This is a genomic window from Arthrobacter oryzae (assembly GCF_030718995.1).
Taxonomy (GTDB): domain Bacteria; phylum Actinomycetota; class Actinomycetes; order Actinomycetales; family Micrococcaceae; genus Arthrobacter; species Arthrobacter oryzae_C.
Genome location: NZ_CP132204.1, coordinates 1,983,536 through 2,098,878 on the forward strand (window position 1 = coordinate 1,983,536; position 115,343 = coordinate 2,098,878).

At 66.9% G+C, this 115,343-nt stretch carries 100 protein-coding genes (1 of these 100 cut by a window edge); 60 read left to right on the top strand and 40 right to left on the bottom strand.

The features are described from left to right. The 4 genes from Q8Z05_RS09185 to Q8Z05_RS09200 all read right to left on the bottom strand — a co-directional run. Positions 1-1,022 carry the 5' portion of a fumarylacetoacetate hydrolase family protein gene (locus tag Q8Z05_RS09185; RefSeq protein ID WP_305943518.1) on the bottom strand. 163 nt of this gene lie to the left of the window's left edge, so only the first 1,022 of its 1,185 coding nucleotides appear in the window; the start codon lies at positions 1,020-1,022; its stop codon lies beyond the left edge, outside the window. 5 nt (positions 1,023-1,027) lie between these two features. Then, a complete protein-coding gene (locus tag Q8Z05_RS09190; protein WP_305943155.1) occupies positions 1,028-2,500 on the bottom strand; it encodes an aldehyde dehydrogenase (NADP(+)) in 1,473 nt (490 codons plus the stop codon). Then, positions 2,497-3,843, bottom strand: coding sequence for an L-fuconate dehydratase (locus Q8Z05_RS09195; RefSeq protein WP_305943156.1), 1,347 nt, complete (start codon positions 3,841-3,843; stop codon positions 2,497-2,499). Before Q8Z05_RS09195 ends, Q8Z05_RS09190 begins: the two co-directional genes overlap by 4 nt. Before the next feature lie 134 nt (positions 3,844-3,977). Continuing rightward, positions 3,978-4,706 (bottom strand): GntR family transcriptional regulator, encoded by a 729-nt coding sequence (locus Q8Z05_RS09200; protein WP_305943157.1) that lies wholly within the window; start codon positions 4,704-4,706, stop codon positions 3,978-3,980. 242 nt (positions 4,707-4,948) lie between these two features. On the opposite strand from Q8Z05_RS09200, the gene Q8Z05_RS09205 reads away from it, so the two are divergent. Beyond that, entirely contained in the window at positions 4,949-6,289 is a 1,341-nt protein-coding gene (locus tag Q8Z05_RS09205) for an MFS transporter (RefSeq protein ID WP_305943158.1), read from the top strand. A 166-nt stretch (positions 6,290-6,455) separates the two neighbouring features. Further along, entirely contained in the window at positions 6,456-6,893 is a 438-nt protein-coding gene (locus Q8Z05_RS09210) for an SRPBCC family protein (protein WP_305943159.1), read from the top strand. A gap of 4 nt (positions 6,894-6,897) precedes the next feature. Here the strand turns inward: Q8Z05_RS09210 and Q8Z05_RS09215 are convergent, their stop codons facing one another. Beyond that, positions 6,898-7,848: a 1-phosphofructokinase family hexose kinase gene (locus tag Q8Z05_RS09215; protein WP_305943160.1), complete on the bottom strand. Its 951-nt coding sequence runs from the start codon at positions 7,846-7,848 to the stop codon at positions 6,898-6,900. A 92-nt stretch (positions 7,849-7,940) separates the two neighbouring features. On the opposite strand from Q8Z05_RS09215, the gene Q8Z05_RS09220 reads away from it, so the two are divergent. After that, positions 7,941-8,591, top strand: a complete 651-nt coding sequence (locus Q8Z05_RS09220; protein WP_305943161.1) for a DedA family protein — start codon at positions 7,941-7,943, stop codon at positions 8,589-8,591. A 44-nt stretch (positions 8,592-8,635) separates the two neighbouring features. Here Q8Z05_RS09220 and Q8Z05_RS09225 read toward each other — a convergent pair whose 3' ends face one another. The 7 genes from Q8Z05_RS09225 to Q8Z05_RS09255 form a co-directional block, all read right to left on the bottom strand. Beyond that, positions 8,636-10,102: an HNH endonuclease signature motif containing protein gene (locus Q8Z05_RS09225; protein ID WP_305943162.1), complete on the bottom strand. Its 1,467-nt coding sequence runs from the start codon at positions 10,100-10,102 to the stop codon at positions 8,636-8,638. Between the two features lie 83 nt (positions 10,103-10,185). After that, a complete protein-coding gene (locus tag Q8Z05_RS09230) occupies positions 10,186-11,289 on the bottom strand; it encodes a Gfo/Idh/MocA family protein (RefSeq protein WP_305943163.1) in 1,104 nt (367 codons plus the stop codon). An 11-nt stretch (positions 11,290-11,300) separates the two neighbouring features. Then, the gene (locus Q8Z05_RS09235; RefSeq protein WP_305943164.1) at positions 11,301-11,999 is read right to left on the bottom strand and encodes a ThuA domain-containing protein; all 699 of its coding nucleotides are present in this window, start codon (positions 11,997-11,999) and stop codon (positions 11,301-11,303) included. Positions 12,000-12,015: 16 nt separating this feature from the next. Then, complete coding sequence (locus Q8Z05_RS09240) at positions 12,016-13,248, bottom strand: Gfo/Idh/MocA family protein (protein WP_305943165.1); 1,233 nt, start codon at positions 13,246-13,248, stop codon at positions 12,016-12,018. 20 nt (positions 13,249-13,268) lie between these two features. After that, entirely contained in the window at positions 13,269-14,165 is an 897-nt protein-coding gene (locus Q8Z05_RS09245; RefSeq protein ID WP_305943166.1) for a carbohydrate ABC transporter permease, read from the bottom strand. A 2-nt stretch (positions 14,166-14,167) separates the two neighbouring features. Next, positions 14,168-15,070 carry a carbohydrate ABC transporter permease gene (locus tag Q8Z05_RS09250; protein ID WP_305943167.1) on the bottom strand — a complete coding sequence of 301 codons (903 nt, stop codon included), beginning with the start codon at positions 15,068-15,070 and terminating at the stop codon, positions 14,168-14,170. Continuing rightward, positions 15,067-16,392 carry an extracellular solute-binding protein gene (locus Q8Z05_RS09255; protein ID WP_305943168.1) on the bottom strand — a complete coding sequence of 442 codons (1,326 nt, stop codon included), beginning with the start codon at positions 16,390-16,392 and terminating at the stop codon, positions 15,067-15,069. Before Q8Z05_RS09255 ends, Q8Z05_RS09250 begins: the two co-directional genes overlap by 4 nt. A gap of 236 nt (positions 16,393-16,628) precedes the next feature. Between Q8Z05_RS09255 and Q8Z05_RS09260 the strand changes: the two genes are divergently transcribed. The 12 genes from Q8Z05_RS09260 (at position 16,629) to Q8Z05_RS09315 (ending at position 26,556) form a co-directional block, all read left to right on the top strand. Continuing rightward, positions 16,629-17,666, top strand: coding sequence for a LacI family DNA-binding transcriptional regulator (locus Q8Z05_RS09260; RefSeq protein WP_305943169.1), 1,038 nt, complete (start codon positions 16,629-16,631; stop codon positions 17,664-17,666). A gap of 128 nt (positions 17,667-17,794) precedes the next feature. Continuing rightward, positions 17,795-18,097, top strand: a complete 303-nt coding sequence (locus Q8Z05_RS09265; RefSeq protein ID WP_305943170.1) for a DUF4193 domain-containing protein — start codon at positions 17,795-17,797, stop codon at positions 18,095-18,097. A 114-nt stretch (positions 18,098-18,211) separates the two neighbouring features. Next, on the top strand, positions 18,212-18,514 hold the full coding sequence (locus Q8Z05_RS09270) for an urease subunit gamma (protein ID WP_305943171.1): 303 nt from the start codon (positions 18,212-18,214) through the stop codon (positions 18,512-18,514). A 10-nt stretch (positions 18,515-18,524) separates the two neighbouring features. Then, positions 18,525-18,863 carry an urease subunit beta gene (locus Q8Z05_RS09275; protein ID WP_305943172.1) on the top strand — a complete coding sequence of 113 codons (339 nt, stop codon included), beginning with the start codon at positions 18,525-18,527 and terminating at the stop codon, positions 18,861-18,863. Then, positions 18,860-20,590, top strand: coding sequence for an urease subunit alpha (ureC, locus tag Q8Z05_RS09280; RefSeq protein ID WP_305943173.1), 1,731 nt, complete (start codon positions 18,860-18,862; stop codon positions 20,588-20,590). Before Q8Z05_RS09275 ends, ureC begins: the two co-directional genes overlap by 4 nt. Positions 20,591-20,614: 24 nt before the next feature. After that, on the top strand, positions 20,615-21,100 hold the full coding sequence (ureE, locus tag Q8Z05_RS09285) for an urease accessory protein UreE (RefSeq protein WP_305943174.1): 486 nt from the start codon (positions 20,615-20,617) through the stop codon (positions 21,098-21,100). After that, on the top strand, positions 21,081-21,761 hold the full coding sequence (locus Q8Z05_RS09290; RefSeq protein ID WP_305943175.1) for an urease accessory protein UreF: 681 nt from the start codon (positions 21,081-21,083) through the stop codon (positions 21,759-21,761). Before ureE ends, Q8Z05_RS09290 begins: the two co-directional genes overlap by 20 nt. Before the next feature lie 12 nt (positions 21,762-21,773). Next, entirely contained in the window at positions 21,774-22,391 is a 618-nt protein-coding gene (gene ureG / locus Q8Z05_RS09295) for an urease accessory protein UreG (RefSeq protein WP_305943176.1), read from the top strand. Further along, a complete protein-coding gene (locus Q8Z05_RS09300; protein WP_305943177.1) occupies positions 22,388-23,284 on the top strand; it encodes an urease accessory protein UreD in 897 nt (298 codons plus the stop codon). Before ureG ends, Q8Z05_RS09300 begins: the two co-directional genes overlap by 4 nt. Then, positions 23,284-24,366 carry a HoxN/HupN/NixA family nickel/cobalt transporter gene (locus Q8Z05_RS09305; RefSeq protein ID WP_305943178.1) on the top strand — a complete coding sequence of 361 codons (1,083 nt, stop codon included), beginning with the start codon at positions 23,284-23,286 and terminating at the stop codon, positions 24,364-24,366. Before Q8Z05_RS09300 ends, Q8Z05_RS09305 begins: the two co-directional genes overlap by 1 nt. 67 nt (positions 24,367-24,433) lie before the next feature. Next, positions 24,434-25,018, top strand: a complete 585-nt coding sequence (locus Q8Z05_RS09310) for an HhH-GPD-type base excision DNA repair protein (RefSeq protein WP_305943179.1) — start codon at positions 24,434-24,436, stop codon at positions 25,016-25,018. A 35-nt stretch (positions 25,019-25,053) separates the two neighbouring features. Further along, positions 25,054-26,556 carry an FAD-dependent oxidoreductase gene (locus Q8Z05_RS09315; RefSeq protein WP_305943180.1) on the top strand — a complete coding sequence of 501 codons (1,503 nt, stop codon included), beginning with the start codon at positions 25,054-25,056 and terminating at the stop codon, positions 26,554-26,556. Here the strand turns inward: Q8Z05_RS09315 and Q8Z05_RS09320 are convergent. After that, positions 26,486-29,128, bottom strand: a complete 2,643-nt coding sequence (locus Q8Z05_RS09320; protein WP_305943181.1) for a non-ribosomal peptide synthetase — start codon at positions 29,126-29,128, stop codon at positions 26,486-26,488. The two genes, Q8Z05_RS09315 and Q8Z05_RS09320, sit on opposite strands and share 71 nt — an antisense overlap. Before the next feature lie 252 nt (positions 29,129-29,380). On the opposite strand from Q8Z05_RS09320, the gene Q8Z05_RS09325 reads away from it, so the two are divergent. Continuing rightward, positions 29,381-29,740 (top strand): VOC family protein, encoded by a 360-nt coding sequence (locus tag Q8Z05_RS09325; protein ID WP_305943182.1) that lies wholly within the window; start codon positions 29,381-29,383, stop codon positions 29,738-29,740. Here the strand turns inward: Q8Z05_RS09325 and Q8Z05_RS09330 are convergent. Further along, on the bottom strand, positions 29,737-30,207 hold the full coding sequence (locus Q8Z05_RS09330; RefSeq protein ID WP_305943183.1) for an anthrone oxygenase family protein: 471 nt from the start codon (positions 30,205-30,207) through the stop codon (positions 29,737-29,739). The two genes, Q8Z05_RS09325 and Q8Z05_RS09330, sit on opposite strands and share 4 nt — an antisense overlap. Before the next feature lie 127 nt (positions 30,208-30,334). Between Q8Z05_RS09330 and Q8Z05_RS09335 the strand changes: the two genes are divergently transcribed. Then, positions 30,335-31,312, top strand: coding sequence for an AraC family transcriptional regulator (locus Q8Z05_RS09335; protein WP_305943184.1), 978 nt, complete (start codon positions 30,335-30,337; stop codon positions 31,310-31,312). Positions 31,313-31,360: 48 nt separating this feature from the next. Here Q8Z05_RS09335 and Q8Z05_RS09340 read toward each other — a convergent pair whose 3' ends face one another. Together Q8Z05_RS09340 and Q8Z05_RS09345 are read right to left on the bottom strand one after the other, a co-directional pair. Continuing rightward, on the bottom strand, positions 31,361-33,028 hold the full coding sequence (locus Q8Z05_RS09340; RefSeq protein ID WP_305943185.1) for an HNH endonuclease signature motif containing protein: 1,668 nt from the start codon (positions 33,026-33,028) through the stop codon (positions 31,361-31,363). A 68-nt stretch (positions 33,029-33,096) separates the two neighbouring features. Beyond that, entirely contained in the window at positions 33,097-33,501 is a 405-nt protein-coding gene (locus tag Q8Z05_RS09345) for a (R)-mandelonitrile lyase (RefSeq protein ID WP_305943186.1), read from the bottom strand. A gap of 291 nt (positions 33,502-33,792) precedes the next feature. Between Q8Z05_RS09345 and Q8Z05_RS09350 the strand changes: the two genes are divergently transcribed. Together Q8Z05_RS09350 and Q8Z05_RS09355 are read left to right on the top strand one after the other, a co-directional pair. Continuing rightward, positions 33,793-34,824: a zinc-binding dehydrogenase gene (locus Q8Z05_RS09350; RefSeq protein ID WP_305943187.1), complete on the top strand. Its 1,032-nt coding sequence runs from the start codon at positions 33,793-33,795 to the stop codon at positions 34,822-34,824. Positions 34,825-34,896: 72 nt separating this feature from the next. Beyond that, on the top strand, positions 34,897-35,940 hold the full coding sequence (locus tag Q8Z05_RS09355) for an NAD(P)-dependent alcohol dehydrogenase (protein ID WP_305943188.1): 1,044 nt from the start codon (positions 34,897-34,899) through the stop codon (positions 35,938-35,940). Between the two features lie 95 nt (positions 35,941-36,035). Here Q8Z05_RS09355 and Q8Z05_RS09360 read toward each other — a convergent pair whose 3' ends face one another. Further along, the gene (locus tag Q8Z05_RS09360; protein WP_371745951.1) at positions 36,036-39,134 is read right to left on the bottom strand and encodes an alpha-amylase family glycosyl hydrolase; all 3,099 of its coding nucleotides are present in this window, start codon (positions 39,132-39,134) and stop codon (positions 36,036-36,038) included. Between the two features lie 186 nt (positions 39,135-39,320). Here Q8Z05_RS09360 and Q8Z05_RS09365 point away from each other — a divergent pair, with 186 nt between their 5' ends. Next, on the top strand, positions 39,321-40,163 hold the full coding sequence (locus Q8Z05_RS09365; RefSeq protein ID WP_305943189.1) for a putative protein N(5)-glutamine methyltransferase: 843 nt from the start codon (positions 39,321-39,323) through the stop codon (positions 40,161-40,163). On the opposite strand, the gene Q8Z05_RS09370 is transcribed toward Q8Z05_RS09365, so the two are convergent. The 7 genes from Q8Z05_RS09370 to Q8Z05_RS09400 form a co-directional block, all read right to left on the bottom strand. Continuing rightward, entirely contained in the window at positions 40,160-41,215 is a 1,056-nt protein-coding gene (locus Q8Z05_RS09370; RefSeq protein ID WP_305943190.1) for a glycosyltransferase family 4 protein, read from the bottom strand. The genes Q8Z05_RS09365 and Q8Z05_RS09370 overlap by 4 nt on opposite strands. A gap of 13 nt (positions 41,216-41,228) precedes the next feature. Continuing rightward, the gene (locus Q8Z05_RS09375) at positions 41,229-43,388 is read right to left on the bottom strand and encodes an amylo-alpha-1,6-glucosidase (RefSeq protein WP_305943191.1); all 2,160 of its coding nucleotides are present in this window, start codon (positions 43,386-43,388) and stop codon (positions 41,229-41,231) included. 260 nt (positions 43,389-43,648) lie between these two features. Next, a complete protein-coding gene (locus Q8Z05_RS09380; protein WP_305943192.1) occupies positions 43,649-44,188 on the bottom strand; it encodes a hypothetical protein in 540 nt (179 codons plus the stop codon). A gap of 113 nt (positions 44,189-44,301) precedes the next feature. Next, positions 44,302-44,565, bottom strand: coding sequence for a GlsB/YeaQ/YmgE family stress response membrane protein (locus Q8Z05_RS09385; RefSeq protein ID WP_011690132.1), 264 nt, complete (start codon positions 44,563-44,565; stop codon positions 44,302-44,304). Between the two features lie 133 nt (positions 44,566-44,698). Continuing rightward, the gene (locus Q8Z05_RS09390) at positions 44,699-45,529 is read right to left on the bottom strand and encodes an aldo/keto reductase (RefSeq protein WP_305943193.1); all 831 of its coding nucleotides are present in this window, start codon (positions 45,527-45,529) and stop codon (positions 44,699-44,701) included. Positions 45,530-45,652: 123 nt separating this feature from the next. Further along, entirely contained in the window at positions 45,653-46,624 is a 972-nt protein-coding gene (locus Q8Z05_RS09395) for an aldo/keto reductase (RefSeq protein ID WP_305943194.1), read from the bottom strand. An 18-nt stretch (positions 46,625-46,642) separates the two neighbouring features. Then, the gene (locus tag Q8Z05_RS09400; RefSeq protein WP_305943195.1) at positions 46,643-47,488 is read right to left on the bottom strand and encodes an aldo/keto reductase; all 846 of its coding nucleotides are present in this window, start codon (positions 47,486-47,488) and stop codon (positions 46,643-46,645) included. Positions 47,489-47,700: 212 nt separating this feature from the next. Between Q8Z05_RS09400 and Q8Z05_RS09405 the strand changes: the two genes are divergently transcribed. From Q8Z05_RS09405 to Q8Z05_RS09430, 6 genes are all read left to right on the top strand, one after another. Further along, complete coding sequence (locus Q8Z05_RS09405; RefSeq protein ID WP_305943196.1) at positions 47,701-48,606, top strand: helix-turn-helix transcriptional regulator; 906 nt, start codon at positions 47,701-47,703, stop codon at positions 48,604-48,606. Between the two features lie 128 nt (positions 48,607-48,734). Next, on the top strand, positions 48,735-54,719 hold the full coding sequence (locus tag Q8Z05_RS09410) for an Ig-like domain-containing protein (protein WP_305943197.1): 5,985 nt from the start codon (positions 48,735-48,737) through the stop codon (positions 54,717-54,719). Beyond that, the gene (locus Q8Z05_RS09415; RefSeq protein WP_305943198.1) at positions 54,713-55,912 is read left to right on the top strand and encodes a DUF58 domain-containing protein; all 1,200 of its coding nucleotides are present in this window, start codon (positions 54,713-54,715) and stop codon (positions 55,910-55,912) included. Before Q8Z05_RS09410 ends, Q8Z05_RS09415 begins: the two co-directional genes overlap by 7 nt. Next, positions 55,909-58,380, top strand: coding sequence for a transglutaminase-like domain-containing protein (locus tag Q8Z05_RS09420; RefSeq protein ID WP_305943199.1), 2,472 nt, complete (start codon positions 55,909-55,911; stop codon positions 58,378-58,380). The genes Q8Z05_RS09415 and Q8Z05_RS09420 overlap by 4 nt, the downstream gene beginning before the upstream one ends. Positions 58,381-58,407: 27 nt before the next feature. Beyond that, the gene (locus Q8Z05_RS09425) at positions 58,408-60,006 is read left to right on the top strand and encodes a serine/threonine-protein kinase (protein ID WP_305943200.1); all 1,599 of its coding nucleotides are present in this window, start codon (positions 58,408-58,410) and stop codon (positions 60,004-60,006) included. A gap of 158 nt (positions 60,007-60,164) precedes the next feature. Then, the gene (locus Q8Z05_RS09430; protein ID WP_305943201.1) at positions 60,165-60,362 is read left to right on the top strand and encodes a hypothetical protein; all 198 of its coding nucleotides are present in this window, start codon (positions 60,165-60,167) and stop codon (positions 60,360-60,362) included. An 11-nt stretch (positions 60,363-60,373) separates the two neighbouring features. On the opposite strand, the gene Q8Z05_RS09435 is transcribed toward Q8Z05_RS09430, so the two are convergent. After that, positions 60,374-60,583 carry a dodecin gene (locus Q8Z05_RS09435; RefSeq protein ID WP_011690139.1) on the bottom strand — a complete coding sequence of 70 codons (210 nt, stop codon included), beginning with the start codon at positions 60,581-60,583 and terminating at the stop codon, positions 60,374-60,376. Between the two features lie 77 nt (positions 60,584-60,660). After that, the gene (locus Q8Z05_RS09440; protein WP_371745952.1) at positions 60,661-61,572 is read right to left on the bottom strand and encodes an SGNH/GDSL hydrolase family protein; all 912 of its coding nucleotides are present in this window, start codon (positions 61,570-61,572) and stop codon (positions 60,661-60,663) included. A 161-nt stretch (positions 61,573-61,733) separates the two neighbouring features. Here Q8Z05_RS09440 and Q8Z05_RS09445 point away from each other — a divergent pair, with 161 nt between their 5' ends. Further along, positions 61,734-61,991: a metal-sensitive transcriptional regulator gene (locus Q8Z05_RS09445; protein WP_055801628.1), complete on the top strand. Its 258-nt coding sequence runs from the start codon at positions 61,734-61,736 to the stop codon at positions 61,989-61,991. Positions 61,992-62,052: 61 nt separating this feature from the next. Here Q8Z05_RS09445 and Q8Z05_RS09450 read toward each other — a convergent pair whose 3' ends face one another. Further along, the gene (locus tag Q8Z05_RS09450; RefSeq protein WP_305943202.1) at positions 62,053-62,763 is read right to left on the bottom strand and encodes a FadR/GntR family transcriptional regulator; all 711 of its coding nucleotides are present in this window, start codon (positions 62,761-62,763) and stop codon (positions 62,053-62,055) included. Positions 62,764-62,915: 152 nt separating this feature from the next. On the opposite strand from Q8Z05_RS09450, the gene Q8Z05_RS09455 reads away from it, so the two are divergent. The 7 genes from Q8Z05_RS09455 to Q8Z05_RS09485 all read left to right on the top strand — a co-directional run bounded on the left by Q8Z05_RS09455 (position 62,916) and on the right by Q8Z05_RS09485 (position 70,016). After that, the gene (locus tag Q8Z05_RS09455; protein WP_305943203.1) at positions 62,916-64,412 is read left to right on the top strand and encodes a four-carbon acid sugar kinase family protein; all 1,497 of its coding nucleotides are present in this window, start codon (positions 62,916-62,918) and stop codon (positions 64,410-64,412) included. Positions 64,413-64,450: 38 nt separating this feature from the next. Further along, positions 64,451-65,350, top strand: a complete 900-nt coding sequence (locus Q8Z05_RS09460; RefSeq protein ID WP_305943204.1) for an NAD(P)-dependent oxidoreductase — start codon at positions 64,451-64,453, stop codon at positions 65,348-65,350. 108 nt (positions 65,351-65,458) lie between these two features. Next, on the top strand, positions 65,459-66,877 hold the full coding sequence (locus Q8Z05_RS09465) for a GntP family transporter (protein ID WP_305943205.1): 1,419 nt from the start codon (positions 65,459-65,461) through the stop codon (positions 66,875-66,877). Next, positions 66,877-67,773 (top strand): class II fructose-bisphosphate aldolase, encoded by an 897-nt coding sequence (locus Q8Z05_RS09470; protein WP_305943206.1) that lies wholly within the window; start codon positions 66,877-66,879, stop codon positions 67,771-67,773. The genes Q8Z05_RS09465 and Q8Z05_RS09470 overlap by 1 nt, the downstream gene beginning before the upstream one ends. 89 nt (positions 67,774-67,862) lie before the next feature. Continuing rightward, complete coding sequence (locus Q8Z05_RS09475; protein WP_305943207.1) at positions 67,863-68,255, top strand: DUF1304 domain-containing protein; 393 nt, start codon at positions 67,863-67,865, stop codon at positions 68,253-68,255. 85 nt (positions 68,256-68,340) lie between these two features. Continuing rightward, positions 68,341-69,663 (top strand): acyltransferase family protein, encoded by a 1,323-nt coding sequence (locus tag Q8Z05_RS09480; RefSeq protein WP_305943208.1) that lies wholly within the window; start codon positions 68,341-68,343, stop codon positions 69,661-69,663. Then, positions 69,660-70,016, top strand: a complete 357-nt coding sequence (locus Q8Z05_RS09485) for a GNAT family N-acetyltransferase (RefSeq protein ID WP_305943209.1) — start codon at positions 69,660-69,662, stop codon at positions 70,014-70,016. The genes Q8Z05_RS09480 and Q8Z05_RS09485 overlap by 4 nt, the downstream gene beginning before the upstream one ends. Positions 70,017-70,025: 9 nt before the next feature. Here the strand turns inward: Q8Z05_RS09485 and Q8Z05_RS09490 are convergent, their stop codons facing one another. Next, entirely contained in the window at positions 70,026-70,775 is a 750-nt protein-coding gene (locus Q8Z05_RS09490) for a GAF and ANTAR domain-containing protein (protein ID WP_305943210.1), read from the bottom strand. Between the two features lie 130 nt (positions 70,776-70,905). Here Q8Z05_RS09490 and Q8Z05_RS09495 point away from each other — a divergent pair, with 130 nt between their 5' ends. From Q8Z05_RS09495 to Q8Z05_RS09535, 9 genes are all read left to right on the top strand, one after another. Then, on the top strand, positions 70,906-71,592 hold the full coding sequence (locus Q8Z05_RS09495) for a hypothetical protein (protein WP_305943211.1): 687 nt from the start codon (positions 70,906-70,908) through the stop codon (positions 71,590-71,592). Positions 71,593-71,773: 181 nt separating this feature from the next. Beyond that, positions 71,774-73,756, top strand: coding sequence for a glycosyltransferase (locus Q8Z05_RS09500; RefSeq protein WP_305943212.1), 1,983 nt, complete (start codon positions 71,774-71,776; stop codon positions 73,754-73,756). Beyond that, the gene (locus Q8Z05_RS09505; protein ID WP_305943213.1) at positions 73,753-74,082 is read left to right on the top strand and encodes an STAS domain-containing protein; all 330 of its coding nucleotides are present in this window, start codon (positions 73,753-73,755) and stop codon (positions 74,080-74,082) included. The genes Q8Z05_RS09500 and Q8Z05_RS09505 overlap by 4 nt, the downstream gene beginning before the upstream one ends. Continuing rightward, a complete protein-coding gene (locus Q8Z05_RS09510; RefSeq protein WP_305943214.1) occupies positions 74,082-74,513 on the top strand; it encodes an ATP-binding protein in 432 nt (143 codons plus the stop codon). The genes Q8Z05_RS09505 and Q8Z05_RS09510 overlap by 1 nt, the downstream gene beginning before the upstream one ends. Before the next feature lie 206 nt (positions 74,514-74,719). Next, positions 74,720-76,309 carry a pyridoxal phosphate-dependent decarboxylase family protein gene (locus Q8Z05_RS09515; RefSeq protein ID WP_371745953.1) on the top strand — a complete coding sequence of 530 codons (1,590 nt, stop codon included), beginning with the start codon at positions 74,720-74,722 and terminating at the stop codon, positions 76,307-76,309. Next, entirely contained in the window at positions 76,306-77,655 is a 1,350-nt protein-coding gene (locus tag Q8Z05_RS09520) for a lysine N(6)-hydroxylase/L-ornithine N(5)-oxygenase family protein (RefSeq protein WP_305943215.1), read from the top strand. Before Q8Z05_RS09515 ends, Q8Z05_RS09520 begins: the two co-directional genes overlap by 4 nt. Then, positions 77,652-78,245, top strand: coding sequence for a GNAT family N-acetyltransferase (locus Q8Z05_RS09525; RefSeq protein WP_305943216.1), 594 nt, complete (start codon positions 77,652-77,654; stop codon positions 78,243-78,245). The genes Q8Z05_RS09520 and Q8Z05_RS09525 overlap by 4 nt, the downstream gene beginning before the upstream one ends. Next, entirely contained in the window at positions 78,242-80,125 is a 1,884-nt protein-coding gene (locus Q8Z05_RS09530) for an IucA/IucC family protein (RefSeq protein WP_305943217.1), read from the top strand. The genes Q8Z05_RS09525 and Q8Z05_RS09530 overlap by 4 nt, the downstream gene beginning before the upstream one ends. Positions 80,126-80,242: 117 nt before the next feature. Continuing rightward, positions 80,243-81,049, top strand: coding sequence for an SDR family NAD(P)-dependent oxidoreductase (locus tag Q8Z05_RS09535; RefSeq protein ID WP_305943218.1), 807 nt, complete (start codon positions 80,243-80,245; stop codon positions 81,047-81,049). Here Q8Z05_RS09535 and Q8Z05_RS09540 read toward each other — a convergent pair. After that, positions 80,985-82,067, bottom strand: coding sequence for an FUSC family protein (locus Q8Z05_RS09540; protein WP_305943219.1), 1,083 nt, complete (start codon positions 82,065-82,067; stop codon positions 80,985-80,987). The genes Q8Z05_RS09535 and Q8Z05_RS09540 overlap by 65 nt on opposite strands. Positions 82,068-82,210: 143 nt before the next feature. Further along, positions 82,211-83,803: an MFS transporter gene (locus tag Q8Z05_RS09545; RefSeq protein WP_305943220.1), complete on the bottom strand. Its 1,593-nt coding sequence runs from the start codon at positions 83,801-83,803 to the stop codon at positions 82,211-82,213. A 578-nt stretch (positions 83,804-84,381) separates the two neighbouring features. Between Q8Z05_RS09545 and Q8Z05_RS09550 the strand changes: the two genes are divergently transcribed. Beyond that, on the top strand, positions 84,382-84,603 hold the full coding sequence (locus Q8Z05_RS09550; RefSeq protein WP_305943221.1) for a hypothetical protein: 222 nt from the start codon (positions 84,382-84,384) through the stop codon (positions 84,601-84,603). A 74-nt stretch (positions 84,604-84,677) separates the two neighbouring features. Then, on the top strand, positions 84,678-84,932 hold the full coding sequence (locus Q8Z05_RS09555; RefSeq protein WP_305943222.1) for a hypothetical protein: 255 nt from the start codon (positions 84,678-84,680) through the stop codon (positions 84,930-84,932). A 101-nt stretch (positions 84,933-85,033) separates the two neighbouring features. Here the strand turns inward: Q8Z05_RS09555 and Q8Z05_RS09560 are convergent, their stop codons facing one another. After that, the gene (locus Q8Z05_RS09560; RefSeq protein ID WP_305943223.1) at positions 85,034-87,634 is read right to left on the bottom strand and encodes an ATP-dependent DNA ligase; all 2,601 of its coding nucleotides are present in this window, start codon (positions 87,632-87,634) and stop codon (positions 85,034-85,036) included. Positions 87,635-87,674: 40 nt separating this feature from the next. Here Q8Z05_RS09560 and ku point away from each other — a divergent pair, with 40 nt between their 5' ends. Beyond that, complete coding sequence (gene ku, locus Q8Z05_RS09565; protein WP_305943224.1) at positions 87,675-88,754, top strand: non-homologous end joining protein Ku; 1,080 nt, start codon at positions 87,675-87,677, stop codon at positions 88,752-88,754. Positions 88,755-88,780: 26 nt separating this feature from the next. Here the strand turns inward: ku and Q8Z05_RS09570 are convergent, their stop codons facing one another. The 7 genes from Q8Z05_RS09570 to Q8Z05_RS09600 all read right to left on the bottom strand — a co-directional run bounded on the left by Q8Z05_RS09570 (position 88,781) and on the right by Q8Z05_RS09600 (position 94,728). Then, positions 88,781-89,047 (bottom strand): DUF7218 family protein, encoded by a 267-nt coding sequence (locus Q8Z05_RS09570; RefSeq protein WP_305943225.1) that lies wholly within the window; start codon positions 89,045-89,047, stop codon positions 88,781-88,783. 2 nt (positions 89,048-89,049) lie between these two features. Further along, positions 89,050-89,682 (bottom strand): SRPBCC family protein, encoded by a 633-nt coding sequence (locus tag Q8Z05_RS09575; RefSeq protein WP_305943226.1) that lies wholly within the window; start codon positions 89,680-89,682, stop codon positions 89,050-89,052. 275 nt (positions 89,683-89,957) lie between these two features. Beyond that, positions 89,958-90,236 (bottom strand): HPr family phosphocarrier protein, encoded by a 279-nt coding sequence (locus tag Q8Z05_RS09580; RefSeq protein WP_305943227.1) that lies wholly within the window; start codon positions 90,234-90,236, stop codon positions 89,958-89,960. Positions 90,237-90,292: 56 nt separating this feature from the next. Continuing rightward, positions 90,293-92,350 carry a PTS fructose transporter subunit IIABC gene (locus tag Q8Z05_RS09585; protein WP_305943228.1) on the bottom strand — a complete coding sequence of 686 codons (2,058 nt, stop codon included), beginning with the start codon at positions 92,348-92,350 and terminating at the stop codon, positions 90,293-90,295. Positions 92,351-92,352: 2 nt separating this feature from the next. After that, a complete protein-coding gene (locus Q8Z05_RS09590; RefSeq protein ID WP_305943229.1) occupies positions 92,353-93,336 on the bottom strand; it encodes a 1-phosphofructokinase family hexose kinase in 984 nt (327 codons plus the stop codon). Then, positions 93,333-94,142 (bottom strand): DeoR/GlpR family DNA-binding transcription regulator, encoded by an 810-nt coding sequence (locus Q8Z05_RS09595; RefSeq protein ID WP_305943230.1) that lies wholly within the window; start codon positions 94,140-94,142, stop codon positions 93,333-93,335. The genes Q8Z05_RS09590 and Q8Z05_RS09595 overlap by 4 nt, the downstream gene beginning before the upstream one ends. 328 nt (positions 94,143-94,470) lie before the next feature. Continuing rightward, on the bottom strand, positions 94,471-94,728 hold the full coding sequence (locus Q8Z05_RS09600; protein ID WP_305943231.1) for a DUF6458 family protein: 258 nt from the start codon (positions 94,726-94,728) through the stop codon (positions 94,471-94,473). A gap of 258 nt (positions 94,729-94,986) precedes the next feature. Between Q8Z05_RS09600 and Q8Z05_RS09605 the strand changes: the two genes are divergently transcribed. From Q8Z05_RS09605 to Q8Z05_RS09630, 6 genes are all read left to right on the top strand, one after another. After that, positions 94,987-96,207 carry a beta-ketoacyl-[acyl-carrier-protein] synthase family protein gene (locus tag Q8Z05_RS09605; protein WP_305943232.1) on the top strand — a complete coding sequence of 407 codons (1,221 nt, stop codon included), beginning with the start codon at positions 94,987-94,989 and terminating at the stop codon, positions 96,205-96,207. Positions 96,208-96,250: 43 nt separating this feature from the next. Continuing rightward, positions 96,251-96,868 carry an alpha/beta hydrolase gene (locus Q8Z05_RS09610; protein ID WP_305943233.1) on the top strand — a complete coding sequence of 206 codons (618 nt, stop codon included), beginning with the start codon at positions 96,251-96,253 and terminating at the stop codon, positions 96,866-96,868. 158 nt (positions 96,869-97,026) lie between these two features. Next, positions 97,027-98,055, top strand: a complete 1,029-nt coding sequence (locus Q8Z05_RS09615; RefSeq protein ID WP_305943234.1) for a LacI family DNA-binding transcriptional regulator — start codon at positions 97,027-97,029, stop codon at positions 98,053-98,055. A gap of 157 nt (positions 98,056-98,212) precedes the next feature. Further along, complete coding sequence (locus Q8Z05_RS09620; RefSeq protein WP_305943235.1) at positions 98,213-98,971, top strand: HAD family hydrolase; 759 nt, start codon at positions 98,213-98,215, stop codon at positions 98,969-98,971. Positions 98,972-99,023: 52 nt separating this feature from the next. Then, positions 99,024-101,384 carry a glycoside hydrolase family 65 protein gene (locus Q8Z05_RS09625; RefSeq protein ID WP_305943236.1) on the top strand — a complete coding sequence of 787 codons (2,361 nt, stop codon included), beginning with the start codon at positions 99,024-99,026 and terminating at the stop codon, positions 101,382-101,384. Positions 101,385-101,457: 73 nt separating this feature from the next. Then, positions 101,458-101,931: a DUF2871 domain-containing protein gene (locus tag Q8Z05_RS09630; RefSeq protein ID WP_305943237.1), complete on the top strand. Its 474-nt coding sequence runs from the start codon at positions 101,458-101,460 to the stop codon at positions 101,929-101,931. Between the two features lie 4 nt (positions 101,932-101,935). On the opposite strand, the gene Q8Z05_RS09635 is transcribed toward Q8Z05_RS09630, so the two are convergent. Beyond that, a complete protein-coding gene (locus Q8Z05_RS09635) occupies positions 101,936-103,249 on the bottom strand; it encodes an MFS transporter (RefSeq protein ID WP_305943238.1) in 1,314 nt (437 codons plus the stop codon). A gap of 87 nt (positions 103,250-103,336) precedes the next feature. On the opposite strand from Q8Z05_RS09635, the gene Q8Z05_RS09640 reads away from it, so the two are divergent. From Q8Z05_RS09640 to Q8Z05_RS09675, 8 genes are all read left to right on the top strand, one after another. Further along, positions 103,337-103,927: a hypothetical protein gene (locus Q8Z05_RS09640; protein WP_305943239.1), complete on the top strand. Its 591-nt coding sequence runs from the start codon at positions 103,337-103,339 to the stop codon at positions 103,925-103,927. Between the two features lie 101 nt (positions 103,928-104,028). Beyond that, positions 104,029-104,925, top strand: a complete 897-nt coding sequence (locus tag Q8Z05_RS09645) for a hypothetical protein (protein WP_305943240.1) — start codon at positions 104,029-104,031, stop codon at positions 104,923-104,925. Then, a complete protein-coding gene (locus tag Q8Z05_RS09650; protein WP_305943241.1) occupies positions 104,909-105,658 on the top strand; it encodes a LamB/YcsF family protein in 750 nt (249 codons plus the stop codon). The genes Q8Z05_RS09645 and Q8Z05_RS09650 overlap by 17 nt, the downstream gene beginning before the upstream one ends. A 154-nt stretch (positions 105,659-105,812) precedes the next feature. Continuing rightward, the gene (locus Q8Z05_RS09655) at positions 105,813-109,523 is read left to right on the top strand and encodes a nitrate reductase subunit alpha (protein WP_305943242.1); all 3,711 of its coding nucleotides are present in this window, start codon (positions 105,813-105,815) and stop codon (positions 109,521-109,523) included. Then, positions 109,523-111,214 (top strand): nitrate reductase subunit beta, encoded by a 1,692-nt coding sequence (narH, locus tag Q8Z05_RS09660; protein ID WP_305943243.1) that lies wholly within the window; start codon positions 109,523-109,525, stop codon positions 111,212-111,214. Before Q8Z05_RS09655 ends, narH begins: the two co-directional genes overlap by 1 nt. After that, positions 111,211-111,831 (top strand): nitrate reductase molybdenum cofactor assembly chaperone, encoded by a 621-nt coding sequence (gene narJ, locus Q8Z05_RS09665; RefSeq protein WP_305943244.1) that lies wholly within the window; start codon positions 111,211-111,213, stop codon positions 111,829-111,831. The genes narH and narJ overlap by 4 nt, the downstream gene beginning before the upstream one ends. A gap of 2 nt (positions 111,832-111,833) precedes the next feature. Next, the gene (gene narI, locus Q8Z05_RS09670; RefSeq protein WP_305943245.1) at positions 111,834-112,616 is read left to right on the top strand and encodes a respiratory nitrate reductase subunit gamma; all 783 of its coding nucleotides are present in this window, start codon (positions 111,834-111,836) and stop codon (positions 112,614-112,616) included. Between the two features lie 62 nt (positions 112,617-112,678). Then, the gene (locus Q8Z05_RS09675) at positions 112,679-113,902 is read left to right on the top strand and encodes an MFS transporter (protein WP_305943246.1); all 1,224 of its coding nucleotides are present in this window, start codon (positions 112,679-112,681) and stop codon (positions 113,900-113,902) included. Between the two features lie 76 nt (positions 113,903-113,978). Here the strand turns inward: Q8Z05_RS09675 and Q8Z05_RS09680 are convergent, their stop codons facing one another. Beyond that, entirely contained in the window at positions 113,979-115,337 is a 1,359-nt protein-coding gene (locus Q8Z05_RS09680) for a DUF445 domain-containing protein (RefSeq protein ID WP_305943247.1), read from the bottom strand. Positions 115,338-115,343: the final 6 nt, after the last annotated feature.

Here is a 115,343-nt window from a genome sequence, read left to right on the forward strand (position 1 = left end):
TGGGTGAACCCCTGGCCCGGTTCGTCCCGGTCCTGTGTGGGAGCGAACAGCGTGCCGGTATACAGCGCAAACCCGTCTGGGTACTGGTGGTGCCTGCCGAATGTCGCGGCCACCAGCTCCTCGAACGGGCGGCTGATCCTGGCCACGGTGTTCCGTCCTTCCAGCTGAAAACCGTCCGGGCCCTCCACCCGGAGCAGGATTTCTTCCTGCCGCAGGGTGTCCAGGGTGAACCGGCCGTCGAACAGCCGGATCAGCGGCCCGAGCGCGCTCGAGGCGTTGTTGTCCTTGGCTTTGCCCAGCAGCAGCGCACTCCGTCCCTCAACGTCGCGGAGGTTCACGTCGTTGCCGAGCGTCGCACCCACAATCCGGCCCGCGGACGTGGCGATGAGCACGAGCTCCGGCTCCGGGTTGTTCCACGAGGAAAACGCAGGAATCCCGACGCCGGCGCCCAGGCCGACGGAGGACAGCACGGGCGCCTTGGTGAAGACCTCGGGGTCGGGGCCGATGCCCACCTCCAGGTACTGCGACCACAGCCCTTCGGCGATCAGCACCCGCTTGGCCTCGGCAGCCTCGGGGGAGCCCGGCCGTACGTCGCCGATGCTGCCGCCGAGCGCCCTGCCCACAAGTTCACGCATCTCGGTGGCCCTGCCGGCGTCTCCGCCGCAGCGTTCCTCGATGACGCGCTCGATCATGCTGTCCACGAAGGTCACTCCGCAGGCCTTGACGACCTGGAGGTCCACGGGTGCCAGCAGGTGCGGACGCGCCGTGTCCCGCGCCAGGGAGGCTTCGACGACGTCCGCGGTCTTCCAGCGCGCCGCAGTCATGGCCGAACGGACGTCCGCCGCCGGTTCCGCGCGCTCCAGCAGCTCCGACACCGTGCCGGCGAGGTGCTGCAGGTCGAACACATCCCCGCCCCGCACTGCCACCACCCGGGGACCCGAGGTTTCCACATCCCAGAGACGGCCGATGAGCAGTGCCTCTTCGGCTTCCTCCGGCAGAACGGCTGCTACCGAAGCCGGCAGCCCCGTCACAGCTGAGCCTCCTGCAGGCCGGCAGGCCGCTGCCAGACGCCGTCGACCCTTTGCGGGACGTTCCACGGGTTCGCATCCTGCAGCGGTTCCGGCAGCCGCGGCTCCGGGAAGGACTGGAAGGCCACCGGCCGCAGGAACCGCCGGATGGCGGCCGTTCCCACGGAGGTGGTGCCCGACGTCGTGGCCGGGTATGGCCCGCCGTGGTGCTGGGCGTAACTGACGGTGACGCCCGTGGGCCAGCCGTTCCAGAGCAGCCGCCCGCTGATGTCCGCGAGCCTGCCGGCAAGCTCGGCGACGTCGTCGTCCGGTTCCGCCTGAAGTGTGGTGGTCAGCTGGCCTTCCAGGAGCCCGGCAAGGGCGGCGAGTTCGGAGTCATCGCCGTACTGCACCACCAGGCTGGCGGGCCCGAACATCTCCTGGCGGAGGATCCCGGGGTTCCGGCGGACCGCTTCGGAGGTCGTCAGCAGGACGGTGGGTGCCGGAGTCTCGGCGAAACCGCCGTCGAGCAGCACCTGGACGCCCGCCGTGTCCCGCAGTCCGGCAACTGCGTGCCGGAACCCTTCGTGCAGCCGCTCGCTGAGCAGCTGCGCCGGGGTGAAGTCCTCGAGGGCCTTCCGGAGGCTGTCCCGGACCTCGTCGGTGTGCCCGGCGGGGACGAACAGCACGCCCGGCTTGGTGCAGAACTGCCCCATGCCCAGGGTGAAGGAGCCGGCGTAGCCGGCCAGGATCTCCTCGCGGCGTGCGGACCAGGCGCTGCCGGTGACGAAAACGGCATTGATGCCGCCCAGCTCCCCGAAGAAGGGGATCGGCTCCGGCCGCGCGGCCGCACGGTCGAACAGTGCCCGGCCGCCCGCCGTCGAACCCGTGAACCCGATGGCCTTCACCAGCGGGTGGTCAACCAGGGCTTCCGCGGCCTCGCGGCCGGTGACCAGGGCGAAGAGGCCCGACGGCGCCCCGGCGGCCTCCAGCGCGGCGGTCACCGTTTCGGCGGTCCGGACCGCAAGCTCCCGGTGGCCGTCGTGCGCCTTGTGGACGACGGCGCAGCCGGCAGCCAGGGCCGACGCGGAATCGCCGCCCATCACGCTGAAGGCGAAGGGGAAGTTGGACGCCCCGAAGACCCCGACGACGCCGAGCGGAACGTTATACCGGCGAAGGTCAGGCCGGGGCCCCATGCCCCAGGCGGCATCGTCATGGTCGATCGTGGCGTCGAAATGCTCGCCGCGGCGGATCTCCTCGGCGAAAAGGCGGAGTTGGAAGACGGTGCGTTTCAGTTCGCCCTGGAGGCGCGCTTCCGTGAGGTGGGTTTCCCTGGCCGCGATGCCCACAAGGGCCACGGCGTCGCCTTCCAGCCTGGCGGCTACCGCGTCCAGCCAGGCTGCCCGTGTGGCGGGACTTGCCAGGCGGGCCTTTTCGAAGGCTGCGTGGGCGGCCCCGACGGCTGCGTCCAGTTCGCTCGCAGTGGTGTTCATCGGCCGGCTCCCGCTGGTGCCAGGCTGGCGCCGGTGACGGCGGCCCGATCACCCACTTCAAGCCACCCCGCGCCGGCGGGGAATTCCCAGCGCGTCCGGGAGGCGCTGAGCATTTCGGCCCCTGTGCCCGGCAGTTCGGGGGCGGCATAGCGTCCGCCGACGATCCGGACCGGTTCGGCGAAGTGTTCGTGGAGGTGGTCCACGTATTCGATCATGCGGCCGTCCTGGCTTCCGGTGATGGCGGCGTAATCGAAGAAGGAGAAGTGCTGGACCAGCTCGCAGAGGCCAACGCCGCCGGCGTGCGGGCAGACCGGGACGCCGAACTTGGCAGCGAGCAGCAGGTTGGCGATGTTCTCGTTGACGCCGCCCACCCGGGTGGAATCAAGCTGCAGGACGTCGATGGCGCCGGCCTGAAGCAGCTGCTTGAACACAATGCGGCTGGCCACGGCCTCGCCGGTGGCGACGCGGACCGGAGCGACGCCCCTCCGGATGTCCGCATGTCCCAGGATGTCATCGGTGCTGGTGGGCTCTTCGATCCAGTAGGGATCGAACTCGGCCAGCTGGTTGACCCATTCAATCGCCTCGGACACCTCCCAGCGCTGGTTGGCATCGATGGCGATGGGCAGGTCGCCCACGGCCTGCCGGGCGAGGGCCATGCGGCGGCGGTCGTCGGCGATGTCGCCGCCCACCTTGAGCTTGATCATGGAGAACCCGGCGGCTGCCGCTTCCTTGCTGAGCCGGACCAGCTTCTCGTCGCTGTAGCCCAGCCACCCGGGCGAGGTGGTGTAGGCGGGGTAGCCGTCCGCCCTGAGGCTTGCGATGCGGGCCGCCCTGCCGTCCTGGCCTGCGCGGAGGATGTCCAGCGCCTGCTGCGGGTTCAGGGCGTCGCGGATGTGGGTGAAGTCGACCACGTCCACGATCTCTTCCGGGGCCATTTCGCTCAGGAGCAGCCAGAGCGGCTTGTTCTCGCGGCGGGCGCGGATGTCCCAGAGCGCGCTGACCAGCGCGCCGGCCGCCATCTGGGTGACGCCCTTTTCCGGGCCGAGCCAGCGGAGCTGCGAGTCGTGGATGAGGCGCTTCGACGCGTTGCCCAGGTCATAGATCAGTTCGTCGATGTCCCGGCCCCGGAGCAGCTCTGCGTAGGAGTCGATGGCCGCCGTGAGGATTTCGCTGCCGCGGCCGCAGCTGAACACAAAGCCGTGGCCTTCATCGCCAGCATCGGTGCGGATGACGACATAGGCGGCGGAGTAGTCGGGGTCAACGTTGACCGCGTCGGACCCATCGAGTTCCAGGGACGTGGGAAAGCGGACGTCCTGGGTGGTGATGGAAGTGATGGAAGGCATGGATCTCTTCTCTCGGATTGAACTGGAGGGTGTGCATGATTTCCTATATGAATTTCCATAATCATATAGGAACTGTGATCCAGATCAAGTGCCGGGGCAAAAAAGAGCCCCGGCCGAGGGGCCGGGGCTTGGCTCTATTGCACGATATGCCGCCTGGGCGGGCCGCTGTCCTGCAGCGGCGTGAGGTCGGCGTGGCCTTCGAAGGCCTGGGCGAAGCGGGCAAAGGAGTTCCGGATGTGCTCCGCCATGGCCGCTTCGGCCTGTTCCGGCTGGCAGGCCTTGATGGCCTCGCGGACCGCGGAATGTTCGGCGACGGTGATGGCGCCGTCGACGTCCGCCGGGTAGAGGCGGAAGGTGTGCAGGTGGCAGTGGGTCTGTGCGAATGCGTGGCGGACCACGGTGTTGCCGGCGGCGGCCAGGATCGTGTCGTGGAACCGGGTGTCATGGGCCACCAGGTCCTGCCGCAGGTCGCCGTCGGACTTCATGGCGCCGCGGAACGCCGCAATTTCCTTTTCGAGGGCGGCCGAGGGGTTGGCCAGCCGGTCAACGGCCGCCGAGCGGGCCGCCCAAGGCTCCACGAGCAGCCGGAATTCAAAGAGGGAGCGCAGTTCGGCCAGGTCCAGCAGGGGTGTGGTGCTATAGCCCTTGCCGGGGGTGTAGACCACCAGGTTGTCGCCCTCCAGCCGCTGCAGGACCTCGCGCACCGGCGTCTGCGAAACACCCAGGCTCCGCGACACGGCGTCGATGTTGATCCGGGTGCCGGGCGCGATTCCGCCTTCGAGGATGGAGGCGCGCATCGACGAATACACATCGCTGACGGCGGCTTTGCCTCGGGAGATATCGGAAGACTGACGTGGGGGCACGCGCTGACCTCTTAGTGCTGGTTGGGTGTTGTCCGGGTTGGAGTCGCTGGGGGAATCATATTCCACCCGGCCTTCCGCCGCCCCGGCGGGTGGTGTGCGGAGGTTTTTTCGAGGGGGACTTGATTCGCATCACATTTTCTATATGATTAACCCGATTCCTATATGATTTGGCATCGATATCTTCGGTGTCTTCCCCCGGTGCCACAGGCGCCCGAAGCCATGTTTACGTCGAAGGAGACCACATGACTGCGCTCGGAAGTAAAGTTGCCAGTACGTCATCCCTCAAAAATCCCCGAACCATGACCCGGAAGCGCTGGGTCATTATCTGGCTGGCCTTCATCGGGTTGAGCATCAACTACCTGGACCGCTCCAGCCTGAGCGTTGCCCTGCCCTTCATGGGCAAGGACTTCGAACTGACCGCTACCCAGCAGGGCCTCATCTTTGCCGCCTTCTTCTGGGCCTACGATTTCTGCCAGCTGGCGGCCGGCTGGTACGTGGACAAGGTGGGGCCGCGCAGGTCGTTCTCGCTGGCGGCTGTCTGGTGGTCCATCTTCACGATGGTGACCGCCGCGGCGACGAACTTCTGGTCCCTGTTCGCTGCCCGCTTCCTCCTGGGCGTCGGCGAAAGCCCTGCGCCCAGCACCGCAGCCAAGGTGGTGGCCACCTGGTTCCCGGTCCGTGAGCGGGCGTTCGCCACCAGCATCTGGGACTCAGGTTCCCGCGTGGGGGCCGTGATCGCACTGCCCATCGTCACCCTGATCGTGGCGCTGACCTCCTGGCATGCAGTGTTCATCATCATCGGCGTCGCCGGCATTATCTGGGCCGCCGTCTGGTGGAAGGTGTACCGCAGCCCGCAGGAGCACCCAGGCGCCAACGCGGCCGAGGTGGCCTACATCGAGGAAGGCGGTGCCCGCGGCGAAGGCAGCGACGACGCCAACGCTGCGAAGCTTCCCTGGCGCTCACTCTTCAAGTACCGCACCATCCTCAGCATGATGTTCGGCTTCTTCTGCCTGAACAGCGCCATCTACTTCTTCATCACCTTCTTCCCGAGCTACCTCGTCAAGGAACGCGGATTCGACCTGCTCAAGCTGGGCTTCTTCGGTGCCATCCCCGGCATCTGCGCGGTGCTGTGCGGCTGGCTGGGCGGATACCTGGCCGACCGCGCGGTCCGCAGCGGCGTTCCCGTCACCAAGGTCCGCAAGGCCACCATCGCCGGCGGCCTGATCGGCGGATCCGTGATCATGTTCGCCGCCCTCGTTCCGGAAGCCTGGATGGCGCTGGCGCTGCTCTCCGTTGCCTACTCAAGCCTCACGGTCGCGGCGACCGGCATCTGGTCGCTCCCTGCGGATGTTGCCCCGAGCTCCAGGCACGTCGGATCCATCGGCGGACTGCAGAACTTCGCATCCAACCTGGCCGGCATCTTCACCCCCATCCTGATCGGAGTGCTGGTGGACCAGACCGGTTCGTTCGTGGCGCCGCTGGCGGTCATTGGCGCCGTCTCCCTCGTGGGCGCCGCCAACTACCTGTTCGTCATGGGCAAGATTGAACCGCTGAAGGTCAAGGAGCCCGCAGCGGTCGCGTAGCCGGTCATCGTGTAACCGGCGGCCGCCTAACCGGCGGTCGGGGCGGCGGCAACCTGCAGGGGTTGCCGCCGCCCTTTTGCTGTGTTCCCGTGGCTGGTGCACAGTCCGCTGAGCCAGGCTGCGTCCCGTAGCCTGAGCCGAAGTGGCTCGAAAGGAATCAGTAGGCATGGTTGATGTAGTGACAGATATTGAGATCCGGCAACCCCGCGCGGTGGTGGCCGCATTTGCGGCCAATCCGGAGAACGCTCCGGCCTGGTACGCAAATATCAAGACAGTCAGTTGGGAGACGCCGCCCCCAGTGGCCCTGGGATCCAAAGTCGCCTTCACGGCGGAGTTCCTCGGAAAGACCTTGGACTACGTCTACGAATTTACCGAGCTGGACCCAGGCAGAAAGCTGGTGATGCGCACGGCCCAGGGCCCGTTCCCCATGCAGACCACCTACACCTGGGCGGACGCCGGCGGAAGTTCCACCCGGATGACCCTGCGCAACACCGGAACGCCGGCGGGCTTCTCCGCCGTCGCGGCGCTGGTGATGGCGCCGATGATGCGCCGCGCCATGCGCAAGGACCTGGCCAAGCTGAAATCCCTTCTCGAGGCGGGCTGACAGCTCACGACAGCTCGGCTTCCAGCCGTTCGACGTCGGCCCGGTGGCAGAGTTCGGTGGCAGGCGTCATGACCGTGGCGCTTCCCGCTGCCACGGCGGCACGGAATGCAGCATCAAGCGGGCGGCCCTGGGCGAGCCGGAGCACAAAAGCGCCCAGGAAACTGTCGCCGGCCCCTACAGTGCTGACCACGGGCACGTCCGGCACCCTCAGGCGGATGAGCCCGGACTTTGAAGCGAGCAGGGCCCCGGACTCGCCGAGCGTGAGGGCGACGTGGTCCGCGGCGCCGTCAGCCACGAGGGCAGATGCCGCGTCCACCTGGCGCTGTTCCCCTTCGAGGGCAGCCCCGAAATGCAGCCCCAGCTCGCGGAGGCTCGGTTTGACCAGGAACACGCCCTCGGCCAGCGCCTCGGTCAGAGCCGGCCCGGAGGCGTCAACCACGCAGTGCGCACCGGCCTGGCGCGCCAGGCGGGCAACCCGAGCATAGAAATCGTCCGGCACTCCGGGCGGGAGGCTGCCGCTCGCCACCACGTAGCCGCCCACCGGCATCGCCCCGGCAACACGGTCCAGGCACGCCTGCCACTCCGGTTCGCTGAGTTCCGGGCCCTGAAGGACGAACCGGAACTGTTTCCCGGTGGACGTCTCATCCACGGTGAAATCCTCGCGCGTGCTCCCGTGGATCGGAACCGCCAGGGACGGGATGCGCTCTGCCTCAATGAGCCTGCGGTAGGCCTCCCCGGTGGGGCCGCCTGCGGTGTACACCGCCAGCGTCTGGCCGCCGAGCCGCTGGATGACCCTTGCCACGTTGACGCCCCCGCCGCCGGGGTCGAGCCGGCTCGCCCCGCACCTGAGTTTATGGCCGCTGCTGACGCGTTCAGTCGAGGTGCTGATGTCCAGCGCCGGGTTCACCGTGAGGGTGAGAATCGGCTTAGTGCCTGGCTGCTGTGAGGGTCCCATGGCCCCAGCATAGGAGAGCCGTCCCGGGCCGCCACTGCCAGGAGCCCCGGCAGGGCTGACGTCCGCCTGCCTCTACTGCCACACTGTTCCTGATGCAGGCATTCTTCGACGGACTCCTCAACGCCAGCCCGCTGCTGGTGACCTGCGTCGTGTTCGCCCTGGTCTTCGCCGAGGACGCCCTCTTCATAGGCTTCGTCATCCCGGGCGAAACGGCGGCCGTGGTGGGCGGCGTGATCGCAGGAAAGGGCGGCATGCCGCTCGCGGTGATGATCGCGGTGGTGGTCTCCGCCGCGGTCCTGGGCGACACCGTTGGCTACGAAATCGGCAAGCACCTGGGCCCCCGGCTGATTTCCCGGAAGATCTTTGACCGGAAGCGCCCCCAGCTGGAGAAAGCACAGGAGTTCCTCCAGCGGCGCGGCGGCCCGGCCGTCTTCCTGGGCCGGTTCACCGCCTTCTTCCGCGCCGTGATGCCCGCCCTGGCCGGGCTGAGCGGTATGCCCTACCGCCGCTTTGCGCTCTGGAACATCACCGGCGGCGTGCTGTGGGGGAGCCTCTTCGTGACCCTGGGATACCTGGCCGGCAACCTGTACGACGAGGTGGCACGCACTGCCGGTAGCGCCGCCGCCGTCGTGGTTGCCGCAGTGGCAGTCGGCGTGCTGGTCATCTGGCGGATCCGCCGGCACCGGCAGGCGACGGCTGCAGACAGCAGCGCGCGTCCACAACGGTGGCCCCCAGGGCAGTGACTACTCACCACGGGTGACCGGGGCAGCAGAGGCAAGAGTGGATCCTACGCCGCGATGAAAAGTGCCCAGTCAGGGAAGGGATCCGCCGGTAATGGCGGCCCGGTCTCATCGAGACCGGCGGCACTGGCAAGTACATTCAGCCAGTCAGGCGGTTCCCGGTCTTGGTCGTCGCCCGCGTGACCGGGCTGGTCCGGCCAGTGTGGCGGTTCCCAGTCCTGTTGTTCGCTCGGATAGGAGCGCCCCGCCGGTGAGATCCAGCCCGGCGGCTTGTCCCGGGTCGCACCGACCGGCCTCCACGCTGTGGTGTGTTTGAGCCGGTGGTGCCTCCGGCATGGCTGGGCCAGGTTCGTGATCCCGGTGCCGCCTCCCTCGGACCACGCCAGCAGATGATCCGCTTCATTATCCAGGGAAAGGTTGTTGCAGCCCGGAAAGGGGCACCGGCCGTCCCGAAGCCGCAGCCATTGACGCATCGCCTTCGGCACCCGGTAGCTCTCGCGTCCGATCTCCAGCGGCGCTCCGGTCCGCGGATCGGTCAGCACCCGGAGGAACGACTCTGCGCCATCCCCGACAAGCCGGCGGGCCATGCTCGCCGGAACGGGACCGTACCCGTCCAGCGTGGCCGGTTCCTCGCCTGCGCCCAGGAGCGATAACACCGGAACGGTCACCAAAACCTGCGCCTTCGGTGACGGGATGCCATCCACCGCCCCCGCCAGCAGCCAGTCGGCAGCAACGTCCGCCCGGAGCTGGGCCAGGGTCCGGGATTCCGCCGGGCCCTGCAGGGCACGGGCCGCTTCCGTGGCACGGGACCACACACCCGCTGCCACATCCGCAGCCACGTAGGCCGAAAGCCAGGCCATGCCGTCCCGGTCCGGGACATACTCCAGCCGCCGGTCCTCCACGCCCTTGCGGTGCCGCGCCTCGATGCTCACCGGGTGGTGCCGCTCACGCCAAGTGCGCGCCTTGGCCCGGAACCTGCCCGGCACCAGCTCTCCCGCCGGGCAGCCACGCGCAGCAAACGGAGCGTCGGGGTCCAGGAAATGCGCCTCCAACGCAGCAGCGCCACCCTTGTCCAGGTTGGCGGTCTCATCACACATCACCCGCGCGTGCTGCCACGAAATGCTCCCCGACCCCAGCGCAGACAGCGTCAACGGCAGGGACGTGGTCAGCGCGGCCGATTCCGCCAGGAATGCCGCCGCCGCCCTTTCACTCACCGTCAGGACACAGGCGACCTCTGCCGTCACCGCCATTTCCCGGGCGGTGCACTCCTGCGGGGAAACAGCCGGGACCGCCACGGCGGCAGCAGCGCGGGCATACCCCGCAGCAAAATGCACCTTCAACCCCGCCAGCATGGCTTCCAACCGGCCCGCCACGCCCAGACCGTCCAGGCACGCGTCCGCTTCATCCCGAAGAGGATCAGCACCAGCCACGGCACCGCGACCAACCACAGCAGCCAAGGCAGCAAGGGAAGCCTCCATCGCCTCCACCGTCTCCGCAACTGCCCTGCTATCCATACCCACAGCATCCCAGCAGGCACCGACAATTAACGCCGGGGCCGCCGTCTCGCGGATTCGCCCCGACTACGTCACCGGGCTCCCTAGCTGCAGACGTCCGTCAGCGGCACCGCCTCGGGGCGCTCGCAACGGCTGGCCACTTTCACCGCCTGCCCCAGGGCCGCTGATTCCAGCACGGATTCCATCACCTCCAGCACATGAAAGGCCAGCTGTCCGCCGGCCCGCGGTTCTTCGCCGGCCGCGGTCTTGGCGAGGTCGTGCAGGCCAAAGCCGCGGGCCGAATCCACGTAGCCGGCCGAGACCGGGAGCACCTCCCAGCCCTCGTCGCCCAGGCTGCGGAGCTTCACGTCGCCGTCGAAATGGTTGGGATCGGGCACGATCAGCGACCCCGTTTCGCCGTGGATCTCCAGGTTGGCGGACTGGGTGGCCACCGCATCGAAGCTCATCACCAGCGTGGACAGCGCGCCGGATTCGTGCGCCAGCACACCCGTCACGTGGGTGTCCGTGCTGACCGGAACGCTCTCGCCGGCGCGGGGCCCGGTGCCGATGGTCCGGGAGCCGCGGGTATGGCTCGCTGCCCCGATCACCGACGCCACCGGCCCCAGCAGCGTCACCAGCGCGGAGACGTAATACGGCCCCATGTCCAGCAGCGGACCGCCGCCCGGAACGTAGTAGAAGTCCGGGTTCGGATGCCAGCGTTCGTGGCCCGGGGTCACCATGGTGGCCGTCGCCGAGATCGGCGCCCCGATCCGGCCGTCGTCGATCGCCTTCCGGGCGGTCTGGATGCCGGTCCCCAGGACCGTGTCCGGTGCGCAGCCGACGACGACGCCCGCCGCCGCTGCTGCCTCCAGCACCTTGCGGGCCTCTTCGGTAGTGGCGGCCAGCGGCTTTTCGCCGTACGTCGCCTTGCCGGCGGCGACGGTCCGCAGGGCGATGTCCGCGTGGGCTGCCGGGATGGTCAGGTTCAGCACCAGGTCGACTTCCGGGTCCGCCAGAAGCTGGTCCACACCCAGTGCACGCACCCCCGGCTGGCCCGCCGCCACGGCCTCCGCCCGGGCCGGGTCAAGGTCCGCCACGGCCACGAGCCGGACGCTGTCCAGCCGCGGGAATGTGGCCAGGTAGGCGGCGATGATGTTGCCGCAGCCCACCACGCCGATCCGCAGCGGTGACGCAGACGGTGACTCCAATTCGGTGGTTCTTAGCGGCTGGCCCACAGCATGCCCCTTTCAATGATGGTGCGGACGTTGTTGTCCTTGAGGATCTCCACGCTGTGGCCGGGTGTGGCCACGAAGATCCGGCCTTCGCCCCACGACCGCGTCCACACCGCCGGCGAGACCACGTCACGGTGCCAGGCATCCTTGTCCCTGGCCGGCAGTGTGGTGGTGGCCAGCACGTCGATGTAGTCGTCCGAGAGCACCCAGTACTGTTCCGTGAACAGTTCGAAGTCGCCGATTCCCGCAGTGATCGGGTGTTCTGCCGCCGCCGGCAGCATGTTCACCGTGTACGTCCGGAAATTGTCAGTGGCGTCCCCGTGCAGTTCGCCGTGGTCCTTGACCGGATGGCAGGCGAACTGGCCGCCGATCAGGTGCAGGTAGTCCGCATTGTTCCGGTATGAATCAGCAATGCCGCCGTGCCAGCCCGCCATTCCGGTGCCGGCCTCGATCGCGGCGCGGAGGCCCTCGAACTCGGCCTTCTCGATGGTGGTCATGGTGTTGCACTGCACGATCAGGTCCACCCCGGCCATGTATGCGGCGTCCGCGTACACCGCCGTCGACTCCTCCACCCTCACGGTGAAGCCCTGCTCGCGGAGGAACGGAATAAAAAGGTCCGTGGCTTCGACGGGCTGGTGGCCGTCCCAGCCGCCCCGGACCACCAAAGCGTTTTGTGAAGTGATCATTGTTTGTTCCTTCTCGTCAGTCCACTGAAGTCCAGCGGGAATCCCCGCCTGCGCTGTTTTCCACTGCCGCCAGCACCCGCTGCACCTGCAGCGCATCCGGGAACGACGGCGTGGGCTGGATTCCGGCCCCGATGGCCGTCAGCAGGTCCACCACCTGGTGCGTGAAGCCGTGCTCGTAACCGAGCCCGTGGCCCACCGGCCACCAGTTCCCGGTGTACGGGTGGTGGGCCTCCGTGACGTTGATCCGTCGGAAGCCGAGCGAATCCGCATCGGCGCCGCTGCCGCCGTCGTAGTAGTTCAGGTAGTTCATATCCTCGAAATCGAAGGCGATGGACCCGCGCGAGCCGTTCACCTCCAGGCGCATGGCATTCTTCCTGCCGAGCGCCGCCCGGCTGGCTTCGAAGACGCCGATCGGGCCGCCGTCGAACCGTGCACTGAAAATCACCGCATCGTCCACGGTCACCGGACCGCGTTCGACGCCGGCACCCGTCGCGCCGTTCCCGCCGAGGCCCACGAAGTCCCCGCCCACGGGACGTTCCCTGGTGAAGGTCTCCATGATGGCCGAGACGCCCGTGATGCTCTGCCCGGTGACGAACTGGGCGGCGTCGATGCTGTGCGCGCCGATGTCCCCGAGGGCGCCGGAACCGGATTTCGCCTTGTCCATCCGCCAGGTCAGCGGTGCGTTCTCGTCCGAGAGCCAGTCCTGCAGATACTGTGCGCGCACCTGCCGGATGGTTCCGAGTTTGCCGTCCCGCACCATGTTCCGGGCCAGTGCCAGGGCGGGGGTGCGACGGTACGAATAGCCGCACATGGCGAAGACGCCGCGCGCCGCAGCCTCGGCGGCAACCTCCGTCATCTCCTCGGCTTCCGCCACGCTGTTGGCCAGCGGCTTTTCGCAGAGCACGTGCTTCCCTGCCCGCATTGCGGCGATGGCGATCTCCGCGTGGGTGTCGCCGGGAGTGCAGATGTCCACCAGGTCGACGTCGTCCCGCTCCACCAGCGCCCGCCAGTCCGTTTCGGTGGCGGCCCAGCCCAGGCGGCGGGCGGCCGCGGTGACGCGGTCCCCGTCCCGGCCGGCCAGGACGGTCAGCTCGGGGACCAGCGGGAGGTCGAAGAAACGCGGTGCGGTGCGCCAGGCGTGCGAGTGGGCGGCGCCCATAAAGGCATGGCCCACCATGCCGACGCGGATCGGCGGGGCCGTCCTTTCGGGCGTTCCGTTGTGCGGCGTGCTCATGGGTGTGTTCTCCATCGGGTATTCCTTGCCTGGGGTCACTTGCTGAAGCCGGCGGTGAGGCCGCTCAGCAGCTGGCGGCGGCCCACGATGTACAGGACAAGGATGGGCAGGGTAGTGAGGACCACGGAGGCCAGCACCGCGGGGATGTTCACGCTGTATTGGCCCTGGAAGGTCCACAGCGCCAGCGGCAGGACGCGAAGTTCCGGACTCTGGGTGAGGATCAGCGGCAGCAGGAAGCCGTTCCACACCCCCAGTCCGTTGTAGATGGCCACGGTGACGATGGCCGGTTTCACCAGCGGCAGCGCGAGCCGCCACATGGTCTGCCATTCGTTGCAGCCGTCCAGGCGCATGGACTCGAACAGTTCGTCCGGCACGTCCCGGATGAAGTTGGCCAGGATCAGCACCGTGAGCGGGATCCCGAACGCGATGGACGGCAGGATCAGGGCCAGCAGGCTGTCGTAGAGGTTCAACCGGATGATGAGCAGGTACACCGGGATGATGGTGGCCTGCAGCGGGATGGCCAGGCCCATCAGGAACAGTCCGTTGACGAGCTTCAGGAACTTCCCGCGGCCGCGGACAATCGCGAACGCCGCCATGAAGGAGAACAGCACCGTGGGCAGTACGGCTCCCGCCGTCACCAGCGAGCTGTTGAGGAAGTACCGGGCGAAGTCGGCTTCCAGGACCATCCGGTAGTTGTCCACCGTGGGGTTCGACGGCGGTGCCAGCGGGTTTTCGCTGAAGTATCCCGCCTGGCTCTTGAAGCTGGTGATCACGATGTAATAGATGGGAATGATGATGACGGCGAGCCACATCCAGCCGCCCAGGCCGCCGGGAACGTTCAGTTTCCGGAAGCGGCGGCCGAGGCCGCGGTTCGGCGCAGGTTCCCCCGGGGTGAGGGCTGCGGGCGTTGGCTTGGTCAGGGTGGCGCTCATGGCTAGAGTCCTTCCAACTGGCTGCCGCCGGAGTTCTTGCCGCCCAGCCGCTGCAGCAGCAGGGCCAGGCCGAGTCCCACCACCACCAGGATGACGGCGATGACACTGGCGGGGCCCATCAGGTTGGCGCGGAAGCCGGTCAGGTACATGTCCAGGGCCAGGATCCTGGTGGAGTTGCCCGGCCCGCCGGCGGTGAGGACGAAAACGAGGTCGAAGTAGGTCAGCGAACCCACCACCATGAGGGTGGAGGACGTGATGATCGTGTACTTGAGCTGCGGCACGGTGATGTAGAAGAACTGCTTCACCCGGCCCGCGCCGTCGATCTCGGCAGCCTCGTACAGGGACTTGGGGATCTGCCGGACGCCGCCCTGGTAGATCAGGGTGTGGAACGGAACGAACTGCCACGCAATCACGAAGATCACCAGGAACAGCACCAGCTGGGGCTGTCCGAGCCAGTCCTGCGCCAGGAACGGCAGGCCCAGGCCTTCAGCCAGCCCGAAGTTGGGGTCAAGCAACGCCTTGTACGCAATGGCGATGGCGGCTGAGGAGAGCAGCAGCGGCAGGAAGTAGAGCACCGCCAGTACCGCCCGGTACTTCTGGCTGCCGGCAGTGAAGGTGCCGAGCAGCAGGCTGATGGGCGTCTGCACCAGCCAGGACACCACCATGATCACGAAGGTCAGCCACACCGCGTTGTACATGACGGGATCGGAGAGAACGGCAAGCCAGTTGTCCATGCCTGCCAGGCTGATGGCACCGATGCCGTCCCAGGTGGCGAAGCTCAGGGCAACGACGCCCAGGAGTGGAAGGACGGCGAAGGCCGCGAAGAACAGGAGGGCGGGCAGGACCATCCAGCCCAGCGCTCCGCCCCGGGCCCTGCCACGGGCAGTGAGGGCTCCGGCGCTCATTTTCCAAGCGTCGCATTCATGTTGTCGGCGAACTGCGCCGGGGTGATGGACTTCAGGAACAGCTGGTCGATGTTGCTCAGCAGCGCCTCGGCCGCCGTGGGACTGAGGGCCTGGTCCCAGGACTGCTGCAGGCTGGGCGCGTTCTTGCTTAGCGTGTACACGTAGTTCAGGAAGTCCTTGTCCTCGCTGGAGGCGAGCTTGTCCTCGATGCCCTGCACGATGGGCACGGCCCCGGACGAGATGTAGGCGGTGATTTCATCCGTGGTCAGCAGGCCGTCCTTGAAGAACTTCTTGGCTGCTTCCTTTTCGGCGGCGCTCGCCTTGGCGGAGATGGACAGGTACTGGGCGGGATTGCCCACCGTGTTGAGCGGATCCCCCTTGCCGCCGGCGACGGTGGGGAAGTCGAACCAGCCGAGCTTTCCGTCCTGGACGAACGTGCCGCCGTCGTGCTTCATGCCCCCGTACGTCCAGGCTCCGTGCAGCATCATGGCCGCCTTGCCGGTGAACAGGAGTGCCTGGTCCGCGTTGCTGTCCGCCGTGATGGAGGAGAAGCCCTTGACGAACCCGTTGGCGGAGACCAGTTCCTGGATCTTGGCGCAGGTTTCCAGCACCGCCGGATCGGACCAGGCGTTGGCCTTGCCGTCGAAGATCGCCTGGAAGACGTCCGGGCCGCCGATCCGGTCCAGGAGGTATTCCAGCCACATCATGGACGTCCAGCGGGACTGGCCGCCGAGTGACAGCGGGGCCACGCCCATGTCGTTGAAGGTCCTGGTCAGGGCGAGGAGGTCGTCCCAGGTCTTGGGCGGCTGGGCGTTGGCCTTCGAGAAGAGTTCCTTGTTGTAGTAGAAGACAATCGGCGCCACGGTCTGCGTGGGCACGGCGTAGATCTTGCCGTCGACGGTGGCCGCGGCAAAGGAGGACGGGAAGAGCTTGGCCTTGACGTCGGGATTCGCGTCGAACCACCCCGTGAGGTCCTCCACCTGCCCCGCCTGTGCATAGGTTTTCAGGGTTCCGCCGCCCCAGCCGTAAATGATGGTGGGAGCCTGGCCCGCGCCGATGGCCGTCTTGATTTTGGTCTTGTAGGCATCGTTCTGGAAGACCGTGGCCACGATCCTGGAATCCGGGTTGGCGGCATTGAAGGCCTCCAGGCTCTTTTTCCGGATGGACTCGTTGGGTTCCCCGGTCAGGGACCAGAACGTGGCGCCCCCGGCCGGTGCCGTGCCGGGCCCCGACGTGCCGCAGGCGGTCACCGTCCAGGCGGCGAGGGGAGTGAGGGCTGCAAGGCTAAGGAATGACCTGCGTGACGAAAGGCGTGGTTCCATTCTGATCTCCATTGAAAAGAGCCGCGGCATTGCGGCGCCGGTGGTGGTGCCGGCCGGTCGGGCGGCACCAGCGATGAGCAGATGTTTTTCGAAATATTTCGCAACTAATTCGTGAACTGAGATAGAAGCTAGTCCCGTTTCGACCCCGGCGTCAAGGGTTTCCGTGCAAATCTTGACGTCGGCGTTGCCGTTGGTGCAGACTTCAGCTACCGAAATTTTTCGAGAAAGTTGCATTGATGCCTGCACAGACACCGAAGGCCAGGCTGAACCTGGCTGACGTCGCGGCCCTGGCCGGGGTGTCCGCGCCCACTGTTTCCAAAGTCATCAACGGCCGTGACGACGTCGCGGAGGCAACCCGCGCCCGCGTACAGAAGGCCCTCGTCAAGCTGGGCTACGAGTCTCCGATGCAGCGCAGGGTCAGGTCCGGCGGCCCGGTGCTCGTGGACCTGGTGTTTGACGGACTGGACAGCTCCTACTCGCTGGAGGTGATGTCCGGGATTGTGGGCTGTGCGGCCGAGGAGGGCGTTGAGGTGGTCTTGAGCAGCGTGACTCCGGACAAACTGAAGAACACGGACCACGAGCAGTGGTCGCAGCGGCTCTTCGACGCGGGCAGGAAAGGCCTCATCCTGGTGACGTCCGAAATCACTCCGGGCCAGCTGGAGTCCTTCCGGCGCAGGAACATACCGGTGGTGGTGATCGATCCGCTGAATCCGCCCCGCTCCGGGTTCGTCAGCGTCGGTGCCACCAACTGGGCCGGCGGCAAGGCGGCGGCCGAGCACCTGATCTCCCTGGGGCACAGGAAGATCGCCTTCCTGGGCGGCCCCGAAGCCGCAGAGTGCAGTGTCGCCCGGCTCCACGGCTACCTGGCGGCCCTGCGTGCCAACAACATCCCGGCCAATCCGGACTATATTGTGGCCGGCCAGTTCCAGCGCTACTTTGGCGTTGCCGGTGCGCGCCAGCTGTTCGCCCTCGCGGACCGGCCCACCGCAATCTTTGCCGGCAATGATGCGATCGCCCTGGGCGTCCTGGACGAAGCCCGTGCGCACGGCATCAACGTTCCCGGTGAGCTCAGCCTGGTGGGCTTCGACGGGACCGACGTCACCGAACAGTCCGTACCGCGCCTGACTTCCGTGGCCCAGCCGCTGCAGGAGATGGGGCGGACGGCGCTCCGATCCGTCCTGCGGCTGGCCGGCGGGGAGGCCCTTGAATCAACACACGTAGAATTGGCTACCCGGCTGGTGGTCAGGGACTCCACGGCGGCGCCCGCCGGCTGATTTTGTCCCCGGCGTGCCGAACATTACACCACCTCGACTTACTTCGCGCTGGTGGCGCGGGAATAAGGGTGCGATGGTGTAGGTTGCATTCCCGTCAGTCAAGAACATTAGAAAAGAGAAACACCCAAGTGGCAACCGATTACGACGAAGTACGATCCGACGTCAAGGAATCCCAGGAGAACTCCCTCGAGGCTCTTCAGTCCGCCAACGCCCCCGATGCTCGAAGCGTTGTCCGGGAACTGGATGAGACCGACGCGCTCGACGACGGCATGGTCCCCGGCGGCGAGTTCGTCGCCGAGGAACTGGTGGTCCAGGTCGTTCCCCAGGCGCAGGATGAATTCACCTGCTACTCCTGTTTCCTGGTCCGGCACCGGTCCCAGATCGCCCGTGAAAAGAACGGCCACGCCTATTGCGTTGATTGCGAAGGCTAAGGGCCGCCACACCGTCTCCCGCCATCCCTGAAACCGGGAGAAGGGCCCCGGAAACCTCACGGAAACGTGACCGGCCTACTGTGGTCACAAAGCAGTACGTTGAAGGGATTTCCGATGCATCTGATGCCCCGTGAGCAGGAAAAGCTCATGATCGTGGTCGCCGCTGACCTGGCCCGGCGCCGCCAGGCCCGCGGCTTGAAGCTCAACTTCCCTGAGTCCGTGGCCATCATCAGCTATGAACTGATCGAGGGCGCCCGGGACGGCCGCACCGTCGCCGACCTCATGAGCTACGGCACCACGATCCTCACCCGTGAGGACGTGATGGAGGGCGTACCGGAAATGATCCACGACGTCCAGATCGAAGCCACGTTCCCGGACGGCACCAAGCTCGTCACTGTCCACGATCCGATCCGCTAAGGGGCAGGCGATGATTCCAGGTGAGTACGTCCTCGGTACCACGCCCGTGGTGATCAACGCCGGACGCGAGGCGGCCGACGTCGTCGTGGTTAACACCGGTGACCGGCCCGTGCAGGTGGGCTCGCACTACCACTTCGCGGAAGCGAACGCCGCCCTTGAGTTTGACCGCAAGGCCGCCTACGGCCGCCGGCTGGACATTCCGGCCGGCACTGCGGCGCGGTTTGAGCCGGGGGACAGCAGGACCGTCAGGCTGATCGAACTGGCGGGCAGCCGCGAGGTGTTCGGACTCAGCAACGCGGTCAACGGTGCGCTGGCTACGGCCGACTCCGGCAAGGGGGACGCCAAGTGAGCTTCGAACTGACCCGCCGGCAGTACGCGGACCTGTACGGCCCGACGACGGGCGACGCCATCCGCCTCGCGGACACTGAACTGTTCCTAGAGATCGAAAAGGACCTCACCGTGTACGGCGAGGAAGTGGTGTTCGGCGGCGGCAAGGTGATCCGCGACGGCATGGGCCAGAACGGACAGGTCACCCGGGACGAAAATGTGCCTGATACCGTCATCACCAACGCCGTCATCCTGGACTACACCGGCATCTACAAGGCGGACGTGGCGATCAGGGACGGCCACATCCTCAAGATCGGCAAGGCCGGCAACCCGCAGATCACCGACGGCGTGGACATCGTCATCGGCGCCAGCACCGAAATCATCGCCGGCGAACGGAAAATCCTCACGGCCGGCGGCGTGGACACGCACATCCACTTCATCTCCCCGGACCAGGTGCCCACGGCCCTCACCAGCGGCGTGACCACCATGGTGGGCGGCGGTACCGGGCCGGCCGAAGGCACCAAGGCCACCACCGTCACTCCCGGCAAATGGCACATCCAGCGGATGCTGCAGGCCACCGAAGGCATGCCCATCAACATCGGCCTGTTCGGCAAGGGCCACGCGTCCGCCGTCGAACCCCTCGCGGAGCAGATCCGGGCCGGCGCGATCGGGCTCAAGGTCCACGAGGACTGGGGCTCCACCACGTCCTCGATCGACAACTCCCTGAAGGTGGCGGACGAATTCGACGTCCAAGTGGCCATCCACACGGACACCCTTAACGAGTGCGGCTTCGTGGAGGACACCATCCGGGCCATCGGCGGCCGGGTGATCCACACGTTCCACACCGAGGGAGCCGGCGGCGGCCACGCCCCGGACATCATCAGAATCGCCGGGCTGCCCAACGTGCTGCCCGCGTCCACCAACCCCACGCTGCCGTACACGCGGAACACCATCGAAGAGCACCTGGACATGCTCATGGTGTGCCACCACCTCAACCCGGACATCCCGGAAGACGTGGCGTTCGCCGATTCCCGGATCCGCGCCGAGACCATCGCCGCCGAGGACGTCCTGCAGGACCTGGGCATTTTCGCCATCACCTCCTCCGACTCCCAGGCCATGGGCCGGGTGGGCGAGGTGATCACCCGCACCTGGCAGGTGGCGGACAAAATGAAGAAGCAGCGCGGGGTGCTGAAGGACCCGGCCGGCGGCGCGCACGGATCAGAAGGCAGCGACAACTTCCGGCTCAAGCGCTACGTGGCGAAGTACACCATCAACGCCGCGATCGCGCAGGGCATGGCGGACTCCATCGGCTCGGTGGAGGAAGGCAAGTTCGCGGACCTGGTGCTCTGGGACCCGGCGTTCTTCGGGGTCAAGCCCGAACTGGTGCTCAAAGGCGGCCAGATCGCCTACGCCCTGATGGGTGACGCCAACGCCTCCATCCCCACGCCGCAGCCGCGCACCATGCGCCCGATGTTCGCCGCGTTCGGCAAGGCCGTGCAGCAGTCCTCCATCACGTTCCTGTCGCAGGCCGCAATCGATGCCGGCGTGCCGGAGGAACTGGGGCTCCAAAAGAACATCCGGCCAGTTTCCGGCATCCGCACGTTGTCCAAGGCCGACCTCAAGTTCAACGACGCCACGCCGGACATCCAGGTGGACCCGGAAACGTACCAGGTGACCGTGGACGGCGAGGACGTGACCTGTGAACCCGCGGACGTGCTGCCCATGGCGCAGCGCTACTTCCTGTTCTAACCGTCCCGAGCACCGGAGCATCCCGTGATTATCGAAAAGATCCTCGGCAACCTGCACGACCTCCCCGCCGCTGAAACCGCGGCGTTCGCCGGGCTGCACCAGGAGAAAGTGGTGCTTCCCAGCGCCCTGCTGGTCAAACGCATCCAGCGCGTCACCACGGACCACGGCCACGAAATCGGAATCCGGCTGCCGTCCGGTTCCGGTGACCTCCGTGACGGCGACATCCTGCACGTGGCGGATACCAACATGATCGTGGTGTCCGTGCTGCCCACCGACGTCCTGGTGGTGGCGCCCCGGACCATCCACGAAATGGGTGTGGTGGCGCACTCGCTCGGCAACCGGCACCTGCAGGCGCAGTTCTTCGACGCCTCCTCCGAGTACGCGGCCGAGGTGATGGTGTGCGCCTACGACCACACCGTGGAGGACTACCTCAAACACGTCGGCGTGCCCTACGACCGCCAGGAACGCGTCATGCCTGTGCCTTTCCGCCATGCTGAACACAGCCACTAGCCACCAGCTCGCGCTCCAGCAGCTGACCGACTCCGCCCTGCCCACGGGGGCCTTCGCGCACTCGCTGGGCTTTGAGACCTACATCGAGCGCGGCCTGGTCCACGACGAGGCGTCCTTCGGGGTGTGGCTTTCGGCGTTCGTGGGGCAGCAGCTCACGTATTCCGACGGCCTGGCCATCCGCTTCCTCTACGAGGGCGTTCCCGTTGCGGAACTGGATGCGCTGCTGACAGCACAGCTCCTCCCTCGGCAGCTGCGGGAGGCGAGCACCAAGATGGGCACCCGGCTGCTGGAGATCGGCTCCGAGGTTTTCCCTTCCCCGGAGCTGGCGGAGTACCGGGAGCTGGTGACCGCCGGCCGCGCCGCCGGCCACCAGCCGCTGGCGTTCGCCGTCGTCGCCCATTCCCTGGGCGTGCCGCCCACCGAGGCGCTCGCCGCGTACCTTTTCGCCGCGGCCACCTCACTGACCCAGAACGCCGTCCGCGCCATTCCGCTGGGGCAGAACGCCGGCCAGCGGCTGCTGCGGAAAGCGGCCGACGACGTCGCTGCCGCCGCCGAACGGATCGGCCGCCTTGCGCCGGACGACTTCGGGGCCGTCAGCCCCGGACTGGAAATTTCGCAGATGCGGCACGAACGTCAACGTGCCCGCATGTTCATGAGCTAGCAGGAGGACACCATGTCTGAACCCATCAAAATCGGCATCGGCGGACCGGTCGGTGCCGGCAAGACCCAGCTCGTGGAGCGTCTCACCCGGCACATGAGCCGCGAAATCTCCATGGCCGCCATCACCAACGACATCTACACCATCGAGGACGCCAAGATCCTGGCCGCCAACGGCATCCTTCCCGAGGACAGGATCATCGGCGTCGAAACCGGCGGCTGCCCGCACACCGCGATCCGTGAAGACACCTCCATGAACACGGCGGCGATCGAAGAGCTCAAGAAGCGCCACCCGGACCTTCAGGTGATCTTCGTGGAGTCCGGCGGCGACAACCTCTCGGCCACATTCAGCCCCGAACTGGTGGATTTCTCGATCTACATCATCGACGTGGCGCAGGGCGAGAAGATCCCGCGCAAGGCCGGCCAGGGCATGATCAAGTCCGATCTGTTCATCATCAATAAAACCGACCTCGCCCCGCACGTGGGCGCCGACCTTGCCGTCATGGAACGGGACTCGAAGGAATTCCGGGGCGAGAAGCCGTTCTGCTTCACCAACCTGAAAACCGACGAAGGCCTGGACGCCGTCATCGAATGGGTGCGGCGCGACGTCCTGATGCTCGACCTCGCCCCATGACGGCTCTTGGGCTGGAACCGGCGGCGCTGGAGCCGGCGGCCGCCCCAGCGGTTAAACCGCCGATGGGAGAGCTGAAGCTCGTCATCAGTGAGCGGGGCGGGAGGTCCGTGGCTGCGCATCAGTACCACCGGGGCGCCCTGCGGGTTTTGCGGCCGCACTATCTGGACGGGTCCGGGCAGGTTTGCTATGTGATGGTGAATCCTGGCGGGGCGTATCTTGGGGCCGATCTCTATGTCATCGACGTGGAGGTGGGCGACGCGGCGCGGCTCCTGCTGACCACCCAGTCCGCTACGAAGATCTACCGGACTCCGGGGTCGTTTGCCGAGCAGCGGATGACCCTGCGGCTGGGGGAGGGGGCGCAGCTGGAGCTGGCCCCGGACCAGCTGATCGCGTACCGCGAGGCCCGCTACCGGCAGAACACGCACGTTACGGTGCGGCCGTCGTCGAGCCTGGTCATGGCTGAAGTGGTCACGCCGGGGTGGTCGCCGGACGGGGCCTCGTTCCGGTACGAGGAACTGCGGCTCCGCACCGAGATCCACGTGGAGGCGGACGGCGGCACCGAACTGCTGGCCCTGGACAACCTGCTGATCCGGCCGCCCCTCGGCGATGTCACCGGCACGGGATTCATGGAGGGCTTCAGCCACCTGGGATCGCTGGTGGTGGTGGACGCCCGCGTTGACCAAACCCTCGCCGACGAATTCCACGCACTCACGTCAGGCCACGATGCCTACACCGGTGTGTCGCTGACCGCCTCCGCCGGCGGAACCACCGGCCTGGTGCTGCGGTCATTGTCCAACTCCACGGAGGAACTCAACCGGCTGCTGGGGGCGTGCACCGCCCTGCTGCGGAACCGCTGGCACGGGCAGGCGCCCCTGAACCTGAGGAAGTACTGATGGCCGCTCCCACCGGGTTCGCCGCGATGTACCGGGAACGGGAGCAGCTGCCGCTCCGGACCCGCTTGCTCTTCGCCTTCGGCGCGGTGGCCGCATTGCATCTTGCCGCCGTCGTACTTCTGCTGGCCGGAAGCCTTGGGGCAGGGACCATTGGGGCAGGGACAATGGGAGGGGCGCAGCCGCTGGCGCTGGGTCTGGTGCTCACCGCGTACCTGGCGGGCATCAAGCACAGCTACGACTGGGACCACCTCGCCGCGATCGACAACTCGACGCGGAAGTTCGTGGCGCAGCACAAGGACCCCGTGAGCGTGGGGTTCGCATTCAGCCTGGGCCACAGTTCGGTGGTGATCCTGGCCGGAATCCTGGTGGTGGGCGGCGCGGCAATGGTGGGCCGGTTCATGGAGGACGGCACCACCGGAAACCTGGTGCTGGGCCTCATCGGCAGCGGGGTTTCCGGGTTGTTCCTGCTGGCTATGGGCCTGTTCAACGGCTCGGCGTTCATCCGGGCAGCGCAGGCATACCGGAAGGTGCAGGGCGGCGGGCAAGTGCAGGACGAAGACCTCGAGGCGAAGGGCTTCGTGGCACGCCTGCTGGCAAGGCCCCTGTCCAGGGTCCAGCGGCCGCGGAACATTTACGTGATCGGTTTCCTGTTCGGCCTGGGTTTCGATACCGCCACCACCATCGGGCTCCTGGTCATGACGACGGCGGCATCCCTTGCCGGTGTCTCCCCGTTCGTGCTGCTGGCGCTGCCCTTGTCGTTCACCGCCGCCATGACCTTGTGCGACACGGCCAACGGTGTGGCCATGATGCGCATGTACCGCCGTGCCATCCACCATCCGCACCGGAAACTCGGGTTCAATGCGGTGGTCACCGGGATCTCGGCCGTGTCGGCCCTGTTTATTTCGGCCATCACCCTGGGTGGATTCTTCAACGCGGCGTTCGGATGGCACGATCCCCTCACCACCTGGCTGGGCGGTGTGGACCTGGGCGAGGCCGGACTGCTGCTGGTGGCCATGCTGCTGGCTGCCTGGGGTGCCGCGGTGTGGCGGGAGCGGCGGAAGGGCCGGCCGCAGGCCGTTTAGCGCGGGCGGACACAGGTCCTCGACGCAACCCATGACGACGGCCCGGGCGGGTGGCAGGATAGGACCCATGGAACTGCACATCACCGGGGACCCGGCTGCCGACAAACTACTCAGCGACGACGCGTTTGCGCTGCTCACCGGCATGCTGCTTGACCAGCAGGTGACCATGGAGTCTGCGTTCGCCGGCCCCGAAAAGATCCGGACGCGTATCGGTTCCATGGACCCGGCAGCGATCGCCGGGTACGACCCCCAGGAATTCGTTGAGATGTTCAAGGAGCGCCCGGCCGTCCACCGGTTCCCGGGATCCATGGCCGGACGCGTCCAGGCGCTCGCGGAGACCGTGCACCAGGACTGGAACGGGGACGCCACGGCAATCTGGACGCAGGGCAACCCCGACGGCCAGGAGGTGCTGCGCCGGCTGAAGGCCCTGCCGGGATTCGGCGAGCAAAAGGCGAAGATATTCCTCGCGCTGCTCGGGAAGCAGTGCGGACTCAAGGCCGAAGGGTGGCGCGAGGCCGCCGGACACTACGGCCAGGAGGATGCCTACCTGTCCGTGGCCGACATCGTGGATCCCGAGTCGCTGAGCAAGGTACGCGCCAGCAAGCAGGCCGCCAAAGCGGCTGCCAAGACCGCGAAGACCACCGGGAACTGATACGCGGCCCGGGGGTGGAGGGGGAGGCGGATACCGTGAGTGAGCAGCCCGCAGGCCAGTTCGCCTCCCTCTGGGCGGTTACGAGTGCATCCACGGGCTACGCCGCCCTCGGGGAAACCATCGACGTGGACGTGGCCGTGATCGGCGGCGGCATTGCAGGCTTGACCGCGGCGCTGGCCCTCAAGCGGGCCGGGCTGACGGTGGCAGTGCTGGAAGCGGCCCGTGTGGGCACCGGAGTCACCGGGAACACCACCGGCAAAGTCACGTCCCTGCACCGGCTGGCCTTCACGGAACTTGCCGGACGGCACGGCACGGAGGCAGCCCGCCTCTACGGACAGGCCAACGAAGCCGCCATTGGGCACGTTGCAGGCACGGTGGCGGACGAAGGAATCGACTGCGGCTTCCGGCGGGTCTCCAACTACACGTACGCCGAATCGGAACGCACGCTCGCCCTGGTCCGGGAGGAAGCGGCGCTCGCAGCCAGGCTGGGGCTTCCGGCGTCCTTCACCACCGACGTCCCGCTGCCCTTCGCGGTCAAGGGGGCCGTCCGGTTCGACAACCAGGCGCAGATCCACGCGCTCAAATACGTGCAGGGGCTGGCCCGCGCGGTGGACGGGGGTGGCAGCTTCGTCTTCGAGGAGTCCCCTGCGACTGCGTTCCGCGACGGGCCACCGGCAGTGGTGGACACGGAGCGGGGCTCGGTCCGGGCCCGCGAGGTCATTGTGGCGACGAACGTGCCGTTCGGGGACAACGGAACCTTCGACGAACGGTGCTACCTGCACCGCTCGTATATCGTTGCCGCCTGTTCCGGTCTGCCCCCGCTGGACGCCACGTTCCTCAGTGCGGACGAACCGATGCGCTCCATCCTGACGTTTGACCTCGACGGCACAAGCTATGTCCTGGTGGGCGGCGAAGGCCACCCCGCGTCGGACCGCACCGACTCCGCGGAGCGGTACCGGCGGCTCGGCGGATTTGCCCGGGACCGCCTAAGTGCCGGGGAGATCGCCTTCCGCTGGTCCACGCAGGACGCCATGCCCGCGGACGGGCTGCCCTACGTCGGACGCTTGTCGCCGGACTTCCGGCACGTCCACGTGATCACCGGGCTGCGCAAGTGGGGGCTGACCAACGGAACGGCCGCGGCCCTGATCCTCCGGGACACGCTGTGCGGCACGGGCAACCCGTGGGCGGCCCTGTTCGACAGCACGCGGGCTGTACCAGTCCCAGCCGTGACGCCGGCCGCTGCCGAGGACTTCACGGCGCCGTCCCCCGGGCCGGATGTTCCGATCAGGTCCGACCTCGTCCGGGGTTCAGGAAGCGTGGTGGACGTGGACGGGGCGAAGACCGCCGTCTACGTCGGCCCGGCGGGAAACGTCAGCGCAGTCTCGGCCGTCTGCACGCACCTGGGCTGCACTGTGGAGTTCAACGCCGCCGACGTGACCTGGGACTGCCCGTGCCACGGCTCCCGGTTCAGCACCGATGGCACCGTGATCCAGGGCCCCGCCACCCGGAACCTTGCCCCCGGCCAGGCGCCGGCATAGGGCCGTTGACCCGGCTCTTCCCGGGCCGGGCCCTCTTCCAGCGGCGCAGGGCCGCCATCACGCGCATTGAGAGCGCCCAGTAGGCCACTCCGGCGGCAAGCGAGGCGGCCACCGCCAAAGCAGGGCTGACGCCGACCAGCAGCGGGTAAACCAGCCAGTGTGCGAGGTAGGCGTACAGCGAGGATGCGGCCAGGAGGCCCACAAAGCGGTGGAGGCGGGCAGGGACGGGGATGCTGGGGAGCCAGATGAGCAGGAGGACGCCGGCAACGAGGGTCGCCTCACGGTTCGGGTTGTCGAAGAAGCCCGGGACCGTGAGGACCGTGAGTGCCGTGACGGCGAGCCGCTGAGGGAGCCCGCGCGAACGCGCCACTGCCCAGCCGAGTGCGAACAGCCACAGTACCGGCCCGGTGTTGGGCACCTCGGGGTCCACCAGTTCAAAGCGTTCCAGCAGCCCCACCCCGGTCAGCACCAGGGGGAAAGCCCATGGAAAGCGCCGCTCCGCGCGGTCCGCCCAGGGAACGGCCAGCAAGGCGGCTGCCGCAGCAAGGATGTAAACCAGCACTTCCACAAACCAGAAGTGCCACTGCGTGGTCACCTCTTCCGGGCCGATGATGGCGTTGAGGAGCAGGACGTTGGCGATGCTGTACCGGTCGGTGAGCAGGTAGGCAACGCCGATGAAGACGACGCTGGGGACAACCACCCGGCCGAGGCTGCGCAGCTGGCGGCGAAGGCGGGGCAGCCGTTCTCCGGCGAGCTGGAAGCGGGCAAAGTTGAACCCGGCAACGGCCATCAGCACATGCGCGGTGCCCTGCCAGCTGAAAAGGCCAACGTGGGTGCTGACGATGAACACGATCGCCAGGGCCCTCAGCACGATCCCCGTCTCGAGCGGGGCGAAGAACCGCCCCCGACGCTGCCGCGGGGGCGTGCCGGGGTTCATGAGGTCGCGGACCGTGCGGACATGCCAGTCGGGCGGGAGGTTGCCAAGGGCCTTTTCCAGCCGGACGGAGACGGCCACGTAGGACAGCGAGTCCCCGCCAAGGGTGACGAACGTGCTGTCGTCCGTGACGTCGTCGTTCTCCAGCTGTTCCGCGAAGATCCTCCGGACGTCCCCGGGTCCTTCGGCGGGCAGGGAAGCGGCCGCATCCTCTGCGGGTGCGGGGGCGGCCCGCTCGGCGGCGAGCTCCAGGATGGCGGGATAGTCCACCTTTCCGCTCCCCAGCCGGGGCAGGCCCTCCACGGCGTGGACATCCACGGACGTGCGTGGCAGGCCCACGCTCTGCGCGAGGACCTTGCCCAGCAGCCGTTCATCGTGGTCACCTTCCACGGCGACCACCAGGCCGTCGTCGGACCCCGTGCAGGCCCCGGAAACGCCGAGCCCGTCGAGGATCCGTTCCACCTGCCCCAGATCCACCCGCAGTCCGACCACCTTGACGAACCGGCTCCGCCGTCCCACGATTTCGTAAATGCCGGTGGGATGCTGCCGGGCCAGGTCGCCCGTCCGGAGTTCGGTGACTGTCCGGCCCGCGGAGAGGTCCTCCGGGCTCTCGGCATAGCCGAGCATCACGTTCGGGCCGGTGTACACGAGCTCGCCGTCCTCCAGGCCCGGAACCGGGTCTATCCGGAAGGCGCCGCCCGGCACGGGGATGCCGATGGTTTCGGGCGTGGTTTCTGCCAGTTCCGGAGGCAGGTACGCCATCCGGGCCGTTGCTTCAGTGGCGCCGTACATAACAAACAGGTCCCAGCCCCGCCGCCGGCCCAGCCGCGAGAATTCGCGCACCTGCTCAGGGGCAAGCCTTCCGCCGGCCTGCGTCACATACCGCAGGTGCGGCAAATCCATCCCGTTAAACCCGACGCGGTCCAAGAGCTCAAAGGTGTAGGGGACTGCTGCAAAGGACGTCGCGCCGCGGGCGGCGAAAAGGTCCCAGAAGCACGGGTCGACGACGGACAGGTCCGTGAGCACCAGCGCGGCACCGCGTGCCAGGTGGCTGTTGATGACGGACAGCCCGTAGCAGTAGGACATCGGAAGGGTCGTGGCCGCGCGGTCCTCCGAACGGATACCCAGGTATTCGGCAATGGACTCCGCGTTCGACTGCAGGTTGGTGTGGGAGAGGCGCACAAGTTTCGGTGAGCCGGTGGATCCCGAGGTGCTCAGGAGCAGTGCGAGGTCCGGGTGGAGCTGGTGCAGTGTGCCCGGCCGCAGTTCCTCGACGGCCGGCCCACTGCCCCCGCCGGACCGGACGATCACATCCGGACTGTATGCCGCCATGATCGACTCGATGGAGCCCGGTTTGTCCGCCGGAACGAGGATCAGCGGGTGGCCCGAGGACAGGGCTGCCAGGTACGCGACCAGCGAATCCAGGTCGTTCCGGGCCGCGAGCAGCACCAGGCGCCGCACCGGACCCAAGAGCGCGGCCGTCGCATCGACGCGCTCGGCCAGTTCCCGGTAGGAGAGGGAGTCCGTGTCCGTTAGCACAGCGGGGAGATCGCCGTGCCGGGCGAGCCTGGCAGCGAAGGTCGCCAGGCCACGGTCCGGTCCTGCGTCAGGGCTCGCAAGGGGTTGGGCAGGAATCATGGTGGTCCTCAAGTTCGTACTTAGGCTGGCCTAACCACGAAACAATACCGATGATTGCCGGAATTAAGAAAACTTTCTGTGTCCTATTTCTCCAGCCTCTTTCCTAAAACGGTCCCGCCTGCGCCAGATGCCGCACCCCGGAACTGACCTCGGCCTTGAATCCGAGGTTTGGGGAAACCGCCCTTGCCGTGGCCTGGACGGGATCCGTGCGCTTTAAGGACAGGCCCGACGGCGGGCGGGTAGCATGCCGCTATGGCTATCGCACGCTTCCCAAGCTTTGTCATTGACTGCCCCGACGCCGACGCCCTCGCGGGCTTTTACGCCGCCCTGCTTGGCTGGAACATCAAGGTCGACGACGGCTGGACCGAGATCCGGCCCGACGACGGCAGCAACTGCATCGCCTTCCAGCAGGTGGACGGCTACCAGGCGCCCGAATGGCCCGGACAGTCCCGGCCGCAGCAGATGCATATGGACCTCGTGGTGAATGACCTGGACGACGGCGAAAAAGAGGCTATCAAGCTGGGCGCCACCAAAGCGGAGACGCAGCCCGGCGTCACCTTCCGCGTCTTCCTGGACCCGGCAGGCCACCCGTTCTGCCTCTGCCTGAGCTAGTGCACGGGGTCAACCAACACCGGCACCATCAGTCCGAGTGCGCCGGCGACGGACAGGGCGGCGCGGACATGGTTTGCCCGGGTCCATGGCTGTTCAAACACGCCCCACATGGCCTCCATCCCCCGGGGCTCTGTGCCGGCAAGCCTGTTGTTGAGGGGGACGTTCACTGCCATGGTCACGGCCCAGCCGGTCAGGTACGCCACGGATCCGGCCACCCTCAGGGGAGTGTAATGCTGGGGATCGGCTGCCGCGGCGATGATGTTGGCCCCGCAGGCGGCCGCCGTCCCGAAGAAGAGGATCATGAACGGCGGCGTGACCGCCCGCTCGTTGATCGCAGCCATCGCGGCCGCTGCCTCAGCTGCGGGCCGCTGACGCAGCGCCGGCATCACCACGGCCGAAAAGGCAAAGTAAAAACCGCCCGCCAGGGCGGAACCCGTCCCGGCAACCACCGGAAGCCACGCATTCACGGGCAGGCCTTGGGCGTGGGCTTGGAAAATGAATTCATGATCGTCATAACCTCAGCCTTCCGGCTTGCGGCTGGACGATGAATAGCTAAGCGTCCACTTAGCATCTTTGATCGTCTAGGCTCAGGGCATGGATCCTATGACGGAGTTCCTTGCCGGTCCCCAGGCGCGGCAGGCTTTCACCCTTCGGGTCGCGCTGAATCCGCCGTTTGCCATCGACGTCCGTGACAGGGCCGCGCTGACGGTGATAGTCCCTGTGCGGGGGACAGCCTGGGTTGCAGCCGGCGGCGAAACGCAGTCTGTGAACCCCGGCGAGGCCGCCACGGTCAGGGGACCGGACCGCTACCTCGTGGCCGATTCGCCCGACCGTTCACCCACTGTTGTGATCGGTCCGGACCAATCCTGCCAAACGCCGTCCGGTGACCATGTGGAGGTCACCATGCGGCACGGTGTCCGGACCTGGGGCGATCGGGAAGACGCTGAGACGGTGATGCTGATTGGTACCTACCAGAGCGATGCCGCGGTAGGCCGGCTCGTCACCGCGGCGCTGCCCCGGCTGGTCGCGTTCACTACGGAGGAGGTGGATCCGGCGCTGCTGGAAATGTTGCACCGGGAACTCACGCTTCAGGGCCTCGGCCAGCAGACCGCCCTGGACAGGGTTCTGGACCTGCTGCTCCTCCACCTGGTGCGCGCCTGGGCCGCACGCCCCGGGACCGCAGTGCCCGGCTGGGTATCCGGCAACCGCGACCCGATCGTCGCCGAGGCGCTTTCCCTGCTGCACCGGGAGCCCGCGGCCCCATGGACTGTTGCTGAACTGGGCAGGCGAGTCCACGTTTCCCGGGCCACGCTGGCCGCACGGTTCCGCAGCAGTGTGGGACAGCCACCCATGACGTACCTTGCGGCGTGGCGCCTGGCTTTGGCTGCCGACCGCCTCTCGACCAGCGCTGACACACTGGCCGTGATTGCTGCCCGGGTGGGGTACAGCAACGCCTTCACCTTCAGCACTGCATTCACCCGCGCGTACGGCAGCAGTCCCTCGGCATACCGGGCTTCACAACGGGGTGGCGTTCAGCCCGGTCCCCACCGCCCGGCCGGTCAAGTTGGCTAGTGGTGGCCGGCCGGTTGGTGCTCAACAGAGCCTGGAAAGAACCGCCATTCAGCACCGGAAGTAGTGGTTCCGCCGAGGTTTTCGGTGTGGGTCGATGTGGGGTGGCGGGATGAACCACGGGACCCCGGTTTTGACTTGGATGTGCCATTGTTCTTTGTGGATCAGGTGGTGGTGATGGCTGCAGAGCAGGGTGCCGTTGTCGGTGCTTGTGGCTCCGCCGTGTGACCAGTAGGTGATGTGGTGGGCTTCGCACCAGGGGGCCGGGATGGTGCAGCTTGGGAAGGCGCAGCCTTGGTCGCGGGCGGTGATGGCTTTGCGGATGTGGGGTGGGAACACCCGGGTGGTGCGGCCGATGTCCAGGACGCGGCCTTGGCTGCCGAGGAGGACGGGGATGATGTCCGCGTCGCAGGCGATCTTCCGGACGGTGGCGGCGGTGACGGGTCCGGTGAACGTGAACGTCCCGGTGCCTGATTCCACACTGTCCAGCCCGTCCACGCGGTCCAACCGTTCCAACAGGTCGCGGTAGTCGATGGTGACCATGACCTGTGGCCGCAGCCCGCCGGAAGCGGGCAGGTCTCCGGTGCTGAGGCCTGCTTTGGAGGCGCCGACGAGGCCGTCGAGGAGCCGCTGCGGCCTGGTCCGCAGGTCCAGGGCATCGGCTGAAGTGGTGTCCGTGTCGCCAGGGCGGGTGCGGGGGTTGGTGGCGGTGTTCATCGCGGTCAGGAGGGGCTCGAACTGGTCCGGGGTGGCGAAGACTTCAAAGTGCTGGAGCCCGCGGCGGGGCTGACGGAGGAAGACGCCCTGGCGGCGCCGGAGTTCTTCCTCGGACGGTTCGGACCCGTCCTGGTCGAGCCCGTCGACCCAGCGCCGGGCGATACGGGAGAGGAAATCGGTGTCGTGTTCCGCTGCGGTGCTGGTGAGGTTGTGTTCCATCCGGGCCACCGCGTCTTCGGGGGCATGATGGCGGACCCGGTCCAACGCCAGGGAGATGATGCTCGCGGCGCGGGACGCAACGGTCCCCGCGGCCACGGCGGCGGCGAGTTCGGGCCGTTCCGGCGGTTCGGTGTGCCCGGTGATCCCGGTCCTCGGGAGCAGAGAGTCCGCCAGGGCGAGCCGGCGTCGTGCTTCGGCGGTGCCTATCCGAAGCCGGGCACGGAGGAAATCGGCGGAGTTCCGGCGCCCGTCGTCCGCCGGGTCCGGGGCCCGGGTTTCTTGAGTTTCAATTCCCGCGGGCGTCTCGGTAGCCGGATCACACCCGGTGCCACCGGTTTGGCTGGAGGCCCAGCCAATGGGCCCGTGGGCGGCTGTTGCTTCGCCCCACCCGGTGGCCCAGCCAACCGCGGCACCGGAGCCCGAGCCAGCCCGTGCAGCAGCACTGGCCTCGCGCCTGGTCCGGTCCACGGCCCGGGCCGCAACCACCTGCAGATAGTCCATTTGCCGGCTGATCTCCTCGACGTTTGCCGAAAAGTCAGCCGCCTCCCGGAAGCCCATTACCGCAGTGTCGTCGACCGCCGTCGAACTCAAAGCGCCCATCAGCGCAAGGATCCGGGCGAGATCACCGGACCCGCCGCCGTCGGACGCCAACGACTGAGAAGGCCGCGGCCCGGAGGGGACACTCCACAAACCGCGGAGGGACGCGGGCGGAACCGCAGGAGCGGCGGGCAGTGTGGCCCATCGCAACGCCCCTCCTGCTGCAAGTTCCCCCATAACTTCCATGGGATAAGTCTGCCGCGGGGGTCAGACAATAATGCTGGCCCGCGCACAGGCCGTGTACTTCGCGCCGCCTACTTCGCGCCGTATTCCTCGCCGGTCACGTGTGCGCCCCACGCAGTTTCCGGGCCGTCCTGGTCTTCGCCCAGGCCTTCCCACATGGCGAGGTGGCACATGAAGTGGTCAGCGGCGGCGCCGTGCCAGTGCTCTTCACCCGGCGGCGTGTAGATGGTGTCGCCCGGACGGATCTCGATCACCTCGCCGCCGCGGGCCTGGACCAGGCCGCGGCCTTCTGTGACATGCAGGGTCTGGCCGTTCACGTGCGAGTGCCACGCGGTGCGGGCGCCCGGGGCGAAGCGGACCATGTTCACGCGCAGTTGCGAGGATGCCTCGCCCTTGGCGATGACGTCGAACCAGACGTCGCCGGTGAACATCTCCGCCGGTCCTTTGTTGCTTGGCGTTTTGGGCTGGATTTCCAACAGTTCTCCTCAATCGATGGTTACCCGCCCCTGCGGGGGCGGCATTCCACCCGTTCAACACTAGGAGCCGTCCCCGGCTGTAGGGAGGCCCTGCCAGTACCTGTACCAACAGGACCTTCCCCGCGCGGAGGGAACGCGGTTTGCTGGATAGGCAGCGAAAACTTCCTAAGGAGCACCACCACGGGTGAACGGCAGTTCTGGCAGAACAGCCCGCAGAACAGCCGACGACGGCGCACGCTGGCTAAGTCGCCCGGCAGCCCCACTAGTCCATAAACTTCGAAAAGGATCCTCATGCGAGCAACAGTCATGTACGGTGCCGGCGACGTGCGCGTGGAAAACGTGCCCGACGCGGCCCTCAAGGAACCCACGGACGCCGTGGTGCGGGTTGTCCTGTCCTGCGTGTGCGGCAGCGACCTCTGGCCCTACGCCTCCCTCCCGGCGTCGGACCAGGGCCGGCGCATGGGGCACGAATTCCTCGGCGTCATAGAAGACCTCGGCTCCGAGGTCCGGGGCTTCAAACGGGGCGACCTCGTGGTGGCGCCGTTCGTCTGGTCGGACAACACCTGCGATTTCTGCCGGGAGGGCCTGCAGACGTCCTGCCGCCACGGCGGCGGATGGGGCCACAACCTCGACGGCGGCCAGGGCGAAGCAGTCCGCGTCCCGCAGGCGCAGGGCACGCTGGTAAAGCTGCCCGTGGGGGAGGACTCGCCGCTGCTGCCCTCCCTCCTGACGCTCTCCGACGTCCTGTGCACCGGACACCACGCCGCCGTCACGGCGCGAGTGAACCCGCGCACCACCGTGACGGTGATTGGCGACGGCGCGGTGGGCCTGTCCGCCGTGATCGCCGCCAAGCGCCTGGGGGCTGAAAGGATCCTGCTCATGGGCCGGCACAAGGACCGGACCGATCTGGGCCGCGAATTCGGCGCCACGGATATCATCGCCGAACGCGGTGAGGAGGGAATCGCGCGGATCCGTGAACTCACCGGCGGCGATGGGACGCATGCCGTGCTGGAGTGCGTCGGGACCCAGGACGCCATCAACGCCGCGATCGCCGCCGTGCGCGACGGCGGTGCCGTTGGTAGGGTGGGAGCTGCCCAGTACACCGATGTGCCCATGAATTTCGGCACCGTGATGCGCAATATCACCCTGACGGGCGGCGTGGCCCCGGCCCGGGCCTACATCGAAGAACTCATGCCGGACATCCTCTCGGGAACAATCCAGCCCGGCAAGGTGTTTGACCAGACTGTGGCCCTCGATGAAGTCCCCGCCGGCTACCGCGCCATGGCAGACCGTACAGCGCTCAAAGTGCTCATCCGTACCTGAAACTGACGTTCAACCACCTACCGAACCTCATCACCCAACGAATCCAACGATCACCCAACATTGGAGACAACATTGTTTACCGCTAACGCTTACGCCGCCCCGTCCGCTGACGGAGACCTGGTCCCCACCACCATCGAACGCCGCGACGTCGGCCCCCACGATGTGCTGATCGAGATCAAGTTCGCCGGCATCTGCCACTCGGACATCCACACCGTCCGCGGCGACTGGGGACCGCAGCACTACCCGCTGGCGCCTGGTCACGAAATCGCCGGCATCGTCACCGAAGTCGGCGCCGCAGTCACCAAGCACGCCGTCGGCGACCGCGTCGGGGTCGGCTGCATGGTCAATTCCTGCCGTGAGTGCGTCAACTGCCAGAAGGGCGAGGAGCAGTACTGCCTCAAGGGCAACACCGGCACCTACGGCGCCACTGACCGCGACGGCACCATCACCCAGGGCGGCTACTCCACCCACGTCGTGGTGACCGAAGACTTCGTGGTCCGGATTCCCGAAGGCATCGAGCTGGACGTCGCCGCCCCGCTGCTGTGCGCCGGCATCACCACCTACTCGCCGCTGCGCCACTGGGGTGCAGGCCCGGGCAAGAAGGTCGCCGTCGTCGGCCTCGGCGGGCTCGGCCACATGGCCGTCAAGATCGCCCACGCCATGGGCGCGGAGGTCACCGTGCTGTCCCAGTCGCTCAAGAAGCAGGAAGACGGACTGAAACTGGGTGCGGACCACTACTACGCCACCAGCGACGAGAACACGTTTGCCGATCTGGCTGGCAGTTTCGACCTGATCATCAACACCGTCAGCGCCTCGATCGACATCAGCTCCTACTTGCAGCTGCTGACCCTCGACGGCGCCCTGGTGAACGTCGGCGCCCCGGCCGAACCCCTCCCGGTCAACGCGTTCGCACTCATCATGGGACGCCGCTCGTTCGCCGGTTCCATGATCGGCGGCATCCGCGAGACCCAGGAGATGCTCGACTTCTGCGCCGAGCACAACCTGGGTGCCGAGATCGAGGTCATCCCGGCGGAGAAGATCAACGAGGCCTACGAGCGCGTCCTGGCCTCCGACGTCCGGTACCGCTTTGTGATCGACACCGCGACGCTCAGCTAAGCGCCGCCGCCGCGTCAGCGACCCGGAGCAGTAAAAACAAAAGCAGCGCCGTCCTCAGGAGAGGGCGGCGCTGCTTTTGTGTCCAACGAAGGGAGCTACTCCGCCGTCATCACGTGCGTGAAGTGGTCGTACCGGATGGTGAGCGGGCGGCCGTCGTGCGCCAGGCTGATGTTGGCGCCGTTCGGCGAACCCCCGGCGCCGTAGCTCACAGCCCACGACCGGTCCAGGGCTGCCTTGAACTCGTACGTGCCGGCCGGAAGGTTCGGAACGGACAGCTTCCACACCAGGTCGGCGGGGTCCAGCGCCAGCTGGGCCTGGTCGCAGGCGGGCATCCAGTTCTCCGGACACCCCTGCTCAAGGTTCATGCTCCCCGCGGCCGCGACAGCTCCGGGCTGCTGGGACGCGTAGACCGGGCTCAGCACATGCGTGGTGTGGTCGTAGCGGAACGTCACGGCACCGCCCGGGTGCTCCAGCACGATGTTCGCGCCGTTCAGGGCACCGCCTGCTCCATAGTTCTCGTCCCAGCTGCCGTTGAGCGCGGCCTTGAACTCATACGTGCCCGCCGGCAGTTGGTCCACCGTGAGCCGCCAGACCTTGTCCGCCGGGTCCAGCGTCATAGAAGCCGCCGCGCAGGTCGGATCCCATTTCCCGCATCCCATCTCGGAATTCAGGCTGCCCGCCACGGTGACGGAGTCCGGCTGCGGGATCTCCCCGGCCACCACGGTCCGTATATCGCTCACCACATTGTCGGCGCCCGGGACTGACATGGTGGCCCGGTAGCGGACTTCGGTGCCGTCTGCGAGGCCAAGAGCCGCAAGGTCGTCAAACACCGTGTACGCGGGCGAGGAACTGTCCGATCCGATCGGAGCCCACCCGCCGCCGTCAACGCTGCGGTCGAAGCTGACCGTGTAGTCAGCTTTCTCCGGGCTGGCCGTGGCACTGACTTCCACCGTGCCGTCCACGCTGCTTCCCTCGGCCGGTTTCTGCATGGCCAGGACCGGGACGGGAACGGTACCGCTCCGGGCGGCGCTGGCGGAGGTGTGGCCGCCGTTGTCCAGGACCACCGCGCGGTATTCCACGGCAGTGCCCGGGTTCAGCTCCGTGACATCGTGGAACACCTGGTACGGGGCGGTGTCGTCCGTGCCGATCGGCGCCCAGTCTCCGCCCGCTGCCCGCGCCTGGAAGGTGACCTCGTAGAACGAGGAACCGTCGACGTCGGCCGCCACCCGGATCCTGCCGTTGTCGCCTTCCGCCGTGGCCGGCTCCTGAAGTGCGACGGCGGGAGCCGCCTTGGAGTGCGGAATCCGCCCGGACGATTCGTAGACCACCGCGGAAAGCGGCGGGACGGTGACGCTGAGCTTGCCGTCGTCGGCCGTCTTGACCTCGGCGGCGGAATCGCCGGTGTCACCTGTGCCGCCGTAAATTCGTGTGAAAGTGCGCTTGGCAATGTACGTGGGCACCGCGGCCGTCTGCTCGGTCCCGCTGTTGTTCACTGCCACGACGTACTCGCGCTGGTCCTTCGCGTCGGTCCGGGAGAACGCGTAGATCCCCTTGCCCTCGGCGGCATACCGGTTTTGGTGGGCGCCGTTGCGGAGGGCCGGGTGTTCGGCGGTCAGCGCCGCGAGCTCGCTGATCTTGCTGTAGAGCGGGTGGCCGGTGTCGAAATTGTCCGTGGCGTGGGTGGCATCAGTACCCAGCAGGTCATCGTCCAGGTATTCCGGGACCTGGCTGGCGAAGAGCGTCTGGCGTGCATCCTGGTCCCCGCCGGGACCGGTGAAGCCCTGCTCGTCGCCGTAGTACACCACCGGGTTGCCGCGGGAGAAATACATCAGCTCATGGGCAAGCCGGTCGCGGGCAACACGTTCGGCGTCATCCGCGCCGGGGTTGTCCGCGGCTATGAAGCTGCCGATCCGGCCCATGTCATGGTTGCCCAGGAAGGTGGGCAGTTGGTACACGTTGGAGTCGGCGTCCGTGTACCAGTCGTCACCGGCGAAGAACGCCTCGAGCTGGTCAGCGTCCTGGCTGCGGGAAGCGAAGTTGCGGGCGGCATCCTGGAACGGGAAGTCCAGCACAGCCTGCATCTTGTTGCGGGTGGTGAACTGCGAGGTGAAGCTCTTGGAGGTATCAAAGACCTCGCCGAACATGAAGAATTCGTCCTTGCCCTGCTCCTTGGCGTAGTCCAGCACCCGGGGGCCGAACTCCTGCCAGAACTCGTCGTTCACGTGCTTCATGGTGTCGATCCGGAAGCCGTCCACACCGAAGTCGCCAATCCACGTTTCATACACGTCCGCCATGCCGTCCACCACGCGGGGGTGCTCGGTGAAGAGGTCGTCCAGGCCGAAGAAGTCCCCGTAGAAGGAGTCCTCACCCTGGAAGGTGGTGTCGCCGCGGTTGTGATAGAGCGTGGAATCGTTGAGCCACGAGGGAACCTTGAGGTCCTTTTCACTGTCATCCAGGACCGGCGTGTAGGGGAAGGACTCCTCGGGATCCAGTTCCGGGAACCCGTCCGTTCCGGCGTAGTCGCGGTCGTCAAACGCCTCGCCGGCCGCCGTTTTGTATGGCGCCGCGTCCTTGGAGACGTACGGCTTGCGGGCATCCTTGGGGTCTTCCCCGTAGCCGATCACATCCGCGGTGTGGTTGGTGATGATGTCGAAGTAGACCTTCATCCCGCGTGAATGCGCCTCGTCGATCAGTGCCTTCAGTTCGGCGTTGGTGCCCAGGTGCGGGTCGATCTGGGTGAAATCTGTGACCCAGTAGCCGTGATAGCCGGCTGACTTGTCTTCCGGCTGGACTGCTTTGTTCTTGAAGCTGGGCGTCAACCAGATGGATGTGGTGCCCATGCCCTGGATGTAGTCGATCTTGTCCAGCAGGCCTCTCAGGTCGCCGCCGTTGTAGAAGCCCTTTTTGGTGGGGTCGAAGCCGGAGACCATCGGGTCCCCGCCCAGCCCGCCGTCGTCGTTCGCGCTGCTCCCGTTGTTGAAACGGTCCGCCATGACGAAGTAGAAGTTCTCGTCCGTCACCGGTGCACGGAGCGAATGGGAGGCCGACGGCGCGCCGGGGTTTTTCGGCTCCGGCGCCGCATGGGCCGGGCCCGCCAGGGCGGCAGCGGCCACCAGCACCGCAACCGCCGCGGCGACGCCCCTGGCCGGCTGGCTGCAGGGTGGATTCTTGGGGAGTGAACTGCGGAAAAACACGATAGGAAGACCTTCCGGAAAGCGACGTTGCTGCTGTGAAGGATGATGCGGGAGACCGGCTATTGAGAGCCAAGTCACAACTGTAAGCGCTTGCACCGACTTTTTCCAGCGAATCCCAAGGTTGCTTGCTATCGGTCCGGATTCGGTAGCATGAAACCCACCGACTGCAGCTGAGGGAGCCTGCTCTTGCCGCCAGAACCCCGTATTTCCGCCAGCCCGGAAGAGGCAGTCCGCCGTCTCCGGGCCGCCGGCTGCGTGTTCGCCGAGGAGGAAGCAGGGCTGCTGGCCGGAGTTGCCGGCTCCGCTGCCGAGCTGGACGCAATGATCGAGCGGCGTGCCGCCGGTCTGCCCCTGGAACACATCCTTGGCTGGGCCGACTTCTGCGGGCTTCGCATTGGCGTGGCCACAGGAGTATTCGTGCCCCGCCGCCGCACCGAGTTCCTCGTCCGGCAGGCGGAGCTGCTGCTCCACGGTGCCACGCGCGACGGCGGGACGTCCGGCGGCGGGCGGCGCACCGACGGCACCACGCCCGCCGTGGTGGATCTGTGCTGCGGTTCCGGTGCCGTGGGCGCGGCCCTTTTGGCGCGCGGGGGCGGAATTGAGCTGCATGCCTCAGACCTGGACCCGGCCGCAGTCCTGTGCGCCAGAGGCAACATCGAACCGGCTGGCGGGCACGTCCATGAGGGTGATCTCTTCGAGCCGTTGCCGGCGAGGCTGCGGGGCCGTATCACCGTCCTGGTGGCCAATGCCCCCTATGTCCCCACGGCCGCCATCGGGACCATGCCCCCGGAAGCCCGCCTGCACGAGCCGCGAATGTCCCTGGACGGCGGCGCGGACGGGCTGGACATCCAGCGGAGGGTCATTGCGGCGGCTCCGGCCTGGCTCGCACGGGGCGGGCATGTGCTGATCGAGACAAGCCGCGGCCAGGCGCGGCGGACCATCGGGCTGATGCGGGAGGCAGGACTGTCCTCCCGGTTGGCGCGCGACTCGGAGCTGGATGCCACAGTGGCGATTGGCACGGCAGCCTAGAAGCCCGCAGCTGCTGTCTCCTCCGCGGCCCGGGGTGATCCGGACAGGAGTTCCGTATAGAACCGGAGGTATTCCCGGACCATCCGCTGGGAACTGAAGCGCTGCTCGGCCGCCCGCCGGCAGTCGCTGCGGCGCAACCAGCTGCAGCCCTCCAGCGCCTCTGCCAGACCCTGCAGGCTGTCCGCCAGGAACCCGGTCTCGCCGTCGCTGATGATTTCCGGGGCTGAACCGCGGCGTGTGGCGACTACCGGGGTGCCGGAGGCCAGGGCCTCGATCATCACCATCCCGAACGGTTCCGGCCACTGGATGGGGTTCAGCAGTGCCACGGATTCGCCCAGCAGCCGGTACTTCTCCGCTGACCCCAGCTCGCCGAGGTATTCAACGTCCGGGCCAAGCAGCGGTTCGATCACGTCATGGAAGTAGTCCAGCTCAAACGGTTCGCGCATCTTTGCCCCGATCCGCAGCGGAATGCCCGCCTGGCGCGCCACCATAATGGCCTGCAGAAGGCCCTTGTTGGGGTGCATACGCCCCAGGAAGCACGCTCCGCCGTTGTGCGTCGGGCTGTACCGGACGCTGCGGACGTCCAGGCCGTGGTGGATGACCGCGTCCACCTTGACGCCGCGGGCGGTGGAAGCCTGATGGTGCGAGATGGCCACCAGTGCCGTCTCCCGGCGCATGGCGCGGTAGATCAGGGTGAGTTCGTCGTCGAAAGGCCCGTGCAGCGTGGTGACGCGGGGGACGTCCTGCATGCTCCGCCGGCACAGGGGGCCGAGCAGTGTGTGGTCGTGGACGATGTCCACGTCCCCCATGGCATCGTAGGAACGGAGCACGTGCAGGATCTCCTGCCGTCCCGAGTCCATGCTGAGTTCGGAGGACTCCGAGAGCCCGGGAACCCGTGGGACTGGACAGGTGCTGTCACTCGAAGCGGCCAGCACAACATCGTGCCCTGCCTCCACGAGGCCCGCGGCAAGAGTGTGGACCACCGATTCCGTCCCGCCGTAGCTCGGTGGGGGAACGGGAATCCATGGTGGTGCCAGGATGCCAATACGCATTGCGCCTCCTATATCAGCCGGCCTTCCGGCCAGGGTCGTGGTGGACCCGGATCAGGTCCGCCAGGGGTTCCTGCGTCCCCAGATGCAGTTCAATCGACGGTGGCAGCCCCGTCACGTGTGCGTCATTGCCCGACACCTCGATGGTGAGCCGGGAACCGGCCAGCGGCACCTGTTCCTTCTTCAGGTAGCCGAACCCGTCCGGGAAAGCGGGGCTCAGCCAGAGCCGGCCGTTGTGGGCGGAAGGATCAAAGCGAAGAAGGACGCGGATGAGGTGGATGGGCGTGGCCGAGGCCCAGGCCTGCGGAGAGCACGACGACGGGTAGGACACCGGGGGCAGGCCCGCCTCGCGCGGGAAACCGCAGAACAGTTCCGGGAGCCGGCCGCCGAAAGCCTCTGCGGCGTCGAAGATGGCCATGGCGACCCGCTGCGATTCCTCGATCAGGCCGTACCGCATCAGGCCGGCGGCAATCAAGGCGTTGTCATGGGGCCACACGGAGCCGTTGTGGTAGCTCACGGGGTTGAAAGCGCCCATGGTCGTAGCAAGTGTGCGGATTCCCCAGCCCGAGAACATGTCCGGTTCCATCAGGCGCTGTGCCACAAGGGGTGCCTTGTCATCGTCCACGATTCCTGACCACAGGCAATGTCCCATGTTGGAAGCGCAGGCGTCCACGGGCCGTTTGTCCTTGTCCAGGGCCACCGCGAAGTACCCTCGTTGCGGCAGCCAGAACCGGCGGTTGAAATTCTCCTTCAGCGCGGCCGCGCGGTCACCCCAGCTGCGGGCCAGGGCATTGTCGCCGGCGTCCAGGGCCAGCAGCGCCCGGGCTACATAGGCGCTGTAGGCGTACCCCTGGACCTCGCACAGGGCGATGGGCGGTTCGGCGAGGGTGCCGTCCGCGAAGTTGATCCCGTCGTAAGAGTCCTTCCAGCCCTGGTTGATCAGGCCGTGCCGGGTGGCGCGCTCATATTCCACGAATCCGTCGCCGTCACGGTCCCCGTAGGTGGTCACCCAGTCCAAGGCGCGGTCCGCATGGGGGAGCAGCTCCTGCACCGCTTCGGGCTCCAGCCCCCAGCGGCTGATTTCGCCCAGGAGCGTGACGAACAGCGGTGTGGCATCGGCAGTACCGTAATAGGTCTTTTCTCCGCCCAGCGACAGGGCGGCGCCTGAACCGAGGCGCACCTCGTGGAGGATCCGTCCGGGCTCCTCTTCAGTGATCTTGTTGATTTTCTGGCCCTGGTGCTCGGCGAGCGTCTGCAACGTGCCCAGCGCGATCGCGGGATCCACCGGAAGCGCCATGAAGGAGGTCAGCAGGGAGTCCCTGCCGAACAGCGCCATGAACCAGGGGGCGCCGGCGGCGATCACGGTGCGGTCCGGATGGGCAGGGTCAGCGATCCGCAGCGAGCCCAGATCGCGTTGGCTCTGGCGGAGGGTCCTTTCGAGTGCTGGATTGTCCATGCTGATCTGGGGTGCCGCGGCGCGCCAGGTCCGGTGGCGGAGGGCGGGAACCGATTCGTGTTGAGGAGTGCTGGCCGAGAACCTGCCCGCCGGTTCGTTGCCGTCGGAACTCGGTGTGACCACAATCGTGGCGGTCCACGATCCCTTGGCGGGAATTGTCACTTTGAACATCACCCCGTGGCGGTTCACCACCGCTCCAGGGGCGCGGACTGTCGCAGCCAGCAGCCTGCCGTTGTGGCGGCCGCTGATGATCAGCCGGTCGCCCTCGGCCCGGTGGGAGGGGCGCAGTTGCCGGGTCTTGCGGCCGGCTTTGACTTCGAAGAGGTCCGCGAAGTCGGCCTCCACCGCCAGTTTGATGCTGCACGGCGCCGGAGTGTTGGAGTAGTTGCGCACGGTCAGGGTTTCGCGGATGCCGTCGCCCACCTGCCGGTCCCGCTCGATCACCATCGGCCGGTCGGCAGCCCCGTCCGGCTGGGGCGCCCGCCCGGTGAAAACGGCCCGGTAGGGTTCCGGGTTTACCGCCATGAGCCCTTCCACCACGTGGTCGTTTACCAGCAGGTTCCACCGGGAGACGATCCGGGTGTCCTGGTAGAAGACACCCTGGGCCAGGCCGGGGTCCAGGTCCCCGTTGCCGGCAGAGATAAAGAATGACGAACCTTCAACGATGGTCACGGCATTGTGGCCGGTGGAGCCGGACGTATCCATGTTCCAGCCGCTCATGGGCACCGCCACTGAAGGGGCCCCGCCGCGGATCGCGGGGGAACGCAGGCCGCACGTCGATAGCTCATGAATTCACTCCGGACCCGGGGAATCAACGGCTGACTGCTTAGCCACCCACATTCTAGAATTCCGCACTGGCTCGGACAAGGTGCTTTGGACCCTTGCGGGTGCCGGACCGGACCGTTGCCGGACCGCGGCACAAAAAGGCCGACCCGCCCGGACCAGTGGTCCGGGCGGGTCGGCGCGACTCCTGCGGGGTTTTAGGTCCGCTCAGGGTTGGTATTGGTAGCGGCGCCGGCAGGCGTGGCTCCGCCCTCGTCGGACCAGTCCTGGCCCGTGGAGTCACCGAGCGCAGGATCGCTGGTGACGTCCGGAGCGGCGCCCTTGGCGGCGGTGCCTGACGTCGAGCTGGCGGCGCTGCTGTCCGAAGTGCCCAGGTTAACCGTCTCCGGGTGCGTGCTGTGGGACGGAACGTAGTCACCGGCCGGCAGATCGCCTTCCGTGGCGGAAACGCCGTTCTTGGCAGTACTTGCTTTGCTGCCGTCCGTTGACTTGTCCCGGTGGACCGCGGAACTGATGACTGTGCCTGCGCGGCGGGCAGCCTCTGTCAGCTGGTCGGAGACTTCAGGTGCTTTTTCCTTGACCGCCTCTGTTGCTGCGGTGACTTTGTCCTGGACGGGTTTGCTGTCCCAGAGAGCAGCTGCCCTCGCCTTGATTTTTTCATAGGCGGCGCGGCCGGACCTGGATCCCAGGACGAAGCCCGCTGCCATGCCAGTACCGAAAAGAAGTTTGGATTTCATGTTGTACTCCTGCTCTGTGAGAAGGTTCCGTACTCGGGCGGGCCCGCGGGGCCTTGAATGAAAAAACGGCCCCAGGAAATATCCCGGGGCCGTTTCTCAGGCCGGACTCCGCTTTAGCGGGCCGTGCGCTTGGTGATCATGCCGTAAACAAGCAGGACGATGATCGCACCGCCAATGGCCAGGAGCCACGTGGACAGCGAGAAGAACTCGTTGATGCCGACACCGAAGAGCAGGCTGCCAATCCAGCCGCCGAGGAAAGCACCTACGACGCCCAGGAGCAGGGTGATGAAAATGCCACCGCCCTGACGGCCGGGGAGGATTGCCTTAGCGATTGCTCCGGCGATAAGACCCAGAATCAGAAATGCGAAAAAACCCATTTTATCGTTCCTTCTTCTTCATTGAGGAGGTGCCCGGATCCCGAGCACGCTACATCCTTCTACCCCAATACTAATCATGCTTAGTATTAATCTGCCAGTCGGCGCACCTGTGAATTCCTGGGATCGCCGATTTTCAGTGGCCCTGAACGTCGGAATTAACCCCGGACTCGTCACCTCCATCCAGCGTGGCGATGGCTGCTGTGTCGTCCGCATCCAAGGCAAAGCTGAAGATGTCCAGGTTCTCTTTCATGCGTTGCGGATGGGCCGACTTGGGAATGACAACGAAGCCCTGTTCTACGTGCCAGCGGAGCACGATCTGGGCGGGGGTCCTGCCATGCTTTTGGGCGATTCTTCCCAGTACTGGCGCGTTCAGGAGGTCGTTGCCCGCGCCCAGCGGGCTATATGACTCGGTGGCAATTCCGTGCCGCCGGTTGTAGGCGGCATCCACGATCCGGGTCACGGCGGGACTGAGCTGGATCTGGTTCACGGCGGGCACAACATCGCTTGCGGACATCAGCCGTTCCAGGTGCGCCGGCTTGAAGTTGGAGACGCCGATTGACCGGGCTTTGCCGGCAGCCTGAAGCCGCTCAAAAGTCTTCCAGGTGGAGACGAATTCATCCCGGCCGGGGAGTGGCCAATGGATCAAAAGCAGGTCCACGTAGTCCAGTCCGAGGCGCTGGAGAGACCCGTCCAGCCCCGCCACGGCCCTGTCCTGACCGTGGAATTCGCCGTCGAGTTTGGTGGTGATGAACAGCTCCGACCGGTCCAGGCCGCTGGAACGGATGCCGTTTCCCACGCCCGTTTCGTTGCCGTATTTCACCGCAGTGTCGATGTGCCGGTACCCGGCCTCAACTGCTTCGACGACGGCGGCAGCCACCTGTTGGTCGTCCAACGGCCAGGTCCCCAGTCCGATCTGGGGAATCCGGTATCCGTCATTGAGCTCAATCACTGGTGAAAGTGCCATTTCAAGAGTCTTTCCTATCGGAGTCGGTTTGCACAGTGGCCGAGTGGCACGGTCTTTCGGCATTTCAACTCTTTCGCGGTGACGCACCCCGAAGCTTTCGGGAAGGCGACGTTGCAGGAAGGCTTACCAGGCGTAGTCTTCCGGGGCGGTGCGGTGGCCGGGGAAGATGTCATCGAGGCGCTTCAGGGCATCCGCGTCGAGTTTGACCTCCAGGGCCCGGACGGCGGCGTCGAGTTGCTCCTGCGTGCGGGGACCGACGATCGGTGCGGTGACCGCAGGTTGGTGCAGCAGCCAGGCGAGGGCAACATCCCCGGGTTCGTGGCCGAGGTCGTCGGCGAGGTCCTCGTACTGGCGGATCTGGTCCTGGTGCTTCTTTAGTGTTTCGGCCGCCCGCCCTTCGGTGCGCCGGACGCCGTCGCGCTCTTTCTTCAGCACGCCGCCCAGCAGGCCGCCGTGCAACGGCGACCACGGGATCAGCCCCAGGCCGTACTGCTGCGCGGCCGGGATGACTTCCAGCTCCAGGTTGCGGGTGAGGAGGTTGTAGATGGACTGCTCGCTGACCAGGCCGGTGAAGTTGCGCCGGGCTGCGGATTCCTGCGCCTGGGCGATGTGCCAGCCGGCAAAGTTGCTGCTGCCCGCGTAGAGGATCTTGCCCTGCTGGACAGCCACGTCCATGGCCTGCCAGATCTCGTCCCACGGTGTGTCCCGGTCGACGTGGTGGAACTGGTAGATGTCGATGTAGTCCGTCTGCAGGCGCTTGAGGCTGGCGTCCAGCGCCCGCCTGATGTTCAGGGCGGACAGCTTGGACTCGTTGGGCCGGTCCGTCATGGTGCCGTAAAGCTTGGTGGCCAGCACCGTGCGTTCGCGGCGTTCGCCGCCCTGGGCGAACCAGCGGCCGATGATTTCCTCGGTCCAGCCGCGGTGGCCGGTGCCGCCGTAAACGTTGGCGGTGTCAAAGAAGTTAATGCCGGATTCCAAGGCGGAGTCCATGATGGAGTGCGCGGCCGTTTCTTCGGTCTGGGGCCCGAAGTTCATGGTGCCCAGGCACAGGCGGGAAACGTTCAGGCCGGAGCGGCCAAGGTGGGTGTACTGCATGAGGAACGGTCCTTTCGGTTAGAGCTGGCTGAAGGCCGCGACGGCGGGGTCGGCGCCCGCGCGGGCGCCCGACTCCAGGGCGGTGATTTCGCTGAGTTCGGCGGGGGAGAGTTCGACGGCGACGGCACCCAGGTTCTCCCGCATGCGCGCCGAATCGGCTGACTTGGGGATGACGATGGTGCCTTGGGCGAGGTGCCACGCCAGGACGATCTGGGCGGGAGTGGCGCCGTATTGGCCGGCAAGGTCCTTGACGGCCGCTGCATTCAGGTCCGCGCCCTGGCCCAGGGGGCTGTAGGCCTCCACCGCAATGCCGAGTTCCCGGCATGTGGCGGCTAGTTCCTCCTGCTGGAACGTGGGGTGGATTTCGAACTGGTTCACGGCCGGGACCACGTCCGCCGCGGGGAGGAGCGTCTCAAGGTGTTCCGCGAGGAAGTTGGACACGCCGATGGCACGGATCTGGCTGTTGGCGTAGAGCTTCTCCATCGCTTTCCAGGCTTCGGTGAAGAGGCCCTGGGACGGGACCGGCCAATGGATCAGGTAAAGGTCCACGAACTCGACGCCTAGTGCCTTGCGGCTGTTCTGGAAGGCCTCGTGGGCGTTGCCCTGTTCGCCGTTGCGAAGCTTGGTGGTGATGAAGATGTCCTCGCGCGGAATGCCGGAGGCGGCGATGGCGGCCCCCACGCCAGCTTCGTTGCGGTAGGCGGCGGCGGTGTCGATGTGGCGGTAACCGGCTTCGAGCGCGTCTTCGACAATGCGCTGCGTTTCTTCCGGCGGCACCTGGAAGACGCCGAAGCCGAGCTGTGGGATCTGGACTCCGTTGTTGAGGGTTAGCTGCGGGATGGTGACTTGGTTCATCTGTGACATCGTCAGTACTTCCGGTCGTAGGGCTCGGTGGGGCAGGCGCGTGCGGGAGGCGCCGCGGTGATGGCGGGAAACCGCTTTCGGGCACCTTATGCATCGAGCCTATGCACTGTGCCGGTCCCTGTCAGCAGGGATGCCTGTTCCTGTTTTTCCTAGGACCGGCAGTCCTACGTTCGTTGTAGAACGGGGGGCCGGGGCCATGCACAATGGAAGGCATGGGTCAGAGCGCCGAGTTTGGAAAATTCCTGAAGGCCATGAGGTCACGGTTGAAGCCGGAGGATGCCGGGCTGCCCGGAACCTCCGGTGCCCGGCGGGTACCCGGGCTGCGCCGCGAGGAAATAGCCCGGCTGGCGGACGTGAGCACGGACTACTACACGCGCCTTGAGCAGGGCCGGAACATTCACCCGTCCAGGGCGGTCCTTGATTCCGTGGCCCGGGCCTTGCGCCTGGATTCCAGCGAGCAGGCGCACATGATGGACCTGCTGGAAAACTGCGCGGAATCCCAGCGGCCGCCGCTTCAGGCGCAGGGCGTCCGCCCGGCGCTGCGCCAGCTCCTCGGCGCCGTGGGCGATGTTCCCGCGCTGGTCCTGGGCCGCCGGAGCGATGTCCTGGCAGGGAACCGGCTGGCTTTCCTGCTGTTTGCCGATTTCCCGGCCATGCCGGCAGGGGAGCGGAACCTGACCCGCTGGCTCATGCTTGAACCGTTTGCCCGTGAGCTGTTCCGCGACTGGAAAGCCGTGGCCGCGGAGGCCGTGGGCGCCCTCCGCGTGGACGTCGGCAGGCACCCCAACGATGCTCAGGCCAATCAACTCGTGGGCGAACTGGCGGTACATAGCGAACATTTCCGGCAATGGTGGGCCGGGCATCGTGTGGCGGCGCCCTCCGCGGGCATCCTCAGGCTCCGCCATCCGGTGGTGGGCGACCTGGAACTGAACTTTGAGAACCTGGTGCTGCCCGACGACCCGGATCAGGTCCTCCGCGTGTTTTCCGCAAAGCCGGGATCGCCCTCGGCGGATTCATTGACCCTGCTGGGCAGCTTCGGAGCCGGGGAGACCCTCGGAACGCCGGATACCGCGCCTTCCATTGTGACTGGCGGTGAACCGCAGACTCCTGCCAAATAGGGCCAGGACGCATCCTCCGATAGCATTTAAGATACCTATGCGATGGGGGAGCTATGGGCGTGCGTTCTTGGGTGGAACGAAAGAAACGTGTTCTGGCCTCGGCGACGACGTTTTCAACTTTGGCCGCGGTGGCGGCTGCCGCAATCATCTATCCGGGGTTTACGGTCACCCAGGTTGACTTGAACGACGGCGGGGTCTGGGTCACCAACGCCAGCAAGAACCTCGTAGGCCACCTCAACTACCAGTCCAAGCTCCTCGACGGCGGGCTGCTTGCCGCCAGCCCGGACTTCGACGTGCTGCAGAACGCAGGCACTGTGTTCCTCTCGGACCGGAGCAAGTCCTCGCTCAGTCCGGTGAGCGTCGCCGACGTTGCACTCGGCCAGCCACAAACACTCCCCGCACCCGTGGACGTGAGCTTTGGCAAGAAAGCGATAGCGCTGGCCAGTCGGGACAAGGGGACCTTATGGCTCACAACCAGTGACGCACTTGGCTCCTTCGACGCCACCTCCGCTGAGCCGGTGCTGATGGACGCACAGGGCCTGGTGGCCACGGTGGGCGCCGATGACGTGGTGTACGCCGCCAACCCTGCCAAGGGCGAGATCGTTTCGATCAAGCTGGACGAAGGCGGTGCCATCGCTTCCCGGGACACTGAGCCGCACGAAACCCTCCGCACCATCGAAAACGCCCAGATCGCCGCCGTGGGGAACAAACCCGTAGTGCTGGATCCGGCCACCGGCTCCCTCTACCTGCCCGGCGGCAAGAAAGTGCAGGTGGCCGACCCCGCCGGGGCCAAGCTCCAGCAGAGCGGCCCCGGTGCGTCCTTCGTGGCGGTGGCCACCTCAAAGGCCCTGATCAAACAACCGCTGGACGGCTCCGCAGCCACCACAACCGACCTTGGCGCTGCCGGATTGCCGGCAGCCCCGGTTCGCCTGGGCTCCTGCCTTTACGCGGCCTGGGCAGGCTCCGGCAAATACCTGCGGGACTGCGACGACGCCAAGGACAACGACCGTCAGGACATCCCCTCCACCGGCTCCCGCGCGGATTTCGTCTTCCGGGTGAATCGCAACGTGGTGGTGCTCAACGACGTCTATTCCGGTGATGTGTGGCTGGTGACAGAGAACATGCGCCTGGTGTCCAACTGGGACGATGTCATTCCGCCGCCGGACAAGTCGGATGACCAGGACGAGGACGCAGCGGACAACAACCCGGTGAACACCCTGCCGGACCGCACCAAGGAAAACCGGCTCCCCACGGCCGTGGAGGACCAGTTCGGCGTCCGCCCCGGCCGCACCACGCTGCTGCCGCTGTTAGACAACGATTCCGACCCCGACGGCGACGTCCTCACCGCACGACTGCAAGGCGAGGCGCCCGCCGTCGGAACCCTGCAGAACGTCTACAACGGCACCGGCATGCAGGTGACCGTCCCCGCCGACGCCAGCGGCACGGCGTCGTTCCAGTACCAGGCCAACGACGGACGCGGAGGAACCGCAACAGCAAGGGTCGCCCTGACTGTCAGGGACCGGGCCATTAATGAGGGCCCCACCCAGAAGCGGGTACCCACCATATTGCTGGAACAGGGCAAGAGCATCAGCCAGAACGTGCTCACTGACTGGATTGACCCCGACGGCGACGACCTCCTCCTGGTAGCGGCCAGCACGTCCAGTGACGGAGACCAGGTCCGGACCCGGCCGGACGGCCAGCTCACCTTCCAGGACGTTGGCACCAGCCTGGGCCGGAAGGAAGTCCTCCTGGTGGTGTCCGACGGCCAGACGCAGACAGAAGGCAAACTGATAGTTGATGTCCGTGTCGCGGACAGCCTTCCGCCCAAGGCAAATGCCGACCATGCGGCCGGCATCGCCGGGCAGGACCTGGTGGTGTCGCCGCTTGCCAACGATGTTGACCCCGCCGGCGGCAGGCTGCGCCTCACCCGGGTGGACATGCCGCCGGATCTTACTGTCACCCCGGACTATCAGTCCGGGACATTCGTCTTCCGCGCGGCCAACCCGGGCACCTACTACCTCACGTACCTGGTCACCAATGGTCCCGCCAGTTCAGCCGGGCTGGTCCGCATTGAGATCAGCCCCGCCGGCGCAGGCGCCGGACCTCCGGTGGCGGTGGCTGACCTTGCCTTGCTGCCGGCAGGCGGCGAGGTCCTTATCGATGTCCTGGCGAACGACTCGGATCCCGCCGGCGGCGTCCTGGTGGTCCAGTCCGTCAGCCCGCCGAAGAACACCGCGGCCAGCGTGGCTGTCCTGGACCACCACATTCTGCGCATCACCGACGTCCGGGGCCTCTCCACCCCCACCAGCTTCACGTACACAGCTTCCAATGGGGCCGCCAGTGCCACCGGAGAAGTGACCGTCATCCCTGTCCCGGCCCCCAGCAAGCTGCAGCCCCCGGAGGCCACTGCGGATGAGGTCACAGTGCGGGCCAACGACGTGGCCACCATCAGCGTCCTGGCCAACGACAGCCACCCCAACGGCTCAAAGCTGAAACTTAACCCCGTCCTGATCCAGGGCGTGGATCCCGAGCAGGGACTCCTGGCAGTCTCCGGAGACGTGCTGCGCTTCAAGGCGGGTCCCACGGCGACGACGGCCCACGCCATCTATGCCGTAACCGGGCCGGACGGGCAAGAGGACTCAGCCCAGATCACCATCCATATCCGCGGCGGCGGCGCCGAGCAGAACTCGCGCCCCCAGCCGCAGAAGGTCACGGCGCGCGTCATTGCAGGCAAGACCTCCCGCATCAGCATTCCGCTGGAAGGAATCGATCCGGACGGCGATTCCGTGACCCTGATCGGGCTGGAACGTGCCCCGGCGAAGGGCACGGCCGCCGTGGGCGCCAGCTGGATCGAGTACACCGCTTCCCAGAACGCCTCCGGCCAGGACATCTTCTCCTACGTGGTGGAGGACCGTTTCGGCGCACGCTCAACGGCCTCGGTGGTGGTGGGCATCGCCCCCGCACCCGGAACGAACCAGAACCCCGTGGCAGCCGAGGACACCGTTACCGTGCTTCCCGGACGCCATATCGCCGCGGATGTGCTGGCCAACGACGCCGACCCCGACGGCGACCCCGTGGTCCTCGCCGGAGATCGCCTGGACGCTGCGCCGGAACTGGCCGCCGAAGTCAAGGACGGCCGGGTCCGGCTGACCGCCCCGGCCGCCACCGGAACAGTGATCGTCCACTATGGCATCACTGACGGGCGGGGAGGCACCGCCGTCGGGACCCTCAAGGTGGAGGTCCGCACCGATGCACCGCAATTGCCTCCCGTGGCCCGCGACGATCGCGTGACCTTTGCCGAGACCCTCGGCAAGACCGCAGTGGACGTGCCCGTTCTCAGGAACGATGAGGACGCTGATGGCGTGGCCGGCGACCTGGCCATCAGTTTCCCCCAGCCCGTGCCCACGGCACGGGTGTCCGGTGCCGGAACCGTGTCCGTGACGCTTAGCGATGAATCCCAGATCATCCCGTACACCGTCACCGACGTGGACAAGCTGTCCTCCACTGCCTTCATCATGCTCCCCGGGCTGAAGGAGCAACGCCCTGCCCTGAAGAGCAGCATCCCCCTGGAAGTTGTCAGCGGGCAGCAGCTCACTATGGACTTGCGGCAACTTGTGGTGGTCCGTTCGGGCAAGACTCCCCGGATCACCCAGGACGCCAAAGTCCAAGCCGTGGCCTCCAACGGTGCACCGCTGGTCAAGGACCAAACAACACTCGTGTTCACTTCCGCGGACGACTATTCCGGGCCGGCCGCCGTGACCTTCGAAGTGACCGACGGCGCCACTGTCGATGATCCCGACGGCAGGACGGCAGTGCTGACCATCGGCATCAGGGTCCTGCCGGATCCGGCCCGCAACCACGAACCGGTCTTCGCCGGCGGCAGCCTGGAAACTGCAGCCGGCGAGGAGGCGCTACTGGACCTCCGCGAGGTGGCGAGCGACGTGGACGAGGCGGACAAGGACAGGCTGGCCTTCGCGCTTGCCGGCCCCGCTCCCGCCGGCGTCAAGGTTTCCCTTGACGGAAGCACACTGAAGGCAACGGCCGATGGCGCTCCCAAGGGGTCCAGCCTGTCCGTGGCAGTCAGTGTGACCGACGGCCGCAGCGCCCCGGTCAGTGGCACCGTCAACGTCCTGGTGGTGGCGTCCAAGCGGCCGCTGGCCGGTGTGAATGACGACGTGGTCCCCAATGCGCGTGCCGGCCAGGCTGAGCGCGCGAACGTCCTGGCTAACGACAGCAATCCTTTCCCGGAGTCACCCCTGAAGATCCTGAGTGCCACTGTGGAAACAGGCACCGGCACGGCGGCCATCGATGGCGATGCTGTGACGGTGACCCCGGCGGACAATTTCGTGGGGACATTGGTGGTCCGGTACAGGGTCCAGGACAAGACCCAGGACGCCGAACGGGAAGTGGACGGCCGCGTCCGGCTCACCGTCAAGGACAAGCCGGACGCTCCGTCCACGCCCACCGTGAGTGAGGTGCGGGACCGGACCGTGGTCCTGAACTGGTCCCCGCCGGCCAATAACGGTTCACCCATTACGGGATACAAAGTGTCAGGCAGCGGCGGCTTCTCCCAGCAGTGCCCGGCCACCACCTGCACGCTCAGCGGGCTAACCAACAACGTTGAGTACACCTTCACGGTGATAGCCACCAACAATGTGGGAGATTCCCCGGCGTCGCCCGCCTCCGCACCCGCCCGCCCGGATGCCAAACCCGACGCTCCAGGCGCCCCCACGCTGGTGTTCGGCGACAGAGAACTCACGGTCAACTGGGTGGCCCCGAACAGCCCCGGCTCACCGGTCGAAAACTACACGCTGGAGATTTCACCTGCCCCGCCGGGAGGGAACGTCCGGTCCGGCAATATCGCCGGCACATCGTACAAATGGACAGGACTCCAGAACGGCACCCCCTACCAAGTCCGCGTTCAGGCTTCCAACCAGGCGCCGGAACCGTCAAACTGGAGCGCGTACTCGGCCAGCGAGATCCCTGCCGGCTTGCCGGGTGCGCCTGGCAAACCCGGCACCATGAGGTCGACCTCGGGCGGTTCGGAGTCCATCATGACCGTCAGCTGGGCACCGGCACCCCAGAACGGTGCCCCCATCGACACGTACACGGTGACGGCGCTCCAGGGTAGTGCCCCCGTCAGCAGCAGCACTGTCTCCGGGGGCCAGCTAAGCGTGGCTATGACGGTGGGCAATTCCGCTACGGACTACACCTTCACCGTGGCGGCCAAGAACAAGGCCGGCAGCTCTGCGGCCAGCCCGCCGTCGGATCCGAAGCGGGCCTTTGGCACCCCGGGAGCTGTGCCGGCAGTGCGGGCCGAGCCGCTGGACAATGCGGTGCAGCTGGCCTTCGAGCCAGCCGCCGGCAACGGGGCCACCCCCACCTACCAGTACCAGGTCAACGGCGGCGGCTTCCAGGCCCTGGCCGGGGACAAGGTGGTGCGAAGCGGCGTGCCGAACAACGGCAACTACACCATCGGAGTCCGCGCGGTGAACAGCCTGGACGGCACCACATTCGAGGGCCCAGTGACGAACTCCAACCCGGTGGCACCGTACGGCAAGCCGTTTGCCGCAAGTGTCAGTCCCGTCACCGTCACTACGGCAGTCCGGTTCGACGTCGGTGCCGTCGCCAACAACGGCCGTACCGTCGTCAGGCTTGAATATCAGGCGTCGGACGGGCAATCGGGAAATCTGGGCGCCGGCGGAGGCTCCGTCACGGCGGGCAACGGCTACGACCAGTCGGTGTCCATAACGGTGACTACCATCGATGATCTGGGGCAGCGGACTTCAACCAGTGCCACAGGCCAGACTGCCCCCGCGAAGTACATGATCGTGCAGAATGGCTCCAAGAGTCCGGGGACGTGCATGTGGCCCAGCAACAGCACCACGGCCTCTGATACGCCCGCCAACTGCGCGGCGGGCGGCGGCCAGTTCGTCGCCGAGGGCACCAGGGTGCAGCTCCAATGCGTGACGAACGGTGCGCCATACAAGATCTACGATGGCACCACCGGCCAGGACACCGGCACAACCAGCTCGATCTGGTACAAGGCCATTAACAATCTGTGGATCCGTCCCAGCGACGGCCCGGTGGATTCGGGAGTTCCCCAATGCTGACGGCCGCGGGCCTTGGCCGTAGGCTTCTTGCCGCCCGGCGAGCGGTCCTGGAACTGGTCACTGTCCTTGGCTGGCAGGTGCTTGCCGGAGGCCTGGGGTTCGGGATCGTCGGTGCCATCCTGGGCTGGGAAGAAACCATCACCGCCGCCGCCGGAGTGCTGGCCTTGATTCTGATAGCAGCTGCCTTCGTGGCGGGTCGCACCTCCTACGGCGTGGTCATGGACCTGGCCAGAACGCGCCTGGAGGTGGGGGAGATGGCGGTGGGCAGCATCACCGTGTCCAACACGTCGGCACGTCCGCTGCTCCCTGCCGCCATCGAACTGCCGGTGGGCGCAGGGACGGCGTCATTCGCCGTTCCGCGGCTCGGGATCGAGGATATCCATGAGGACCTTTTCACTATCCCCACAGCCGTACGCTCGGTGATCACCGTGGGGCCGGTCCGGTCCGTCCGCGCCGATCCGCTGCGATTGCTGAACCGCCAGGTCACGCTCACCGACGCCGTTGAGCTTTTTGTCCACCCCCGCACGGTGTCCCTGGCCGGCTCGGCGGAGGGGCTCATCCGGGACCTGGAAGGCCTGCCCACCACCAACCTGTCCAGCGCCGATGTTTCTTTCCATGCCCTGCGGGACTATGTTCCTGGCGACGACCGCCGCCATATCCACTGGAAGACCACCGCCCGGACAGGGAAGCTCATGGTTCGTCAGTTCGAAGAGACCCGGCGCTCCCACCTGGCCATGGCCCTCTCGACCAACCTCGATGAATATTCCTCCGCCGAAGACCTCGAGCTGGCCATTTCTGCCGCCGCCTCCATCGGCAAGCAGGCGATCCGCGAGCAGCGCGAGGTAAGCGTCCTGACGCAGGACGGAAGACTCCGTACCGACACTGCCCGCGTCCTGCTGGACGGCATGACCCGCCTGGCGGGTGCAACGTCACGGGTGTCAGCCGCAGATGTTGCCCGGCTTACCGGCGATGCCGTCCCCAATGCCTCCGTCATGTTCCTGTTGGTGGGCACGGCGGTGACCCCGGGGCAGCTGAGGATCGCGGCGGCATCTGCACCTCCAGGCGTGCGATGCTTCGCGATCAGGTGCCAGGCGGGTGCCGCACTTGACCGCCGCGCCATCGGCGACCTGACCGTCCTGACGCTGGGGAAGCTCACAGAGCTTCCCCGCCTGCTGGTGAAGGCTGTGGCGTGAGCCGGGGCGCCGAACCGGGGCGGCCCGCAGGCCGGCTTCCCTCCGCTGTCACCGCTTCATGGCCGGCTACCCTCGGACCGGATGCCGCCGCCCTCGGGACGCTGCTCGCCACCGGCGTGCTCGGTTTCTTCTCCAGTTTCGCCGGCGACTGGCGCTTCCTGCTAGCCGGTTCCGGCGGTATTGCCCTGGGCCTGGTCCTCGCCCTGCTTGCGGCGCGGCTGCGGCTCGGTGTACTGCTCACCCTGACGCTGGCTGTCCTGGCCTACCTGGTGTTCGGGAGTGGCCTCGCCGCCCCGGGGCAGGCCATCGCCGGGGTGGTGCCCTCACCCGAATCCCTGCGGACCATCATCGCCGGTGTGGTCCTCAGCTGGAAGCAGCTGTTGACCAGCGCTGCCCCTGTGGGAGCAGGTGGCGGCTTATTGGTGGTCCCGTTCCTGGCCGCCTACGTGGCGGCCTTCCTGGCCGGAACCTTGGCCTGGCGGCTGCGCAGTCCTGCGTGGTCCGTGCTCCCCGCCGCGGGCCTGCTTCTCCTCGCAACGGCCATGGGCACCCACGAAACATCCCTGGCCGGTGTACGCGGCATGGTATTCGTGGCCGTCTCAGTGGCCTGGCTGGCATACCGCCGCCGTACAGCGGCAGCACCGGACGCCGTTGTCCACGGCCACGCCGCACCTGCTCCGACTACCACCGCGGCACGGCTGCGCCGGACCGTCCTTACGGCAGGCGTTCTGGGTTTGGCCGGGGCTATGGCGCTGGCCGCGGCGCCGGCGCTCACCGCCTCAGCCACCCGCCAGATCCTGCGCGACGTGGTGGTCCCGCCGCTGGATCTGCGCGATTATTCCAGCCCGCTTGCGAGCTTCCGGGATTACGTCAAGAACCAGAAGGACAGCAAGCTGCTGGCCGTGACCGGTCTTCCCGAGGGTGCGCGGATCCGTCTTGCCAGCCTCGACTCCTACGACGGCGTGGTGTTCGATGTCTACGGGAGCGGTTCCAGCAACTTCTCGCCCATCAGCAATGAGTCCGCCGTCGGGGTAGCTGGGACCCGGGGCGTCCAAAGGACAGCCGGGCAGGCAGCACGCGCGGAGGTTCAAGTCACTGTGGACGCGTACAAGGGCGTATGGGTGCCTTCCAGCGGGACCCTGCTAAGCGTCGACTTCGGCGGGGCCAGGTCCACCCAGCTGGACGGCTCACTGTTCTTCAGCCCCGCCACGGATACCGCAATCGCTACAGCCAGGCTCCAGGCCGGGGACACCTACACCATGGGAGTTGCCTACCCGGCGCTACCCAAGGAGTCCGACTTGGAGCAGGCAGACTTTGCCGCGGTGTCCCTGCCCCCGGTTGAAAGCGTGCCGCAGATTGTGGCGGCTAAGGCCACCGAAATTGTGGGCGATTCGTCACGGCCCGTCGAACGGGTCCGCAAACTGGAGGCGGCACTTTCCAAGCAGGGTGCATTCAGCCACGGACTGGACGGTGAGGCCCGGAGCCTGTCCGGGCACGGGGCGCAGCGCATCTCTGCCATGCTCAGTGCCAAGCAGATGGTGGGAGACGATGAGCAGTATGCGGTGGCCATGGCCCTGATGGCCCGTGAATTGGGCATTCCCGCGCGCGTAGTGATGGGCTTCTACCCCGACCCGAAGAACCCGCCGAAGTCCGGCACAGTGGACATCACCGGCGATGACGTCCATGCCTGGGTTGAGGTGGCATTCGAGGGCGTCGGCTGGGTGCCCTTCAACCCGACGCCCTCTGAAGACAATGTTCCGATCCCGCCGGACCCGCAGCCCAAGTCCAAGCCCCAGCCCCAGGTCCTGCAGCCGCCCCCGCCGCCGCAGGCTCCGGTGGAACTGCCGCCGGATTCCGCCCCTGAAGCGCAGGACGCTGAACAGAACCAGCCGGGCTTCTGGGCCTTCCTCGGGCCGATCCTCATGGCGATCGGCCTGGGTCTGATCCCTGTGGCCGTCCTGCTCCTTCCGCTGGCGCTCATTGCCTGGCTGAAGCTGCGGCGCCGGAAACGCCGGGCGTGCGAAGGGACTGCCGCCGACCGCATCGGCGGCGGCTGGAGCGAGGTCATGAATACAGCGACAGACCTCGGCGTCCGGGTTCCTCCCGGCGCAACCCGACGGGAAAACGCGGCCAGTCTCGGCGAATTTTTTCCCGACAGCGGCTCCGCCACCCTGCTTCTGGCCCACCGCGCCGATGTAGCCATCTTCGCCGCGGGGGATCCCAGCGACGATGACATCCGCACGTATTGGGCAGACGTGGACTCCTCCCTGAAACAGATGACAGGCTCCGTAGGGTTCTGGCGGCGTCAGCGTGCCAAATACTCCCTGCGGTCCCTTGCGGAGGGCGGACTCGGCTTGCAGCTGCGGACGCTGGCGGACTCTCTCCGGAACCGGGCGGGGGGCACCCGCGGGAAAGCTGCGGAACCACCGGAGGATTCTCGGGCCGGAAGCGAGGCCAGAGGTGGCTGACGCAACATTGATTCTGGAGGAACCGACTTGAGCACACGACGCGGACCCGCGGTGCCCCCGGCCATCGAGGGCTACCAGTATGTGCAGCACCTCGGCTCCGGCGGCTTCGCCGACGTTTACCTTTACGAACAGGACAGGCCGCGGCGCAAGGTCGCGGTCAAGGTTCTGCTCGCGGACCTGAAGACCGAAGGGGCGCGGCGCAGGTTCGAGTCCGAGGCCAACTTGATGGCACAGCTGTCCACGCACCCGTTCATCGTGACGATCTACGAGGCGAACGTCACGGCGTCAGGACACTCCTACCTGGCCATGGAGTACTGCTCCAAGCCCAACCTGAACGTCCGCCTGCGGCGGCAGCGCTTCAGCGTGGATGATGCCCTCGCTGTGGGCATCCAGGTGGCATCCGCTGTGGAGACCGCCCACCGGGCCGGGATCGCCCACCGGGACATTAAGCCGGCCAACATCCTGGTGACGGACTATAACCGGCCCGCCTTGACCGACTTCGGTATCTCCGGCACCACCGATTCAGCGGCGGACGACGACGGCGGAATGTCCATTCCGTGGTCCCCGCCCGAATCCTTCCAGCGCTTAGACGCCGACGGTGTGATGGTGGACGTGTGGGCGCTGGGCGCAACGGTGTACACCCTGCTGGCCGGCCATTCCCCGTTCGCCGCCCCGGGAGGCAACAACTCGCCCCGCGAACTGATGTCCCGGATTGCGTCGGCTCCCTTGCCGGCACTGGACAGGATCGATGTGCCGAAATCCCTGCAGCAGGTCCTGGCTGCCGCAATGGCCAAGCAGTCCGCGTCAAGGTACCCGTCCGCCCACTCGTTTGCCTTGGCCCTGCAACGGGTCCAGGCGGAGCTCAGCCTGGCTGTGACACGGTTTGAAGTACTCGACGACGGCCCGGATGCCGAGCATTCCGGCGGGGACTCCACCGAAGACGCAACCCGCATTCGCAGTGTTGTTTCGATCGATCCGCGTGCCGGCGGGGACACTACCGTTGCCCGGAGGTCCGGTGGGACCGCCGCTGCGGCGTTTTTCCCTCCACCGCCGAGTCCGGCTGTTCCCGCTAGCCGTCCGGCAGCGGCGGCCGGGACCGGGGGTGATGACCGTCCGGCGCCGTTCACGCCGTTGCCGGTAGAGGACACACAACTTCGGCCTGCTGAACCGGTTCCACTGCCCGACGGCGGCGAGGGCCCTCAACCCCGGCGCCACCCCAAGTGGCTGCTGGTCGCGGCCGGGGGAGTGCTGGCCGTTGCCGCCGTGATCGGTCTGGTGTCGGTCAACGGAGGCGCCACTACACCCGCCGCACCGGAGACCAGCCCCGGCCTTGACGGACCACTGGACGCGGTGGCGCCGGGCAGCGTGGTTCCCGCACCGGCCAGGCTGTCCGGAACGAAGGAAGGCGAAAGCGTGACCTTCACTTGGGAAAACCCCGCCCCCGCGGCAGGGGACACGTACATGTGGCGTGCCGTGTCGGTGATGCACTCGGGCGAGTACACAAGTTCCAGCGAGGCCCGGGCGGTCATTGTTTCCAGCCCGGACGGGCAGACCTGCCTCGAAGTGGTGATTCGCCGGAGCAACGGCCAAGCAACTCCCGAACCTGCAAAAGCCTGTGTTCCCTGAGCGAGGAGTCCGCCTGGTCCGTGAGTTGCAATAGCGGCCGCGGCTGTGCAGCTGCCACATGAACAGGCCTGATTCTGGGCAAACGCCCATTGGGGGAGCGGTGCTGGTTTCCTAGCCTTGGGGGTAGACCTTTTCACTACCAAGGATGGGATTCAACGATGAAGCGCATCGCACTGCTCCGCGAACGGGTGGCCACCGCCGGCGCCACAGGAACCCACTGCCCGGCTTCCGGACTGTGGGCTCCCGTGGACGCACCGCATGACGGTCAAACCATATTTGAGGGCCACATTTTCCCGGCGTACAACGGCGCGCCCACCCTCTGGCGCCGCAACACGTCGGGCGACACCGCCCGCTAAAACTCCGGGCTTTAGCGCTCCAGCCGGAACCCCAGTTTGATGGTCACCTGCCAGTCGGCCACCTGCCCGTTTTCCAGGTGGCCGCGGATTTCCTTGACCTCGAACCAGTCCAGGTTGCGGAGGGTCTTCGCGGCCTCGGCGATACCGTTGCGGACGGCAGCGTCCACGCCTTCGTTTGAAGTTCCGACAATTTCAGAAATGCTGTAGGTGTGATTCGACAACTTCGCTCCTCATAATCTCCATTGACACCCGGAACTGCGGGCCGTCCCTGCAGAGTAGCGGACCCGGGGCGGCGCGACTAGGGTTTTACGGCGGTCATTGGGCCTGTGGGGAACGGACCTCCGCCTTTCGAACCGGCGGCTAACGGCCCGTGCGCCAGGCCGGGCCCGAACACCGGGCCCGGTTCCGGTCGTTTGGCTTTGAGGCCCAGATTCGCGGGGCGTTGCCGGACCTGGCGAACCACCCAGGGGAACAGGTAGTCCTTGGCCCACACCAGATCGCTGCTTCTGGCCTGCCGCCAGCTGCTGGTCGGCAGGACCTTTGGTTCCAGCGGCTTCAGGGTGTGGGGCACGTTGAGGGCTTCCAGCACCATGGCTGCGATGGTGTGGTGGCCCAGCGGAGAGAAATGGAGGCGGTCGGGATCCCACATGTGCGGAGCCGCCAACTGGCGCAGGGTCCAAAGGTCGGCCACCACGCCGTCGTGCCGGGCCGCTATGGTGCGCAGGTTTTCGTTGAAGATGGCCACCTTGCCGCGGATACGGCCGAATACCGGGGTGCCTCCCCAATCCGGGCCGGTGAAGAGCACCACCGTTGCTCCGGTGGCGCTGAGGAGCCCGATGACCGGGTCCAGCCTCTCTGCGAGCTTGTCGGGATCACTTCCGCGAAAGACGATGTCATTGCCGCCTGCGGACAGCGTGACCAGGTCCGGCTTGAGTCCAAGGGCCGGTCCCAGCTGGTCATCCACGATCTGGTGGAGCAGGCGGCCCCTGACCGCCAGGTTGGCGTAGGCGAAGTCCTGGTGGCCCAGGCTCAGTTCTTCCGCAACCCGGTCTGCCCAGCCACGGACGCCGCCGGGGCTTCGCGGTTCCGGATCGCCATACCCCTCGGTGAAGGAATCTCCCAGTGCCACATATCGGTTCCAGGGGTGCGGAGCCGGAGTGCTCGCCGCGGAGGGTGTCCGCGCCGGTCCAGGAATGCTGAACGTACTCACGTTCCCATGGTGACCCCCGTCCCAAGGCGGGAACAGGGCCGAAGGGCGCAATTTACCGCGGCCGACGGCGGCGGCCAGAGGGTGTGATTCGTGCGACAGCGGCGGGCCTAAATACCAAGGGGGGTATAAGATGGGGGAAGTCCTAAAGCCAGGAGGAAGCAATGGAACTCGATCCCGCCGACATGAAGCCGGTCATCAACCGCCTGCGCCGCGCGCAGGGGCAGCTCGCGGCCGTTACCCGGATGATCGAAGAGGGGCGCGACTGCAAGAGCGTGGTCACGCAACTGGCTGCTGTTTCCAGCGCCCTGGACCGGGCCGGATTCTCCATCATCGCAACGGGCCTGCAGCAGTGCATGCAGCAGGAAGACCCGAGCCTGGACAAGGCTGAGCTGGAGAAGCTCTTCCTCTCCCTCGCCTAGCGGCTGGCGCGCCGCAGGCAGCTAAGATCCCGGGCGGCTAAGCCCCTGGCTGTTGGCCCGCTCAGGCCGTCTTGGCCTCGAGCACGTACGTCTTCAGGTCATCCAGCGTCTGCTGCATGTGGGCGTCCATGGCGCTGCGCGAGCGTGCGGCGTCCCGCGATTCCAGCGCCTCGGCAATTGCCTGGTGGTGCCCGATTGCATGTTCCTGGATCTCGCGGAACTTGGACGTCTGGGTCCGGCGCTTCTCCAGGACGCGGTGCAGCGGCTCAAACAGGACGGCAACAAACACGTTTTCCGAGGCGCGGAGGATGACGTCGTGGAACGCGAGGTCGGCTTCCACGAAGGCGGGCAGGTTGTCCGAGTCATGGGCCTTGCGCATGGCGGCAACATACCCGTGCAGGACCCTGATTTCGTCTTCGCTGATCCGGCCGGCCGCCAGTTCACAGGCACCCGTTTCCAGCATCCGGCGGAGCTCAATCAGCTGGATGGCGGCAGAGGCATCATTCACGCCCTCTGATGCCGCGCGGAGAACGGCTTCAAGGGACGCCCAGCGGTTGAGCGGGTTGACGAACGTGCCACGGCCCCGCTCCACGCTCAGGATGCGCTGCGCTTCGAGCGTCTTCATGGCTTCCCGCACGGTCATGCGGCTGACTTCGTGCTTCGCGCTCAGTTCCAGTTCGCCGGGGACGCTGGACCCGGGCGGGAACTCGCCGGCAATGATCCGGTCCAGGAGTTCATCGGCCACCACGCCGACCAGTGATTTACGTGCCAATTTTCCCCCGTTCAGCGGTGAGCGACGATTTGTCCGACAAGTCTACTTGCGCGTCCCTGTGCCTTGTGCCACACTAGCATTCAAATGTTAGATGTCTGACATCTTACAATTACCTAACCGCAACAGAGATTTCATACACAACGGAGTGCAAAGTGCCCCTTGAAGCAGACGTACTGGCAGCCTTTCCGGCAGAGGTCCAGATTCCCGCTGAGCTGGTTGCCAACGCTGTCGCGGCGTCCTCGGCAGCCTCCCCCCGAGTGCTGGTAGTGCTCGACGACGACCCCACCGGCACGCAGTCCGTTGCCGACCTGCCGGTCCTCACCCGCTGGGACGTGGCCGATTTCACTTGGGCGTTCACCCATATCCGGGAGAACCAGACCAAGCCAGCCGTCTACGTGCTGACCAACACCCGCAGCCTGGACCCGGCCGAAGCCGCTGCGCGGAACGAAGAAATCGTCCGCAACGCGCTCACCGCAGCAGGGGCCGCCGAAGGCGACGTGCTCCGGCTCGGGTTCGTCAGCCGCAGCGACTCCACGCTCCGCGGACACTACCCGCTCGAACCCGACGTCATCGCCGGCACTGTGGCTGCGGTCAGCGGCGAGGTGACTGACGGCGTCGTCATTGTTCCCGCTTTTCCCGACGCCGGCCGCGTCACCATTGGAGGCGTCCACTACATGCGCGGGGACGCCGGAACGCTGATCCCCGTGGCCGAGACGGAGTTCGCCAAGGACGCCACCTTCGGCTACGCGAACTCCGAAATGGCCAAGTACGTGGAGGAGAAGTCGCAGGGCCGTTTTGCCGCGGATTCGGTGATCGTCCTGGACCTGAACATCATCCGAGCAGCCGGTCCGGACGGCGACCCCATGGTCTCAGCGAAGGCCATCGCCGACGCCATCGAACCCGCCACTGACTCCACGCCCATCGTTGCCGACATCGTCACGGAGAACGACTTCCGTGCCCTGGCGCTGGGCCTTGAGGAAGCGGAACGCCGCGGCAAGAAACTGCTGTACCGCGTGGGTCCTCCGTTCGTCCGTGGCCGCATCGGCCAGGAAATCCGTCCCGCCCTCAGCGGCGAAGAAGCCTACGCGGGCAACACTCCCTCCACGGCCGGCGGCCTGATCGTCGTGGGCTCCCATGTCGGCGTCACCACGCGCCAGCTCAATGACCTCACCAAGCAGCACAGCGCGGCGCGTATCGTCGAGATCGACGTCGAGAAGCTGCTTGCCGCTGAAGACGTTGCGGAGGCCTACATCGGAACGGTGGTGTCCGACGTCGTCGAGGCGCTGCAGGGCGGCGACGTCATCGTCCACACCAGCCGCCTGCTGATCAAAACCGGCGACGCCGCCGAGAGCCTGCGGATAGCGCGCACGGTGTCCGCCGCCGTCGTCGCCGTCGTGAACCGTACGCTCAAGACGTTCCCGCCGCGTTTCGTCATCGCCAAGGGCGGCATTACGTCCTCGGACGTGGCAGCCCACGGCCTGGAAATCCGGCATGCGATTGTCCGCGGGCCCATGCTGCCGGGCATCGTATCCCTCTGGGAGCCGGTGGACGGTCCCGCCAAGGGCATCCCGTACATCGTCTTCGCCGGCAACGTGGGCGACGACGAATCCCTCACCCAGGTGACGCGCAAACTCAGCAACACTTTCTAAACCTCCCCACCGGCACCACCCCTTCAATGGAGAACACCATGACCAGCAACTACACCATCACCGTCCTGGGCCTCGGCGCCATGGGCCTGCCCATGGCCACCCGTTTGGCCAGCCAGCTCACTGTCCACGGCTTCGACATCGCCGAACCGCGGCTGAAGCTCGCCGAAGAAGCCGGGATCCGCACCTTCGCCTCCGCACGCAAGGCCTCCGAAGGCGCCGACGCCCTGCTCCTGGCGGTGCGCAACGGCGAGCAGCTCAACGACGTCCTGTTCGGCGAGAACGGCGTGGCTTCCGTGCTCAAGCCGGGCGCCGTCGTCATCCTCGGCAGCACCGTGGGCACCGAGGCCATCCCGGCCACCGTGGACCGACTGGCCGAATTCGGCGTCGACCTGGTGGACGCACCCCTGTCCGGCGGCCCCAAGCGCGCCGGTGAGGGCGACCTGCTGATCGTGGTGGGCGCATCGCCGGAGGCCCGGGAAAAGGCCCGCCCCGCGCTGGAGCTGCTGGCCTCCACCCTCACCGTCGTGGGCGACAAGCCTGGCGACGGCCAGGCCCTCAAGACCGTCAACCAGCTTCTCTGCGGCGTCCACATCGCCGCCGCTGCCGAGGCCCTCGCCCTGGCCGACGCCCTCGGCCTGGACCAGGAGAAGACCCTCAAGGCGCTCGAAGCCGGTGCCGCCGGTTCGTTTATGCTCTCCAACCGCGGCCCGCGCATCCTCGAGGCCTATACGGAAGAGGGCGCCGAGGTGCTGAGCCGCCTGGACATCTTCGTCAAGGACATGGGCATCGTCGGCAAGGCCACCCGCGCGGCCGGCCTCGCCGCCCCCGTCGCGGCAGCAGCCGAGCAGCTCTACCTGCTGGGCCAGGCGCAGGGCCTCGCCGCGGCAGACGACTCCGCCGTCATCAAGGTTGTCGCCCCCACCAAGCGCACCGCCTAACCACCCGCTCCCTCCGAATAACTCAAGCCCGACGACGGCGGTCCCCCCTCCGCCGTCGTCGTACCACCCGTCCGGCCAGCCGTCCTGGCCTGTCAAAGGAGACACCCAATGAGCGCTCTCGCTCTTCTGGCCATAGCAGTCGCAGGCGTGGCCTTGCTGCTTGTGGCAGTGATCAAGTTCAAGATTCCTGCTTTCCTGGCACTGCTTGTCGTCAGCGTCGGCGTAGCCCTCGTCGCCGGAATCCCCCTTCCGGACATCATCAAAACGGTCACGGAAGGCATGGGTGGAACGCTTGGTTCCGTTGCCATCCTGGTGGGCCTCGGAGCCATGCTCGGAAAGATGATCGAAATCTCCGGCGGAGCGCAGTCGCTGGCCGGAAAGTTCACCCAGCTGCTGGGCCCGCGCCGGGTCATCGCGGCACTCACCGCGGCGGCATTCCTGCTAGCCATCCCGGTGTTCTTCGACGTCGGATTCATCATCCTGATTCCCATCATCTACGGCTTCTCCAAGGCTGCAGGCGTGAACCCGATCAAGATCGGCCTTCCCGTCGGCGCCATCATGCTGGCAATCCACGTAGTGGTTCCGCCGCACCCCGGCGTCGTCGGCGGTGCCGGCATCCTTAAGGCCGATATCGGCTGGACCACGATCTTTGGCCTCCTCATCTGCATCCCCGTCGGTATCCTCGGCTACTTCGTGGCCAAGAAGCTGAACCGCCGCGAATACAGCATGCTGTCCACCACAGCCGAGCAGTTCCGCCTTTTCGGCAGCGGCAAATCGGAAGTCGAGCAGGACTCACCGCAGGGCACGTCGAAGTCGTCCGTGCTCACCGCCGTCAAGACGGCCCCCAGCCCCGTGATGATCATCACGCTGATTGTCCTGCCCATCCTCATGATCATGGTGGGCACGGTGGGTGCGGTCATCCTGCCCAAGGACTCTTTCGGCTCCCAGCTCGCCGCTTTTGTTGGCGCACCCCTCATCGCCTTGCTGACGGCCCTGGGCCTCGCCTACTACTTCCTCGGCATCCGCCGCGGCTGGTCCTCGCAGCACACGGGTGAAGTCATGGACTCCGCGCTCGCTCCCACCGCGATCGTGATCCTGGTGACCGGCGCCGGCGGCGTATTCGGCAAGGTCCTGACAGTTTCCGGCATCGGCAAAGCGCTGGCCGAAGGACTGCAGTCCGCAGGCCTCCCCGTCATCCTGATGGCCTTCATCCTCGCCGCCATCCTGCGCGCTTCGCAGGGCTCTGCCACCGTGGCCATTATTACGACGGCGGGCCTCCTCGCCGCCTCAGTGGCCGACGGCGGCTACTCGCCGGTGCAGACCGCGCTCATCCTTGTTGCCATCGGCTTCGGCGCATTCGGACTCAGCCACGTCAATGACTCGGGCTTCTGGATCGTTACCCGCTACCTCGGCTTGTCCGTGTCCGACGGACTCCGCACCTGGACCGTCCTTACCACCATCCTGGGCCTGGCCGGCTTCGCCCTGACCTTCGTCGCCTGGATCCTGGTGGGAGGCCTGAGCGCCTGATGCGTGCCCGACTCGACCACCTGGTGGTGTCCGCCCTCCAGCAGGGCGCAGCCGTTCCGGCCTTCACCTGCTACGACTTCACCACGGCGCTGGCCGTGGTGGAGGCGGCCGAAGGGGCCGGACGCGGCGCAATCCTGCTGGTGGCCCCCAAGACTGCCGCCACCCCCAACGGGCTGCGGCTCATCACGGCGCTCCGCGGACTGGCGGACGCCGCCAGTGTCCCCATCGCCGTGCAGCTGGACCACGCTTCCGATCTCCGGGTGATTGCCGACGCCGTCGCGGCGGGTGCGGATTCGGTCCTCGCGGACGGTTCCTCCCTGCCCTACGAGGACAACATCGCGCTGGTCCGCGAAGCGCGCGCCGCGCTGGCAGCGCAAGGCCATGCCGACGTCGTGATTGAAGCGGAACTGGGCGGCCTGGCCGGCGACGAGGACCGCGCCTTCGGTGCGGACGCGTCAGGTCCGTTGACGGACGGCACCGCCACGGATGCAGGGTCCGGCACCGCCGGGCTGACCGATTCCGCCCAAGTGGAGGACTTCGTGGCCCGCACCGGCGCGCAGCTGCTGGCCGTCGCCGTGGGCAACGTGCATGGCAAGTACAAGGGGGAGCCGCAGCTGCGGTGGGACGTGCTGCAGGACATCGCGGTAAGGACGCACATCCCGCTGGTGCTGCACGGCGCCTCCGGCATCCCCGCGGAGGAACTGGTCAAGGCCGCCGCCATGAACGTGGGCAAGGTGAACTTCAACACCGAGCTCCGCACCGGCGTCCTGGCCACGCTGGAATCCGAAACCGCTCCGCACCGCGCCGACGGCGAGAACCTCCAGGGACTGCTGGGGAAGTGGAACGCCTCGGCCAGGGACTTCGCCGCCGGAGCCCTGTCCACCCTCACCAAGTAGGAGTTTTTGTCCAGATAACGGGAGTTGGAGGGCCATTAGCTCGCGATAAGTGGACAAAAACTCCCGGCGAGGGGGGCTAGGATCAAGCCATGATCCCGGCCTCCCTCGTTCTTGCGTTCATCGCCGGCCTGCTGCACGTCTACATCTTCACCCTGGAGTCCGTCACGTGGACGCGGCCGGCCACCTGGAAGCGCTTCGGCGTCGCCTCGCAGGCCGACGCCGAGACCACCCGCCCGTTGGCGTACAACCAGGGCTTTTACAACCTGTTCCTGGCCGTCGGCGCGCTGGCCGGGATCGGTGCGGTCCTCCTCGGTCAGCCGGTCATCGGCTGGACCCTCATCTTCGCGTCCTGCGGATCCATGCTGCTCGCCGCCGCCGTCCTGGCGCTGAGCGGGCGGAAGTACCTCCGCGCCGCCGCAACGCAAGGCACGACGCCGTTGCTCGCCGTCGTGCTCGGCCTCCTGGGGCTGCTCACCGCCTGAGCCGGCACGGTTTCTGGTCCTTGACGGACGCCCGGCGGACAATGGACAGTACGCAGAGTATCGTTCGGTGTCCGTAGGGAGCGCAATGGGTGTTCCGCAGCCGCAGCAGCCGGCACGCGATGTCGTGATCGACCTTGCCCGCTTCTTCTGCCTGGCGCTGGTGGTGGTGGGGCACACCATGATGGTCAGCCCCGTGCTCCACCCCGACGGAACCGTGACCACCGAGAACACCCTGGCCCTGCAGGACTGGTTCGAACCGATCATCTGGATTTTCATGGTGATGCCGCTCTTCTTCGTGGCCGGCGGCATCACCGGGCTGCAGTCCTGGCGGCGGCTCAAGGCCCGTGGCGGGACCGGCCTCGAATTCGCCCAGGCGCGGCTGCTGCGCCTCATCCGCCCGGCCGCTGCACTGTTGGCCGTGATGTTCGCCGGGCTGTGGGCGGCCCGCCTGTCCGGCGTGGAACCGCAGGTGGTGGAGCTGATCGTCACCGGCGCCGGAATGCCGCTCTGGTTCCTTGCCGCGTACCTGGCTGCCCAGCTGAACATTCCCCTGCTCGCTGCGCTTCACGACCGTTCCCCCTGGCTTGCCGTGGCCGGCCTCACCACGCTGGTGGTGGCCGTGGACTGCATCCGCGGCGCCCTTCCGCTGCTGGCCTACGCCAACATCCTGTTCCTGTGGTGTGCCGTCCAGCAGTTGGGATTCGTCCTCGCCGACGCTCCGGCGGGGAAGCCCAGCCCCTCCACCCTGATCGCTGTCATCGTGGCGAGCAACCTCCTCCTGGGCCTGGTGACGGGCCTGGGGCTGTACCGGGGCAACATGCTGGTGAACCTGAACCCGCCCAACTTCTGCCTGCTGCTCCTTGGTGCGGCGCAGGCGGCCGCGCTCCAGCTCTCCCGGCCGGCGCTCACCGGAGCGGCCTCGGCCCGTTGGGTGCGGGCCGTGGTGGGCCTGGCCGGACGGCGGGCCATGACCGTCTACCTGTGGCACCTGCCGCTGCTGGCCGCGATGTCCGGCCTGTTGCTGCTCATGGACTTCCCAAAGCCCTCAGCCGGCACCGCCGAATGGTGGTGGTCGCGGCCGCTGGTCCTGCTCGGCATCATCGCCCTCCTGCTGCCCGTGCTCGCCGTTTTCGGGCGGCTCGAGGAACGGCCGACGGCGTCGGCCCGCTCCCGCCGCCGCCCCGCCGCCGCCGTGGTGACCGCCGTTGTGGTGGTGTTCATCCCGGTGGCAGACGCGGCGGTCAACGGACTGACGCTCGCCCTGCTGGGCGGGGGAGCGGTGTGCTTTACCTTGGCCGTGCTCCTGCTGGGCCGGATTCCCGTCGGGGCCGCCGCGCCGGACGGCACGCCGGGCGGCCCGGACGGACCATTGCCACAGGCGCCTTTAAGTGCCAATGTCGAACCATGACGGAGAACACGGTATCCACGGAAGACACCTTCAGTCCGGACGTCACCACCATCCGGAACGATGAGCTCCACCGCTACGAACTGCGGGTGGGCGGGAAGCTGGCAGTGGAGTCGCGTTTCGTGGACAGACCCGGGCACGTGGACTTCATCCACACCGACACGGCGAAGGAATTCGCCGGGCAGGGGCTGGCAAAGGTGCTGGCGCATTTTGCCCTTGACGACGTGGTCTCATCGGGCAAGCGGATCATCCCGCATTGCCCCTTCATCTACGGCTACCTGAAAAAGCACGACGCGTACGGCCAGTTCATCGACTGGCCCGAACAGCCGCCCACGGACGAGGTGACCGCCTCCTAGCGGAGCGGCCTAGGCGTCGAAGTGCGTTGATGGTGTTGTTGATGGTGTTTCGGGCGCGAACGATTCGACGAGCTTTTCCGCCATGACCCGGAGCTTCTGGTTCCGGCCGCTGGACGCCTTGGTGAGGATGGCCATCGCCTCCGCCTGCGAGCAGCGGTTCTGCCCCATGATGATGCCTGCTGCAAGATCGATGACGGTGCGGGATTCCATGGCGGTCCGCAGGTCCGCAGCCAGTTGCTGCTGGACGCCGATCCTGACCGCAAGCCGAAGCGCCCTCTCCGCCTGCGAAGCAAACAGTTCAGCCTTCCGGATCGCGGCGGCGTCGAAAACGTCCGCGGCCGGGGCAAACACGTTCAGTGCAGCGGCGGCGCCTGTGTCCAGGGTGAGCGGGACGCCCAGCACGCTCAGGCGCCCCAGCGATGCAACGGCAAGGCCATAGTCCGGCCAGCGAGGGTCGGCGCGTGTATCCGGGACCAGCACCGTGGTGCCCGTGGACATCGCATGGAGGCAGGGACCCTCGCCGTAGTTGTGCTGGATCTCGTCGAAGAGACGGGCCTCCGGGTCGCTCCAGGCAGCCGTAGTGGTGCGGTGGTGGCGGCTCAGCGTAACGGCGCACGAAACCTCCTGCCCGAGGCTGCGCGACAGGGAGCTGGCGGATAGCTCGCACAGTTCCGCGAGGAATCCGTTGACGTCCTGGCTGCTGATGACCAGATCCTGCAGCTGTTCGGCCACGGATGTGCCCAGCGTGATCTCGTCCATCTCTTAAGTCTAGTTGTGGCCAGCGGCTAATGACCCGGTGCGTTCAGGCCAGCTTGTGGCGGGGGCAACTAAATCGTATGGTTTAGGTGAGTTATGAAGCTGGCTCTTGGATGTCTCATTGGGAGAAGCCTTGAACCATAAGCTACGTGTGCTGGTCCGTGTGGATGTCGACCCCGGACGTGTGACCCTCGAAGTCGCCGGCTGCCTGACCCAGGCCAACTACCCCGTGCTGCTGCACATCATGCGCCGCGGGCGCCGGCTCGCACCGAAGCAGGACATTACGGTGGACCTCCAGGGCGCGTCCCATCTTGACCCGGAAGTCCTGATGTACCTGCGCCACATCGCCGAACGCGAGGCCGCCGAGGGCGGGCCGGGCACCGAATCCCGCGGGAGCGCCGTCGAAGCGTTCCGGCTCACGCTCGCCGAACCTGCGGAACTGCCGATCTGCCTTGAGCATGCCGGACTGGCAGGCGGGGAAGAAGCCACCCTGGACGGCAAGATCAACGCCCTCCTCGACGCTGATGCCGCCTCCGGTTTCGACATTGACGCCGTTCCGGCAACAGTCGGGGAGCAGCGCACCATTGATGGCCTGGAGCTGTCCGAGTACCTCGAGGGGAACCTGGATCCCGCCTCGACGGTCCGTGCGTTGTCTGACGACGCCCTCGGTAAATTGGCCGATGCCCTCTACCGGCACCTGGACACCCGCAGCCCGTCCTTCGGGGCGCACACCTGGTATGAACTGGCGGCTGAGGAACTCCACCAGAGGCACCTGACGGAGCCCGACGGTCCGTCCCAGGAGGAGATCGCCGCCAGTTGACGCCGGCGCGCGAGGTCCAGGCCACGTCACCAGCGGCGTCGTGGCCCGACTGCCGCGTCTGCGGATAGGGTTGGACTGACTCAGGTCAGCCAGCCGGTCCTGCTCCATTGGTCTCACTTCGGAGCGGATCCTCAACGGGCGGCTGACTGCACCGACGAGGACCCAGGGGGACATCCGGGCCATGACACCACGGCAGCTGATTATCAGGCTGATCGTTCTGGCCACCGCCATACTGGGCCTGAATTACATCATTTGGCGCTGGATGGTTTCTATCAACTGGGAAGCCTGGTGGATCGCGGTCCCGCTGGTCCTGGCCGAAACGTACTCCCTGGTGGACTCCCTGTTGTTCGGAGTCACCATGTGGCGCTACCGGCAGCGGGGCACGCCGCCCCTGCCGCCGCCCGGCCTGACGGTGGACGTGTTCATCACCACCTACAACGAGCCGCTGGACCTCGTGATGGGGACGGCGCGGGCCGCCAGGAACATTGAATATCCGCACAAGACCTGGATCCTCGACGACGGCAACCGGGCCGAACTGCGTGCCATTGCCGAAGCGGAAGGCATCGGCTGGATCACCCGTTCCGAGGACTGGGCCGACCGTCCCCGCCACGCCAAGGCAGGCAACCTCAACAACGCGCTGCTCGCCACGGACGGCGAGTTCATGCTCATCCTGGATGCCGACCAGATCCCGGACCCCAGGATCCTCGACCATACGCTGGGTTATTTCAACGACCGCAGGATGGCCCTGGTCCAGACGCCCCAGGTGTTCGTCAATGTGCCGCCCAATGATCCGCTGGGCAGCCAGGCGCCGCTGTTCTACGGCCCCATCCAGCAGGGCAAGGACGGCTGGAACGCCGCCTTCTTCTGCGGTTCCAACGCGATCATCCGCCGGGAAGCGCTGATGCAGCTGGGTGTCATGCGGTACGTCTCGGAAACGGAACTGGCCCTGAACAAGGCGCTTCGGACGGCGGACAAGGTGGTGGCCAAGGCCCGACGCCAGCTTGGACCCGGCCAGGAGCGCCTGGCAGCCGCACTGTCCACCGTGGCCACAGACCTGCAGCAGGTCCGGCGTGAGCTGAACGACGGGCAGGCCATTGCCGATGTTACGTACCGGTTCCAGGAGCGCGTGGGCGCTGTGGCCAGGAACCTGGTGGCGGAAGACTTCGCGGCGCTGCATGCGGAGCTGAACTCCATCGAGGGGCTGTCCCGGACCATCGACGTCGACGGTTCGCTCGCCGTCGTCGACGACGTTGCGCTGGACAGGCTTTCGCAACGCGACTGGTCCCCGCTGGGAGCCGTGGAAACCGTCCGCGTGCTGATCGAGTCGGTCAACGCCGAGAAGGCCGGCGAGGCGCAGGCACTCATGCCGCTGGCCACCATTTCGGTCACCGAAGACATGGCCACGTGCATGCGGCTGCATTCCCTCGGCTGGGAATCCGCCTACCACCACGAAAAGCTGGCCGACGGACTGGCCCCCGAGGACCTCGATTCGATGCTGACGCAGCGGCTCCGGTGGGCCCAAGGCACCATGCAGGTCATGTTCCGGGAGAACCCGCTCCTGCAGAAGGGGCTAAGCCTGGCCCAGCGGCTGATGTACCTGGCCACCATGTGGAGCTACCTCGCCGGGTTCGCCGCAGTGGTCTATATCGCTGCCCCGGTCATTTACCTCACTCTGGGAATCCTGCCGGTGCAGTCCTTGAGCAACGAGTTCTTCCTCCGGCTCATCCCCTTCCTGGTGGTCAACCAGATCCTGTTCTGGGTGGTGGGGCGGGGCGTGAAGACGTGGCGCGGCCAGCAGTACTCCCTGGCCCTTTTCCCCACCTGGATCAAGTCCGTCACCTCCGCGTTCGGGAACGTGTTCCTGGGCCGGGACCTGGACTTCCGCGTGACACCCAAGACGCTGCAGGCACGCAACCGTCTGCCGTGGCACCTGGTCCGGCCGCAGCTGATCGCCATGGCCGTCCTGGTCCTGGCGGCACTGGTGGGCGTCATCCGGCTGCTGCTGGGCCAGGGGGACTTCCTGGGCAGCTCGGTGAATTTTGTGTGGATTGCCTTTGACCTGCTGATCTTCAGCGTGGTCATCGAGGCCGTCCGCTACCCCGGCTACGACGCATGGCTGGACAACAAGTCGCTGGACAACAAGAAGAAAGAGGAACTTCCGTGATCGAATTCAACAATGAAACCCTGGCCAACGGCGTGGGCGTGATCCGTCCCGTAGGCCGGCTGAATATGGTGTCCGCCCCGCACCTGGGAGCCAGGATCGATGCGCTCATCGGCGACGGAACGGTGCGGCTGGTGGTTGACCTGGCCGGCACTGATTTCATCGACTCGTCCGGCCTGGGCGCCTTGATTACCGGGCTGAAGAAGACGCGGCAGGCCGGCGGCGACCTTCGGCTGGCCAACCCCACAGCGCAGATCACGGCGGTCCTGGAAATGACCAACCTGAACAAGGTGCTGCAGCCGGTCGCTTCGGTGGACGGGGCCTATTGATGAGCCGCCGGTTCGGCCTGCGCGCCGCCGCCGTTCCCGAAAGCCTGGAGCTGATCCATGGGCTGCTGGCGGAAGTCTGGGCCGGTGAACCCGGGATTGAATCCATGGACCGTATCCGGTTCGAGACGGCGCTCATCGAGGTGGCGTCCAACATCATTGAGCACTCCCAGCCTGCCGGCACCGACCCCGTACGGTTCGTTCTGGCCGTGGAATGCGAACCGGAACGGCTCTATGCAGAATTCACGGACAACGCCAAGCCGGCCGGAATCGACCTCGCGGCGGCCGAACTGCCGGATGACATGTCCGGAAGCGGGCGCGGGCTTGCCCTTGCCAAGGTGGCGCTGGACCAGTTTTCCTACGCCAAGGAGGACGCCGGAAACCGGTGGACCCTGCTCTGCCGGCGCAGATCGACAGCCACCGCCGCGCACTAAGCCCCGCACTAAGCCCCGCACCAAGGGCGAATTCTGCCGCAACAGCGCCTCCAGCGACAGTCAATGACGCTCCGTTGAGCTTCGAAAACCCCGAGAATCCGCCAATTCAATAATTAGCTCACAAAAGTTTGACTAAAAGGTTCACCTAAGTAAGGCTTGCCTTGCTACGTTAGCGCGCCTCCAAACGCCTACCAAAGGAAAACCTTGTGACGCTGTTGCCCCGTGTGGACGAGAAACCCCTGGACCTGCCTGCCCCGACCGGCGGGCACGATTTCGGCTCCCGGGTGGAGCTCGCCCTCGCCGCCACCAACCACCTCTTCAACTCCCGCAATGCGCCCCGCTACGTGGCGCAGGTGCTCCAGGGGGTCAATGCCGTGGCTACCAAACTGGAGCGGACCACCCGGCCCTTTACCGGCGTCGGGCCCCAGGAACTCAAGGCGCGCGTCGGCGCCGTCAACCTGGACTCCCCGCTGCCGGACACCGCCGCCGCGCTGGCGGAACTTGAAGAGGTGTACCTGCAGGACGCCGTGTACTTCCACGATGCCAAGTACGCCGCCCACCTGAACTGCCCCGTAGTCATCCCGGCGCTGGTGGGGGAGAGCATCCTCTCGGCCGTGAATTCCTCCATGGACACCTGGGACCAGAGCGCAGGCGCCACCATGATCGAGCGCCGGCTGATCGACTGGACCGCGGGGCGGCTGTCCCTGGGCGCCGGGGCGGACGGCGTGTTCACCTCCGGCGGGAGCCAGTCCAACTTCCAGGCCCTGCTCATCGCCCGCAACCATGCCGTGGCCGGACTGCGGACGCTGCCCGGAAACGCATCCCTCCGGCTGCCGGGCCTGCTGGACAAGCTGCGGGTCTTTACATCCGAGGACAGCCACTTCAGCATCCGGAAGTCCGCATCGATGCTGGGACTCGGGTACGACGCCGTCGTACCCGTGGCGTACGGGGCGGACCACCGGATGGACCCCGCCGCGCTGGCAACCGCCCTGGCGCAGGCAGCCGACGCCGGGCTGGTACCGATGGCCGTGGTGGGAACCGCCGGGACCACGGACTTCGGAGCGGTGGATCCGCTCCCGGAACTGGCGGCCCTGGCCAAGGCCTACGGCGCGTGGTTCCACGTGGATGCCGCCTACGGCGGCGGCCTGATGCTCTCCGGCCGCTACGGCCACCGGCTGGACGGAATCGGCCTGGCTGACTCGGTCACCGTGGATTTCCACAAGACCTTCTTCCAGCCCGTCAGCTCCAGCGCCCTGCTGGTACGGGACCGGGCCATGCTGCGGCACGTGACCTACTACGCGGACTACCTCAACCCGGAAAGCGCGGCCCTGGCGGAGATCCCCAACCAGGTGGACAAGAGCATCCAGACCACGCGCCGTTTCGACGCCCTGAAGCTCTGGCTCACGCTCCGGATCATGGGGGCCGATGCCGTGGGCGCCCTGCTGGACGAGGCGATCGACCTTGCCGCCCGCACCGGCCGGGTCCTGGACACGGACCCCGACTTCGAGCTGGCCGCCGCGCCGCAGCTGAGCACGCTCGTGTTCCGCTACCGCCCGGTCCTGGCTGACGGCACCCGCCTGGCTGAAGACGCTGCGGACACCCTCAACCCGGCAATCCGGGCTGCGATATTTGCCTCGGGCGAGGCGGTAGTGGCCGGAACCAAGGTGGCCGGCAGGCACTACCTGAAGTTCACGCTGCTCAACGCTGAAGCCACTCCGGAAGACATCAACGCGATCATCGGGCTGCTCCGCAGTACCGGCGAAGCGCTGCTTGCCGGGCAGGAGGCGGCGGCGTGAGCGGCGCACACATCTACGACGTCGCAGGTATCGGCGTCGGACCCTTCAACCTGGGGCTCGCCGCGCTCGCCGAGCCCGTGGACGGACTGGATGCGGTGTTCCTGGAACGCCGCGACTCGTTCGACTGGCACCCGGGCATGATGCTGGAACCGGCCCACCTGCAGGTCCCGTTCATGGCGGACCTGGTGACGCTCGCCGACCCCACGTCGCCTTACTCGTTCCTGAACTTCCTCAAGCAGACGGGCCGGCTGTACCGCTTCTACATCCGGGAAAACTTCTACCCGCTGCGCGCCGAATACAACCAGTACTGCCAGTGGGTGGCCGGGCAGCTCGGTTCCGTGCGGTTCGGCACGGACGTCCGGGAGGTCACGTACGACGACGGCGTGTACACGCTCATCGTGGACGGTCCCGCGGGGCCGGAGGTGCTGCGTGCACGGCGGCTGGTGCTGGGCACCGGAACGTCACCGTACGTGCCGGCGGCCTGTGGCGGCATAGTGGACGCGGCGGCCAACGGCGGCGGGGGACTGGTCCTCCACAACGCCGACTACCTGTTGAGGAAGAGTGAACTGCAGCGGCAGCGGAGCATCACCATCGTGGGCAGCGGCCAGAGTGCGGCGGAAATCTACTACGAGCTGCTGCAGGAGATCGACGTCCACGGGTACCAGCTCAACTGGGTCACCCGGTCCGGCCGGTTCTTCCCGCTGGAATACACCAAGCTGACCTTGGAGATGACCTCGCCCGAATACGTGGACTACTTCCACGGGCTCCCGCAGGAACAGCGGGACGGACTCATCAAAAGCCAGAAGAACCTGTACAAGGGCATCAACTCCGAGCTCATCGACGCCATCTACGACCTCCTGTACACCAAGAGCCTCTCCGGGCTGGTGGACACGCGGCTGCTGACGCACTCGGCGCTGACCGGCGCGTCGTGGGACCCGGCCGCCGGTTCGCACACCCTCCGGTTGCGGCACGGGGAGCAGGGGGCGGACTACTCGCTGGACACCGAAGCCGTGGTCCTTGCCACCGGCTACGGCTACCGCGAGCCGGAGTTCCTGGCCGGGGTGCAGAGCCGCATTGCAAGGGACACCAGCGGAAGGTTCGCCGTGGAGCGCAACTACAGCACCGGCGTCGAACCCGGCGAAATCTTCGTCCAGAACGCCGAACTCCACACCCACGGCTTCGTCACACCGGACCTGGGCATGGCGGCCTACCGCAACTCCTGCATCCTGCGCGAGATCTGCGGCCGCGAGGTCTATCCCGTGGAACGAAGCATCGCCTTCCAGCAGTTCGGGGCGCCGGCGATGGCAGAGCCAGTCATGGCCGGGGCGGCAGGAGTACGCGCATGAGCTTCACGTTCCGCTGCTTCGACCCCGACGCCGACGCCCAACTCCTCCACAGCTGGGTCACCCGGCCCTATGCCTCCTTCTGGGGGATGCAGTCCGCCACCGTGGCGGACGTTGTGGCGGAATACTCGAAGATCCAGTCCAGCGGGCACCATCATGCGCTGCTGGGGCTCGACGACGGCGTCCCCGCCTTCCTGATGGAGGAGTACCTCCCGGTCCGCTCACCGCTGGCAGGACTCTACGCCGTGCAGCCGGGCGACATCGGCATGCACCTGCTGGTGGCCCCGCCGGCCGGCCCGCCGCGCACCGGCTACACCGCAGCGGTGATGGAAGCGGTCCTGGACCGGCTCTTCGCCAAGGACAGGGTGGAGCGCGTTGTGGTGGAACCGGACGCCCGGAACCATAAAATCCACGTCCTCAACGAGCGGCTGGGCTTCCAGCCTGCCGGAGAGGTGGTCCTGCCGGACAAGCGGGCCCTGCTCAGCTTCTGCACGCGGGAGGCCTTCCACACCGCCCGCGCAGCCCTCCATTCACCCCCGGGGCACCAGTCCCCGATCCACCAGTCCCCGATCCGCCAGGGAGTATCACTATGACCACCGCTGACCTTGAATCCGTCCTCGCCGCAGGAAACGCCGCAACCCACCTCACTCCGGAGCGCTGGGACGCGGCCAACCGGCACCTCGTCCGCAAAGCGCTCGCCGAGTTCTCCCACGAACGCATCCTCAGCCCGGAGCGGACCAGCGCCGGCGACACCGCCGGGCCCGCCGCCGGGGACCGTGCCGGATCCGCGTCACAGCCCCACGCCTACCGGGTGCTGAGTGACGACGCATCCGTCGAATACCGGTTCTCCGCCAGGATCCTGCACCTTGAGCACTGGTCGGTCGACGCCTCCTCCATCACCTGCAGCCGCGACGGGCAGGACGCACCCCTGGATGCGCTCCGGTTCATCACTGAATTCCGCAACACCCTGGGGATCCGGCAGGAGATGCTCCCGGTCTACCTCGAGGAGGTCAGTAGCACCCTTTCGAGCCATGCCTACAAGCAGTGGGCCGGGCAGCCGTCGTCCGCCGAACTGGCGGCCGGTGTGACCCGCGGGGCGGACGCCGCCACGGACTTCCAGGCCATTGAACGGAGCATGACCGAGGGCCACCCCTGCTTCGTGGCCAACAACGGCCGGCTGGGCTTCGGCATCAGCGATTACCGTGCCTTTGCTCCGGAAGCCGGCGCCCCGGTGCAGCTGGAGTGGATTGCGGTGCACCGGAGCAAGGCAGTGTTCACGTCCAGCGCCGGACTGGACTATGCCGCCCACCTTGAGGCCGAACTCGGGGCCGACGCCCTGGCCTTCTTCGACGCCGAGCTCGGCGCCCTTGGCCTGGACCCGGCCGGGTATTTCTTCATGCCCGTGCACCCGTGGCAGTGGGAAAACAAACTGACTGTGACCTTCGCGGCCGACATCGCCCGGCAGCACATCGTCCACCTCGGGATCGGCGCAGACAGCTACCAGGCCCAGCAGTCCATCCGGACCTTCTTCAACACCGCCGCGCCGGAAAAAACGTACGTCAAAACGGCCATGTCCGTCCTGAACATGGGCTTCATGCGGGGGCTGTCGCCGCAGTACATGAAGGCCACACCGGCCATCAATGACTGGCTCCAGGAGCTGATCCGAAGTGACGCTGCCCTCCAGGACCGCGGGCTGGCATTGATCCGGGAGGTGGCCGCCATCGGATACCACAACGAATACTACGAGGCGGCCGCGGCCAAGGAATCGCCCTACCGGAAAATGCTGTCCGCACTGTGGCGGGAAAGCCCCCTGCCGCAGCTGGCAGACGGACAGCAGCTGGCCACCATGGCCTCGCTCCTGCACGTCGATGCGGCCGGCAAGCCCATGGTGTCCGCGCTGATCAAGCAGTCCGGACTGGAGCCCGGGGAATGGCTCCGGCGGTACTTCGAGGCGTACCTTGTTCCGCTGGTCCACTGCCTGTACCGCTACGAACTGGCGTTCATGCCGCACGGCGAGAACGTGATCCTGGTGCTCCAGGACGGTGTGCCGGTGCGGGCCGTCATGAAGGACATCGCCGAGGAAATCGTGGTGATGGGTGACCGGCTCGAGCTGCCGGAAGCCGTGTCCCGGATCAAGGTGGACATTCCCGACGGCGAGAAGGTCCTTGCCATTTTCACCGATGTGTTCGACTGCATCTTCCGGTTCCTCGGCGCCCTCCTCGAGGAAGACGGCGTCCTCAGCGGCGGGGAGTTCTGGCGCATCGCGGCAGAAGCAATCCGCGAGTACCAGTCCGGGCACCCGGAACTCGCGGACCAGTTTGCCCGCCACGACCTGTTCGCGGCGGACTTCCAGTTCTCCTGCCTCAACCGGCTGCAGCTGCGCAACAACCAGCAGATGCTGGACCTCACGGATCCGTCCGGGGGCCTGCAGATGGCGGGCAGGCTGGCGAACCCGCTGGCGGCGTTCGCCTAGGGTGCTCCGGCCGGGCGGCCGGCGAGTCCCGCCGTCGAGATGGCATGTCACGGCAGTCCCAGGCTTCACCCCTGCCGCGACCTGCCATCTCGGCGCGCGCGCCACTAGGCTTCTGCCATGACCGCACAAGTTCCCGGAACCACTGCCCTGATCACCGGCGCCACGGCGGGCATCGGCGCCGAGTTCGCCCGCCAGCTCGCAGAGCAGGGCCACCACGTGGTGCTGGTGGCCCGGGACTCGGAGCGGCTGCGGGCCGCCGCGCACGAGCTGGAGAACAACTACAGCATCACCGCCGAGGTGCTTAGCGCGGACCTGACGGACGACGCCGGAGTGGCCGCCGTCGTCGAACGCCTTTCCGACCCGTCCCGCCCGGTGGACATCCTGGTCAACAACGCGGGGACCGGGTTGCTGAAGCCCTTCGACCAGAACAGCCTGGACGAGGAACGCAGGCATCTGCGGCTTCACGTCCAGGCGCCGCTGGAACTGTGCCACGCCGCCCTTCAGGGGATGCTGGCGCGCGGGTCGGGCCGGATCATCAACGTGGCCAGCGTTGCGGCGTTTGCCAACCGGGGGAGTTACTCGGCAGCGAAGGCCTGGCAGGTGACGTTCAGCCGGTGGGCCAACCTGGCCTACGCCGGCAACGGGGTGAAGGTGACGGCGGTGTGCCCGGGCTTTACCCACACCGAATTCCACGACCGCATGGGCATGGACAAGACCGTGGCCCCGCGCTGGTTGTGGCTGCACGCCGACCGGGTGGTCCGGGAAGGACTGGCGGACAACGAACGCGGCCGCGCGGTGTCCATTCCCACCAAGCGGTACAAGCTGGTTGCGGCGGTGTCCCGCGCGGTGCCGGCACGGTTCACGTCGGGCCCGCCGCGGCGGCCTGTGAACGAGGGCTCCGCCGGCGGCGGATCAGCACAATAATTGCAATTCCGATGACCGCCCCCACCACGGTTTCCACGGCACGTTCCATGATGAGAATACGGGGGTCAGCGGGGGCGGCGAGCTGCGTCATGAGCAGGATCACGGGGGTGAAGGACACCATGGCCAGGCCGTAGTGGCGGGTCATGAAAAGCTCGGTGGTGAACTGGAACACGATGACCAGCACCGCCAGCACGGCCGCTTCCGCTCCGGCAAACAACCTCAGCGGGGCCCAGGGGCCCGGGAGAAGCACGACGGCGACCAGCACCAGCCCGAGGAAGGTCCCCATCATGCGGTGGAGACCGCGGTGCACGCTGCTGGGCAGGTCGGCTCCGGCGAGCGGAACGGCTGCGGCGGCCATGGCCCAGTGCGGGTGGCCGCTGCCGCTGAGGACGCCTATGGTGCCTGCGGAACCTACCGCCATGACGTAGCGGGCCGCATGGATCATTGCGGCCTGCCCGCGCGGTCCGCTGAGGGGTGCTGCAGCCCGGACCGCGCCGGGCTGCCACGTCCGACCGCGGACCCAGCCGCCAAAGCCGATCACGATGGAAAAGGCCGCGGATGCGGCGGCGATGAGAAGCGCTGCGAACCAGGGCACCGTGGTGGGGACGGAAGCGCAGGCACCCAGCGCAAGGATGCCGAAGAACGGGCCGTTGGGCTTCAGGTTCACCCGGTCGGAGAACACCGAGCCGACGCCGGCCAGAACGGCCTCCACGCCCACCAGCCACCACGAGTGCAAGTGGTTGACGGAGAGGAAGACGCCCACGCCCACGCCACCGAGCAGGACCAGGGCGGCCTGGGCCTGGTGGACGAGGCGCAGCTGGTGCGGCTCAGAGCGGCCATACATTCCGGTGAGGGCGCCGAAGACGGCGTAAATCATCAGGTCCGGGCGTCCGAGGAACAGGAGGACGAGCGACGGCACGGCCACGCTCACGCCGACACGGAGCGCTGACAGGCGATCGTTGTTGGCGGGGCCGAGGCTGTGCAGGGTGCGCAGGTGCCGGAGGAGGGCTTCGTTCACAGGTCCCTCCGATCTTCCGTGCTGTCGTTGTGCGTTCTTCCGCCAAAAAGTCTGCCAGACGCGCGGGAGGCCTGCTTTGCACGCTGTCACAAACGAACATCGTGCAAAGCAGGCCTCATCGGGCGGGGCTCCGGACTACAAGGTCAGGCCTTCGCAGGAACCTTTTCGGTTTCCCTCAGGTCGTCCTCAAACGGCATTTCGTCGAGGTTGATCAGCGGGTTCTCGTCCTGGGTAGCCACGAGCTCCTGGGCCTCAGCCTTGGTGTCCACGCTGGGCATGGAACCCGGCAGGGGCCGGTTGGCCGATTCCTTCAGGAAATAGATGGCCACCGCACCGATGGCCGAGGTGGCCATGAGGTAGTACGCAGGCATCATGTCGTTGCCGGTGGCGGTGATCAGCGCCGCCACGATGAACGGCGTGGTGCCGCCGAAGATCGCCACGGAGAAGTTGTACGCGATGCCCATGGCGCTGTAACGGCTGGCCGTGGGGAACTGGGCAGGCAGGGCCGAGGCCAGGTTGGCCACATAGAACGTGACCGGGAAGGCGATCAGTGCAAGGCCTGCCAGAGTCGACCAGATGTCGCCGACGCCGATCAGCAGGAAGGCCGGTGCTGCCAGCACGATGGTGCTTAGGGCGCCGATCCACAGGACCGGTCGGCGTCCGATGCGGTCGGAAAGCTTGCCGGTCAGCGGAATGCACAGGCTCATGACCACCAGCACGGGGATGGTCAGCAGTGTGCCGTGGACGGGATCATAGCCCTTGGACTCCGTGAGGTAGGTCGGCATGTAGGAGGTGAGTGCGTACCCGGCGGTGTTGGCCGCGGCCACAAGGATCATGGCAACAATGATCGGGCGCCAGTTGGCCTTCACAACACCCACGGGGCCCTTGGCGGCAACATCCGAGGACTTGGCTGCTTCCTTGCCGAGCTCTTCCTGTGCGTCCAGGGTTGCCTGGAACTGCGGGGATTCCTCAATCTTGCTGCGGAAGTACACCGCGATGAGGCCCAGCGGGCCGGCGAGCAGGAACGGAATACGCCAGCCCCACTCCTCCATGGCAGCCTGGCCCATGGTCAACTGGAGGGCTGACACGAGGGCGGCACCCATGGCAAAGCCGAGGTAGCTTCCCAGGTCAAGGAAGCTGGCGAAGAAGCCGCGGCGCTTGTCCGGGGCGTACTCGCTCACGAAGGTGGTGGCTCCGGCGTACTCGCCGCCGGTGGAGAAGCCCTGCACGATCTTCAGCAGCACCAGCAGGGCAGCCGCCCACAGTCCGATCTGCGCGTAGCCGGGGAGGAGGCCGATGGCGAACGTACTTGCTGCCATCAGCATCAGGGTTGCTGCCAGGACCTTCTGCCGGCCCACCTTGTCACCGAACCAGCCGAAGATCACACCGCCGAGCGGGCGGGCGATGAAGGTGGCGGCAAACGTGCCCAGCAGGAACAGCGTCTGCGTGGACGGATCGGATTCCGGCAGGAACACCGGGCCCATGGTGGTAATCAGGTAGCCGAACACTCCAACGTCGTACCATTCCATGGTGTTGCCCACGATGGTTCCGCCGAGTGCTTTCTTGAGCATCGGCTTGTTGACGACGTTGACGTCGGAGACTTTGAGTCTGCGGCGAGGCAATAGCCTCGGCTTCTTGGCGCTTTGGGGCGCCGCGCCCGGGGGCACAATATTGTCGGTTCCGCGGGCGTTGTCTACGCCTGCTGAAGAGTCGGTCATGCTTCGGTCTGTGGGCATTTGGGCTTCTCCTGTGGAGGTCATTTGCTTGCGACTTGTAGCTGCCCCGCTCCGGGCAGGCTTTCAATTTTACGCGATTCCCATGGTGTTTCCGAGTTCGGTGGCGTATGATCCGGGCTTTCCGGTACCTGCCAAGGCCGAAAGCGGAAATTCTTTTGCGCTGTTTCACCGCGCCAGTACTGGAAATCCGGCGGCTTGTTGCATCGTTACCAAACCTTTTTCTCCGACCGGCCCAAAAAGCGCCCCAAAGCGCCGAAAAAGGGGCTCTGCGGGCGCCGGCAGCACGCGACCGATCAACGCAGGAATCCACCCCGCACGGGGGTTTCCAACGGGCCGGATCACTGTCTAAGGTTGAGCCATGGGAACACTGAACTTTGGATAGGCCCGCGGCCGTCAGCGGTTGTACCTGCTGGCCTGTCCCGCCTGCCGCATCCGCCGGCCCACGCTAGCTGAGGCGAACCTCCGCATTGATCCCCTCCGGCGACCCCCGCCGTCGTCGTTTCTCCATCGCGATCTTCCAGCGTGCGCGTCCGAACCTCATCACCGCCACCCGATTCCGTCCCACAAGGAGAGCTTCCGTGACCGACAAAACCAACAGCAAGAACGCCGAGCCCGCATCAGACCCGAAGACACGGGCGCCGGAGGACGAGGGCGTCAAGTCCAGGCTGACGGACGCCCAGCGGGAAATGCTGGCCAGCAAGTCCCGTGGGGGCGCCGGATCGAAGAGCGTTTCGCACGGCCACAAGCCCACGCATGCAAGCGGCAAGCAAGGCCCTGTCCAGAAAAAAGTCCGCTGGTAGGCCCTGCAGACAAGCAGTTTCTGCAGACCTAGTATTGGTGGACACTTCATTTCAATGCGGAAAGGAAGAGCACAATGGCTGAGAAAAATCCTGGGGGACAGCTCGAGCCGGAACTGGCCAGCCACCTGGCCGAGTCCATGGACGAGGTGCCGGCGCCGGAGCTGACGGCCCCCGCCGGCCCGGTTACAGGCGGCAGGCAGTGGCCGGACGGCAACGGCAAACGCCGCCATCCCAAAGAGCGCGGCACCGCTCACGGACGGATGGGCCATGAGGCAGCGGTCACCGCGGTCCACCGGACCGGCCGGCCGCAGATGCCGCACTCCTCGTAAACGCTCAGCCGGGCGACACCTGTTCCAGGTGTTGCCCGGCTTTTTCGTGTCTTCCGGTGCCCGAGGGCGTGCCCGAATGTCAGGCGGGCCGGGACACAGCGTCAGCCGGATTCCGCCACGATCTCGTCGGCGTTTTTGTCCAGGCGCCAGCCGCGCCATACCGGGTGCCGCAGCTTCCCGCCGCCGGTCCATTCTCCGAATGTCACTTCGCCCACCAGCTCGGGACTGACCCAGTGCGCATCGGAGGCATCGGCGGCCGGGACGTCGGTGAACGGGGAGGTCTTCCGCGCCAAGGTGTCCAACTGCAGCCGCAGTTCCGTCAGCTCCCGGTCGCTGAATCCGCTGCCCACGCGGCCCACATACCGCAGGGTGGCGCCGTCGGGGATGCCCACCAGGAGCGACCCCACGGAGTTTTGCCGTGACCCCTTGCCGGGGCGCCAGCCGCCCACCACCACTTCCTGGGTGCGCTCGAACTTGAGCTTCAGCCACGACCTGCTGCGTTCGCCGCTGACATAGCGGCCGTCAACGCGTTTGGCCATGATCCCCTCAAGGCCCAGTTCCCTGGCGCTTTCCAGGAGGTCCTCCACCTCGTGGTCCAGGACCTCCGACAGGTGCACCGGTCGGCCTTGCGGCCAGTCCAGCTGCTCCAGGCGCGCCCGCCGCTTCCTGAGCGGCGTCCGGCGGAGGTCCTCACCTGCGACGGACAGCAGGTCGAACACCATCAGCTGCACCGGTGTGGCGGCCCGGGTCCTGGCGACGTCGGCCGCTTTGGTCAGTTTCATCCGCGTCTGAAGTAGCCCGAAATCGGGCCGCCCGGAAGGCCCGACGGCGACGATCTCGCCGTCGGCGATGAAGTTTTGCTCCGGCCAGCAGGTGCGGTCCGTCAGCTCCGGGTAGCTTGCGGACACGTCGTTGCCATTGCGGCTGATGAGCCGGATCCTGGTGGCATCGGCAACAATGAGCGCCCGCACGCCGTCCCATTTCAGCTCGAACTGCCAGTCCATGCCACGAAGATCGGCGGTGGTCCCGGCACCAGCCAGCATTGGCGAGATATCAGGTGAAAAGGTCAGTGCGGGATCGGGCGGGGCCTCGGGTGAGGAATCCGGCCGGGCATCAGCCGCCCCGTCCTCCTGCTGTGATGCTGACGGGTTCTTTGATGCTGACGGGGCACGGGGTGCCGGCGGAGCCGCGTGCGGCTTGCGGTCCATCAGATGGATGAGCCACTGGGATTGTTCTGCCCCGTGCTGCTGATCGCTGTCGCGGCTGGTCCTGATCAGCGCGAATTTCTTCGTCCCTCCCAGACCGCCGCCGTCAGCCCCCGTGAGGGTGGCGATGACTTCCTTGCCCGCGATCCATTTGTCGCACTCGTAGTACCCGTGATCCCAGATGCTGACGGTTCCGGCGCCGTACTGGCCTTTGGGGATGGTGCCGGCGAAATCGAGGTAGTCCATGGGGTGGTCCTCGGTCTGGACGGCGAGGTGGTTCTGGGTCCCGCTGGCGGGTACTCCCTTCGGCAGGGCCCAGGACACCAGGACGCCGTCCCGTTCCAGCCGGAAGTCGTAATGCAGCCGGCTGGCGTGGTGCTCCTGGATGACGAAGCGCTCCCTGATGGTGCCCGCGCCGGGATCCGCCCGGTGCCGGTCCGCGCTGAACGGTTCCGGTGTCCCTTCCGGATCCCGCATGGAGCGGTACTTTTCCAACCGCGGGTCGGTGCTGCCGCCGTCGGCCGTTCCATGTCCTGCCTCGCTGCCGGACCGGCCGCCCGGACTGCCGCCGTCAGTATCGCCGCCGGGATGGTCCTGCACATTGCCGCCACCCGCGGAGACCGCCGCGAACGGATCCTTGCCGTCCTTCACGCGCCGCATGACCTCCCGGTAGTCCAGTTGCTTCAGTGCGGGGGAGGCCAGTTCACGCCAGGTCCGCGGCGCGGCCACGGTGGGGCGGAGCCGGCCACGAAGGGAGTAGGGGACAATCGTGGTCTTCGCCGCATTGTTCTGGCTCCAGTCCACCAGGACTTTGCCGGTGCGGAGCGTCTTCTTCATGTCACTGACGGCAAGGTCCGGATGGTCCGCCTCCAGGGCACGGGCAAGTTCGTGGGCGAAGTCGGAGATCTGGTCCGAGCCCTGCGTGCCGTCGAGGCCGGCGTAGAGGTGGATGCCCTTGCTGCCGCTGGTCACCGGCACAGGGTCCATGCCAACGTCCTTCAGGATGGCACGGGCAAGCCGGGCCACCTCGGCGCACTCGGCCAGCCCGGCGCCCTCGCCTGGATCCAGGTCCAGCACCAGCCGGTCCGGGTTCATGGGATTGCCGTGCGGGTCCACGCGCCACTGCGGGACGTGGATTTCCAGCGAGCCCATCTGGGCCAGCCAGATCAGGGTGGCAGCGTCGTTGACCAGCGGGTACTGGTTGGTGCGCTCCTTGTGCCGGATGGAGGCGCGCGGAATCCAGCCGGGTGTGGAGTCCTCCAGGTTCTTCTGGAAGAACATCTCACCCGGCGCCTCCGCGGTGCCCACTCCGTTCACCCAGCGCTTGCGGGTGGCGGGCCGGTTCACCGCGGCGGGGATCAGAACCGGAGCAACGGCGGTGTAGTACGCCAGGACGTCGGCTTTGGTGGTGCCCGTCTCCGGGTACATCACCTTGTCCAGATTGGTGACCACCAGTTCGCGGCCCTGGACCCGGACACGTTCCCTACTGCCGGCCAAAGGTCTTCACCTCCGGGCAACTGTGATGTTCACTTGATCCATGAGAGCCATCTGGAAAGGCGCTATCGCATTTGGACTGGTCAACGTGCCGGTCAAGGTCTACAGCGCCACCGAGGACCACGACATCGGGCTCCACCAGGTCCACAACGCCGACGGCGGGCGAATCCGGTACCAGCGCCGCTGCGAAGTGTGCGGCGAGATCATTGACTATTCGGACATCGACAAGGCCTACGAGGAAGACGGCCGGACCGTGATCCTCACCCGCGACGAACTCAAGTCCATCCCGGCGGAGAGCAGCCACGAGATCGAAGTGGTGCAGTTTGTCCCCTCCGAACAGCTCGATCCCATGATGTTCGAAAAGAGCTACTACCTGGAACCGGATTCGAAGTCCCCGAAGGCGTACGTCCTCCTCCGCCGGGCACTGGAGGACACCGACCGCGTGGCCGTGGTCCAGTTCGCGCTCCGGGAGAAGACCCGGCTCGGCGCTTTGCGGATCAAAGACGACGTTCTGGTGCTGCAGTCGCTGCTGTGGGCGGACGAAGTCAGGGAACCGGCTTTCCCCGCCCTGGAAACCACCGTCCGGATCTCCGCCCAGGAACGCGAAATGTCCGCAGCCCTGGTTGACTCCATGGCCGGGGACTTTGAACCCGGCCAGTTCACGGATGACTACCAGGTTCAGCTCCGCAAACTCATCGACGCCAAGATCGAGCAGGGCGAGTCGCTGGACACGGAGCAGACGTTCGGCGCCGAGGCCGCCGAGGCCGGACAGGGCGAGGTTATCGACCTGATGGAGGCGCTGAAGCGGAGCCTGGAGAAGAAGCGGGGCGGCGCCGCCGCAGCCGCGTCCGGGGACGAGTCGGAGGCGGCGGACAGCGACGCCGACGAGGCTCCGGCCAAGGCGACCCGCGCCAAATCCCCGGCCCGGTCCAAGGCAGGCGCCGCCAAGGCTCCTGCCAAAGCGGCCGCGTCCAAGACGGCACCTGCCAAAACGACGACGTCCAAGACCGCTACGTCCAAGACCGCTACGTCCAGGACCGCTACGTCCAGAACGGCCGGGAAAACGGAGGACGCTGAACCGGCAGCCAAGGAGCCGGCGAAAAGCCGGCGAAAAGGGGCCTGAGTTACAGTCACCCATTGCGGCCGCGGTCAGGAGTTTCTCAGAGCTGAGATGAGCTCACTCTTCTTCTTGGCGGAGTAACCCTTGAGTCCTATTTCCTTGGCTTTGGCCTTGAGCTGAGCCACCGTCCAGTCCTCGTAGTCGCCTGCTTTGCCGCCCTTGCGTCCCACCGCGGAGCGTCCCTTCTTTGCGGCAGCATTGGAAATGCGGGCCGCCTTCTGCTTCGACGCGCCGTCTTCCCGGAGTTCCTCGTACAGCTCAGGGTCCTTGAGGCTGGGGTTCTTTTTCTCAGGCATGATCAGCTCGGATCCGACGGTTCAGCGTCGTCAATGAAGGGGTCCACCCCTGCCGGACGCTGCGGGGAAGGGGTGGGTGTGTGCGGCGGCTGCGCATGTGATGCGTGAGCGGCGGAATCGTGTGCGTGGTGTGCGGGGGCGTTCGCGGCGAAGCCCGCCTCTTCCTCGGTTTCCTCGACTTCTCCGTGGTCCACAGCAGAACGCCAGGCGCCCGTTTCAATGCCGCGTGATTCGATGAACTGTTTGAACCGCTTGAGGTCGGCGCTGATCTGGTGGCTGTCCGCGTGCACCGCGGAGCCGGCTTTCTCCACCAGGCCTTCGGGCTCCCATTCCAGCGCTACGGTGACCCGGGTGTGCTCCGGTCCGAGGGATTCGAAGGAGACCTCCCCGGCGTTGCGGGGCTTGTCCGTGCTCACCCAGGCGATTCGACGGTCCGGTAGTTGTTCGGTGATCTGCGCGTTGTATTCGCGCCTGACGCCGGCGATGTCCGTCCGGAAGTGCAGGGACGTCTCATCGATCTGCTCGACGGACTCCACGCCCCTCATGAACTCCGGGAAGGACTCGAACTGGGTCCATTGGTTATAGGCGGTGGACACGGGAACATCCACCTCGACGGTTTCGTGCAAAGTAGCCACTGTCTCATCCTCTTTCAGCCCGGGGACGTGCCCTCCGAATGGGTCTGTTGAACGGTGTGTCGCCACGTTGTCCACGCTAACGGGGCCGTCAGGCAAAAACAAGGAATGTACTAAGTTTGCTTAGTTCATCCTCCCCGGAGTAAAAACCGGGAGTTAAAAGCAGCGGCCGGCCCGTGCGCCGCCTGCCCTTGGAGGGGAGGTGGCGCAGCGTGCCGGCCGCTGGCTGCAGCTTGCTGCCTGGTGCTGCGGGCGGGCTGTCCTAGCCCGCCGTGCTGCTACTCGGCGTCGTGATCTGTTTCCAGGATCTGGACCAGGTGGTCCAGGGCGGTGTCGGCGCCGTCGCCGTCGGCGCGGAGGACCACGACGTCGCCGTGCGAGGCGCCCAGGCTCATGAGGGACAGGATGCTGGCGGCGTCCATGGCCTCGTCGGCCGGTTCGCCCTGGCGGGCGATCGTGATCTCGTGCGGGTACTCGCCGGCGGCCTCGGCAAAGATGGCGGCGGGGCGGGCGTGCAGGCCCACGCGGCTGGCGATGGTGGCGGTGCGTTCGAACATGTGTGCTCCTTGGATATCAGGTCGAGACAGGTGGTTGGTAAGGCTACCGGACCGGGTCAGACAGTTACTGGAACCGGCTCCACGGTATCAACGGACTTGCGGACGGCCCAGCGCTTGAGGGCGATGACTGTCAGGGCCGTGACGATGGTGCCGGCGAGGATCGAGACAACGAACATCAGGAAGTTGTCGATGGCGAAGAAGACGAAGAAGCCGCCGTGCGGGGCCTTCGAGCCCACCGCTGTGGCCATGGAGAGGGCGCCGGTGACCGCGCCGCCGAGCATGCTGGCGGGGATGACGCGGAGCGGGTCGGCTGCGGCAAACGGGATGGCGCCTTCAGAGATGAAGGATGCACCCAGGAGCCACGCCGCCTTGCCGTTCTCGCGTTCAGCCAGGCTGAAGCGCTTCTTGTCCAGGACAGTGGAGGCGAGGGCCATGGCCAGCGGCGGCACCATGCCTGCGGCCATGACGGCTGCCATGATCTGCCACGGTGCCTGGTTGTCCAGGGTTGCGGCGCCCAGGCCGGCGACGGCGAAGGAGTAAGCAACCTTGTTGACCGGACCGCCGAGGTCGAAGCACATCATGAGTCCCAGGATGACGCCCAGGGCGATGGCGCTGGCACCGGTGAGGCCGGAGAGCCAGTTGTTCAGGCCCACGGTGATGCCGACGATCGGTGCGCCCAGGATCAGGAACATCAGGCCCGAGGCAACGAGGGACGCGACCAGCGGAATGATGACCACGGGCATCAGGCCGCGCAGCCAGCGGGCCACCTGGATCTTGCCGATGGAATGGGCGATGTAACCGGCCAGGAGGCCGCCCACGATACCGCCGAGGAAGCCTGCCCCCATGAACCCTGCGACGGCGCCGGCAACGAAGCCCGGTGCGATGCCGGGCCGGTCGGCAATGCCGTAGGCGATGTAGCCTGCCAGTGCCGGGACCAGGAAGCCGAGCGACAAGGCGCCGATCTTGAAGAGCACGGCACCAAGGTATGCGCCGAGCGGACCCCACGCGTTCTCGGGGTATTCGGTGGGCAGGTTGAAGATGCTGTTCTCCACCACGATGGTGTCCGCGAACTGCGTGATCAGGTAGCCGCCCATCAGGAAGCCCAGCGCGATCAGCAGACCGCCGCCGGCCACGAACGGGATCATGTAGCTGACGCCCGTGAGGAGCGCTTTCTTCAGCTTCTGGCCGATGTGCTCGCCCTTTTCGGTGGCTTCGGCCTCGGCCTGCTCCTCTGCACCGAAGTGCGGCACGCGGCGGGCGTTGGGGTTGTCGGCCGCGGCCAGGGCTTCCTGGACCATCTTGTCCGGTTCGTCGATGCCGCGCTTGACCGGTGCGTTGATGACCGGCTTGCCGGCAAAGCGCTCCTTGCCGCGGACGTCCACGTCCACCGCGAAGATCACGGCGTCGGCGGCTGCGATCACTGCGGGATCCAGCGGCTTGGCGCCGGAGGAACCCTGGGTTTCCACCTGGAGGTCCACTCCGACTTCCTTGGCTGCTGCGACCAGCGAGTCGGCAGCCATGTAGGTGTGGGCGATGCCCGTGGGGCAGGCGGTCACGGCGACGAGCCGCTTGGGCCCGCCGGAGCGGGCGCCCGTGGCGGCACCGGCAGAGGGCGCGGCCGCTGCGGCCGTTGCCATGGCAGGCTCTGCTGCGGCCGCAGGCTTGTCAGCCAGGGCGCCTTCCACCAGTTCCACGATCTCGGCCTGGGTGCTCGCGGCACGCAGCGCGGCCGTGAAGTCCTTTTTGATCAGCGAGCGGGCCAGTTTGGACAGGAGCTTCAGGTGCTCCTGGTCCGCGCCTTCGGGGGCTGCGATGAAGAAGATCAGGTCTGCCGGGCCGTCCTTGGCGCCAAAGTTCACCGGCTGTGAAAGCCGTGCCATGGCCAGGGTGGGCACCGTCACGGCCGTGGAGCGGCAGTGCGGAATGGCGATTCCGCCGGGCACTCCGGTAGCCGTCTTGGACTCACGGGCAAACGCGTCCGTGAAGAGGCCTTCCGCTTCGGTGGCACGTCCGTTGGCGGCGACCCTGCCGGCCAGATGGCGGATCACGTCCTCGGGCGAGTTGCCCAGGTTCTGGTCTAGCTCGACCAGATCAGTAGTAATGAGCTGAGTCACTGTCAGTCCTTCCGGAGGGCCGTGATGGTTACGGCATCAGGGGTGGTTTGGTGGACCGCCGGAACTGTGGAGCCCGGCAGGGAAGCGGCGGCGGCACCGTGTGCCACAGCCTGACGGAGGCAGTCGGCCGGGGCGGCGCCCCGGCTGGAGGCGAGCAGGTAGCCGGCAAGGGAGGAATCTCCCGCACCGACCGTGCTCACGGCTTTGACCGGCGGATGCGTGGCCAGCCACGCGCCGTCGGACGTTACGAGTACTGCACCTTTGGAACCGAGCGTTGCCAGCACGGCACCTACACCGGAACGCACGACGGCGGCGGCGGCTGCCGCGGCAGCCTCCGGATCCGCTTCCAGTTCGTCAGCGGTGGACGCCGTGGCGAAACCGGCTGCGGCAGCCAGTTCAGCCAGTTCTTCGGCGTTGGGCTTGAGGAGGTCCGGCATGCCTGACGCGTCGCCCGAGAGGGCGGCGGCGAGGGGCGCGCCGGACGAGTCGACGGCGATGCGCGGAGCAGCACCGTCATTGGTGGAGCGAAGCCGCCGGGTAACGGTGGCGTAGAAATCGGCCGGAACCCCGGGTGGGAGCGAGCCGGCCAGGACAACCCAGCTGGCACCGCGGGACCGTTCCAGCAACAGCCCGATCAAGGCTTCCTGCTGGTCTTCGCTCAGTACCGGGCCGGGTTCGTTGATCTTGGTGGTGACGCCGTCCGGTTCCGTCAGCGCCACGTTGGTGCGCAGCGGTTCGTGGATGGGGAGGGCGGCAAAAGGTACCCCGCTCTCACGAAGCCCCGCCAGCACGGGATCGGAGTCGCCGCCGGGGAGGACGGCCACTGTTTCGAGTCCGGAGGCCACCAGGGCACGGGAAACGTTGACGCCTTTCCCGCCGGACTCCTGGCTGACGGAGACGGCGCGCTGCACTTCGCCGCGCAACAGGGGTGAGGGGAGGGCTACGGTGCGGTCGAGGCTCGGGTTCGCGGTGAGGGTGACAATCATGCGATCACCACGTCCACGCCGGCGTCAGCAAGCGCCGCTGCGAGTTCCGGGCTGGGGTCACTGTCTGTAATCAAGGTGTCCAGATCTTTCAACGAGGCGAACTGGACCAGCGTTTCCGCATCCAGCTTGGACGAATCGGCCAGCACCACAATGCGGCGTGCCGATTGGACGAAGGCAGCCTTGACGGCGGCTTCTTCAGGATCGGGCGTGCTCAGCCCGAAGGCCGAGTGGATTCCGTTGGCGCCGATGAAGGCGATGTCCGGACGAATCTTGTGGGCCGCTTCCACGGTGGACTGACCCACCGCCGCCTGGGTGAGGCCGCGGACCCGGCCGCCCAGGAGGTGGAGGGCAATGCCTGGCTCGCCGGCGAGTTTCGCGGCGATGGGAATTGCATGGGTGATGACCACCAGTTCGTTCTCCGGATCGGAGGACGAACTGGTGGAGGGGTCGGCCAGGCGCAGGGCGATCAGGTCCGCCAGGGCCTCCGTGGTTGAGCCGGCGTCCACCAGGATGCTGCCGGCGGGGTTCTGCGGGATAAAAGCCAACGCGGCCTCGGCGATCCGCAGCTTCTCCGGCTGCCGCTGGATGGTCCGTTCAAGGATGCTTTCCTCGGTGGTGCTGACCCGGTCCGGTGCGACGGCGCCGCCATGGACCCGGCGCACAGTGCCGGCCGATTCCAGCGCAGCCAGGTCGCGGCGGACGGTTTCGGTGGTGATGTTGAAGCGCTCGGCAAGGGCAGTGACGCTGGCGCGGCCGCTTTCGGCGACCAGTCCCGCGATCAGCTGTTGGCGCTCCTCGGCGAACACTTACCCTCCATTGCGTAAAGACTGCTGGCAGTTCAGTAACGGCTTCAGTGACTGCCATCACATGATGTTGAATTGCTTGACTTTATCTTTGTTCTTGTGGGTTTGTCAATGAAAACAACACGAACGCAGATCCCGGTCTTGGAGTTTTTGTCCACATCGAGGGAGTTAAAAGCCTTCGAAGTCGCGATAAGTGGACAAAAAACTCGGGCGGACGACGGAAGCCGGGCCCGACCGTGATGGTCTGGCCCGGCTTCCGGGTGTGATTGAAGGTGGTTCACCATTGTCCGTGGACGACTTCCCCTGGACAACGGCGGCCGGAGGAGCATGGCTAGATGCCGCCGTCCCGGCTCTCGTTGCGGACAATGCGCTCACCCGTATTGGGGTCCACTACGGACCGGGTTTCACTCACCCGGCGCGTGCGCCCCGGCGAGGCCAGCACCAGTGAGGCGATCAGCCCGATCACGCCGACAGCCATCAGGATGTACCCGATCAGGGTCTGGTCCACATACGGGATCAGGCCGGGCGTGATGGCCCAGGCCAGGATGGCACCGAGGGCGATAAGGAAAATGGAGGAACCGATTCTCATGACTTGCTCCTAGCTGTCCGGGGGACGTGCGGGCAAAAACTTGATCAGCATGCTGTCTAGCGACAGGCTACAGGCCGCCCCGTGCCGTTTCAATGAACGGGACGGCGCGCGTTGGAGTCGTGTCACAGTCGTTATTTGCCGGGATATTGCCGGCGGTGGCGGAGTAACACCGGCGGCCGGGGGTGCGCCCCGCGTACTGTGGGTTGCGTCCGCGGCAATCAGGGCCAGCGACATCAGATCCCAGGAGCAGTGTTAACAATGTCTGAACAAATCCCCGCGGTAGTCGTCACCGGCCTGGGGGCAGTGACTCCCGTCGGCTCAACCGCCGGAGAAACATGGGATGCACTCCTGGCCGGCCGCTCCGGAATTGTGCCGCTCGCCGACGAATGGGCCGGCGGGCTCCCCGTGCGCATCGCGGGACGCGTCACCGCTGACGTCCCGTCGTTGCTGTCCACCCTGGAATACAAAAGGATGGACCGCTGCGGCCACCTGGCGCTCATCGCCGCCCGCGAGGCCTGGACACAGGCAGGCGGTCCGGAAACCGACCCGGAACGGCTCGCCGTGGTCATCGGGTCCGGCTACGGCGGCCTGGACACCACCCTGGAGCAGGCGCGCACTTTGGACTCCAAAGGCCCCCGCCGGGTCTCCCCGCACACCCTCACCCGGATCATGGTGAACGGCCCGGCGGCGTGGGTGTCCATCGATGTGGGAGCCCGCGGCGGGGCGCGGACCCCCGTCAGTGCCTGCGCCTCCGGGGCCGAAGCGATCTCGCAGGCCGCCGACATGATCCGGAGCGGGGCTGCCGACGTGGTGATCGCCGGCGGCGTGGATTCGTGCATCAACGGCCTCACGATCAGCGGGTTTGCGCAGATCAGGGCGCTGTCCACCCGCAACGACCGTCCCCTGGCCGCCTCGCGCCCCTTCGACCGGGACCGGGACGGCTTCGTGATGGGTGAGGGCGCCGGGATCGTGGTGCTGGAACGCGAAGACCACGCCCGCGCCCGCGGGGCCGAGGTGCTCGGGGTCATCGCCGGCAGTGCCGTCACTTCCGACGCCGTGGATATCGTGGCGGCCGATCCCGCCATGCAGCGCCGCGTCCTGCAGAAAGCCATCGCCGACGCCGGGCTCACCGGAGGCGACATCGGCTTCGTCCACGCCCACGCCACCTCCACGCCGGTGGGGGACCGGCTCGAAGCGGAAGCCATCGGCGCCGTCGTCGGACATTCCGTTCCGGTGACGTCCACTAAAAGCCTCACCGGGCACCTGCTGGGCGGGGCCGGAGCGCTGGGCGCCATCGTCACTATCCAGGCGCTGCGCACGGGCGCCATTCCGGGGACCCTCAACCTCGACAACCAGGACCCGGACATCCACCTCAACATCGTGCCGGAGACTGCCCGGGGGCTCGCGGCAACGGCAGGCATCTCCAATGCCTTCGGGTTCGGCGGCCACAGCGCCTCGCTGGTGATCACTGCAGGCTGAGTCCCGCCACGAGGTGTTCGCCGGGGAAAGTTAGGCTGTTGCGATGGAGACAGTCGTATGGTCCAGGCCGGAGGACCAGCGCGCCGGCACGCCGCTGCTGGTGATGATGCACGGCTACGGAACCGATGAGGTGCGCATGTCCGACCTCTTCGACCAGTTGCCGCCGCAGTTCACCTGCGCCGCCCTGCGCGCGCCCAAGGTGATCGGGGACGACTACGGCTGGTTCCTGCTGGACTACTTCCTGACGCACGACTTCGCCGACGTGGTGTCCGTCAGCAACGCGGTGTTCGACTGGATCAATTCGGTCAAAGCGCGGCACAGCAGCGTGAGCCTGCTGGGATTCTCGCAGGGCATGGCCATGGCCAGCACGCTGCTGCGGCTGCGGCCGCACGACTTCCGGGCCGTGGTGGGGCTGTCCGGATTCGTGCTGGACAACGAACTGCTGGCCATGAGCGAATCGTTCGACACCAAACCGCCGTTTTTCTGGGGCCGGGACAAGGCGGACCTGGTGATCAACGACGCCGCAGTGGAGCACACCGCCGAATGGCTGAGCCGGAACACGCAGCTGACGGCACGGACCTATCCCGGAATGGGCCACACCATTTCCAAGGCCGAGATGGTGGATGTGAGCGCCTTCCTGCGCCACTACGTGCTGCGCTGAGGCGCCGGACCCCACGCTCCCTCGGCAGGAAATTCCGTAAGAATCCGCACCGGCGGGGTAAAACCAGTTGCGCGCTAAATTTGTAAGCGCTTACACTCTTCTTCGGCCACGTACCGGGCCCAGGACTCCAGAGGAAGAAAGGGCTGAGCCCGTGTCGCATGGCTAAAGCACCGCGCGTGACCATCCAGGACGTAGCCGCATTGTCGGGGCTGTCCATCTGCACCGTTTCCCGTGCCCTGCGCGGCCTGCCCAACGTCTCCGAATCGGCCCACCGGAAGGTGGCGGACGCCGCCACCAAGCTCGGTTACAAGGCATCCTCCGCGGCATCGCGCCTCGCCGGCGGAACCACGGGATCCGTCGCCATCATCGCGCCCACCGCCACGGCATGGTTCTTCGCCCAGGCCGTGGAAGCGGCCGAGGAAGTCTTCGCGGACAGCGGCTTCGACACCGTACTCATCAGCCTCCGCAACACACCCAGCATCCACCGCAAGGTCTTCAGCGACCTTGACGCCCTGGCGCAGCGCGTGGACGGCGTCCTGCTGCTCAACATCGCGCTCAGTTCCGGCGAAATCCAGGCACTGGCCTCTTCCGGACTGGCCGTTGCGAGCGTTGGCATGCAGAACGTCCCCTGGGACAACGTGGGCATCGACAACGAGGACGCGGCCTACCAGGCCACCAGCCACCTGCTGGGGCTGGGACACTGGGACCTTGCCATCCTTTCCGGCCGCGAACCGGGAGAGGGCTCGGTGGCCACAGCCACGGACCGCCTCAACGGGTTTCGGCGGGCGCTGGCGGAACACCACTTGACGGCGGATCCGGACCTGGTGATGGACGCCGGTTCAAGCATCGAAGGCGGCCGCCGGGCCATGACCGAGCTCATCGAAAACCGCAGGATGCCCTCCGCAATCTTCGCCGGCTGTGACGAAACTGCCTTCGGAGCGCTTATGGCCCTGCGGGAGCTCGGTTTGTCAGCACCGAAAAACGTGTCCATCATAGGAATAGACGATCATCAGATGAGTTGGTTCCTGGGCCTGAGCACCATGGCGCAGCCGGTAGCCGACCAGGGCGCCTTCGCAGCCAACCTGCTCATCGAAGGACTCCAACGTCCGGGGCCGCTGAGTGCCCCCGCCAGCCACCTGCTGGATACCAAGCTGATTGAACGCAAGAGCACGCGCAGAAAACGCTGACGCGCACACTGATCCGGGGCGCCGACGCCCCCACCGAACCGGCCACTGGCCGCGCACCTGCACGAACGCACCTGCCCCAAACGGTTCACACCGCACCACAAACCTGCACTATCCACGCACGTCCACTGCCGCCGTCTGAAAGGACACCGAGTACCCCATGACTGAACTTTCCAGCAGCACCACCGGTAGCAGCACCACCGGCAGCACCCACGGCTGGACCGGCGCGTCCGCCATCCTCTTCGACCTCGACGGCGTGCTCACGCCCACGGCGATCGTGCACGAGCGCGCGTGGCAGGAACTTTTCGACGGCTTCCTGCAGGACGTTCCGGAGGCAGCGGGCTACCGCGAGAGCGACTACTTCGACCATATCGACGGCAAGCCGCGTTTCGACGGCGTCCGTGACTTCCTCGCCTCACGCAGCATCGTGCTGCCCGAAGGCCCGCTCGACGACGATCCCGCCAACGACACCGTGCACGGCCTCGGCAACCGCAAGAACAAGGTCTTCAACGACATCGTCTCTTCCGGCGTGGCCCCCTACGAGGGCTCGGTGCGCTTCCTGAAAGCCGCCCTGGCGCGGGGACTCAAGGTCGCCGTCGTCTCTTCCTCCCGGAACGCACCGGCGGTGCTGAACGCGGCGGGACTGGCGCACCATTTCCCGGTGGTGGTGGACGGCGTCGTGGCCGCTGCCGCGGGCCTGCCCGGCAAGCCCAGCCCGGCCACCTACGACTACGCAGCACAACTGCTGGACCTCCCCAGCGAGGAATGCGTGGTGGTTGAGGACGCCGTGTCCGGCGTCCAGGCCGGGAACGCCGGCACCTTCCATTCGGTGATCGGCGTGGACCGCGGAGCCGGCCGGCAGACGCTGCTGGACGCCGGCGCCACGCTGGTGGTGGAGGACCTGAACGAACTCCTCTAGCCCGGCCCGAACTCCCCCAACCTGCACAACGCCAAAAGGAACCCCAACAGCCATGGCACTCATCACCTCTGACCGCGCTCGTTTCCCGAACGATCCCTGGCAGCTCGTGGAGACCGTCCACCTTCCCGGAAACGCCGGAACCCTGGAAACCCTCTTCAGCCTGGGCAACGGCCATCTGGGCATCCGCGGCGCCCACTGGGCCTCCGCGGACGCCGACCTTCCCGGCAGCTTCATCAACGGCTTCCACGAAACCTGGGACATCAAGCACGCAGAAAATGCCTTCGGCTTCGCCCGCACGGGCCAGCGGATCCTGTACATCCCGGACGTGAACAACTTCACGGTGATCATCGACGGCGAAACACTGACCCTCAGCGAATCAACGGTGCTCGACTACCGCCGGTCCGTTGACTTCGCCACCGGGATCTACGAATGCCGGATCACGTGGCAGTGCCGTTCCGGTGCCACCGTAACCACCACGGAGCGCCGGGCGGTGGGCTACCAGTCCCGCGGCACCCTGGGCGTCAGCCTCGAAGTCGCCGCGGACCGGGACATCTACGCGGACGTCACATCCTCCGTCATCAACCGCCAGGACCAGCCCGTGGAGGACCACTCCACCCACGATCCGCGCCGGGCCGGACGGCACGCCGGCCGCGTCCTGCTGCCGGTACGGCTCGACGGCGGCGACGGCTCCCTGCGCCTCTCGTGGGAAGCCGCCGACTCCCGGCAGCGCGTCGGCCTGGCCGTGGACCACTGGACGTCGGCCGACGTGCAGCCGTTCGAGACCCTGGTGGACCAGGACGACAGCAGCGTCCGGTACGTCCTCGCAGTGGGCGCAGACCAGCCCTTCCGCCTCGAGAAGAGCGCCAGCTACGCCGTGGCGCGGGCCTTCCGCGAAGGAGCCGTGGACGGCGGCTCCGCGCAGGACCCGTCCGAAGCAGCGGAGGGCGCCCTTCAGCCCGTCAGCGCGATCTTCGCCGAGAGCGAGGCTCACTTCCGGGATTACTGGGCCACCACGGACATTGTGGTGGGCGGCCAGCCCGAGCTGCAGCAGGCCATCCGGTGGAACCTCTTCCAGCTGGCCCAGGCCACTGCCCGCGCGGACGTCGCCGGCATCCCGGCCAAGGGTGTCAGCGGGTCCGGCTACGAGGGACACTACTTCTGGGACCAGGAGGTGTACCTGCTGCCGTACCTGACGTACACCAGCCCGGACAACGCCCGCCAGGTGCTGGAGTTCCGGCATGAGATGCTGCCCGACGCCAAGGTCCGTGCCAAGGAACTGAGCGTGGACGGCGCACTGTTCCCGTGGCGCACCATCAACGGGCTCGAGGCAAGCGCCTACTACGCCGCCGGCACCGCGCAGTTCCACATCGCTGCCGCCGTCGCGTTCGCCACCAACAGATACATCTGGGCCAGCGGCGATGCGGACTTCAAACACGGCATGGGCTCGGAGCTGCTGATCGAAACGGCCCGCATGTGGGTGTCCCTCGGGTTCTTCGGCAAGGACGGGCTGTTCCACATCCACGGCGTCACAGGCCCGGATGAGTACACGGCCGTGGTGAACGACAACCTCTACACAAACGTCATGGCCCGGTTCAACCTGCGCACCGCGGCAGCGCTGGACCACCCGGAAATCGACGAGGCTGAACGCGAACTCTGGGAGCAGGCTGCCATCCGGATGCAGCTGCCCTACGACGAAGACCTCGAGGTGTATTCGCAGGACAATGACTTCATGACCCTGGAGCCGTGGGACTGGAGCACGCCCCGCTCCAAGTACCCGCTGCTGCTGAACTTCCACCCACTGGTGATCTACCGCCACCAGGTGCTCAAGCAGGCGGACACCGTGCTGGCGATGTTCCTGCAGTGGCAGGACTTCACGGCCGAGGAAAAGCGGCGGGCGTTCGACTTCTACGATCCGATCACCACCGGCGACTCCACCCTGTCCGCCTGCGTGCAGGGAATCATGGCCGCCGAGGTGGGCTACGGGAAGGCCGCGCTGGACCACTTCACCCACGCGCTGTACATCGACCTCGACGACACCCACGGCAACACCATCGACGGCGTGCACATCGCCTCCACCGGCGGCGTCTGGAGTTCGCTGGTCAGCGGCTTTGCGGGCCTCCGTGACCAGGGCGCCGTTCCGTTCTTCGACCCGAGGCTGCCGGGCGAGTGGGACAGCCTGGCCTTCCACCTCAAGGTGCAGGGCCGCCTGCTCTACGTGGAGCTGGAGCAGGGATCCATCGGCCTCAGCGTCAGGGAGGGCGAACCGCTGGAGGTCAACGTCCGCGGCGAGCTGCTCACCGTGGGCCACGAGGTGGCCCGGGTGCCGCTGGCTCCGGTCGGCGTCCCGGAGCCGACCATCTTCCCGAGCGGACTTCCGACGGCGTCCATCCCGATCGTGCGCGCCAGCAGCTAAGTAGTCCCAACAGACGGGCGGGATCAACCGAACGGTTGATCCCGCCGTCGTGCTTCGTGGACAGACTGGAGGAGTGAAAAAACTCTTCCATGCCTCGTTCGCCTATGCCGTCGCCGGAGTCCTCTCCGGCCTCTACTACCGGGAACTTACCAAGCTCAATGGCTTCGCCGGCGAGTCCCAGCTGGGTCTGGTGCATACGCACTGGCTGGTGCTGGGTTTCATCGTGCTGCTGCTGGTGCTGATGCTGGAGAAGTCCTTCGGGATGTCCGCGGCGGCGCCAAGGCTTTCCGCCTGGTTCTTCTGGATCTGGAATGCCGGCGTGGTGGTCACCGGTGGAATGATGCTGGTGAAGGGGACGTTGGTGGTCGCCGGTGCCGATGCCGGTTCAAAAGCCCTTGCCGGCATTGCCGGCACCGGGCACATGCTCCTCACCGCCGGCCTGGTGCTGCTCTTCCTGGCCCTGCGGAAAGCCCTCGCCGCGGCGCCGCAGAAGGCTGCTCCGCTGCCGGCAGCCCCCGGTCACCTGCCCGCAGGCACCAACGCCTAGCTGCCTAGGGGCTGTCCGCCGGTTCCCGGTCCCCGGAACTGCGGTCCAGGGGGTGGGCCAGCTCGTCGGCCGGCATTCGGGCCACCACCATGGCCACCACGGCCATCACCGGGCACACGCCGCCGGCCACCAGGAAGATCACCCACGTGGGCACGACTTCCGCCGCAGGTCCCGCCAGTGCCATGGAGACGGGCATCAGGGCGAGCGATACGAAGAAGTCCAGGCTGGACACGCGGCCCAGCAGGTGCGGAGGGACGCGGCGTTGCAGGAGCGTCCCCCAGATGACCATGCCGGCGCCGCCGGTGGCACCGAAAATGAACAGCGCCGCGGCAAGCATCCAGAAGCTGTCCATGATGCCGACTGCCGCGAGGGGAAGGCTGCCGGCACCCCACGAAACCATCATCACCGTGAGGTAGCGGCGCGGCAGGGCAAAGGACGCCGTGGCCAGGGAAGCGGCCGCCCCGCCCGCGCCCATCACGGCCAGCAGGAAGCCGAACATGCGTGAATCGCCGCCCAGCTGGTCGCGGACCACGAACGGCAGCAGCACCTCGATGGGTCCGATCAGGAACAGCACCGAGATGCAGGCCCAGACCAGCGTCCACAACAGCCACGGCGTCCGGACCGTGTAGCTGACACCTTCACGGAGATCGTGGAGGAGGGACGTCCCGGCCCGTTCGACGGCCGGTCCGCCGCCGGCTGGCCGGCTGTCGGCACCGGGAGCCTCAAGCGCGTGCCGGCCCAGGAAGTTGAGGATGATGAACGCGAGGAGGTGGCACGCCGCCACGCCCGTGACGGCATGCGAGGGGGACAATGCGGCCACCAGGATGCCGGCGACGGCGGGACCGGCCGCCTGCTGCAGGATGGGCCGCATGGTCCCCTCCATGCCGTTAGCCGCCAGCAGGTCCTCAGGCGGCAGGATCCTGGGCAGGATGGCCGAATAGGCCGGAAAGAAGAAGGCCGCCCCCACGCCCAGGACAAAAGCGCCCACGGCAAGGTGCCACAGCTGCAGCCACCCGGCCAGGGCAAGTCCGCTGATGGCGGCGATCACGGCGAGGTTGGTGCCCTCCACAGCGATGATCAGGAGCCGCTGGGGCACCCGGTCGGCTGCGATCCCGCCGGCCAGGACGAACGCCACCAGTCCCACGCTGCCCGCGGCGGCAACGAGGGACAGCTCAAGCGGGCCGCCGCCCAGGTGGATCACCTGGTAGACCATCGCCACAGCCCACATCCCGGAGCCGAAAATCGAGATGGCCAGGGCCGCAATCAGGACCCGGTATTCCCGGTGCGCAAAGGGCCTGAGGGCTTTGGGGGTGGGCATATGGATAGTCTAGGCCCGGGTATCCGGCCGCGCCGCTGCGGCGCCCACCGCAGCTGACCTGCCCTCCTTGCGTACTAGGCTCAGCACATGGGGAACAGTCCGGCAGGCGCGTCGCGCCGCAGCATGGCATTCATCGGCAGCAATTCGGGGCTGGCGCTGCACCCGGTGAACCGCGACGGCGTCCACGTCCCCGGCGAACCCGCCAGCTGCTTCGCCTCCTTCTGGGTGGCCGACTGGTCCAGGTGGGGGAGCGGAGACGCCCTGCTGGTGGCCACCCGGCAAGGCTGGCGCAGCTACGGTTCCAACGGCTATTTCGCGGAGACCCTGGCCAAAGAGCTGGCCTGCTATTTTCCGGAGGCGGCCCGGTTTCCGCTGGCTGGACTCGTCCACACCCAGGACGAGTTCGACGTCGAACTGGACATGGAGCGCGGCTTCCGTGCCGCGGGCCGCAAGGCCGAACTGGAGATCAGCGGGGTCCTGGACCGCCGCCAGTTTTCGGCGCCCGACTTCCAGCTCGGCGGGGACAGTGCCGCCCTGGCGAATGTCTACCTTCCGTGCAGCACCGGACGCCTGTCCGAATTCGGCGTGGAATGGCCGGGCTCAGCCACGGTGTATCCCGGACCGCGCGGACCGTCGTCGTCCGCTTATATTGCGGTGGCCGAATCCTGGGTGATGTAGCAAGGTGGCTTAGTGTTAAGGATGAGGGGCAGCCGTGTGCTGCCCCGCCGGAGTAACTACAGTTGCGCCGGCGGCTTGTTCCCGTTCCACGAAAGGTGACGATGGCCATGCGGAAGAACCCGGCAATGAGACTTGCACAAAAAACGGCACACAAGGCGGTGTTCGACTCCCAAGGCAAACCAAAGCCCGGATTGCACGGCATGCTGCTGCGGGCCGTCGAAATCCAGCGCCCCCTGGTGCTCGCCAACCTGCGGCGGCTACAGCGCAGGCACCCGCGGGCCACTGCGGCGCAGCTGGCTGACAAACTTGAACGCGACTACCTGCTGGCCGTGACCGGCGGCGGTGCACTCGTGGGCGGCTCCGCCGTCATCCCGGGCGTCGGCACCGTGGCCGCCCTGGGCCTCTCCGCCGCGGCCACTGTCGGTTTCCTTGAAGCCACCGCGCTGTACGCAACGTCCCTGGCCGAGCTCCACGGCATCCGCATGGTGGATCCCGAAAAGGCCGGCACGCTGGTCATGGCCATCATGCTGGGCGAGGAAGGGACCGCGCTCCTCGGAAGCCTCTCCGGCCAGGCCGCGGGCCGCAGCAAGGGCCCCACGGACGCCTGGGGCTCCGCCTTCGCCCGCAAGACCTCCTTCCCGGGCTTCGGCTCGGTGCGGGACCGGATCCAGCGGGCGTTCCTCCGCAACCTGCTGCAGCGGCAGGGGACGGCGCTGTTGGGCCGGGCGCTCCCGTTCGGCGTCGGCGCCGTGGTGGGCGGCGTGGGCAACCGTGTGATGGGGCGCGCCGTCGTCGCCAGCGCCAGGGAAGCATTCGGCCCCATGCCGGACACGATTCCCGGCGAACTGACGCCCGGCAGCGACGCATCCGGCAGCGACGCTGCCGGTGATGCTGCCAGCGGCAACGCCTCCGGCAGCAACACTGCGGGCACCCCCGGTCCAGGCAGCGCCGCCGGAGACTCAAACGTGAAAGGCGGATTCATTGGATCTGAACGCTGACCTGGGGGAGTCCTTCGGCTCCTGGACCATGGGGGACGACTCCGCCATGTTCCCGCTGATCACCAGCGCCAGCGTGGCCTGCGGCCTGCACGCCGGGGACCCCGTCACCATGCTGGACACCTGCCGGGCGGCCTTCGAGCTGGACGTCCGGGTGGGTGCCCACGTGGGGTACCCGGACCTGCCGGGCTTCGGCCTGCGGTCCATCGACATGACCTTCGACGACCTCTTCGGGGCCGTGCTCTACCAGCTCGGTGCGCTCGACGGCGTGGCGCACGCCGTCGGGGCGTCCGTGGACTTCGTCAAAGTGCACGGGGCCCTGTACGAACGCACCATGCACGACGCCGAGCAGGCCTCCGCCGTGGTGGCCGCCATCCAGGCCTACGATCCCGGCCTGCCCATCCTCGGCCTGCAGGGGTCCGCGCTCCTGTCCATCGCCGCGGAAGCCGGCCACCCCGTGTTCCATGAGGCATTTGCGGACCGCGGCTACCTGCCGGACGGGTCCCTCCTGCCGCGCACCGCGGACGGCGCGTTGCTCGAGGACCCCCGGGAGATCGCCGAGCGCGCGGTCCGCCTGGCCGTCCACGGTGAAGTGGAGGCGGTCGATGGCACCGTGGTCCGGCTGCAGCCCCATTCGATTTGCGTCCACGGCGACACTCCGGGCTCGGTGGAAACGGCCGCCGCCATCCGCAAGGCCCTGGAAGCGGCAGGCGTGGAGCTCGAACCCTTCGCGTAGTTCCCAGGTCCGCCTCCTCAAGCGCGAACGGACACGTGCGGCCCTTCCTTGACGCGTCCCACAGGTGCTCAACTGTCCGTTCGCGCTTCTGTCGCGCGGAGCCAGTGCCGTTCGGCCCTAGCCGGGGCTTCACGCAGCAACCTAGCTTGAGGGCATGGCTGCCGGACCCCATGCGGGGTTAGATGGACCCGCATCAGATGCAATGTTGAAGCTGGGCCGTTTCTTCACCAAATGGGACCAGACCGACGACGGCCGGGCGGTGTTCCGGGAAGGCGGCCGCAAGGGCGACATCTTCTACCGCGACCGCTGGAGCCACGACAAGGTGGTCCGTTCCACGCACGGGGTGAACTGCACCGGCTCCTGCTCCTGGAAGGTGTACGTCAAGGACGGCATCATCACCTGGGAGTCGCAGCAGACCGACTACCCCTCAGTGGGCCCGGACAGTCCGGAATACGAACCGAGAGGCTGTCCGCGCGGGGCGGCCTTTTCCTGGTACACCTACTCGCCGACGCGGGTCCGCTTCCCGTATGCCCGCGGCGTCCTCGTCGAAATGTACCGCGAAGCGAAGGCCCGCCTCGGCGACCCGGTGCTCGCTTTCGCAGAAATAGCCGGTGATCCGGAAAAGCGTCGCCGCTACCAGCAGGCCCGCGGCAAGGGCGGCCTGGTGCGCGTCTCCTGGCAGGAGGCGGTCGAGATCGCAGCGGCCGCTCACGTGAACACCATCAAAACCTACGGCCCGGACCGCTGCGCCGGCTTCTCGCCCATCCCCGCGATGTCCATGGTGTCGCACGCCGTGGGGACCCGCTTCATCCAGCTGATCGGCGGGGTGATGACGTCCTTCTACGACTGGTACGCGGACCTCCCCGTGGCCAGCCCCCAGGTCTTCGGTGACCAGACGGACGTGCCGGAATCCGGCGACTGGTGGGACGCGCGCTACCTCATGATGTGGGGCTCCAACGTCCCGGTCACCCGGACGCCTGACGCGCACTGGATGGCCGAGGTGCGCTACCGCGGCACCAAGGTGGTCACCGTCAGCCCGGACTACGCGGACAACACCAAGTTCGCCGACGAATGGCTCCCCGCCCAGGCCGGAACGGACGCCGCGCTGGCCATGGCCATGGGGCACGTCATGCTCAAGGAATTCTTCGTGGACCGGGATGTGCCGTTCTTCTCCGATTACGTCCGGCGGTACACGGACCTGCCGTTCCTGGTCCGGCTGGTAAGGAACGACGACGGCGCGCTAACGCCGTCGAAATTCCTCACCGCCCGGGACCTTCCCGCCGAAGCCGGGGCCGAGGACGCGGCGTTCCGCACCGTGCTGTTCGACAAAAAGACCGGGCGGACCGCCGTCCCCAACGGCTCCATGGGGTTCCGTTATTCCGGCACCGGCGAGGGCAAGTGGAACCTCGACCTCGAAGGGATCGAGCCCGCGTTGTCCCTGCGCGAGGTGTCCGGGGAAAGCGCCGAAATCCTGCTCCCGTGCTTCGAGGACGCCGGCGGGGAAGGGAGCGTGCTCCGGCGCGGCGTTCCCGTCATCGACGTGGAAGGCCAGCTGGTCACCACCGTGTTCGACCTGATGCTGGCCCAGTACGGCGTGGGCCGGGACGGCCTGCCGGGGGAGTGGGCCGCCGGCTATGACGACGCGTCCACGCCCTACACCCCGGCCTGGCAGGAGGAAATCACCAGCGTTCCCGCGCAGGCGTGCATCCGGGTGGCGCGGGAGTTCGCCCGCAACGCCGAGCAGTCCAAGGGTCGGTCCATGATCATCATGGGCGCCGGGATCTGCCAGTGGTTCCACGGCGACACCACCTACCGGGCCGTGCTGGCGCTGGTGATGCTGACCGGCTGCATGGGCCGCAACGGCGGCGGCTGGGCACACTATGTGGGGCAGGAGAAGACCCGCCCGGTCACCGGCTGGCTCTCGCTGGCCAACGCATTGGACTGGTCACGCCCGCCGCGGACCATGATCGGCACAGGCTACTGGTACATGCACACCGACCAGTGGCGGCAGGACGGCTACTCCGCGGATGCGCTGAAGTCCCCGCTGTCCACCGGAGCCCTGGACGGCATGCACACCGCGGACGCGCTGGCCCAGTCCGCCCGCCTCGGCTGGATGCCGTTCTACCCGCAGTTCGACCGCAACCCGCTGGACCTCGCGGACGAGGCGGAGGCCGCCGTCGCCGCCGGGACCGCGCCGGATACGCCCGGCTATATCGCGGACGCGCTCAAGAACCGCACCCTGAACCCCGCGATCGAGGACGTGGACGCCCCGGAGAACTGGCCCCGGACCCTGGTGCTGTGGCGCTCCAACCTGTTCGGCTCCTCGGCCAAGGGCAACGAGTACTTCCTGCGGAACCTGCTGGGCACGCACAACAACGTCCTGGGCCAGGACCACGCCGAGGGTCTCATGCCCAGGGACGTGAAGTGGCATGAGCAGGCGCCGGAGGGGAAGCTGGACCTGCTGGTCTCCGCTGATTTCCGGATGACCTCCACCACGCTGCTGTCCGACGTCGTGTTCCCGGCCGCCACCTGGTACGAGAAACACGACCTGTCCTCCACGGACATGCACCCGTTCGTGCACGCCTTCAGTCCGGCGATCGACCCGCCGTGGGAGACCAAGACCGACTTCGACACCTTCCACCTGCTGGCCAGGGAGTTCTCCCGGCAGGCCAGGACCCACTTGGGCGTCCGCCGCGACCTGGTCAGCGTGCCGTTGCAGCACGACACCCCCGGCCAGCTGGCCCAGCCCGGCGGGATCGTGCGGGACTGGCGGGAGACGGACATCCCCGCCGTCCCGGGGCAGAACATGCCCGTCTTCTCCGTGGTGGAGCGGGACTACACGGCCATCGCGGACAAGCTGGCCGCCGTCGGGCCCCTGGCCGACAAGCTCGGCTTCACGGTCAAGAACGTCACTTACAAACTGGCAGGGCCGTTGGAGCGGCTCAGCCGCTCCAACGGCGTGATGCTCGGCGGCGCCGCGGACGGCAGGCCGGCCATGGACACAGACGCGAAAATGGCCGAGGCCATCCTGGCGTTCTCCGGCACCACCAACGGCGCGCTGTCCGTGCAGGGTTTCAAGGACCTGGAAGTCCGCACCGGCCGGAAACTCGCCGACCTCTCCGAGGGCTCGGAGGAAAAATTCATCACCTTCGCCCAGACCCAGGCCGGGCCGGTCCCGGTGATCACTTCTCCGGAATGGTCCGGCTCCGAAACGGGCGGCCGCCGCTACGCGCCGTTCACCATCAACATCGAACGGCTCAAGCCCTTCCACACCCTGACCGGCCGGATGCACTTTTTCCTCGACCATGACTGGATGATCGACATCGGCGAGGCCCTGCCGATCTACCGTCCGCCGCTGGACATGCACCGGCTCTTCGGTGAACCAAAACTCGGCCGGGACGGTGCCATGGAGGTGGTGGTCAGGTACCTCACCCCGCACTCCAAGTGGTCCATCCACTCCGAGTACCAGGACAACCTGCTGATGCTCTCGCTGTCCCGCGGCGGCCCCACGGTGTGGATGAGCCCCGCCGACGCCGAGGCCATCGAGGTTAAGGACAACGACTGGGTGGAATGCTTGAACATCAACGGCGTCCTGGTGGCCCGGGCCATCGTCAGCCACCGGATGCCGGCCGGCGTGGTCTACGTCCACCACGCGCAGGAACGCACCATCGACGTCCCGAAGTCCGAGGCCACGGGACGCCGCGGCGGCATCCACAACTCGGTGACCCGGCTGCTGGTCAAACCCTCGCACCTGATCGGCGGCTACGCCCAGCAGGCCTACGCGTTCAACTACCTCGGCCCCACCGGAAACCAGCGCGACATGGTGGCCACCGTCCGCCGTCGTTCCCAGGAGGTGCAGTACTGATGCGTGTCATGGCTCAAATGGGCATGGTCATGAACCTGGACAAGTGCATCGGCTGCCACACCTGTTCCGTGACCTGCAAGCAGGCCTGGACGAACCGTGCGGGCACCGAATACGTCTGGTTCAACAACGTGGAGACCAGGCCCGGCCAGGGCTACCCGCGCCGCTACGAGGACCAGGAAAGATGGCACGGCGGCTGGGTGCTGAACAAGCGCGGCAAGCTGGTGCTGAAGGCCGGCGGCCGGGTGAAGAAGCTCCTGGGAATCTTCGCCAGCCCCGTCCAGCCCGAGCTCAAGGACTACTACGAGCCGTGGACCTACGACTACAAGACCCTCGTGGACGCGCCGCTGGGCGACGACTTCCCGGTGGCCCGGCCCAAGTCCCTGATCACCGGCAAGGACACCAAAATCACCTGGTCCGCGAACTGGGATGACGACCTGGGCGGCTCCTCCGAGAACGGCCACCTGGACCCGATCGTGGAGAAGGTCAGGCGCGAGTCCGAGGACAAGATCAAGTTCGCCTATGAGCAGACCTTCATGTTCTACCTGCCGCGGATCTGCGAGCACTGCCTGAACCCGTCCTGCATGGCCTCCTGTCCCTCCGGCGCGATCTACAAGCGCGTGGAGGACGGAATCGTGCTGGTGGACCAGGACAAATGCCGCGGCTGGCGGCAGTGCGTCACCGGCTGTCCGTACAAGAAGATCTACTTCAACCACAAAACGGGCAAGGCCGAGAAGTGCACCTTCTGCTACCCGCGGGTGGAGGTGGGGCTGCCCACGGTCTGCTCGGAGACCTGTGTGGGCAGGCTGCGGTACCTGGGGCTGTTCCTGTACGACGCCGACGCCGTCACCGCAGCGGCCGCCGTCACGGACCCCCGGGAACTCTACGACGCCCAGATGGACGTGCTGCTGGACCCGAACGACCCCGCCGTCCAGGCCGCAGCCCGCGCCCAGGACATTCCGGAGGACTGGATCGATGCCGCCCGGCGCTCACCGGTGTATGCCCTCGCCAAGGTCTACAAGGTGGCGCTGCCGCTGCACCCGGAATACCGGACCATGCCCATGGTCTGGTACGTGCCGCCGCTCTCACCCGTGGTGGACCTGCTGCGGGATCAAGGGCACGACGGCGAGGATCACGGCAACCTTTTCGGCGCCATTGAGGCGCTGCGCATCCCGGTGGAATACCTCGCGGAACTGTTCACGGCCGGGGACGCGGAGCGGGTCACCGCCGTCTTGAAGAAGCTTGCGGCGATGCGCTCCTACATGCGCGGCATCAGCCTGGGCAACGACCCGGACGATTCCATCCCGGAAGCGGTGGGCATGGACGGCCAGACGATGTACGAGATGTACCGGCTGATGGCGATCGCGAAGTACGACGAGCGCTACGTCATCCCCAAGGCCCACGTGGAACAGGCCCATGACCTCGAGGAGATGGGCTGCTCGCTGGACTTCGAGGGCGGCCCGGGCATGCAGGATACCGCCCACTTCGGCGAGGCCAGCGGCCGCCCGGTCCCCGTGGCGGTGGAAACCTTCAACGCCCTCCGCGACCGGCAGACCTCCGAGTCTGCGCCCGGGGAAACCAGTTTGCGCGGCAGGGTGAACCTCCTGAACTGGGACGGCACGGGGGCGCCTCCGGGGCTTTTCCCGGACAAAGGGTTGCTTCCGGAGAAGCATTCCCCGGGGGAGCAGCCATGAGCCGGCGCGAACAGGTGGTCTACCTCGCGGCGGCCTGGTGCCTGTCCTACCCGGATGAGGAACTGATCAGCAGGGTCCCCCTCATGCGGGCCGCGCTGGGCGAGTTCCCGGGCGCGTTGCCGGACTTCGCCGGGGTGCTGGACCTGCTGGAATCCACGCCGCCCATGGAGGTGCAGGCTCACTATGTGCGCGAATTCGACCTCGGCAAGCGCCACGCCCTGCACCTCAGCTACTGGACGGACGGGGACACCCGGCGCCGCGGCGAGGTGCTGGGCAACTTCAAGAAAACGTACCGGCAAAGCGACATCCTGGTGGACACCCACGGTGAACTCCCGGACTACCTGCCGATGGTCCTCGAATACGCCGCGGTGGTGGATCTGGCGGCCGGGCGGGATCTGCTCACCCGCTTCCGGGCGAGCCTGGAAATGCTGCGTTTCGGGCTGCTGCGGGACGAGCTGCCGCACGCGCGGATCCTGCAGGCCGTCTGCGCCACCCTGCCCGGGAAATCGCCCGCGGACGAGCAGGCGGTGATGCGGATGGCCGGCTACGGCCCGCCCACCGAAGCCGTGGGCCTGGATCCCTACGATCCCCGACTGTTGCCCGTGAAGGGGGCCTGACCATGCCGGCATTCGAAGCCGAGCCCGGATCCGCCGTTGAAATTTCAGCACTGGACACCGTGCTCTGGGGCGTCCTGCCGTACGTCATGGTGGTGGTGCTGGTGGGCGGCCTGGTGTGGCGCTACAAGTACGACCAGTTCGGCTGGACCACCAGGTCCTCCCAGCTGTACGAATCGAAGCTGCTCCGGATCGCCTCGCCGCTGTTCCATTTCGGCCTGCTGGCAGTGATCGCCGGGCACTTCTTCGGCCTGGTGATTCCGATGGCGTGGACCCAGGCCGTGGGCATGAGCCAGGACTTCTACCACTTCAATGCCCTCTTCGTGGGCGGCATTGCGGGGGTGGGGACCCTCGGCGGGATCATCCTGCTGATCTACCGCCGCCGCACCACCGGGCCGGTGTTCATGGCCACCACCACGAACGACAAGACCATGTACGTGGTGCTCACCGCCGCCATCGTGTTCGGGCTCTGGACCACGCTGGCCAGCGTTTTCGAAGGCGAACACGGGCACAATTACCGCGAGACGGTGGCCCCGTGGTTCCGCTCGCTGTTTGTCCTCCAACCTGACGTGGCCGCCATGGCGGCGGCGCCGTTCTCCTTCCACCTGCACACCCTGGTGGGCATGGCCCTCTTTGTCATCTGGCCGTTCACCCGGCTGGTCCATGCCTTCACGGCTCCGCTGCACTACCTCTTCCGGCCCTACATCGTCTACCGCTCGCGGGACGCCGTCACCCGGCGCGGCTGGGCGCCGGTGGGAACCCGGGACAGGGACACCCGTAACCGTTGAACTGACCGGCTGAGACCAAGGCCCGCTGAAACCGGAGCCTGCTGAAACCAAAGGAGCGCACAGTGGCTGGAACCGCACCATCCCCGACGTCCGCCTCCACAGGCCGGACCAGGAACCTGGTACTGGCCACCGCAGCGTCCGTGGCGGGCTTCTGGGCATGGAATTCCGTGGCCACGCTCGGCGCCTTCTACACCCAGAACCTGCAGCTGAACCCGGCCACCACGGGCGTCCTGGTGGCCATGCCGGTGTTCGTCGGCTCGCTGGGGCGGATCGTCGTCGGTACCCTGACGGACCGGTACGGCGGCCGGGCCATGTTTACGTTCGTGCTGCTCGCCTCCATCCTGCCCATTCTGCTGGTGTCCGTCGGCGGCCTCCTCAGTTCCTTCCCGCTGGTGCTGGGCGCCGGCCTGCTGCTCGGCGTCGCCGGAACCGTCTTCGCCGTCGGAATCCCGTTTGTCAGCGCCTGGTACGAGCCCTCCCGGCGGGGCTTCGCCACCGGTGTCTTTGGCGCCGGCATGGGCGGCACGGCGCTGGCCGCCTTCCTGAATCCCCGGCTCGTCGCCGCGATCGGGTACTTCCCCACGCACCTGCTGATCGCCGGTGTCCTTGCCGTGATGGCTGCCATGGTCTGGTTCCTGATGAGGGAATCCCCGGGCTGGACCCGCAACAACGCTCCCGTGCTGCCCAAGCTCCTGGACGCCGCCAGGACGCCGGTGACGTGGAAGATGTGCTTCCTCTACGCCGTCGTCTTCGGCGGGTTCGTCTCCTTTGCCACCTACCTGCCCACGTACCTGCGGGACGTGTACAGCTTCGATCCGAGCGGCGCCGGCGCCCGCACGGCCGGGTTTGCGCTCGCCGCAGTGCTGGCACGGCCGGTGGGCGGCGTGCTCGCGGACAAGTTCGGGCCCAAGCCGGTGGTGATCGTTTCGCTGTCCGCCGTCGCCGTCCTGGCGTGGGTGGTGAACCTGCAGCCCGACGGCGAGGTCCCGGCGGGCCTGACCTTCGTCGCCATGGCGGCGGCCCTCGGACTGGGCACGGGCGGGGTGTTCGCCTGGGTGGGTGTGCTGGCACCGCAGGGAAAAGTGGGCAGCATCAGCGGTGTGGTCAGCGCTGCGGGCGGCCTCGGCGGCTACTTTCCGCCGCTGGTGATGGGGGCAACGTACGACGCCGCCACCCACAGCTACTCGATCGGGCTGCTCCTGCTGGTGGTTACGGCGCTTGTGGCACTCGTGTTCACGGTTTTCGCAGTCCAGGGTCGGGCCAAGGCAAAGGCGGTACCGGCATAGCGCGGGTTCAGAGCGCGCGAACGGACACTTGCGGCCCTTCGAAGGGGTGCTTAAGTGTCCGCTCGCGCTTGGGGGGTCAGCCGAAGGCCAGGTGCGCCGCCGTGAAAATGGCCAGGCCGGCCAGGGCGCCCACCACGGTGCCGTTGATCCGGATGAACTGCAGGTCCTTGCCCACCTGCAGCTCGATCTTCCGTGAGGTCTCCTCGGCATCCCAGCGCGCCACGGTCTCCGTGATCACCCCCGCGATGTCGGAGCGGTAGGTCTTCACCAGGTAGCCCGCGGCGTCTCCGATCCACGCGTTCACCTTCCCGGCCAGCTCGGGGTCAACCACGAGCCGGGTGCCGAAGTCGTGCACGGCGGCCTTGAACTTCACGGTCAGTTCGCTGTGCGGATCGTCGACGGCGCTGAGCAGCGCAGCCTTGATAGTGCCCCACGTGCGGGATGCCAGTTCGCGGACCTCGGGGTCGCCCAGCACCTGCGCCTTGATCCCTTCGGCACGGGCGATCATCACGGGGTCGTGCTGCAGGTCCTGCGCGAGCGAGGTGAGGTAGGTGTCGATGGACTGCCGGACCTGGTGCTGCGGGTCGGACTGCACAGCCTTGGTGAACTTCAGGATTTCCACATAGACCTTGTCTCCCACGAGCCCGTCCACGAACTGCGGAACCCACTGCGGGGACCGGTCCGACACCAGCCTGCTGACGGTCTCGTGGTTGTCCCGGACCCAGTCCACGGTCCGGTCCACCAGCAGGTCCACCAGTGTGTGGTGGTGCCCGTCGGCGAAGATCCGCTCGGCGAGCCTGCCCACCGGAGGGCCCCACGGCGGAGTGAGCAGGTGCTTTCGGACCATCGACTCGATCACGGCCTGGACGTCGTCGTCGTTCAGTACCTTGAACGCACCGCGGATGACGGCGGCACCCTCCTTGGCCACGCGCTCGGCGCCGCCGGGACCGGACAGCCACGCGCCGGCCTTCCGCGCGATGTCCACGGAGGCGAGCTTCTCCTGGACCACCTGTTCGGAGAGGAAATTGGTCTCCACGAACTCACCCAGCGAGGCGCCGATCTGGTCCTTGCGGCGCGGAATGATGGCGGTGTGCGGGATCTTGATCCCCATGGGGTACTTGAACAGCGCCGTCACGGCGAACCAGTCCGCGAGGGCGCCCACCATCCCGCCCTCCGCCGCGGCACGCACGTATTCCAGCCAGGGGTACTGCTTCTGCAGTGCGAAGGCAAAGACGAAAATCACCGCCATGACAATCAGCAGGCTCAGCGCCAGCAGCTTCATCTTCCGCAGGGCGGCCGCCTTTTCGGCGTCACCGCCCAGGCCACGGTCGACGACGGCGGCACCGGCACCGGCGCCGGAACCGGCACCTGGCGTGCCGGCATGCGGGGGTCGGGTTGCAGCGGGACGGGTGGTTTGTTCACTGTTCACCTGCATGTGCCC

Coding starts and splice junctions, on each gene's coding strand:
- Q8Z05_RS09190 (WP_305943155.1), bottom strand. CDS start 2,500: ATGAACACCACTGCGAGCGAACTGGACGCAGCCGTCGGGGCCGCCCAC.
- Q8Z05_RS09195 (WP_305943156.1), bottom strand. CDS start 3,843: ATGCCTTCCATCACTTCCATCACCACCCAGGACGTCCGCTTTCCCACG.
- Q8Z05_RS09205 (WP_305943158.1), top strand. CDS start 4,949: ATGACTGCGCTCGGAAGTAAAGTTGCCAGTACGTCATCCCTCAAAAAT.
- Q8Z05_RS09210 (WP_305943159.1), top strand. CDS start 6,456: ATGGTTGATGTAGTGACAGATATTGAGATCCGGCAACCCCGCGCGGTG.
- Q8Z05_RS09215 (WP_305943160.1), bottom strand. CDS start 7,848: ATGGGACCCTCACAGCAGCCAGGCACTAAGCCGATTCTCACCCTCACG.
- Q8Z05_RS09220 (WP_305943161.1), top strand. CDS start 7,941: ATGCAGGCATTCTTCGACGGACTCCTCAACGCCAGCCCGCTGCTGGTG.
- Q8Z05_RS09225 (WP_305943162.1), bottom strand. CDS start 10,102: ATGGATAGCAGGGCAGTTGCGGAGACGGTGGAGGCGATGGAGGCTTCC.
- Q8Z05_RS09235 (WP_305943164.1), bottom strand. CDS start 11,999: ATGATCACTTCACAAAACGCTTTGGTGGTCCGGGGCGGCTGGGACGGC.
- Q8Z05_RS09240 (WP_305943165.1), bottom strand. CDS start 13,248: ATGGAGAACACACCCATGAGCACGCCGCACAACGGAACGCCCGAAAGG.
- Q8Z05_RS09245 (WP_305943166.1), bottom strand. CDS start 14,165: ATGAGCGCCACCCTGACCAAGCCAACGCCCGCAGCCCTCACCCCGGGG.
- Q8Z05_RS09250 (WP_305943167.1), bottom strand. CDS start 15,070: ATGAGCGCCGGAGCCCTCACTGCCCGTGGCAGGGCCCGGGGCGGAGCG.
- Q8Z05_RS09255 (WP_305943168.1), bottom strand. CDS start 16,392: ATGGAACCACGCCTTTCGTCACGCAGGTCATTCCTTAGCCTTGCAGCC.
- Q8Z05_RS09260 (WP_305943169.1), top strand. CDS start 16,629: ATGCCTGCACAGACACCGAAGGCCAGGCTGAACCTGGCTGACGTCGCG.
- Q8Z05_RS09270 (WP_305943171.1), top strand. CDS start 18,212: ATGCATCTGATGCCCCGTGAGCAGGAAAAGCTCATGATCGTGGTCGCC.
- Q8Z05_RS09275 (WP_305943172.1), top strand. CDS start 18,525: ATGATTCCAGGTGAGTACGTCCTCGGTACCACGCCCGTGGTGATCAAC.
- Q8Z05_RS09290 (WP_305943175.1), top strand. CDS start 21,081: ATGCTGAACACAGCCACTAGCCACCAGCTCGCGCTCCAGCAGCTGACC.
- ureG (WP_305943176.1), top strand. CDS start 21,774: ATGTCTGAACCCATCAAAATCGGCATCGGCGGACCGGTCGGTGCCGGC.
- Q8Z05_RS09300 (WP_305943177.1), top strand. CDS start 22,388: ATGACGGCTCTTGGGCTGGAACCGGCGGCGCTGGAGCCGGCGGCCGCC.
- Q8Z05_RS09305 (WP_305943178.1), top strand. CDS start 23,284: ATGGCCGCTCCCACCGGGTTCGCCGCGATGTACCGGGAACGGGAGCAG.
- Q8Z05_RS09310 (WP_305943179.1), top strand. CDS start 24,434: ATGGAACTGCACATCACCGGGGACCCGGCTGCCGACAAACTACTCAGC.
- Q8Z05_RS09320 (WP_305943181.1), bottom strand. CDS start 29,128: ATGATTCCTGCCCAACCCCTTGCGAGCCCTGACGCAGGACCGGACCGT.
- Q8Z05_RS09325 (WP_305943182.1), top strand. CDS start 29,381: ATGGCTATCGCACGCTTCCCAAGCTTTGTCATTGACTGCCCCGACGCC.
- Q8Z05_RS09335 (WP_305943184.1), top strand. CDS start 30,335: ATGGATCCTATGACGGAGTTCCTTGCCGGTCCCCAGGCGCGGCAGGCT.
- Q8Z05_RS09340 (WP_305943185.1), bottom strand. CDS start 33,028: ATGGAAGTTATGGGGGAACTTGCAGCAGGAGGGGCGTTGCGATGGGCC.
- Q8Z05_RS09350 (WP_305943187.1), top strand. CDS start 33,793: ATGCGAGCAACAGTCATGTACGGTGCCGGCGACGTGCGCGTGGAAAAC.
- Q8Z05_RS09370 (WP_305943190.1), bottom strand. CDS start 41,215: ATGCGTATTGGCATCCTGGCACCACCATGGATTCCCGTTCCCCCACCG.
- Q8Z05_RS09375 (WP_305943191.1), bottom strand. CDS start 43,388: ATGAGCGGCTGGAACATGGATACGTCCGGCTCCACCGGCCACAATGCC.
- Q8Z05_RS09380 (WP_305943192.1), bottom strand. CDS start 44,188: ATGAAATCCAAACTTCTTTTCGGTACTGGCATGGCAGCGGGCTTCGTC.
- Q8Z05_RS09385 (WP_011690132.1), bottom strand. CDS start 44,565: ATGGGTTTTTTCGCATTTCTGATTCTGGGTCTTATCGCCGGAGCAATC.
- Q8Z05_RS09390 (WP_305943193.1), bottom strand. CDS start 45,529: ATGGCACTTTCACCAGTGATTGAGCTCAATGACGGATACCGGATTCCC.
- Q8Z05_RS09395 (WP_305943194.1), bottom strand. CDS start 46,624: ATGCAGTACACCCACCTTGGCCGCTCCGGCCTGAACGTTTCCCGCCTG.
- Q8Z05_RS09400 (WP_305943195.1), bottom strand. CDS start 47,488: ATGTCACAGATGAACCAAGTCACCATCCCGCAGCTAACCCTCAACAAC.
- Q8Z05_RS09405 (WP_305943196.1), top strand. CDS start 47,701: ATGGGTCAGAGCGCCGAGTTTGGAAAATTCCTGAAGGCCATGAGGTCA.
- Q8Z05_RS09415 (WP_305943198.1), top strand. CDS start 54,713: ATGCTGACGGCCGCGGGCCTTGGCCGTAGGCTTCTTGCCGCCCGGCGA.
- Q8Z05_RS09430 (WP_305943201.1), top strand. CDS start 60,165: ATGAAGCGCATCGCACTGCTCCGCGAACGGGTGGCCACCGCCGGCGCC.
- Q8Z05_RS09445 (WP_055801628.1), top strand. CDS start 61,734: ATGGAACTCGATCCCGCCGACATGAAGCCGGTCATCAACCGCCTGCGC.
- Q8Z05_RS09460 (WP_305943204.1), top strand. CDS start 64,451: ATGACCAGCAACTACACCATCACCGTCCTGGGCCTCGGCGCCATGGGC.
- Q8Z05_RS09465 (WP_305943205.1), top strand. CDS start 65,459: ATGAGCGCTCTCGCTCTTCTGGCCATAGCAGTCGCAGGCGTGGCCTTG.
- Q8Z05_RS09470 (WP_305943206.1), top strand. CDS start 66,877: ATGCGTGCCCGACTCGACCACCTGGTGGTGTCCGCCCTCCAGCAGGGC.
- Q8Z05_RS09475 (WP_305943207.1), top strand. CDS start 67,863: ATGATCCCGGCCTCCCTCGTTCTTGCGTTCATCGCCGGCCTGCTGCAC.
- Q8Z05_RS09480 (WP_305943208.1), top strand. CDS start 68,341: ATGGGTGTTCCGCAGCCGCAGCAGCCGGCACGCGATGTCGTGATCGAC.
- Q8Z05_RS09485 (WP_305943209.1), top strand. CDS start 69,660: ATGACGGAGAACACGGTATCCACGGAAGACACCTTCAGTCCGGACGTC.
- Q8Z05_RS09490 (WP_305943210.1), bottom strand. CDS start 70,775: ATGGACGAGATCACGCTGGGCACATCCGTGGCCGAACAGCTGCAGGAT.
- Q8Z05_RS09500 (WP_305943212.1), top strand. CDS start 71,774: ATGACACCACGGCAGCTGATTATCAGGCTGATCGTTCTGGCCACCGCC.
- Q8Z05_RS09510 (WP_305943214.1), top strand. CDS start 74,082: ATGAGCCGCCGGTTCGGCCTGCGCGCCGCCGCCGTTCCCGAAAGCCTG.
- Q8Z05_RS09525 (WP_305943216.1), top strand. CDS start 77,652: ATGAGCTTCACGTTCCGCTGCTTCGACCCCGACGCCGACGCCCAACTC.
- Q8Z05_RS09530 (WP_305943217.1), top strand. CDS start 78,242: ATGACCACCGCTGACCTTGAATCCGTCCTCGCCGCAGGAAACGCCGCA.
- Q8Z05_RS09535 (WP_305943218.1), top strand. CDS start 80,243: ATGACCGCACAAGTTCCCGGAACCACTGCCCTGATCACCGGCGCCACG.
- Q8Z05_RS09545 (WP_305943220.1), bottom strand. CDS start 83,803: ATGCCCACAGACCGAAGCATGACCGACTCTTCAGCAGGCGTAGACAAC.
- Q8Z05_RS09555 (WP_305943222.1), top strand. CDS start 84,678: ATGGCTGAGAAAAATCCTGGGGGACAGCTCGAGCCGGAACTGGCCAGC.
- ku (WP_305943224.1), top strand. CDS start 87,675: ATGAGAGCCATCTGGAAAGGCGCTATCGCATTTGGACTGGTCAACGTG.
- Q8Z05_RS09570 (WP_305943225.1), bottom strand. CDS start 89,047: ATGCCTGAGAAAAAGAACCCCAGCCTCAAGGACCCTGAGCTGTACGAG.
- Q8Z05_RS09580 (WP_305943227.1), bottom strand. CDS start 90,236: ATGTTCGAACGCACCGCCACCATCGCCAGCCGCGTGGGCCTGCACGCC.
- Q8Z05_RS09590 (WP_305943229.1), bottom strand. CDS start 93,336: ATGATTGTCACCCTCACCGCGAACCCGAGCCTCGACCGCACCGTAGCC.
- Q8Z05_RS09600 (WP_305943231.1), bottom strand. CDS start 94,728: ATGAGAATCGGTTCCTCCATTTTCCTTATCGCCCTCGGTGCCATCCTG.
- Q8Z05_RS09605 (WP_305943232.1), top strand. CDS start 94,987: ATGTCTGAACAAATCCCCGCGGTAGTCGTCACCGGCCTGGGGGCAGTG.
- Q8Z05_RS09610 (WP_305943233.1), top strand. CDS start 96,251: ATGGAGACAGTCGTATGGTCCAGGCCGGAGGACCAGCGCGCCGGCACG.
- Q8Z05_RS09615 (WP_305943234.1), top strand. CDS start 97,027: ATGGCTAAAGCACCGCGCGTGACCATCCAGGACGTAGCCGCATTGTCG.
- Q8Z05_RS09620 (WP_305943235.1), top strand. CDS start 98,213: ATGACTGAACTTTCCAGCAGCACCACCGGTAGCAGCACCACCGGCAGC.
- Q8Z05_RS09625 (WP_305943236.1), top strand. CDS start 99,024: ATGGCACTCATCACCTCTGACCGCGCTCGTTTCCCGAACGATCCCTGG.
- Q8Z05_RS09635 (WP_305943238.1), bottom strand. CDS start 103,249: ATGCCCACCCCCAAAGCCCTCAGGCCCTTTGCGCACCGGGAATACCGG.
- Q8Z05_RS09640 (WP_305943239.1), top strand. CDS start 103,337: ATGGGGAACAGTCCGGCAGGCGCGTCGCGCCGCAGCATGGCATTCATC.
- Q8Z05_RS09645 (WP_305943240.1), top strand. CDS start 104,029: ATGGCCATGCGGAAGAACCCGGCAATGAGACTTGCACAAAAAACGGCA.
- Q8Z05_RS09655 (WP_305943242.1), top strand. CDS start 105,813: ATGGCTGCCGGACCCCATGCGGGGTTAGATGGACCCGCATCAGATGCA.
- narH (WP_305943243.1), top strand. CDS start 109,523: ATGCGTGTCATGGCTCAAATGGGCATGGTCATGAACCTGGACAAGTGC.
- narJ (WP_305943244.1), top strand. CDS start 111,211: ATGAGCCGGCGCGAACAGGTGGTCTACCTCGCGGCGGCCTGGTGCCTG.
- narI (WP_305943245.1), top strand. CDS start 111,834: ATGCCGGCATTCGAAGCCGAGCCCGGATCCGCCGTTGAAATTTCAGCA.
- Q8Z05_RS09680 (WP_305943247.1), bottom strand. CDS start 115,337: ATGCAGGTGAACAGTGAACAAACCACCCGTCCCGCTGCAACCCGACCC.